Consider the following 95,029-nt stretch of genomic DNA (forward strand, 5'->3'; position numbering starts at 1 on the left):
CTGTAGATGTCGGGAGCGGTCGGGGTGCCGCGCTCGTCACGGTGACACACCGTAGCCAAGGCAGCATCCCCGATGTCCACCCCGACCGGCGTCCGGTCTGTAGGGTCGGACGCCGACCGCTTCTCGAGATCGCGGGTCGCGGTGACGTGCAGATACCACTTGCCGTCGCGTTCCAGTAGCCGACACTCACCCATCTCGGCGTCACCCGCGTGCAACGCTTCCAGCCACGGGCGTTGCTCGGGGTTTGCGGCGGTGGGGATCCAGAGGTGGTAGTCGTCGTGGTGCGGGATTTTGACGTACCACTCGTAGTGGTTCTGCGGTTGGTGGTCGAGTTGGACGCCCTCGTTGGTGAACTTCACTGGGTGGTCGTCGTGGAGTTCGTCGGCGTTGTAGCTGCCGCCACAGAGCTGTGGAACATACTGCTTGAGGGCGTTTTTCGCGTACCCGGAGAGTTCGTACTCGACCACCACTTCGTTGGCGGCGGACTGCGTGGTGCAGTCCGCGTCGAAGGCGGCCTGAAGCGCCTGCTGGTAGGCGTCTCTCGTCTCGCGGAGCTTGCGCTCTTTGTGCGTATTGGGGTTGACGAGGTGCAGCTCCAGCGTTTTGGTGACTTCAAGCAGATTCCTCATGGTTCTGAATGTACTGTTCGACGGTTTCTTGCGAGACGTGTCCCGCCGTGCTCGCGTAGTAGCCGCGTGCCCACTGGATTTTCTCGCCGTCGTGGTCGGCGTGACGGTGGTTGTATTTCCGCGAACTGATGCCCTTGAACCAGTTGGCGAGCAGGGCAGGGCTGTGCTTTGGCGGGCTGCTCACGAACAGGTGAACGTGGTCCGGCTGGATGGCGAGGTCTTGGATGTCAAGTCCTTTGTCGTCGGCTATCTCGTGGATGATGGATTCCACACGGTCTGCGACCTCTCCCGTGAGTACCGATTGCCGGTACTTCGGTATCCACACTATGTGGTAATTGAGGTTGTAGGTCGCGTGCCGTGTGGTCTTCATCTGTATTGTACACTATGTATCTCGGTGGACAAATATCTTGGGTAGACGGTGGGAAATCCGGGGCTGAAACAGAACGGTGGATTGGCACACTATGGTGTCCGCTTAACCCCCGCCTGAAGGCAGGGGTATGCGCTCGCTGTCTTTATCACTTCGCTGCGCACAACCAGAGATGGCTGTAGATATACACTCTTAGGTACAGGATTGTTGGTGGAGAGCCATCTGGTGGTTTTGTAAGAACGTGACTACGTGATCACTCAATCCAGAACCGGGCGAGATCGGTTGAACGAGAGATCTCAGAGAACTCACCCAATCCACGAGATCGTCACCAACAATCTACGCCACAAGAGCGTATGAATTCCTGCACACTCTGCTGGCGACAGATCACAAACATCGATGTTAGCGCCGCAATTTTTTTATCGCTATCATCGGAGGGATAATCGTATGCAGCGACGTGCCCTCCTCGGAGCTCTCGGAGCTGCCCTCGGCTTGGCTGGCTGCTCGGGACGATCCACCGAAGGTCAACAAACTCGCCGCCAAACTGTACCGGAAGAGTCGAACTCAAGCCCTCATCAAACATCGAACACGGATACACCCAGCGAGTCACCAACGCAAATGCGCACCTCTAAGACACCAACAACGAACACTAGCACACCAACTGAGACCGTGACAAGGACACGGACGCCTCACTCAGACCTGGTCAATCTCAGAATCGGTTACGAGGCTCATTTTCGTGATCATTTCGGTGGTGAGGCAGCACCATCAGGAAAGCAATGGCTGATTATACGATACAAAGCGTATAATTTCGGCAGTAGTGGCGTTTCACTCGCACCAGCAGACTTTCACTGGGTAGGAGATAATGAAACCGTTGATACACCAACGGGACCGGTACCGTATACGTTTCTTGGTCGAAGATCGTATACTACCTCAGACGCGATATACCCAGATCAGTCGGTAATTCGTAGTATGACGTTTGCAGTTCCCCGATCAGCTACGAGTCAGCGACTTGACCTTGATTATGCACCACCAGCGACTATTGAGATGTATCCAACAAACTTACCAGACCAACGGAATTGTCAACTTGAGGGGTTTGACTGTAAGGGGCTTTGAGGAAAGCACAACACTCTCCTATCGAAGGAGTGTTCGATATCGCGGTTCAAGCTATTCAAAGGAGGACAATATTCAGTAGTAAAGGATTTGATCACGCATCAGTAAGTGTCTTCCAACGGATTAATTGGAACCTCACGGATTGTTCCCGTGTCCTGAAACATACATGATAAATAAACAATGAAGCGGCGCGAATATCTGCTCACCGCTAGTATAGCTATCGGTGCCGGTGGCTGTATGGAACACGATCCTGTTGCAACCCTTCATCCCCAGTCAAATACCGGTGCTGGGCCGACATATGCAAGCCTCGGAACTGAACGTCTGATTATTGCTGGATCACTCATTGGTGAAGTACCGTGGGCATACATAACAGTCTCAAATAATACCGATTTTGACCAAGGACAACTAGAACTTAGCATAAGCTTCTACGATAGCAACAACTCACTGCTTCAACAGCGCTCGCATTCGATCGCCATATTTCCAACAACAACAACTTGGACAATATACGACCCAGTTACAACCACCAATAGAGACACCGTAGCATCCGTTGAGGCTCGTATCAAACAAGCTGAAACCGATTTAAATGTCAATACTCCAGACGCTATCCAGGTTGAACAATCTGCGCTAACAGCCGATTCCGGAACAGGTGTTACCGTTACTGGCACAATATCAACAGGAGACTACAGTGGTCAGCTCCAACTGATCGGCTTGGTCTATGATGCAGAGGACCGATTTAGAGGAACAGTCACGACGACATCCAATCGGTTAGATGCCAACGAACAGTGGGACTTCAGCGCATCAAGCCCCTCAATACGGACACCGACGGACCAATCAGATCCGAAGAGAGTCGAACTACGGATAGATAGTATAAAAAATTAATCACTTTTTGCAGGTGCAATCGAGGAGCCAAACTCTTCTCCCATCAGTTGGCGAGCGTCCGCCGTGCAATAACATAGAGTACCACGGTGCAGAAGGCACTACCAAGAGTATACGGCAGGATAGATACGAAATACGAGATCAACGACTCAAAAATAGAGAGATTCTGTGTAGCTGTTGCTGTTCTAGTGGACACCTGTGTTGTCCTCTGCTGATGTGTGGTGGTTAACGTTGGTGTACTGCCTTTATTCTCAGTCGTCGTAGATCGCGACTGGGGCGGTGTCATCACTGTCTCTGTTGGGACATTTGGTGTCGGTTGTGAGGTCTGCTGTGGATCCGGACGGGTAATTTGGTATCTTTGAATATGTTCCGTACCAGCCACATCCTGAACTCGCACTTGGACAGTAACTGGATACGAATCAACGTCGAGAGATTCCTTAAATTCTAAACGACTAGTCGTTTCATCAGCCTGCAAAACAACGATATCCGAGAGCGTTCCATCATCCAATCGTGCTTCGATCTCGGCATTGGAAAACCGCCCCTGGTCAATCGTACCCACAACTCTTGCAGTCTGGTTCCCGAGTCGTTGGGTAGCCTGCGTGTCGATAACGATGTTAGGGGAGACAAAATCCGAATAGGAAAGGGAATAATTTAGCGTTACATTATTTCCAACAAGGTCGGTTGCCCACAATGAAATACCATCTCCGGCTAGTGAAGCAGGAATCTCAACGGTAGTGGTGTACTTTCTCTGTTGTTTATAGATATTGTTCTCAGAATAATATGAATGAAGGCCCGTGTTATTGCCGGACCCCAACTGCCGACCGAACGATGAAATCCCAACATTATCTGTCACCTGGATTTTGAGTGCAACCGCTGATTGTTTATGCAGTGGAGTTGTTTTCAGAATCTCTATATCCGGGGACTCTTGATCGGAAATATTCAGGACAAACGTATACTTGCGGTGGTTATCTTTTGCGTCAGTTGTTTCGACTGTGATATAATTCGTGCCATTCGTCTGGTTTTTTCGATTTGGACCAAGCGTTAGTTGCTGTGTGAATGAGTTGCCAGGATCGTCGATAACATATCGCGTTCGTTCTGTCTGTTCCCCGTTGAATGTGTACTCATAGCGGTGTTTAATTACAACTCGTTGAACAGAACTTCGGTCGGTCAATTCTCCACTGAGCGTAATATTTGAGGTATTGAGAGTGTAGTTTTGCTCCGGTGGTTTCAGGCCTGTTGTAACGAATGGTTCCTCAAAATTGATCCGAGGTGCAATCGCGTCTTCAACGATGGTTGTCGAGTGAACTGTAGTTGTATTTCCGATTGCAATCACGGACACACGATGGCCACCATCGCGAAGATCCAGTGTAGTTGTTGTCGAGAATTTTGTATCGTTTGGAGAGTACGTTTGTTGAGTCCGGCCATCGATACGGATAAGAACCGATTCGAGAGCAGTTGTTGATCGAATTGATATCCCAAGGCGGGGATCTTCACCAGTGGTGATTCGTGATCCATTTTGTAGCACTCGACCATTCACAGTCACAGTAATATCTGTGTTAGAAGGAATCGCCGATTGAGTGGTGTCATTCGATATCGTCGAGTTGTTTTCGACGAGCATTGGTGTGCCACCGGCACTTCCCATACAGCTTAGAACGAAACAGAGGAGAATAGTAGTCAGAGTTATACCGCTCAGAATACCCGTAATCTGTCTTCGACAGTTGTTTTCACCATTCAGTGACGAGTCAGCATCAGCCACATCTACCACCGATAGTCGACTTGGGAATATAAATCCATGTTTCAGTTCATCTGTGGACGAGATTCGTTGTGGCATCTCTCGGCTACGTGACTACAGAGCAAGTCACAACACTAATCCGGTACTTCGGTTATAGCGTAGTTATGGACAAACGTCTAGCCGCCCTCATTGGACTGTCCGTCCTTGTTGTTCTTGCTGGCTGTAATGGCGCAACGGGTCCACAGTCTCCATCGAGTACAACCACTGAGCCCGGACAAAACGAGACAGACCAACCGGAAGTAGTCTATAATGGCGTCCAGTTGCCGGATGGAACAACAGCCACCCACATTAACGAAACGCAGGTCCTCACCGCGCAGCAATCTCTGTTAGCGAGTCAGGACTACCGTGTTGGGATAAATCTGACACATGCTGCAGCTAGAGGGGTGGCTAATACGACTACCATCATCGCCAGTAACAGAAGTCATCAACAGTTATATCTCCAGAGTAATTTACCCGGTCGAACGCTGGAAGAGTACTATACAGCAAATCGATCACTTTCTCGGACTGAGATTGGAAACGAAACTTCTGTTCGCGAAAGTGAGGTCGATTCGTTTGAGGGGATTCATAAACGCAAAGCACGACCGGGTGATCTACTGACGACGCTTCTGACTACAGCGGAGTTTACTGCTGTTGATACGACAGCAATTGATGGCCACGATGCAATCGTGTATAATATAACAGATGTCTCTGGGTCTAACTCTAGTCGTTTTCCGCCGGTAATCGAACGGTTCAATGGATCAATGACCATTGACGATCGCGGCCTCATTCGAGATATCTCACTTACAACATTAGGCGTCCGGAATGGGACAGTAGAAGCAATGTTTCAGGAGTATCAGACACTCAAGTATGGAGATGTTCGGGTCCAACAGCCCGGCTGGGTCCAAAACCAGTCACAAGGAACCTAACAAAATTTGCGAAGAGGGAGAAAGTGCGTACACAAATTTTCTGTGGCTGTCGAATCTTCGGTGGTCGAATTAGTTGTTAAGTCGCGGTCCGCACAGCCAGTCTTGACCTCCTCCTCCGCGTGAACGCGGAGGAATCCCACCACGGGATTTCAGGCCGAGTGTAGCGGCCTGTTGGTTTCAAGACGCATACGTTCCACACGTCTCTTGCTGGGTTTCAGCATCGTCCCCAGAAATCCGGGATTTCTGGTGTGCGAACGAATCGCTGCGCGATTCGTTAACGGCGTGGCTGTCTTGTGGCCCGGTCAAAGAGGTCGTTCGGAAATCGAAGATTTCTGTGATCACGAGAATCTTCGATTCTCGGACGACCCCATCCGTAGCCGAGTCATCGTCACCGACCTTCTGCCGGAAAGCCCGGTCGCTTTGGCGGTGACTCTCTCCACTACGGTAGCGGTCTGCAATGTTTATCGCCCCGTTCACGTCGGCTTGGTACTCACTGACCCAACAGTCGTCGTTCGAGCATCTGAACGTCGCCTGTCGTGGCCGGGAGCCATGTTCACCGCAGGCGTAGCACGCCGTCGACGTGTTCCGGGAATTCACCGTTGCGACGGGAATCCCTTTCTCGGCGGCTTTGTAGCGAATCTGTGTGTGGGGCTTCGCAAAGCCCCACCCGTGCAACCGACGGTTCATGTACTCGCCGTAGTCCATGTTCTCGCGGATGTACGTCAGGTCTTCCAGCACCAGCACTAGGTTCTCGACGGATCGGCGTACTCAGCGACCTCGCGGGCCACACGGTGGAACACGTCGTCAATCTGGTCCCACAGTGCGTCACCGAATGAGTCTGCGATTCGCTCACTGCCGCGCTGCTGCAGGCGTCTCTTGGCGGTAAAGTGCGTTTTGCGGAGCCGACGAACGGCTTTGGCGTCGTCGGCCCACAGTCTGGGGCAAACAGGAGACCCGCTCTTGTCGCGGTGACACACCGTGACGAGACTCGCTTCTCCAATGTCTACACCGATGGGCGTTTGCTCGTCGGCGGACGCCTCAGATTTGTCCTCCACGTCGCGGGTAGCGGTGATGTGAAGATGCCACATTCCGTCCCGCTCGAACAACCGACTCTCACCCATCTCGGCATCCTCTGCGTACAACGCTTCAAGCCACTTCCGCTGGTCGGGATTGGCGCGTGCCGGAATCCAGAGGTGGGAATCCTCGTGGTGCGGGATTTTGGCGTACCACTCGATCGCGTTCTGTGGCTGATGGTCGAGTTGCAGGCCTTCGTTGGTGAACCGTACCGGGTGGTTGTCGTGAAGCTCGTCGGCGTCGTAGCTGTTGTGGAGTTGTGGGACGTACTGCTTGAGGGCGTTTTTCGCGTAGCCGCTCAGGTCGTACTTGACAACCACGTCGTTGGCCGCTGACTGTGTGTCACAGCCAGCGGCGAAGGCGGCCTGAAGCGCCTGCTGGTACGCGTCCCGTGTCTCGCGAAGCTTCTGTCGCTTGTGGACGGTCGGGTCCACAAGCTTCAGTTCGAGCGTTTTCGTGACCTCGCCCATCGTCGCCGTACTCCATCTGTGAGTTGTGAGAGACATATACCTGGGCCATCCAGGGTGAAAGTGAAACGGTGGGAAATCCGGCACTGCAATAGAACGGTGTATTGTCACCCCTGCTGTCCGCTCGACCCCGCCTGTTCGCTTCTCGGTTCCCACAGAGCGTCGGAACACCCGTCACTCACGGGAAGGCGGGGGTATGCGCTACTATCTCTATCAGCACACAAATCCCGAGCAGTACTGGTAGCCATCGCATGGCGGGCCCTGCCCCGAGGACGAGCATTAGGATACCGGCCACGTGGTTCTCAACGGAGACAGTACTGATTGCTCGGATCCCGTGTGGAACCTCTTTGATCCGCTCACCGAGAAAGTCCAGTTCGTCTATCATGGACAGTACCTCAATCAGAGGGTACATTCGGTGCGATTTGACCGTCGTAGCAGCGGGGTAGCAGAGCGATTTCCCACATCGTCTTTGGCACAGTTATTAGGATATCCGAAATGAACGAACGAGTAGATGTGGGGAGATCTAGTGTTAGGAAGCGGATTGGCAGTGATTGGGGTTGTCGTCGGACTCATCTATACCGGCCCCGGAGCATGGTTGGGTGCCATTATGGTGGTTGCTGGTATCATTGTCGTCCTGGGACCGATTTGGGCGGAGATTAGATGAGTCGTCGCCAAGGGAGGAGCAGGTTCACCGCGTAGCACCATCATGCTCGTTGATGATGACTCTGGTGTCGAGTCCGCCGTGGCATCCAATTCTCTTGATGTTCAGCAACCATACGTTACTGCCCTCAGACTCTCCATTGGTGATTGTGGACTAAGCGATCTCCCGAAGTTTCAAGCCAGGTATTTTGTGCGAGTATTACCGTGGGGAAAACAGTGTCGTACGCTCGGTCGATATCAGCCGAATGGGCTAGCCGATGAAAACGGGTGATCTGCCGGAATCCACAATCAGCCGCCGCTCTGGTTGAGAGTGCACTTGAGCAGCCAGCACGTAGCAGTGTTGCACCCACTGCAGGTCCATCACCCGAAGTCATAGTAACAGGCGTAATGCTTTTCAAGAATTTTGATATCAACCATAACCCCCTATTCAGTGTTCCGTCTTGGCCCGATTTCGCCGGTGGCTTCGACGTCAAACTATTCAATGACAAAAGAAATAAATTTAGTATGTTACCACAGAACCAATGGAAGTGCATCAAGATAACCAAAAGTATATGACTTCGAGATACAGAGAAGAAACTGAATAAATGGTTAGTCACAATCCTGTGAGAGCAAAATCAGTCTGCAAACAAAATGCCGCAGACAATGCATTCTATAACAGAGTGCGCCCATCTACAGTGTTTAACAGCCAATGAGAAAGATTATAATTTCACTTGTAACGTTTTCTGTACTCATATCGACCGTCGGAATTGCGCCCACAGCCAGTGCTGATACCAACCCGGGTCCACAAGGAGCCAGTGTAGCTCAGATTAGTCAATCTTCCGGACAAGTGATCGGTGAGCCCGATATTTCGATTAGTTCAACAGTCGAAGAATTTAGTCCAGGGACATCATCACAATTCCGACTATCGTTGACTAACCGGGGTAAAATCAAGCGTGCTGGCCCCTCACGATATCAAAGCCGCGTCACTACTGCTCGCGGTGTCACTATCGAAATTAAAGATGGTAACACACTGTTTGATGTTTCAACTGGAACAGTTACAGCAGGGAACGTTCCGACAGGAACGGTCCAGACAGATCCGATCTCGATAACTGTACCTGAAAAAGTAGATCCTGGAACGTATACAATTCCAGTCGAATACGAGTACGACTATACACGAATCGTCTCGTACGATAGCACCGGCGCGGAATACAATGACTTCACAGAGAGCGTCAGTGGTTCAATCACCATTCGTGTCCGCAACCAAGCACAGTTCGAGGTCGTAGAACAGGAGACGACAGCACAGATTGGCGACACGAGCGATATCAGTCTCACCTTAGAAAACACGGGAACCCGACCTGCCAGTGATGCGAGTGTGAGTGCCTCTTCTCGGAGCGATGAACTCACCTTTGGGACTGGTTCGGGAAGTTCAACTGCATACGCCGGCAGTACATGGGAACCGAACGAACGCAAAACCGTGAATTACAGTGTTGCGCTCGCTGATGACGCAACACAACGAGCCTATACACTCAATCTGAACGTCGATTACACTGATACGGATGGAATTGATCAGACCTCCCGCACATTGAAAGCGGGAGTGCCGACAGTCTCGGCACAGGAATTCGACGTCGAAAATGTCGAATCTACACTCCGTGTTGCCAGAGAAGGGGGGTTAGAAGCGACGATCGTAAACCAAGGACCCCAGACTATCAGTGCTCCTATTGCTACTCTTCGATCGAACAATCAGAACCTCAATATCAATAATCCAGAGTTTGCACTCCCCGATCTTGCGCCTGGGGAACAGGCACACGTGAATTATACGGTTGATGTGAGCAGTGCAGCAGATGCTGCTGTCCAGCAATTCAATTTCGAGATTGCATACGACAACCAAAACGGTGAGCGGCGGACGAGTGACCTAATCCCAGCAAACGCCCGTATCAAGCAACAGCAAGACCAATTCATTGTCGAACCCGTCAACCAGACAGCAATAGCTGGAGAAGAAACCACTCTGGAACTCAGGGTGACCAACAATGGCGAGAAGCCTCTGCGTAGTATCGAAGGGAAAGCGTTCCTTGATGATCCACTGAGCAGTAGTGATGATGAAGTGTTCATTGATCGATTAGGGCCTGGAGAAACCACGAATGTTTCAGTTGCGCTCAGTGTTGGTAGCGGAGCTCTCGAAAAAACCTATCCGTTCTCGATTGACTTCCAGTATGAAATGCCAGATGGCGATACCGAAGTCTCGAAAACGTACAACGTCCCGATCCAGGTTGAGCAAATCGAAGAGGACGGAGGGCTTCCACTCCCACTGATTGGCGGCGTTGCTGTTCTTGTCTTCGGTGCTGGTATTGTCTGGTATACGCGGCGGGAGTAGAATCAAATAAATTCCGCCACATAATACATGATTGATTATCAAAAATATATTGAAATAATCGACGACTGGATCGTCAATCGCGATACCACAGTCGTTGGTATCTTCCTAATTGTGACGCTGCTGCTCTCGGGAGGTCTCGGAATGACGGCTACTGATTCGGGAACGTCACAATTCACGGAGAATGTTCCAGCACAAGAAGCATTCGATGAGGTGAATGATAATTTCGAGCGACAACCTTTCGAACGTGGGACTGGGAGTACAACCCTCATACATAAGAGTAACAATGTCCTCTCGAAGTCCTCTATTCTCGAAATGCTACGGGCCCAGCACCGGCTCAAAGAAGATGACTCTCAGGACGTTGTCGGAACGAACAGTGTTGCACAGTCAGTTGCGCTAACCGTTGATCCAAACGCCACAACGTTATCTGCTCAAATCGACGCAGTTGAATCTGCTCCGGCATCAGTGGTGAAACAAGCAGCCCAGCAGACACTCGACGAACGGCCGAGTATCGCTGGATTGCTTAGTAAGGATCTCAATCGACGAGAACCCTCCGCATCAGCAACTATTGCGACCGTTACTCACCGTGTTGAAGGGACTTCTGATTCTGCAGGTACGCAGGGAACCTCACCACTAACACCGATTCAGCAAGAGGCTGTATTCATTGTTGGATCAACAGGCGCTGATATTACGGTCTTTGGCAGTGGGTTGATTTCTGCCGAACTACAGAGTGTCATCAGTGACTCACTGATTCTCGTAATTCCCGCCGCTGTAATTCTCATTCTGTTTTTCCTGATCGTCTCCTATCGCGACCCATTTGATCTGTTGATCGGATTGATCTGTCTTGGAATGGCGATACTGTGGACATTTGGGTTCATGGGCTGGGCAGGAATCCCATTTACTCAGATGTTGATCGCCGTTCCACCGCTTTTGCTTGCAGTAGGTATTGACTTTGGAATCCATGCCGTCAATCGCTACCGCGAAGAACGCGTTCAGGGAACAGAAGTCTCGACATCCATGCGCTTAACGACTGACCAGCTTCTCCCGGCTTTCTTCATCGTAACCGGGACGACAGTTCTCGGATTCGCTGCCAATGGTGCGAGCGATCTCGCCCCGATCCGTGATTTTGGACTGGTCGCTGCGGTTGGGATCGTCTTTACATTCTTGATCTTTGGTATTTTCCTCCCGTCGCTGAAACACTTTATCGACCGCAAACGCGAAAAATACAACCTACCGACATTCAGTATCGCACCGATCGGGTCTGAAGATTCGGCCGTCGGTCGTGTCTTGACTGTTGGTGTGGGTATTGCTCGGCGAACCCCACATACGTTCTTCGTCGTTGTGTTGCTCTCGACAGCTGTGATGGGTGCCTACGGAACAGGCGTCGATACCCGCTTCACCACGGAAGACTTCCTACCACCAGAAGAGAATCCCGAATACTTCGAGGAGTTACCAGCATCACTCGCACCCAGCGAGTACACTGTGACAGATACAATAAACTTCTTAGAAGAGAACTTCGAGAGCAGTGAATCTGATTCTGTCACAATATATATGGAAGGTCCGATGCAGCAAGACTACGCATTGGAATCCATCTATAAAGCAAATCAAAACCCACCGGATTCCTTCGTGAGTAATGGCCGACGTGCCAGTGCCACGAGTATTCTTGGTGTCATCAACCAGTACGAACGACAGTCACCGGAATTCCGACAGCTCATTCAGGCAAACGACATTGATAACAATGGAATCCCGGACAAGAATTTGCCAGCGATCTACGACGAACTCTATGCATCACCGTATGGAGACGAAGCTCGTTCGTATCTAACAGATGACTACTCGAAAGCCCGAATCGTGTATTCAGTCAAATCCGATGCGTCACAGGCAGAAGTCACTGCGGATACACGAGAGCTAGCAAACGATATGCGGTTTGAAGCAACAGCGACTGGCAGCGTGGTGGTTCTAAAGGCAGTCTCAGATGTCATTGCTGAATCTGCGTATATTAGCTTGGCGTTGGCGATACTCGCTTCGGCTGTCTTCCTCGTAATCGCCTATTGGATCATAGAGCAGCGGCCTAGCCTCGGGATTGCAAATCTAGTGCCGATTCTTGTCACTATTGCAGCACTGGCAGCTACAATGCGGTACCTCGATATTCCGTTCAACGTGCTAACTGGGACGACACTGTCAATCGGTATCGGACTGGGTATTGACTACTCAGCACACCTCGTCCATCGATTCTCTGAGGAGTTCCGAGATTCGACAACTCTCTTTGAGGCCCTCTCAATTGCAGTAAGCGGGACTGGGGGGGCGCTAGCTGGAAGTATGCTCACAACAACTACGGGTACTGGTGTACTCGTACTCGCAATTACACCAATTCTCGGGCAATTCGGCCTTCTCATTGCCTTGAGTGTCCTGTACTCGTTTGTCGCTTCAGTCGTCATTCTGCCCACAACATTAGTGGTGTGGGATGAGGCACGAGAGGTGAGTCCGATATGAATGACGACATCCCATTCGAGATCAAATCGACCGGGACAAAAGGACTCATTATAGAATCGGCCTATCGAGCATTGTTAGAGCATGGCTATGCTGATCTCACCATGCAACAAATTGGCGAAAAATTGCCGAGAAGCACATCCATTATATACACATATTATGACGGGAAAGAGGATCTTCTCTTCGATCTGCTCCGACATCTGCTGCAATGGCTTGAGCCAGAAGAACCTGTTACAGATGCAGACCCACATGAGCAATTACTCTCACAGATTGGTGTTTTGTTGAATCTTACAAATGAAAGAGTGGATAGAAATGGACTGGTTACCATTGCTGTACTCCGGGCGAATACACAGCAGAACGTTCGCTTTCAGGAGGAGTTTGAGCGGATAGATACGGTGTATAAAAACCACTTTTCGACACTCATTGAATTGGGAATCGAAAACGATCGATACCGTACGGTTGATCCAGAGACAGTCGCATCGTACCTCTATTCGACAATTCTTGGACAGATCGTGTTATCAGTCACAACTCACGAGAGTGGGGACGCTGCCAGTATTGAACACGAAATAAAGGAGTATATTCGATCACGGTTGCTTAGGAGTTGAAGAGAACTACCAGTGATACCGTATATCTGCAGACTCGAAGTCATTTTTTGAGATAGGGTAGGAACTGGGCTGTCACGATTTCTCGAATCTGGTCGGGGCTCATCTCTGAGTTTGTAGTGTGTCTATTCAGTATTCCACCAACAATTATCAACAGGAGGTGTTGTGCTGTCAGATGAGCATTTACGTCTCGGAATACATTCTCTGCTATCCCATTATTGATAATCTCGACAAACAGATTCCCCAACCAGTGATAGATTTGAGTGAACTGATCGCGGTATAATTGCTTGTGTGGAGATTGAGACTGAATCTCCAGCAGAGCGGTCTGCATCTGGAAAATCTCTTCGCTAGAAGAATTATCGGGCCCATATAATAGAACATCTACAAGATCCAACAATTGTTGCTCTGGAGATGAATCTTCGTCGATCTGAATCGTCTCTCTAAATTCAGAGAGAAGATAATTCAAAAATGCTGCGAGAATATCTTCCTTCGTGTCATAATGGTAATGCAATGCCGCCTTTGATTTACCAAAGTTATCAGCTATTGATTGTATCGTGAGTCCTGCATATCCATGCTGCTGGATTGCATCATACGTTGCCTGCATGATCTCCTGTTTAGTGTCGCTAAACCCACTATTATTATCAGTCATAAAACTCTATTTTACCAGTCATTTGTGGTCGCCCTGAGTGCATTCCATCTTAAAAATAGCCAGATAAGAATATTAGGAAATGTCCCCCCATTCGTTTTGGAAGAATTCTAGATCGTATTTTGCCCGATTAGCGCGCCCAACCCGTTCCCGGAATGTCTCAATGTCTTCCATCAAAGAGAGGAACGATTGTTTTTCACGATGATCCCCGTCGTTGAGACGGGGGATAATAGTTTCACAGAGGAGATCAACCGCATCATCCCGAACAACGAGATACGGAACGACAAGTTGAAGAAAGGTCTGGAGACTATCTCTGCGGCTAACAATAAGCTGATACGAATCATAGGTTGTCTCCCGATCAGAGTCAACACGATATGCGATTTCGTGAGCCTCACAAAAGCTAGTTAATAAATCGAGACTCTTTTTTGCAGAAAGCTTGATTCGACATTGTGTTTGGATCCCAAAGCCGATGCGACTGTCTGACCTCTTCGCTACCGTAATCACAATACCAGCGTGATTATCAACAAGCCCAGCAATATACGGTGTCCGCCAGTCCGAACATTCAACCATCAGTGCTGAATCATTGCTCCCTTCTGTTTAACTCTTACAGGAGATCGCCGTCACGAACAACGACCCGATAGCAGGAAGATTATTCAGCGTATCTGATCGCCGTTTGTGTCAATCAGAACCATGAATAGCCAGCACTGGGATATCAGTTGTTCGTAGTGTCCGTTCTGTGACGCTCCCAAGGAGGTGTCGCTGAAGACCAGTACGGCCGTGGGTCCCCATTACTATTAGATCGGCACCGGTTTCAGCTGCGTATGTGTCGATTTCCTCGTGGAGGCGACCGCCCACGATGACAGTCGTCGGCGGTTGGCCAGTAGCGTCACGGACCTGAACAGTGGCGTTGTTGACGATCGATTGGCCCTCGCTTTCGTCGCCGACGTACAAAAGATGAAGTTGTGAGTTACAGGCCTCTGCAAGTGCGGTCGCATGATTCACCGCTGCGTCAGCATAGTCGCTGCCATCAGTTGGTACGAGTATATTTTCGCACCCAACATTGTGTGATGCAGATGCGTGTGCCGTAAGGACCGGTACAGAGACAGTCCGGATTGTCCGTTCAGCGACGCTGCCTAGCAAGTGTCGCTGAAGACCAGTGCGGCCGTGGGTCCCCATTGCAACCAAATCTATTTCTTTCTCGGTAACTGCAGTTGCGATAACCTCATATGGAGTCCCCATCTGAACGTGCCGTTCGACAGTAATATCATACTCAGGATTGATTTGTTCTGTCGCGTCTTTTGCCTGCTCTTGTAGTACCGTCCGTTGATGATCAGCCAAATCGGAAATATCACCAACGGATGTGATTGGGGATTGCTGTGGATCGACGACCGACAGAACATGGACGGTCGCGTTGAACGCACTTGCGATGCGTCCCGCATGGGTGCCGGCAACCTGTGCGCTCTCACTACCGTCGGTTGGGACAAGGATTGTGTCATACATAGTTAATCACCTCTTGTGGCATCCGGCCTGTTGGCAGTAGCCTCAGTAGCTGAAATACCAAGCGATGGTCCGAGGCTGAGTACCGCCGGTAAGATGGTGAAAGCCGTTGCGAGCGACATACCAATAGCGAGAACAGTTGTCGTGCCGAAATTCGCGAGAACGGGGAATCGCGACAGTATTAGAACACCAAAGCCGAAGATAGTAGTGAAACTCGACCCGACAATCGGACGAGAGAGTTTCGAGACGGCTGTCGCGGCCGCACCAACCGCTGTTTGACCGTTTGTCTCAATCTCGTACTCATAGCGTTCGAACACATGGATACCGTAGTCGACACCGATACCGAGCGTGAGCGATGACATTGTGATGGTCAGTGGATTCCACGGGATACCGAGGAGATGCATCCATCCAGTCACCAACAGGGCAGCGCTCCCGGCCACGCTCGTAATAAGTGCAGCGGCGATACGCCAAGATAGAAACACCAGTGACAGCAATATAAGCCCCAGTGAAAACGATAGTAGCGTCATGGGTGTCAAGCCGGCAGTGACGTTTTCAATAACGTTCCGGTTGAGGACCGGTTTACCCGTTACACTCAATTCCTCGGCGGTAGTAAGCGTCGCGTCAGCGTTGGAATTAAACTCCGAGATGAGCGTCCGGACGGATTCTCCTTCGATGTCGTCAACGTAAAATGTCAAGAGCATCGTACTCGGATTCTCGGCAGGTGGTTGGATGCTCGTTACTCCAGCCTCGGTACTCTGTCTTGAGATGAGTCGGTCCAATTTTGCGTTGTCGTTCGGTATTCGCCCATCGTTTCGAACCCGTATTGCGGATACGGGACTTTGGACTGCGTTGACCTGGTCGTTCGCCAGCATCAGGCGCTGATAGGCCGCGATATCGCGGAACGTCTCGGAAGTGTACGGTTGGTCAGTCTTGACCATTACATACACGACCTTGGGACTGTCGACAGTGTCAGATAAGCGGTCCATATCGTTTTTCGCATCGAGATTCTGCGGCCAGAAGTCCATCATCTCCTGCCGTGGCTCAACCTGCGGGTAGGCATATGCACCGCCAGTGACGAGTAACAATGCGATCAGGAGTGTCAACAGGGGCTTGCCTCCGGTCACGACTTGCGTAAGGCGATAGACACCGGCTTCTAACCAATCATCGCTGCGGGCCGTTTCGCCGGTAGCTTCAAGCGACTCATGACTTCCCTGATCATAGCGGACGAGGAGAGCGGGCAGAAGAGTTACTGACAGCACCATCGCCGCGAAGACGGCAATAGCACTCGTAACACCAAACTGCCTGACCGGAGGTACCGCGGACACGAGCAGTGAACCGAGGCCGACGACGGTCGTTCCCATGGCGATGAGTAATGCACGCCCGGTAGTCTGTGCAGCCACGCCCGCCGCATCCAGAGGGGGAACACCAGCGCGGCGTTCCTCAACGTACCGCGAGTGGATCTGGAGACCGTAGTCGATGCCGAGGCCGAGCGCGATGGGCATGACACCGAGCATGATGGCGTTGAAATCGTACCCCAACAGCCCCATCGCGCCCATCATATAGACGAGGGCTGTCAGCGCGGTTCCAAGCGGTAACAGAACGTGCCAACCCTGCTCAACTTTGTCGCGCATGACGACGTAGATCACGCCGAAAATAAGCGCAAATGCGCCAGCGAACAGCGCGATCATCTCTGGGAGCATCAACCCGAACGCGGCATTCTCAAACACCGGTTGGCCAGTAATAGTCGTCGACATCCCTGGTGGAAGCGACGCCAGTGCCGTCTCGTCGCGCACTTCGCTATAGACAATATCAGAGCCGCGTTGTGGGAGAAAGTTTCCCCGCTCGAACCGATCGACGCTTCCGTACGTCGCAAGAACGATCGTCGTTCCGTGCTCGGGCACCATACGCGCAACCATCGCTGCACCTGCTTCGCTCTGCTCTCGCACTTGATCGATGGCTCGACGTACGCCGGCTTCAGTCTCCGGAATTTCGCCGTCGTTACCCGATCTGATAATATCAGCAATCGAGGTGACCTGCGTGATACCGTCGACGTTTGTGCGGTAGCGATAGTCGAGGCGGTCGATAGCTCGGATCGTTTCGGGATCGTAAAGCCGGTCCGACTTGACAACGACGAATACGTTGTTGCCGACGCCGAAGTCCTCTTTGACGGTTTCCCAGTTGTCGGCTGTTTGTGAGTCGTCGTCAATATACAGAGTCATTCCCATGCTCATCTGGACGCCGCTTAGGCCGACGCCCAGCGAAACAAGCGCCGTCACAAGTACGACAGCAAACACCTGTCGCTGGTGGACTGCAGCGTACCGGCCAGTTGCTTCGAGGCCGTCGCGGACGGCGCGTCCGAGCGTTGTTGTCATGGGTCAGGGCAGAATGCGGTCACCGAGGTCAGTTCTAAACACAATGCCGGTGAGTACCAACAGTGGGAGGAGTACGAGAGCTGCCAGCCCAGTCATACCGATACTCAGCGGCCCTCCAGTAGACTCAGTAACACGCACAGGCGCGGTCTCTACGTCGGCGACGGCATTCTCACCGAACGCGTTATCGTGCTTGATGGTCGTATCGAGTGTGTACGTTTTCGGCGTTGCAGCACTGTCGACACTAACAGTAAATGAGACAGTCGCCGTCTCACCTGGCGCGAGTGCCCCAACGTAGGCTGTGTCGTCGTCTGTCTCAAATGGCGAGTTCGTGTTGATGCGGACTTCGCTATCGTTCAGCGATGTCTCACCAGTATTTCGCACGGTAAGCTCAATAGTCTGAGTCGAGCCTGCTGGGAGCTGTGCCGTATTCACCACCTCGAATGATCGCTCAGGACCGACTGACACATCAGTCGACATCGTTTCGCTCTCAACAGTGTTACCGTACAGATCATCATGGGCAACGGTTACCGACAGCGGGTACGTTCCATCAAGGCCCCGATCAGGTACTTCGAGTTTGAATCGCGCCGTCGAAGACTCGCCCGGTTCAAGCGTTCCGAGGCTCGAACCACTCGAAAGTAACGCAAATGATTCCATTGAGTGTAAATGGGCCCGAGCATCTGTCGCTGGTTGACTGCCTGTGTTCGTTACTGACAGTTCAACGATGCCAGTCGAGTCGACATACAGCGCCGATGTCGATGTCGTAAGATCAAATTGGGGACCGGCAGTGACCGAAACGTTGGCCGTCCGAACTGCCGACTGCCGCGGATTGTCGTTCTCGTCTTCGTAGCGTAATCGGAAATCAACGCCGTACAACCCTGCTTCTTCGGCACCAGTCACCGTGGTCTGGAAGGTCGCCGTCGCCGTCTCGCCTGGAGCGAGACGACCCAGTGCGACCCCGTTGCTTAAGGGTCTAAAGTGGGGGGACTCAACCATACTGAGTTCGGTGTTCCGGGCGACTTCCGTCCCACCGTTTTTGACTGTTACCGCGATACGGCCATCGGCACTATCGTAAAGTTCCTCACCGGTCGCTTCGATGATGTCGAGACGAACCGACTCTTCGATCTGGACAGTCACATGGCCTGTAATCGTCTCCGTGTCACGGAGTACGTAGTACCCATCGTCATTAACAATAATCTGGTCGACGTACGTGTACGTCATCGTCACCGGCAGGTGATACGTTCCAGGCGCAGCATCTTCGGCAACTTCGACAGGAATCGCCGCCTGACTACTTCCGCCTGCGGGAATTGTCCCGAGACCTTGTTTGCCTGATTTTACGTCAAGTGGGGCGTTCCCAGTTTTGACCGTTGCCGCCGTTGTACCTGCTGAGCCAAGCTTAATTTGGTGTGTCCGGACCACTTGAGACAGCTCACCGATCGATCGGTCAAAATTTAGATTTCCCTCTTGTGGTTCTGAACTACCACAGTTAAAGTAGCTGTCTCGCCCGGTGACAGCGTGTTTCCTGACTGCACCGTTGGTTCCAATTCCGGTTCTGAGAAGTCGCTATATCTGGTTGCTGCCGCTGACGCTGGGCCCAGTGTCAAGGACGCCCCAACCAGAAGCAACACCAGTGCACCCGCTACGATTTGTCCACGGAAGCTATCTTGCATATAACCCACAATATTGTGCACAAGTGAATAAATGTGTCTGATCATAGTAGATGATGAATAATACAGTAATCAAAGACTATACATTACTTTTCGTAGGATGTATTATCAACCAATGGTCAAAAAATAGTTATGTATATACCCAACAGTACAGTAGTGTACTAATATACAATATCGGAATCAACGATACTGAACAGTTGAGAGAGAGAGAGGAAACGAGGAATTATAAATACTCTAACAATAGAACTTGCTGACGGGTACTTGGCTGCCCTCACTCGTCACGAATTGAGTGGTCAAGCTTAACGATACCGACCAGAACCACAGCAGAAAGTGATTCTAGACCGTCACCAAGGGGGTCGACCGCTTCCACTCGTTCTGACGTGGCATTGTGTCAAGTACAAAATATGGGCTAGAGGGTTCAAACACGACTACAACCGAAACCGACCGGATCAAGCGTTAGATGACCGCACTTCTCACGAAGAGGTTCAGAGATTGATACCCCCTGATAACCCCAATGGCCCACCAAATCAGGTATGCTATGGATTTTCACGAGAGAAGTCTGTAGGTAATCGACGTCTGGTGTATACACCCTGACCCAACCGGCTCCGGTTGTAATCAAGGACATTTATAAACAATACATCTGATTTCAGTAATTCATTTGGCAGCGTTATGTTGACTGATAGAGACTGTGATCCGTCCACAGTTACTGTTTTTTCTCGAAGCCTACCCATATCATATACCTGCACAGCGATTATGGAGCCAGGTGCAACATTTGTATACCCTTGTATACTAATTGTATCATTTTTTATTTTTGGGTTTGAGAATACATAAGCAAACCTTCCAAATACGGTATAGTTCGCCACAACAGCCTGGGAGTGGCTGAGGGTAGACACGTTAGATAGTTGTCCATCACCGACAGTTAGAGAATATGTATTCCTTCGGTCAATATTGGGTTGGGTGGGAAGGAAGAGATACACGGAGTCGTTAGTGATTGCAGTCTTAGAGGGGCGCAAAGTAACTAACCGAGAGGCATCTCTACTAATCGATAGTTCAGTACCATGGCCGAGTAGTCCAGTTAGATTTGTACTATATTTTATTTCCCCACGATCAGTTTCTGTTCGGTTCCCTACTATTGTCGTGTTTACCGTATGAGTATCAGTATATTCGGGATTAGATATACCCTCATACCGAACAACAAGATAGCTATCAGAGGGAATAGTTGCGTTTCCGTCTAGTGAGAATTGGATAGTGTTTGAATCAGGAGCAGATACATATTCAATAGAATTATTCAATGATTTCTCAATGAATCCATCCTGATTTTCATCAACACCGAACAGTGTTATGTTATTTTTATATAAATTGTTATTTAAATGAGGTCGAATTTCATATTCAATCGATATTTGTTCTAATTCACTAATAGGTTCATTCACCACAGGGACGACAGTGTGAGTCGTATTTGCGCTAGGGGTTGCTGGGGAGGCATATGCTATGTTACTACCAACAGATCTGTTATACGAGCAGCTTGTGTCATTTGATTTTGGAAATTGAATAGCCAACCAGTCTTCACTCGCGACGTGGTTGAAATCACTATATTGTGTTTTGTTTACCAGTTTTGCCGGATTTGAGAATTGTGCTGGTGCCCTTCCGAGCCTAATATTAGAATTATTATAATCACAGGCCTGAAGTTTATCACTTCTGCCATCGGAGTTAGTCTCGGCAACAGCTGTGCCGGTCCACACTAACGTAGTTAACAAAAGTATAGCAAGAGTGAACCAAAAAATTCGCTGAGCGTAGCGTTTCATGCACCGATTCGTTACTTGTTTACTGTAATAAGCCTTGTGTGGCGGGTTAAGAGAGTGCTCAAGTTTGCTATGTCATACCGCGGCTTATTACTACTCACAGATGCAGCAGTATGTGATCACAGCCGGCCACTCGGTGACCGACTTATGCATGGGGCCCATGTACCGACAAGTGGATGTCCAGGACAGCGGATATCTAATGTGTCCTGAATTTTAGGAGAAATCAGACTGTGTGGAAACGTCAGACGCTATTTCAACCGACACCATACAGAGCGCACGAAACACGTTTAATCAGAGGGTATGGCCACTACCCGTGATCCGCTCGGCTCGTCCCGCCTGTAGAGATGGTTGGAAGAAAGCTTGATACGGATCCAATATCGATGTTACAATATGACAAGGAGTGTCTTACTTGTTCTGGGAATGCTCATTTTAGTTTCAATGAGCGTTGGAATTCTAATTGGGATTCAGCTCAGTAGCGGAACTGATTCTCCAGTTTCCAATCAGACAACAGAAAGTCCACCAGACAATCCAACACCGACCCCCATTTCAGGTCCAAACCAGACACCATATGAAAATATGCGGACTACATCACCACAATCACCCAACCGTCAATTACAGGATGTCCTACTAAGTACGATTAACAGTTACCGGATTCAGCACGGTCGTAGCCCGTTAGATAATACAGGACCACCTACAGATCGGCTCAGACAAATAGCGACAAACCATAGCCAAGATATGGCTACAGTCGGTGTTGCTAGAATCTCTTTGCGCGGAAGTACCAGTTCTGATCGCTATAGTGAGGCTGGGCTAAATAAGAGGTGTTCATTTCCATCCAACAGTGGTTATTCGACTATTGATCCCTCTGTCGGGAAGTTGGAACTGGTGGCCAACCCAGTTAGAGCACCACCATATGAGAACGTTGAAGGAGGCTATAATGGAGATCCGTCTACAGTGGCAGAAAGTGCATTAAATACGTGGACTAGTTCAAACCAGGATCGTCGGAAGTTATTATACAAGAATGCAGAGCAAGCTGGAATTGGTGTTGTAATCACTGATCGTGGCAGCGTATATCTAACAATTTCTTTATGTGGTGCCTGACACGCCCATCTATACTATCGCACTGTGTTTACGAAGCCGTGTTTTTCGTCAAGCATACACCCCAGTAAAAAAGCCCGCCAACGACATGACCTTGATTTCAGATACGAACGCCACAGAAATCGGATCAGTGTCGAACGTGTCTTTCGTGAGGGAAACCACCGTGCTTTTTGATTCTCAAACTGTTTCAGCAAGCCAAGCGAGACACTGACGACTGGCCGCCATCGTTCGCCTTTGCTTGGAATCAGCTAATCTGAACACTACTCCTGCACTCCCCGAGGGCTATAGTAATTTCCAGAAGGATCTACTCACATCTCTCAGCAGATCTCGGAGAACCAACGAGACACGCTGTCTTCGGCAGATACCCCTGCAAAGACTTCCAGATTCTCCTATAGGCTGCTGACCACAGTCAGTGGATCACCTTACTTATACGCCCGGTTTTAGCCGGCAGATGTTTTAGATGGAAAGCAGAGAGACACAGTAGTAAGGTATGAAACGACGAACCATGTTATTAACTGCGGGCTCGATTTTTCTAGCAGGATGCTCGGGTAACCCAAGCCATGGCAATGGACAAGGCGTCTATCAGGGAGGAAGGGGCGTCGGGAGCCTAAATGAACCAGAGTTCAACTTTAGCAATATTGCCGACAGGCACGATTTTGATATTGGTCAAATTGAGCGAGACTTTGATTTTAATAGTAGCCAGCTTGGGTCAGATGTAACATTTGATTTTGGGGAAGATGGTAATCGAGATGATCGGGAACAACTACCCACACCAGCCAAAAGCAACAAACAGGCAGCAAAGCATCTGCAAAAAGCACGTCAGAATCTGGTTGAAGCAATCGATATCTATGCAAGCTTTGGTGGGGCAGAAGCCGACATAACTTCTGTTTCCCCGACTACCGAGTCCTTTTCGCTCAGTCAAATTCAGAATGAAATCCAACGGACACGGAAGCCTCTAGTTGAAGCCTCAAAGTCAGCAACAGAGGGACAAAAAGTCTGGATACTTGCCCTTGAGCAAGTCGGAATTTTCCTCAAGCACGCTGCACAAGCGGACGCTGCACTTCAAAACGCACTGTCTGAATATCACACTGCAATAGGATATCTCGAAGATGGAAATACAACAACTGTAGATTCACCGATAACACGGCAAGATAAAAAAGTTTCAGATGCGAATGAAGCAGTCGATATAATTCAGTCTGAAACTGATGGTACATCTATGCAGATTATTCATCCAAACGTACAAGATATGTACGAGGGTAAAATCACACAGCTAGAGACATTAATTGACTCATTCAGATCTCTATCGAATGCAGTCGAAGATATAAGCGATGGTCTTGCAGAGTTGGAAAGAGGTGTAAGTATGTATGCAGATAGAGAATATGATGGTTCTGAATTTCGATTGGATTCAGCTGCATTTTCCTTACAAAAGGGACGAGATGATATCAAAAGTATCCGATCAGATGGAATCTTATACGATGCGACTGCCCCTGGTTTTGATCTTGCAAATACTTTATATAAAATTTCAAATAATTTACAACAAAGTGCGCAGGCGAAGCTGAATTACAACGATGATGCGTACACAAAATACCGTGAACAGGCGATTGAACATCTTGAGTCAGACAAACGAACAAGATATATGCAGGAAATTAACCAGATACAGTGGTAATTTGTCCAGAAGGCTCCAGAAGACACCTAACACAGATTCTACGCTGATTTTGTATCCAGGAGTACACAAGAGTATATGCGTTGGCGGTTGATTGAGTTTGGCCCTAAATATTGGGTAGTGTTCAGATTAGCTGATTCCATGCGAAGGCGAACGATTGGAGCCAGTTGTCAGCTGTGTCTCGCTGGGCGTTGCTGAAACAGTTTGAGAACGAAGAGGTACGGCGTTTTACCTCACGAAAGACACGTTCGACACTGTTCCGATTTCCGTGGCGTTTGTATCTGAAATCGAGGCCGTGTCGCTGGCAAGCGTCTTTCAGTGGTGCTGCACCATCGACGAGAAACACGGCGTTCACGAGAACGAAGTTCTCGTGCAGCCCATCAGAACGCTTTGCGTTCTGAGGACGTCGTCCACGTCGTGTTTCTCGCGGAGTTCAGCGAAGAACGCGTGAGCGAGAGCGTTCGTTCTCACGGGCTCAAGCTTTGTATGGAGTAATTCGTTCGTGTCGGGATCGACCGCAGCGTACAGCCAGTATTGCTCGTCGTTGAGTCGGATCACGGTCTCGTCAACCGCAACGTGATCCGGACTGCATCCAGTTTCGGGCTGTAGATCTGCCTTGTGAACCCAATTATGCACGGTGGATCGCGCTCGCTCGACACCGAATATATCAAGAACCGAAACGGTATTCGAAAGCGAGAGTCCGGCGAGATGCAACTGAATACCGAGCTTCATCAGCAGTCGCGGTGTCGCTTCTCGTTCAACAAACTCTAAGTCGATCTGGTCGGTACTCCCGCCGAGGCGTGTGTTTTCGGGCATGGACACTCAGAAAACACATCGCCTCACTTTTCATCCTTATCTGAACACCGTCCCGACAGACGAGACCACGACTGGCCCCACGTTGCCAAAGCAAGTAGAGCAGTCAGAGCACGACCGAATCCGAACCGTGGGGTGCCGATATATCGACAGCCATACCAGAGTCATAATCGGTCTAAACCACCATACGTGAGCCGATTATGAAAATCCAGCTTGTTAGTATACCTCAAAAACTCGTTATTAATATCTGTTGTCGGGGCAACATTCGGGTATACAGGGCCGCTACCGGCCGAATCGGCCCATTGATTCGACAGTCCGCCCAGTCCTAGTTCGTTTTCCAGTTCTCATTCTCTTATCTTGCGGGCTGTGGAGCCTGTTTATGAGTCTCAACGATTGTCCTAACTGCCCCGAAATCGCCTATACACGTCACTCAGTGGCTGGAACTGGTTATGAACCGGTGCCGGTAGCGGAGTTTTATCGCCAGCATAGGGGCGTACATCTGCAACGCCACCCTGCTGAATCACGTCTGATTAAGGAACGACGTGAGAGACACAAGCGTATGCCCCAGCCTTGGGACGAATTTCGCGACGACATCGCATCCGCTGATGCAGAGCGCGTCAACCCCGTCGTCGAAGAGGTCGGCGCGTGGGACATCGACGAGCGCGTTCGATCGTTCGAGGACTGCTTCGACGGTCTGACGACGCTGTACGGGGCGAGCGACGACGGCTACGTGCGACAGTCCTGTGTCCGCGTCACGGACGAACTCGCCCCCGGACTCGCGGCCGCGGTCAACCTGCAAGACGAGCAGGCATCGAGTCCGGACCGGGAGACCGTCGTCGACCAGACGGATGCGCTGTGTGGGTTCTTCCTCGAAGCGATGACCGACGAAGACGGCCGTGTCCGACAGTCAGCCAAGCAGGGACTGCAAGACGTCTTCCGGACCTACGACACGCTGGAGGAGCGCGACACGATCGAAGCGGTTCGGGCAGAGCTAGACGAGATGGCCTCGCGCTACGACGGCAAACGAGGGGAGCACCTCGAAGAAGCCAAGCGGACCGCAAACGCCAGCCTCGACTCGCCCCTCACGCAGATGGTTCAGGATGTCGCGGCGCGACTCGACGAGTAAAACGCCATCGTCACGGGATGGCCCTTTTGTGATCCGGGACCACACCGACAGAAAGTACTTACCACCGTGACAGAAACCGGGGAGTATGTCTCGGCCGCTGGTCGGACACCCACGCGTCCGGTGAGCGGTTCGCGCGACCGCCTCCCCAGGCCGTAGCGGGCTGCGTCCCCGGACGCGTGGATCACTATGAACGAGGAAGATCGCCTTCGACGGGAGCTTCGCGCAGCGCGCGAGGAACTGGTCCGCAAACAGTCCCAGGGTCCCGCCGATCCGGACGCCTCCGAGAGTCAGCTGCCGCTGATGCCCGACCGGGACGAGCAGTTCCTCCGGCTGGCGTTGATGTCCGTCGAGGAACTCGAAACGCACGTCGAGCGACTTGAACGAGACCTCGAAGACCTGCGAGACGGTTTCGACCACCCGGAGTAACATGAAACAGTTCCCGTCGATTCCACGAGCCGCGAACGCGCCGGACGGCCTCTTCGACAGCGGCCACCTCTGGCTGCTCGAAAAAGTCGACGGGGCGAATTTCCGGTTCCAGCTCCGCCAGTCCGGTCAGTTGCGGTTCGGCGATCGGAGTCGTATCTACGAGACGGCGGACGCCGTTCCCGACCCGTACCAGCACGCCGTCCGGCACGTCCGGGCGGAACTGGACCGACACGCGCTCCGGGAGGCAGTCGAGGACGTCGAAACTGTCGTGTTCTTCGGCGAAGCGATGCACCAGCACGCGATCGACTACGACTGGGAGCGGACGCCGTCCGTTCTCGGGTTCGACGTCTGGTCGGCGACCGAGGAGGGGTTTCTCCCACCGGACACCGTCGAGCAGATCTTCGAGCGGCTGGGCCTCCAGCCGGTGAACGCCGTCGAGCGCGAACGCAACGCGCGGGATTTCCACCCCGAATCGTACACTATCCCGCAATCGGCGTGGTACGACGGGCCGGCCGAAGGCGTCGTCGTCCGGAACAAGCAGGGCCAGCGCGCGAAGCTCCTGCACCCGAACTTCCGGGAGGTCGACGACACGGTCCCCGTCGACGGGTCGGCGTCGGAACTGGCCGAGCGATACGCGACCAGACGACGGGTCGAGAAGCTCGCGACCAAGTTCGAGGACAGCGAGCAGACAGTGACGTTTCAGACACTCTACGAGCAGGTCCTCGAAGACATTGTTCGGGAAGAGCACAAACAGCTCTACCACGGCGAGCAGTCGGTCGATATGAGCGAGTTCCGATCCGAGGTGGCCGCGCGGACGCGAGCGTTCCTCGACGAGTTCGAGCGCGATCAGGGAGGCACCGACGCATGAAGGTATATCCGAAGATTCCGCGCTACGATCACCCGGTCGTCCCAGCGAATTTCTTCGACCAGCAGGATCTGACGCTACTGGAGAAGTTCGACGGGAGTTCGTTCCGGTTCACGCTATACGACGACCGCTACGCGGCCCAGTATCCGGATCCAGTCGTCAAGGCTGCCGACGGTGACGGAAGTCTCGTGTTTGGAACGCGCAAAACGATCCGGGGGAGCCACCGGGATTCGCTCGACGATATCGACGGCGGATTGCACCGGGCCGTCCGCTGTCTCCGGGAGGGAATCGACACCGCAGCACTCCAGGAGCTCCACACGGAATACGACGAGCCAGTGATCGTCTACGCTGAGAACTTCGTTTACTCGACGCTCGACTACGGATACACGGACCGGTCCCTCCCCGCCCTAGTCGGGTTCGACGTCCTGCCGTACTCGGCCATCGAGACCATGACGGCCCCGGGCAATCCCTACGAGGAGACGTTCGATGGATTTCTCGATCTGGTGACAGCCCGGGCTGTATTCGATCGGATTCGCGTCCCTGACGTACCAACGAACCGATCATTCACTCCGGCGACGGTTCTGGGCAGTCCCGATGAAGGATTCGATCTCGAGTCGCACACCTTCCCACAGTCGTCGCTGGCTGACGATGTTCGCGTCGAGGGTGTCGTGGTGCGGAGTGACGAGTCCGGTCGACGGGTGAAACTCGTCCGGGACGAGTTCGAGGAACTGAACCGGAACAGTTCGGGCGACAACCGGACGAGGCCGAATCCGGCGCGGAATATGTCGTCGCGACGTACTGTACTCCCGCCCGCATCCGGAAACAGGTGCGAAAGATGGTCGTCGAAGAGGGCCGGGAGTTCGGTCCCCACCTGAACGACGACCTCTACCCGCGCGTCGTCGAGGACATCTGGGCTGAACACTGGCACGATCTGATGGATATGGACGTGGCGTTCACGCCGGTCGACGTCTATCCGCTGGTCGCTAAGCGCTGCATCACCGAACTCCGGAAGATGGAGACCAACGCCGAACTGAACGATGCCGACCCGACGGAGATCTGGAAACACCTCTCCTGAAGCCGATCTATTTCGACACCTCAGATCTGATCACAGGCAATGGTGCCCAGCACGTCATAAAATTATTCAGAGTATTGTACTTGAGAGTATCATACTCCAGAGTATGATTATGGAAAGTAGTATACTCCCGGGCCCCGAAGCATCCCTATGGTCGAGTTCGTGAACCGGACGGCGGAACTCGAACGACTCCGTTCGCTCTACGAGTCGGACGACGCCGAACTCGCAGTGGTATTCGGGCGGCGGCGACTCGGCAAGACGGAACTCCTGAAACAGTCGCTCGACGGGTACGACGATGCCGTGATATACCAGGCGAGACAGAAAACGAGTACGTTACAGCTGCAACAGTTCGTCGAGACTGCAGCGGAATCCTACCCGGATCTCGAACGGATCCGGGAGGAGTGGGAGGAGGTACTTCGATATCTCGCCGAGCGGGACGCGATCGTCGTCCTCGACGAGTTCCCGTATCTCGTCGAACAGGATGACAGCCTGCCGTCCGTACTACAGGCGCTGTTCGACCACGAACTCGACGATTCGGCTGCGACGATCGTGCTGGTCGGATCGTCGATCAGCATGATGGAGGAGGCGGCGCTACTGGGTAACAGCCCGCTGTACGGCCGGTCGTCGCTGAAGCTCGATATCAGACAGCTCCCCTTCGACGCCGCGATGGCGTTTTTCGACGAGTCGTATACCGCCGCCGAGCAGGTGAGTACGTGGGGAGTGTTCGGTGGCGTCCCGTACTATCTCGAGGAGGTGTCGCCGGACGCGACGCTCGCCGAGAACGTGCAGCGAACGATCCTCTCGCGACACGGGACGCTCCACGACGAACCGGACTACGTCCTCCGGATGGAACTCACGGAACCGACACGGTACTTCTCGATTCTCGAAGCGATCGCGGGTGGCAGTACGAGCCGAAACGAAATCGCGGGGACGACGGGGATCGACTACAACCAGCTCTCGAAGTATCTCGATCGACTGTCCCGGTTACGGCTCGTCGATCGACACGTTCCGATCACCGAGCAGAAAGAGCGGAGCAAACGAAGCCACTACCGGATCCGTGATCCCTTCTTTCGCTTCTGGTTTCGCTTCGTCTACGGATCGAGCGACCGGTACGACGAACTCGGGACCGACGCCTACGAGATCCTCGTCGAACCCGAACTGGCGGATTTCGTGAGCCACTCGTTCGAGGCGTTGTGTTGTTCGGCACTCCGGACGCTCTACCCCGAACACACGATCACGGAGACCGGCCAGTGGTGGTACGAGGACCACGAGGTGGACGCCGTCGGACTGACTCAGGGTGAAACACTGATCGCCGGCGAGTGTAAATTCCAGCAGTCGCCACTCGGCTACGACGCGTTCTCGAAACTACAGACACACGTCGACGAACTCAGGTGGACGCCCGAGACGGGTAGCGAACGACGAGAAGAGTACGCGCTCTTCTCACGCAGCGGATTCAAGCCCTCGGTCGAAGAAGCCGCGACCGAACGGGACGACCTGCGACTGTTCACGGTCGAAGATGTCGTCGAAGCGCTGAAGAGTTAGTCTGATTCGGCGAGCAACCCACGAATCGAGTCCTCGACGCTCTCGGCCGGTTCCCAGCCCAGCCGATCCTGCGCCGCAGCCGTATCCACCCCGAACTCGTCGACCAGCGTCTCCCCGCTCCGGGGGTTCTCGACCAGTTCCACGTCGGCCTCGATGCCGCGTTCCTCCCGAGCGATCGACTGCACGAGTTCGGCCACTTCCATCACGCCCGGATCTTCGTCGCTGGCGATCTCGTACTTCTCGACCCCGGTCTCATCAGTACTGGACTGCTCGACCAGTCGCTCGGCGCTCTTGACGAACGCGTCGGCCACGTCCTTGACGTGAATGAAGTTCCGGGACTGGCTGCCGGGCTCGTAGACAGTCAGCGTCTCGCCGGCCAGCGCCCGGTTGACGAAGAAGTTGATCACGGTCCCCTTCGAGACTTCCCGGCCGCCGACCTCGTGACGACCGTACAGGTTCGAGATCATGAACTGGTGGGCTGGGAAGGCCCCGTCGGCCAGCGTGTCGATGGCCCGCTCGCCCAGCACCTTCGTCCGACCGTACCAGTTCAGCGGGTCCCGCGGGAGGTCGACGGTGATGGGAAAGGTTTCGGGGTCGCCGATGACGGCCATCGAGAAGGGGAAACACAGGGCAGTTCCGGTCTTCTTGCAGAACCACGCGACGTTGTTGGTCCCGGTGACGTTGACCTCGTAGGCCAGGTCGGGCTTGTCGTCGCAGTCGTCGACGCCGGAGATGGCGGCGAGATGGAGGACCACGTCCGCGCCGTCGAGGGCGGCCTCCAGTCGGTCGCGGTTGCGGATGTCGACGTGCTCGACGGGCACGTCGCCGACTTCGCGGAGATCGCCCAGATAGAAGTTGTCCAGCGCGGTGACGGTCCAGTCGGGATGGTCCCGCTGGAGCTGTGCGACGACGCGGCTGCCGATGTAGCCCGCCGCGCCGGTGACGGCGACGTGGACGGACTCGGCGGAATCGCTCATGGACCCGTTGTCCACGCGAGGGGTTACAAACCTTCGTGATCCGACCGGACTGACAGGTCCGCCGGGACCGGCGGATTTATCCGGCCGAAGCTACTGTTTCGGTGCGGTATGGACGAACTGCGGACGGGACTGAGCTACGGGGACGTGTTGTTGCTGCCACAGCGCTCGCCGGTCGACAGCCGGAGCGACGTGGACCTCACGACCAACCTGACGCCGGGCATCGAACTGGAGACGCCGCTGGTCTCGGCGGCGATGGACACGGTGACGGAGGCCGAGCTGGCAATCACACTCGGCGAGGCCGGCGGGATCGGGACGATCCATCGCTTCCTGACCGTCGACGAGCAGGCCAGCGAGGTCGCGACGGTCGCCGACGCCGGCCAGCCGGTCGCGGCCGCCGTGGGCATCGACGAGGACCACGTCGCCCGGGCCGAAGCCCTCGTCACCGCCGGCGTCGACGCCGTCGTCGTCGACGTGGCCCACGGCCACATGGAACGCACCCTCGACGCCGTCGCCGACATCCGAGACGCGTTCCCCGACCTCGAACTCGTCGCGGGCAACGTCGCCACGCCCGCAGGTGTCGAGGACCTCTACGCCGCCGGCGCGGACTGCGTGAAAGTCGGCATCGGCCCGGGCTCGCACTGCACGACCCGGAAAGTCGCGGGCGCGGGCGTGCCCCAGCTGACGGCGGTCGACGACTGCGCCGAGGCCGCCGCAGACCTGGACGTGACCATCTGTGCCGACGGCGGCATCCGGACCTCAGGGGACGCCGTGAAGGCGCTGATGGCTGGCGCGGACACGGTCATGCTGGGCAGTCTCTTCGCCGGGACGGCCGAGGCACCGGGCGATACCGTCGAGGTCGACGGCGTCCGGTACAAGCGCTCCCGGGGGATGGCGACGACCGCTGCCGCCGAGGACCGCTCTGACAAGGACGAGAACGTAACTCAAGACGAGGGCGTCGAGGGGCTGACTCCCTACAAGGGACCGGTCGCCGACGTGGCCGAGGAGTTCTGCGCCGGTATCAAGTCCGGACTCTCCTACTGCGGCGGGCACACCGTCCCCGACGCCCGCGAGAAAGCCGAGTTCATCCGGGTCGCGGCCAGTGCCCGCGAGCGCGAGGGTGCCCACACCGACCAGGAGTGGGAGACTGTCAGCGTCGACAGCACGAAACACGCGCAGGTCGAGGGCGACGACTGAGTCGGCGGAACAGTTTTGCGTACAAACACCCATACGCAAACCATGAGCAAGAACATCTCCATCTCCGACGACGTGTACCGGAAACTGAAGCGGGAGAAAGGGGATCGGAGTTTCAGCGAGGTCATCGAAGATCGACTCGAGGCCGGCGGAAAGCTCGCGGACGTGACTGGCCAGGGGATCTTCGAGGAAGGCACACACGAGGATGTCAAAGACGATATCGGTCGGCTGAGCGGAGGGACGCTGGAGCGCCTGGACGATGAAACTCGTTGATACGTCCACAGTCGTCGACATCGACCGCGGGAGCGTCGACCGGAAGGTCGAGAAACTCGACGACGAAGGCCGTCACGCGATCAGCGCTGTCACACTGACCGAACTCCGGTTGGGCGTGAACAAGCAGTACGAAACGGGCACAGAGACACACCGAGAGGCCATCGAGGACCTCGAGCGACTGTGTTCCCGGTTCGAGGTACTCCCGGCGAACAGACCCGTAGCTGTCGCGGCGGCCGACATAATCGCGGACCTGCAAACGCGTGGTGAGCCGTTAAACGACCTCCACGACGTCTACATCGCCGCGACTGGACGGACGGAACAACTCCCGGTTTTGACTGCGAACGTCGATCACTTCGAGCGCATCGACGACGTGCAGGTCGTCGACTGGACGGAATACTGAGAGAAGCAGATCGAAGATTACTCCGCGCCCGTGAACCGGTCGGCCAGGTCCCGCACGCCCTCCCGCAGGGACCACTCGGGCTCGAACCCGGTCTCGCCCAGGCGATCGAAGTTGACGTGATACGACGGCCCGGGATGTTCGTCTTCGAGGTAGGTCACGTCGACGGGGCCGACCTCGTCCCGGACCAGATCGGCGATCTCGCTGATCCGGAAGTTCCCGTCGTTGGTGCCGACGTTGTACACGTCGTGGCCCCACTCGTCGGGATTGCAGGCAGCGTGTTTGTACGCCGCGGCGGCGTCCTCGACGTGGATGAACGGTCGCCAGTTCGACCCGTCGCCGTAGACCGTCAGGGAGCGACCGGTCAGCGCGCGGAAGACGAAGTGGTTGACGACGAGGTTGAAGCGCACGCCGGGCGAGTAGCCGAAGTTCGTACTCATCCGCAGGGCGGTGCCGTCCATGTCGTGGTCCTCGCAGTAGTCCGCGAGGAGGGACTCGGCCTCGTACTTGGCCTCGGCGTAGGGGTTGATCGGGTCGGGGTCGACCGACTCGTCGATGTCCCGGCTCATCGCCCGGCCGTAGATGTTACACGAGGACGCCGAGACGACGTTCTCGACGCCGAGTTTCCCCGCCGCCTTCAGGACGTTCTCGGTGCCGTCGTAGTTGACCGCCATCGTCTCGTCGCGGCGGTCGTGGGTGCTGGCCGCGCCGGTGATCGCCGCGAGGTGGATCACGGTGTCCACCTCCCGCATGGCGTTCTCCACGTCGCCGTACTCGCGCACGTCGCCCCGGCGGAAGTCGACGCCGTCGTCGGGGTCGGTCGCGAGCGTCCCCAGGAGCGCGCGGGGCGAGCCGCTGGAGAGCGAATCGAGGACGACCACGCGATCGACGGCGTCGTCGGCCCGGAGCATCGGAATCAGCGCGCTGCCGATATAGCCACAGCCGCCGGTGACCAGCACGTCCACGGCTCAGTCCTCCGACTCTTCCAGCACGCCGGGGAGGAACCGGTCCTCGTGGGCCTCGATGGTCTCGGTGTAGCGGGTCAGCGTCTCGAAGATGTCCCGGACGCCGCCCTCGAAGTCCTGGGCCTGCTCGCCGATGACCTCCATGTATCGGTCGTTCTCGATCTCCATCTTGTGGGTCTCGTCCTCGTCGCGCGGGTTCTCGAAGTGCTCGACGGCCACGTCGAGGTCGAACTCGTCGCCCACGTCGGCGATGGTCTCGGCGATCTCGACGATGCTGATGGCCCGCGTGACCTGGTTGTACACGGTCAGGTCGTCGGGACGCTCGTCGGGATCCACGAGCGCGATGCGGGCGAGTCCCTCGACGGCGTCTTCGAGGCTGATGAACGGTTTGCGCTGTTCGCCCTTCCCGTAGACCGTCACGGGGTAGCCGGCCACGGCCTGCGCGGCGAAGCGGTGCCCGACGGTCCCGAAGTAGTAGTCGAAGTCGAAGCGCGTTTTGAGGGCATCGTCGGCGCGGGTCTCGTCGGTCTCGGTGCCGTAGACGATGGCCGTCCGCACGTCCGAGATCGGAATCGAGAACTGGCTCTGGGCCAGCCGGAGGTTGGCGGCGTCGTGGCTCTTGGTGAGGTGATACCAGCTCCCCGCCTCCGCCGGGAAGGGGACCTCGTCGCGCTCGCCCTGGTTCTCCATGACCGCGCCACCCTCCGGGATGGGGAACTCCGGCGCGCCGTAGACGCCCGTCGTCGTGGTCTCGATGAAGTGGGTGTCCGTGAGGTCGTGTTCCTCCAGCCCCCAGACGAGGTTCCGGGTGGCCTGCATATTGTTGTGCTGGGTGTAGTTGGCCCGCTCGCCGTTGATCTGTGAATAGGGAGCGGAGGGCTGGGCCGCGGTGTGGACGATCACGTCAGGTTCGTGGACGGTGAGTAGCTCGTCGACGAAGTCCTTCTCGACCAGATCGCCCTGGACGAACGAGAGGTTGTGCACGTCGTGGGCCTCGCGGGCCGCGGCGAGGCGCTCGTCCATCCAGCCGATGGGGACGGCGCTTGTCGAGCCGACCTCTTCGACCCACTCTCGCCGCTCGAAACTGTCCACGGCCAGCACTCGATCGTCGGTTCTGGTCGCGATCCGGAGCGCGGTGGGCCACCCGAGGTAGCCGTCACCGCCTGTAACGAGTATCGTCATTAGTTACTCAGTTCGTGAGTAACCATGTGCGGCTAAATAGTTTGTGATCTGTCACGGCTGGAGAGGGTCGGGACGGCCGACACAGGGGCGTCGGTCCGCGAACCTGTCGAAACCACTATACCGCCGGCTTGCGACGCGAGTGACAACTGATGGAGTTGATCGACGAGAAAGGACGGTTGTTCGGTCGCGTCAACGTGGTCGACGCGCTCGTCGTACTGGTCGTGCTGGCGGTGGTCGCCGCAGGTGTCGCGCTGGTGACCGGCGGTGGCAGCGGTCCCGCAGGGCCGAGCGGCGACGGTGACGGTCCCGATTCGGAGATCCGGTACGCAACGGTCGCGTTCGGCGCGCAGCCGTCCTGGTTCGCGTCGGCGATACAGGCCGGTGACAACGTGACACTCGCCGGGTCGACGGCGTCGGTGAACGTCACCGACGTGTACCTGACGAGTGCGGACGATGGACAGGTGGGCGTCTTCGCCCGGATCTCATATCCGGCAGGGACGGCCGTCGGTGATAGCCCGATCCGAGCCGGGCGAGCCGTCACCGTCGTCGGCGACGGATACCAGCGGAAATCGACGGTCCGCTCGGTCGGAGATACCAGCCCGATGCTTCGAACCGCAACGACGCCGGCCGTCGTCACGACGACCGTCGAATCGTCGACTGCCGCGGCGATCCAGACAGGGGATCAATTCGCCGTCGGGAACCACACGCTCGCGACGGTCGAGTCCCTCGCGTCGGTGCCGACGAACCGGAGCGACGAACGGCGACTCCGGATCGGGCTCGACCTCGAAACGCTGTCCGTCGGTGGCGAACCGCAGTTCGCCGACCGGACGCTCCGGGTCGGAACCGCCGTCCCACTCCGGACCAGTGGCGTCGACGGCTTCTCTGGGACCGTCACCGGTGTCGGCTCGCTCGACCCGGCTGGCGACGCCACGAACGTCACGATGACCGTCGCGTGGGAGAACGTCCGGCCCGACGTGGCCGACGCCATCGCGACGGAGATGGCCGAGAGCCACCGCGGCGCGACTGCACGCGTCACCGCCCTCGCCTCGAACCCGGCGACGGTCGTCCGGGCCAACGAGGCCGGCGAACTGCTCGTCCGGGAACACCCCCGCAACCGCGACGTGACACTGACCGTCGACGCGACCGCCAGACAGCGCGGCTCGGAACTCCAGTTCCACGGCCGGTCGCTCTCGGAAGGCCGGACGGTCACACTCGAATTCGAGAGCGTCACGCTCCGTGGAACCGTCCTCGACTTCGAGACGAATGGGTGACCAGTCGATCCGTGATGGGTCCGTCGTCGCGCACCTCTACAGCACCGTCAGCGACTGGGCCAGAGACTCCCGGATCGCCCAGTCCCTCGATGCGCTCTCGGGCCGACTGTCGGTCGCGGCTACCGAGTCCAGAATCACCAGCACCGCAGCCACCGTCGGCGACTGGATCCGCGCCTCGTGGTGTTACCGCTGGCTGACCGCCGAACCCGACCCCGACGTGATCGTCATCGACCTCCGGGAGACCTACACAGTGGCCCCGATCATCCGCGTGCTGGACCGTGTCGTCGACCCGCTTGCCGATGCGTGGGACGGGTCGGCGGTCGAAGCGACGCTGTCGGGGATCGCGGACGCACCGGTCCGTGCCCTGGGGATCGTCGCGGTCGTCGCGGTGCTGATCGAGACGGCGCTCTCGCTGGCGCTCGGTGATCTCACGCAGTCCGGGCTCCTCGTTCGGGCGGTCGTGTTCGGGTTCGCCGCACTGGCGATTCAGGTCCCGCTGTCGGCCTCGGAACTCACCGAGACCCGCACCGGCCGACACCTCCGGGCGGTTCTGGAACCACCGGAGCCACGCGACGACGACGGCGACCACAGAAACAGCGACGACGGCGACCGCGACTGATTACTCGACGGTGACGCTTTTCGCCAGGTTCCGCGGCTTGTCGATGGACCGGCCGAGCATATCGGCGGTGTGGTAGGCCACCAGTTGCAACTGGACGTTCGCGACCACAGCGGCCACGCGGCGGTGCGTGTCGGGCACTTCCAGGACGTGGTCGGCGTATCGCTCCACGTCGCTCGCGCCGTCGGTGACCGCCACGACCGGCGCGTCGCGGGCCTCGACTTCCTTGACGTTGCCCACGGTCTTGGTGGCCTGCTCGTCGTCGCCGGTGACGATCGCGAACACGGGCGTGTCCTGGGTCACCAGCGCCAGCGGTCCGTGTTTGAGCTCGCCGGCGGCGAAGCCCTCCGCGTGTTTGTAGGTGATCTCCTTCATCTTCAGCGCGCCCTCCAGCGCGACGGGGTAGTGCAGGCCACGGCCGATGAAGAAGTACGACTCGGCGTCGCGGTAGGCCTCGGCGATCTTCCGTGCTGTGGAGGTGTCGAGGATCTCCTGAACCGCGCCGGGTAGGTCGCGCAGGCCACTGATGACCTCGCGGGCGTCGCCGACGCTCGTGATCGCCAGCGCCAGCAGGTTCAGCGCCGCGATCTGGCTGGAGAAGGTCTTGGTCGCGGCGACGCCGATCTCCGGTCCGGCCCGGATGTACATCGCGTGATCGCACTCCCGGGCGGCCGTCGACCCGACCGTGTTGGTCACCGCGAGCGTCCGCGCGCCGCGCTTGCGGGCCTCCCGAAGCGCACTCAAGGTATCGGCGGTCTCCCCGCTCTGGGTGACGCCGATTACCAGCGCATCACCGATGGGCGGCGGGCTGGTGGCGTACTCGCTGGCGAGGAAGGCCTGGGCTGGGATGCCGGCCTGCTGGAACAGCTGGGCGGCGTAGACGGCCGCGTGGTAGCTCGTCCCACAGGCGACGAGGTGGATCCCACGTGGGGAGAGGTCGCCGAGATCGGCCAGGTCGACCTGTCCGGCGAGTTCGTCCACCCGACCCCGCAGGCACTGCCGGAGCGCGCGGGGCTGTTCGTGGATCTCCTTGAGCATGAAGTGGTCGTAGCCGCTCTTGCCGGTCTCCTCGGGGTCCCAGTCGACCGTGTCGACGGTCTTCTCGACTGGCTCGCCGTCCAGCGTGGTCACCCGGTAGCCGTCGGCGTCGACGACTGCGAACTCGCCGTCGGCCAGGTAGATCACCCGGTCGGTGTGGTCACGGAAGGCGGGCACGTCGCTGGCGAGGTAATATGCTTCGTCATCAATGCCCAACACCAGCGGCGAGTCGTTGCGCGCCGCGAAGATGCGGTCGACGCCCGACATGACGACCGAGACGGCGTAACTCCCCTCCAGTCGCGCGATGGCCTCACGGACCGCCTCCTCGGGGTCAGCGCCGTCGGCGAGGGCGTCCTCGATCAGGTGCGGGACGACTTCGGTGTCGGTGTCGCTGCGGAACTCGTGGCCGGCCGTCGAGAGTTCGTCCCGGAGTGCCTGGTAGTTCTCGATGATCCCGTTGTGGACGACCGCGACCTCGCGGTTGCAGTCCAGATGCGGGTGGGCGTTCTCGTCGGTCGGCGGTCCGTGGGTGCTCCAGCGGGTGTGGCCGATCCCGACCGAGCCCGAGGGACTGCGCTCTTCCAGCGCTGCCCGGAGGTCGTCGATCTCGCCCGCGGTCTTGCACACGTCGAGGTCAGAACCGGCGAGCGCGACGCCCGCAGAGTCGTAGCCCCGATATTCGAGTTTCGAGAGCCCGTGGACGAGCACGTCGAGGGTCTCGCCGTCGCGGCCGGCACAGCCGATGATCCCGCACATCAGCGCATCACCTCCGCGCCGTCGGGGATCTGCCCGCGGACGTGGGCTCCGGTGTGGAGGTGTGCCGACGGGCCCACGAGCGTCCCGGGGTCGACGCTCACGTCGCCCTCGGCGGTGACCCGATCCGCCAGTACCGCACCGAGTCGCTGGTCCTCGAAGACCTCGTTGCCGACGCGCACGTCCGCCTGCCCGCCGGGGACGACCGAGCCGGCCCCAACGTCCACGTCCTGGCCGGTCACGGTATCGATCAGAACGCTCCCAGCATCGACACGCGCGTCGGCGTCTAATACTGTGCGCTCGACGGTCACGTTCGCGCCGACGGTGACGTTGTACCCCAGCGCGGCGTCGGGGCCCACGACCGCGCCGGGTCCGATTTCGGAGTCCGGGCCGACGACCACGGGCGACCGCAGCGTCGCGTCGTCGTGGACGCGAGCGTCGTCGTGGACCCAGACGCCCTCCTCGCGCTGGGACACGTCGACTTTGCCCCGCGCCAGCACCGTCCGGGCGACGGTCAACAGGTCCCAGGGGTAGGTCGCGTCGACCCACATCCCCTCACAGCGAATCCCGCGGACCTGCTCGCGGTCGGCGAGGCGCGCGATGGTGTCGGTCAGGGCGAGTTCGCCCGCGGATCGGGGCGTGTCGGCGATCTCGTCGAAAATCCCCGCGTCGAAGGCGTAGATGCCGGCGTTGATCAGCCGGTACTCCCCGGTCGTGGGTTTCTCGATTATCTCGGTGAGGGCGTCGTTTTCGAGGACGACCGCACCGTACTGGCCGGCGTCGGGATGTTCCATCACTGCGAGGGCGGCCCTGGGACCGTGGCGCTCGAACCCCTCGGCGACGGCCTCGACCATCGAGGACTCGATGAGTCGGTCGCCGTTGACGACCAGCGGCGGGCCGTCGACGGCCGCGCGGGCCTGCAGGAGGGCGTGGCCGCTCCCCAGCTGTTTGTGCTGGCGGACGTACTGGACGGGCACGTCCCGGTAGCTCGGGCCGAAGTGGTCCTGCACCCGGTCGTGTTTGTAGCCGACGACACAGACGAGTTCGTCCATACCGGCGTCGACCAGGGCGTCGAACACGTGTTCGAGGATCGGGCGGTTGGCGGCGGGCAACATCGGTTTCGGGCGGTTGCGCGTCAGCGGACGCAACCGAGTCCCTTCACCGGCAGCGAGGACGACCGCCGTGCTGACGCTCATACCAAATGGTTGCCGGCGGCCCGTTTCAACCTTCCGGCTGGCGACCCCAATTTTCCCGATTTTCGGGCCGTTAGTCGCCGTATTACGGTAATATCACCGAGAGTAGCGATCGACTACTCGTCACTCATGGCATCGCTGGCCAGATTTCTCCCACGTGCGTTCAGTGCGACTTCCGTCCGAACGCGGACCTCGTCGACCGCGCCCATCTCCAGCAAGCGCTGGTAGATCTCTTCGACCTCGTCGGGCGGAATGCCGACGAAGTCCGACATTTCGAACGGCGAGACGCCCGAATACAACGCCATCAGAACCTGACTCTCCATGTCGTCGAGTTCGCCGACGTCGCCCTCGTTGCGCTCGACGGCGCTCGTAAACAGCGAGGACAGCGCCCGCGTGTGGCGTTCGGTCCCCGTCAGATGGGTCTCGACGCTGATGTCGTTCTCGGTGTGTTCGACGGAGATCACGGTGCGGTCGGCCCCCCGAACCGTCGACTGGCTCGTGTCGATCGTCCCGACGTTGTCCATGTCGATGGCGACCCGGCCGTCCGAGAGGGCCATCTTGATCCGCTCGTCGACGTAGCGGAACTTCGCTTTCTCCCACTCGGTGTCCTGGACGACGCCACCTTCGACGGCCGGGTGTTTGACCAGGAGGATCTCGTCGTGCAGCAGTGCCCGACAGATCGTCTCCTCTAACTGGGCGTCGGGTAGCGTCAGGAAGATGACCGCGCTCCCAACCCGGACGGCGGTGAAACTGGAGACGTGTTCGGTCGCCTCGATCTCGGGTGGATCGTCGACCAGCGAGAGCTTCGCCAGCGGCACCGTCTGTTTGTTCCCGCTGGTCGCCAGCACCAGCCGCTTGTTCGTCACGATCAGCCGGCAGGACTGCCAGTCGGCACCCTCGTCGACCTCGCCGCCCCGGACGGCATACAGGAAATCCCCTTGCGCGTCCAGCAGCTTCTGCTCGGCGTCGCTCATGGACGACCACCGTGCCGACGCGTGTCCTGTTTCCGGTCCATGCGTGCCTGACGTGACCACCGGCCGGGAGCGGCCGTCGAGTGACTCGACCACCGACCCCGCCGAACTGGTCGAACTCGTCGGTACCTACCCCGCTCTGAAAGATAAACGTTGTCGGGTCGTTCTCAGAAGTTGTACGGACTGGCGAGTGCACGAGCGATTACGACTGGAAACGGTGGTCGATCAAAGCAACAGGAGGCCACCGCCGACCAGGGCCAGCGTCCCGAAACCGACACAGACGCCCCAGAAGGCGACCCGGCGGACCAGCGCCACCAGCGCGCCCACGGTGAGGTAGCCGACGACGGCGCTCACCGCGAGCGCCGTCACCGCCGCGGTCGGTGCCATCCCGAGCCCCTCGAAAGAGAGGAGTCCCGCACCGAGCGACGCGGGGATGGCGAGCAGGAAGGAGAGCCGGAGGGACTCGACGCCCTCGTGACCCCGCAGGAGGAGCGCGCTGACGGTCGTTCCCGACCGAGAGACGCCGGGGAGGATCGCCAGTCCCTGCAGGACGCCGACCGCCAGCGCGTCGACGAGGTCCGGTTCGGTCCGGCGGTCGATGCCACCCCGGGACTCGGCGACCTTCTGGACGATGCCCGTCACGACCAGCAGGCCGCCGATCAGCGCCACGAACGCGCCGCCGGCCAGCTCCGACACCAGCGCTTCGAGCGCGGTGTAGGCGGCCAGCCCGACGACCATCGAGGACAGCGTGGCCACGATCAGGAAGGACACGTCGGCGGTTCCCTCGCCGAACGGATCGTCCGCCGAGAGGTCGGGCAGTGTCCACAGCACGTCCCCGATCTCGTCGCGGTAGTAGACCGTCGCCGCCAGCGCCGTCCCGGCGTGGAGAAAGAGCGCGAATTGGACCGCCGCCCCCGGATCGGCGTTCCCGAGCAGGTTCAACACCAGCGCGACCGTCCCCTCGCTGGAGACCGGTAACCACTCCAGCACGCCCTGGACGACCCCGACGATCACGGCGAGCAACTGCTCGTCCATACACCGGGGCCGGCGTCACGCGGCAAATATGGTTCGATACTGTGGCGGCGACCGCGACCTGGCCGATCGTCGCGTCGCCGGAAAAGAGTGGACCCGCGAGGGGGCGCGGGCCCGAACGAGAGTGAGTGGGTCCCGAAATGTGGGGAACGGGTCCCGGAGTGTGGGGAACGAGTCCCGAAATGTGGGGAGCGGGACTCGGGTCGCGCGCAGTTGGGGGAGTCGCGCTGTGGTGTTGGGAGCGTGCAGTCGGGATTCGCAATCGGGGTGTCGGGAACGGGGTGAATCAGTCTGCCGCCGCGGCGCTCTCGTCCATGTCGACGAGTTCGTGAACGTCGGGGACCTCGGCGTCGGCGTCGGTGATGATCTCGATCCTGCGGGTGAGTTTGTCCCGGGAGTAAGCCACCAGCGGCGCGGGGTTCAGGCTCTCGGTCAGGTCGCTGAAGGTGCCCGCGACGTGGGGCATCAGGCTCTGGAGCGTCTCCTGCACCACGTCCTCGCTGACTTCGCCGGACTGGACGTAGCCACGGACCTTGTTCATCCCGAAGCCGACGTGACGGCCCTCGTCCGAGCGGACCTTGGCGATGCCCTCGACCAGCCCCTCCGAGTTGGGGAAGTCCTCCTCGGTGACCTCGTCGGAACCCTGGTCGGAGAAGGCCGACTGGAAGCCGTAGTAGCCGGTCTGAGCGAGGACGGATTCGACCACGAGGTGGTAGTGACAGTACGCCCGGACGCGGTTCTCGGGGGTGTCGTCGGTCAGCAGGCGCTCCATCGCTTCTTCGGTCTTGTCGAACAGCGCGATGTAGTCGTCGTTGAAATAGCGCTGGTCGGTCGGGTTGGTGACCTCGTAGCCCAGCTCCTCGGCGACGGGGTTGATGACCTCACGCCAGTAGCGGTCGAAAAACTGCGTGTGCTTGGCCTCCTCGTAGATCTGGCTGGAGAGGAACATCTGGTCGTTGATGTCCTCCAGGACCATCGCCAGCGGCATCAGGTCCTCCGTGACGGCCTCCTCGCCCGCGCCGAAGCGAGCGATGGCGGTCCGGAGTTCGTCGAATTCGGCTTTTTCCGGGCCGTACTCGATCATCTTCTGTTTGTCCTCTTCGAGCCCCTCGATCTCGTAGGGGTCCCAGTGCCGGTAGACGGCGTTTTTGAAGTACCCCTGGGCGAACGAGTCCGGATCGAGCCGCATCTCGCGGCTGTCGTCCTCTACCTGTGTCATCGTACACCCAACTGTTCGGGACGAGTCCCCTATCCGTGGTGCAAATCATCAGTGGGTCATTTATACCACCCCAATAGCACGGGCCCCGATCGGGGGTCAGGTGGGCCGGGACTCGCCAGCCGAGAGAACCGTCGCACCCATATGGGATCGGCCGTTATCGGAGGTCATGCGTTACGTGGAGATGGTGTTGCGGCCGGACCGGGAGGGCTTCCACCAGGCCGAGCAGGCGATCGTCGACGATCCGGACCTCCAGCGGGTCGCGATCCACCACCTCAACCAGCTCGACGACGGCACCATCGTCTTCCTCTACGAGGCCCGGGGCCCCCTCGACCGCGCGCGGGACCTGATGGACGGGCACGAGGACGTGCTGGAGTACAGCGTCTCCCGCGAGGGGTCGAAGCTCCACGCCTACATCCACTTCGAGCCCAACGAACTCGTCGACGCGCTGTTCCGTGCGATGCAGGAGTACAGCATCGTCGTCGACACGCCCGTGGAGTGTCTGCCCGACGGCGGCCTCCGGATCACCGGCATGGGCGATCAGGAGACGATCACCGAAGCGCTCGCGGTCGTCCCCGACAGCGTCGACGTGGAACTGGAGGCGATGCGCGAGTACCACCCCGACGACCGCCAGCTGTTTTCGATGCTCACCGACCGCCAGCAGGAGATCCTGCTCACGGCGGCCGAGTTGGGCTATTACGACGTCCCCCGCGATGCCACCTACGAGGACATCGCCGCCGAACTGGATCTGGCCCCCGTGACCGTCGGCGAACACCTCCGGAAGATCGAATCGCGGGTGCTCACCGAGATTCTGCCGGGATGAGGATCGTTTCGCCACGAGGAGGCCTCCGAAGGCAAATCTGCGGGGTAGTGTGCGTCCACACTACCATTTATGTCGGACGCCGTCGTACTCCCTGCTATGAGTAGTGAGAGCCCCGATTCCGAGAGCAAAGTCTCGGGGAACCAGGCGAACATCCCGGCTCGCATCCGGCGGGAGCTCGATATCGACGACGGCGACAAGCTCCGCTGGTACATCGAGGACGACGGGACACTTCGCGTTCAGGTCGTCCAACAACGGGGTGGCACGTTCAGCGACTTCGACGGCTACGACGGTGACCGGGAGACCACAGTCACGACCGACCACGACGCGTGGGGCGTCGACGGCGAGTAGATGCCCCGCACACTCGTCGATACGACTGTCCTCTTCGCGGCGGCGTACCGGCGCGACGGTGCACACGACGATGCCGTTCCGATTCTGCAGGGGATCGACGCCGCCGACCTGCCGGAAGCTGTGGTTCTCGATTATGTACTCGCGGAGACACTGAACGGGTTGACGACGCGGGCTGGCCACGACGCCGCGGTCGACTTCCTCGATAGAATCGAGGAGAACGCGCGGTTCCACGTCGACTCCCTGACCGCGGACGCGTTCGCCACGGCGAAAGCACTCTTCCGGCAGTACGAGCAGTTCTCGTTGGTCGATGCCTGCATCGTCGCGTACATGCAGGCCGAGGGACTCGGCTATCTCTACGCGTTCGACGACGACTTCGACGCCGCCGCGGACGTGTATCGGCTCGACACGCCGACCGATCCTTATTCGCCTGGGTGAGTCAGCGCTCCGACGGCGCTTACATATCCGGCAGGCCGCCGAAGTTCATCGTCACCGACTTCTGCTGGGTGTAGTCCTCGAGCGTCGACTCGTCGAGTTCGCGGCCGATGCCGGACTGCTTGTACCCGCCGTAGGGACTGGGCTCGAACATATCGTTGTAGGTGTTGACCCAGACCGTTCCGGCTTCCAGGTCGTCGGCGGCCTGTTTCGCGTTCTCCAGATCGGTCGTCCAGACGCCCGACGCCAGCCCGTAGATGGTGTCGTTGGCCTCGGCCATCATCTGGTCGTAGTCCGACCACTCCAGGACCGAGAGGACGGGACCGAACACTTCCTCGCAGGCGATGGTGTCTCCGTTGTCGATGTCCGTGAGGATGGTCGGCTTGTAGAAGGGTGCGCCGTCGAGGTCGGCGTCGGCGGGCTGTTCGCCGCCGTATGCCAGCGTCGCGCCTTCTTCCAGCGCGGTGTCGACGTACGAGCGCACGTCGTCGAGGTGGTCGTGGTCGATGAGCGGGCCCACGTCGGTCCGGGGATCGAGCGGGTCGCCGATCTGGAGGTCGTCGGTGGCCTCGACGAAGGCCTCCAGGAACTCGTCGTAGATGTCCTCGTGGAGGAACATACGCGAGCCCATGGTACACTGCTGGCCGACGTTGAACCAGGAGGCGATGATGCTCCCCTGGACGGCCTTCTCGATGTCGGCGTCGGGGAAGACGATGTTCGGGCTCTTCCCACCGAGTTCCAGCGACACCGGGGTAATGTTCTCGGCGGCGTTCTGCATCGTGTACTGGCCCGCCGCGGTCGACCCCGTCAGGGCGACCTTGCCGACGCCGGCGTGGCCGGTCAGTGCGTTCCCGACCTCGCTGCCAGCGCCGGTGACGACGTTGACGGCACCGTCGGGGAGGACCTCCTGGATCGTGCGGGCCATCTCCAGCGTGGAGAGGGAGGCCCGCGAGGAGGGCTTGAACACCACGGCGTTGCCCGCGGCCAGCGCGGGGGCCATCTTCCAGGCGACGAACATCGCCGGGAAGTTCCAGGCGCTGATGAGCCCGACGACGCCGTAGGGCTCGTTCTGCGTGTAGGTCAGCCGGTCGGGGCTAGCCGGCGGCCGGCGACCCTCGTCGGCGGTGCGGGCGAGGCTGGCGAAGTACCGGAACTGCTCGATGGCGACCTCGAGATCGACGAACATCGAGTGCTGGTTGGCCTTCCCCACCTCCAGCGAGTCGAGCCGGGCGATCTCCGACCGGCGGTCCTCCAGCCGGTCGGCGACTTCCAGCAGTTTGTTCGAGCGCTGCTGTGGCGACATGACCGACCACTTCTCGAAGCCCGCCTGGGCGGCCTCGACGGCACGGTCCACGTCCGCGGGTGTCCCTTTCTGGAACCGCGCCAACTGCTGGCCTGTCGTGGCGTCGACCGACTCGACCGTCTCGCCGCTGTCGGACTCGACCCACTCGCCGCCGATGAGCATCCCGTACTCCTCGTCACCCACCGCCTCACTGGCGACCTGCTCGTGTTTCTCGGCGACCGAATCCCCCACGTCCACCTGATCGGAATCGAAGTACTCGCGCTGCATTCCTTGCGTCGTTCACCGGACCGGTAAAAACGAGTACTGCCTCAGTTGTTCGTCCGTTTAAGTCAGGAGTGGATACGAACGGGCTCCGTCCGGTCCGTCACCAGAGCAGGCTGGGCCAGACGAACTGGAAGAGCAACCAGATCAGGCCCGTGAGCACGAGCGTCATCAGGACGTTCAGGACCATGCCGGCCCGCATCATGTGGCGCTGTTTGAGGTGGCCGCTCCCGAAGACGATGGCGTTGGGCGGGGTGGCGACCGGCAGGGCGAAGGCGAAGCTGGCCGCGATCGCGCCGCTGACCGCCAGAAAGACCGCGGCCGCGACCTCGGTGAGTCCCAGCGTCGTAGCGAAGACGCCGCCGATCCCGATGAGGATGGGGATGATGATGGTCGAGGTGGCCGTGTTCGAGGTCATCTCGGTGAGCAAGACGACCACGAGGACGACCGCCCCGACCACGAGGACGATGGGCGCGCCGGTCAGCGACCCGAAGATGGTCTGGGCGAGCCACTCGGTCGCGCCAGTCGTCGCCAGGGCGTCGGCCAGTGCGATCCCGCCGCCAAAGAGCAGGATGGTGCCCCAGTCGATGTCGACGATGTCCTCCCACTCGACGGTGTCGGCCAGCACCAGCGCGGGGATGGCGTACATCCCGACCATGACGTAGTAGAGCAGCCCCTGGTGGCCGGCGACGCCGAGCACCGTCGCACCCTCGTCGGTGCCAAAGAGAGTGTTGAACCACGGCGTCGGCAGGACGCCCAGTCGCTGGACGAACACGTCGAGGCCGCCGACGATCCACAGGATCGCCGTCGCGGCGAAGATGTACGCGACCCGACGGCCCCGCGGCGACAGCGGCCCCTCCTCTCGCAGGTACTCCCGGGCCTGCTGGCGCGCGTCGCTCACGTCCTCGATCTCGGGCGGATACAGCCGGAAGGTGAGCAGATACCAGATCAGCGGGAGCGTGACGACGACGATGGGAAGGCCGATGAGCAGCCAGTCGACGAAGCCGATCTCGTAGCCCAGGATGGCGTTGAGCTGGGTCGCCAGCACCGCGTTGGGCGGCGTCCCGATCAGCGTGCCGACGCCGCCGACGCTGGCGGCGTAGGCCGTCCCCAGCAGGGTCGCGATCTGCATATTCGAGAAGGTCTCGCTGTCGGCCGTCTCCTCTTTGAGCTGATCCCGACCGATGACCTGCGCGAGCACGCCCAGCGCGATGGGCGTCATCATCGCCGTCGTCGCGGTGTTAGACACCCACATCGAGAGGAACGCGGTCGCGAGCATGATCGCGAGGATGAGTCGCCGCGGCGAGGACCCCATCCGGCTCATGATCCACAGCGCGATCCGCCGGTCGATGTTGTACTTCTGGAGCGCGTTCGCGATCATGAAGCCCGCGATAAAGAGGAAGATCAGGTGGTCGGCGAAGCCCGACAGCGCCGGGTCCATGTCGTTGTACACGCCGAGCGCCGTCAACAGGACCGGAATCGACAGCGCCGTCACCGCCAGCGGCACCACGCCGGTCACCCACAGCACGGCGGCGAAAAACATCGTCGCGATGGCGTACTGTCCCTTCGTCGAGAGCCCCGACGGGTCGAGCCCGAACGCGATAATCGTCGTCCCCACCAGCGCCACGACGAAGACGGCCAGTTTGCGCCCGTTCGTCCCGTTACCGAGCTGTATCATTGATACACGGTTCTCGATAGTGGCGACATTTACCAGTTTCCTTCTGTAATAGAGACGATACCACACCGCACGGAGCGGGTGGATCGCGACGCCGGTCGGGCGTCAGAAGTGGTCGACGAGCGCCCGAATCTGTTCGTCGGTGAGTTCCGCGGCGTAGAGGTCGAGCAGAGCGCGCCGGCGTGACGGGGAGAGGCCGCGACTGCCGCTCTCGAGCATCGAGACGTGGGCCTGCATGAGGTCGTCGACCTCGCGTTCGACGCCCCGTTGTTCGTAGCCGGCGGCCGTCCGGAGCAACCGCCACGCGTCGGGGGAGATCTCGTCCACGTCGACCGACCGGTCCTCGACCGGTGCCATCACGTCCAACTAACCGGAATCGCCGTTAAAAGCGTTGGCACCCGCGACGACGACCCGTCCGTGCGGCCACACGGCCGAGCGCGTGTCGCCCCGGGAGAATTTTCGACTGGTAATCGAAACAGGAGCTTCTTCGACACGTGGTAACCAGACCGGCGACCCAGCTACCAGTCAGACGTTTGTTTCGCCGTTCGAAAAGCGTTGTAAGGAGACAGATATATATGCCACACGTTCACACTACGCAGGTATGTCCGTCGACAGGGGGTCGGGTCGGTCGCGACCCGTCTTCCAGCAGTTGACCTCGAACCTCGCCGGACTGCGACGCTGTCGTCGCAATGGGGGATGCCGAGTCGACTGCCGACACGAACGCACCGCATCGCACCGATTACCGTGGTCGACCAGCGAGTACGGCGGCTGGGGTGGCCACGAGTATCACGAAACGGCGGCCGGCTCGTCGGAGACGCCGGTCGTGTTCGTCCACGGGAACCAGCGCGACGCCTGCGACTGGGACGCCCACGCCGAGTTCTGCCTGAACCGCGCGTTCTCCGGGGACGACCTCTGGGCGATCACCTTCGGATCCGGCAGCCCGAGTCACGCACGCATGGCCGACCAACTCGACGACTTCGTGGCCGAGGTCCGGGCCTACACCGGCAGTGAGCAGGTCTCGGTCGTCGCCCACAGCCTCGGCGTGACCGGTGCCCGGTACTGGCTCCTTCGCGAGGATCGCTACGACTGGGTCGACACCTGCGTGTTCATGGCCGGTGCGAACCACGGGTCGGTCCTGAACTCCTACGCTGCCTCCGCCGGCCTCACCGGCGGCACCTACAAGATGAGCGACTTTCTGCGCCGTGACTACGACGCCGTCGACGACCACCCGCTCGCGGCGCTCAACGAGAACGAGACGCCCGGAGACGTGGACTACTACACCATCCGCGGGACCGACGACCCGCTGTTCTGGAACTGCGAGGACAGCCCCGCTCTGGAGGGGGCAGCGAACGTCCTCCTGCGGACCGACCACGACGGCGTCCGGGCGAGTCTGACCAGCATGGAGCGCACCTACGAGTGGCTCACCGGCGAGAAACCGTACAACCTGAAGACCACGTTACGGTCCTGATCGGCGGTCGCTCCCGAGAAAGGAAAGGGAATTAGGCGCGCCCCACCTCCGGTCGACAATGACAGTCCTTTCGACCGCCCGCCGGGCGCTGGATTCCGGCCCGCTCTGTGACGCCTGTCTCGGGCGGCTGGTGGCCGACCGGAGCTTCGGACTGACCAACCGCGAGCGCGGCCGGTCGCTACGCGTCGCCGTCGCCCTGGAAGACGACGAGCCGGTCGGCGACCTCGAACCCGACGACCCCTGCTGGGTCTGTGAAGGCGAGAGCGACCGCTACGAAGAGTGGGCCGACCGCGCCGTCCACGCCGTTGGCCCCTACGACTTCGCCACCTACCAGACGGGGACGAAAGTCCCACCCCTGCTGGAGGAGAACGACCGCCTCCTCCGCGAGGAAGTCGGGCTCGACCCCGACGCAGGCGAACAGCTCAAAAGCGAGATCAACCGCGAAGTGGGCAAGCGACTGGGTGCCGAGACCGACACCGAGGTCGACTTCCAGCGGCCGGACGTGCTGGTCCTGCTGGACCTGGCGACCGACGAACTGGAGGTGCAGGTCAACTCCGCGTTCGTCTACGGCCGCTACCGGAAACTGAAGCGTGACATCCCCCAGACCAAGTGGCCCTGCAACGACTGCGGCGGGACGGGACTGAAACGCGGCGACACCTGCGAGGGGTGTGGCGGCTCGGGCTACCGCTACGACGAGAGCGTCGAACAACTCACCGCACCTGTCGTGCTGGACGCGATGGACGGCGAGGAGGCCGTCTTCCACGGCGCGGGCCGCGAAGACGTGGACGCGCTGATGCTCGAATCGGGCCGCCCGTTCGTCATCGAGATCAAGGAACCACGGTCGCGCGACGTGGACCCCGCCGAACTGGAAGCCGAGGTCAACGAGTTCGCCGACGGCAAGGTCGAGGTCGAGGGACTCAGGCTCGCGACCCACGACATGGTCGAGCGCGTCAAGGAACTCGACGCGAACAAGACCTACCGGATGGACGTGGCCTTCGACGACCCCGTGAGCGAGGACGAGCTCGCGGACGCGCTGGCGGAACTCGACGGCGCGACCATCTACCAGGACACGCCCCAGCGCGTCACCCACCGGCGCGCGGACGTGACCCGGACCCGGGAGGTGTACGACATCGACGGTGAACTGACCGGCGAGACCGAGGCCGAACTGGAGATCAACGGCGAAGGCGGCCTCTACGTCAAGGAACTCGTCAGCGGCGACGAGGGCCGCACCGAGCCCAGCCTCGCCGGCCTGCTGGATACCGGCGCGGTCGTCACCGCTCTCGACGTGATCGACGTGGAAGGCGAGGACGAACCGTTCGCCCGCGACGAGTTCTTCCGGCACGGCGAGACCGACGACGTGGAGTAAGTGCTGGCCGTCGGTTGTTGACCTGCTACCGTATCGTCACAACGATTTTCCGTCCACAGCCCCTCGTTTTTCGTGAGGTGAGATACCATGTGCCACGGCATCGATAATCACGTCGACTGGCGGAAGGAACTCCGCACGGCCGAGACCGACGACGGGGAGCCCCCGGAAGTCGACATCGCCGAGCCCGAGATCGACGAACACGAGATCTCGGAGCCGGAACTGGACGAACCCGAGTTGGGGCAGGCCGAACTGGACGACTAGGCACGACGAGCGTAGTGTGTCGCGCCGAACTCGCGAGCGGTGACGGTGGAGCCGGGAGCCGTGCGACACACCCACGGGATGCGTCGCCGACCCCACCCTTTTTATCCGCGTCATCCGACGCCGTAGCCATGCAGTTCGGCGTCGACGAGGCCGGCAAGGGCCCGGTCCTGGGGTCGATGTTCGCCGCGGCCGTGCGGGCCGAGCCGGCCGCGCTCCCCGAAGGGATCGACGACTCGAAGAACCTCGCGCCGGCCCGCCGCGAGGAACTGGCCGAGCGGTTGCGCGGCGACGACCGGATCGGCGTGGCCGTCGCGGAGCTTCCGCCCGACCGCATCGACGACCCGGAGACCGACATGAACACGCTGACGGTCGCCGCACAGGCCGCGGCGCTCGACGGCGTGGCCGACGACGGCGACGACGGGGTCGTCGACGCGGGGGACACGGACGCCGGACGCTTCGGTCGTCGCGTCGCCGACCGGGTCGCAGCCGACGTGTCGATCACCGCCGAACACGGGGCCGACGAGACGTACGCGCTGGTCGGGGCCGCGAGCGTCGTCGCGAAAGTCGCCCGGGACGCACACGTCGCCGACCTGGGGGCCGAGTACCCCGACACCGACGTGGGGAGTGGCTACCCGAGCGACCCGGCGACGAGAGCCTTTCTCAGAGAGTACGTGGCCGAGCACGGCGATCTCCCGGCGTGTGCGCGGCGCTCGTGGTCGACGAGCCAGGACGTGCTGGCGGCCGCTGAACAGTCGGCGCTCTCGGAGTTTTGAGCAGCGGCCGCCGACAGCTCAGTGGGCCGCCAGGCGCAAAGAGAGGGGACAGGGATTGTGGGTGGGGTGGGGGTGTTGGGGGAGTCGCAAGCGCATCGCAGTGTGGGGTGACTGCGCCCGAGTCTACGGACTACATGACTACAAAAGTACAGGAGCGTTTTCAACGCGTGAAAATACCGTCGACGTGAGCGGACGCCGAGACCGCTACTGTTCGGTGTAGCGGTCCCGCTCTTCCTCGGAGAGCATCAGGTTCCGGAGGATGTCACCGTAGGCCGGACGCGTGACGAGCACACCCAGGAGGACGCCGACGATCGTGACGATCGCGAACCCGGTGAGGTCACCGAGCGACAGGACCGTCAGCGGACTCATCGCGATGATGGTGGTGGCCGCCGCGGCACCGATGACCCAGAACGCCTTCTTGAAGCGGCTCTGGAACACCTTGCCGGTAGCGACTTTCCCCTCCTGTAAGATCTCGTCGGCGATGATGATCAGGTCGTCCACCCCCGTTCCGATCACGGCGATGAACCCGGCGATGTGCGAGAGGTCCAGCGCCAACCCGATCGCGGAGGCAAAGCCGAGCAACAGGAACACCTCTGCGGCGGCCGTCGCCAGCATCGGCACGGCGACCCGCGGACTCCCGTACCGGATGAACACGACCACGCTGACCGCGAGATACGCGACGAGTCCCGCAAGCAGCGAGAACAGCTTGAATCGCTCGGCGACCGAAGGCAAGAGCGTGTAGGTGGTGCCCGCGGTGAAGTTCATCTCCGTCGGGATCGAGCCCGCACGGAGGTTGACCGCCAGCTGCTGGGCCTCGCTGATGTTCGTCGTCGTCATCACGAACGAGGGGCTCTGGGCGAAGTCGCCGTTGTTCATCGTGTTGGCGAGGTCCCGGCTCATCGAGGCCGCGTAGACGACCTGTCCGTTCTGGACCGTGTACAGACAGTACCCGCTCGCGTTGTCCGGGTTCCGGTCCGCGTTGGGCGGACAGCTCCCGATCCCTTCGGCGGTGAAGCCGAACTCCTGAAGCCGCTGTGAGTATCGCTCGGCCGCTCCGTCTTGTCGGACCGACACCGGGACGTGGGGCTGGTTGATCCCGCTCTGGGGATCGGCCTGCTGAGCCGCCCCGATGTCCGTGAAGTCGCTGTTGTTCAGCAGCGGCGTCTCGCGGTAGACCGTCGTCCCGTTCTCCGAGACGGGGTAGCGAGCGACGATCTGGACGCGACCGGTCCCGGAGATCAGGTCCCTGACCTCCTGTTCGCCGGCGTTGGGAACCTCGACGACGATGAAATACTCGTCACCCGCCGCGGCGGTCTTGACGTTCCCGCCGGAGATACCGCCCTCGTTGATCTTATCGGTGAGGACGTTGACGACCGTGTCTCTGGTCTGGGCCGTGACGCCGTTCCTGATCTGGTCCTGAGATACGTCGAACCCGTTGTTCCCGAGCGCCGTGGCGAACTCCGCCCGCGTGACGTTCTTCGAGAATACCTCGATGGTCCCGCCACGCTGGCCCTGGGTCTGTGCCTGGCCCTGGGCCTGCCGTCCGCCGGCACTCAACCGTACCTGGCTCGGTTCGAGATCGAGCTCTTCGGCGATCGCCTGGCGTTTCTCCGGGAAGCTCGTGTTCTGCGTGAACTGGACGTCCTCGGCAGTCATCCCGATCAGCGGCGCGCGAATCTGCGTGCCACCGGACAGTTGTAGCCCGTAGTCCAGACTAACCGGTTTGGCGTCGCCACCGCCGGTCGCCTGTGCGGCCACGTAGGGACCGAACAGGAGGGCGGCGCTCGCGAGCGTGAACAGGACGAGCAGGACGATCCGCCAGTTCTCTCGAAGGTTCATTGGTCCACCTCCGTCATCGTGTGACCCCCTCGTACTTGTACCAGCGAAGCAGGCTAAGGTTCAACATGTAGGTGTTCATCAGGTCCGCGGACAGCCCCATCACGAGGACGAGTCCGATCTGGGGCAAGAGCGGGATCGCGAGCAGGAACGCCGCGATAGACATCACGCTCATCGCGGCGATCGAGGTGAGCGTCATCGTCACCCCGGTCCGCATCGCCCGGTAGGCCGACTCGTAGAAGTCCCCGCGACGCCGCAGGATGTGGTTGTTCAACAGTACGTCGGAGTCGACGCTGTAACCGATCAGCATGAGCAGTGCCGCGACCGTCCCCAGCGAGAGCTTGATGCCGAAGACGTTCATCAGCGCTAGCGGGATCACGAGGTCGGAAAACGCCGAGATGACGATCGCGATCGACGGGACGAACGACCGGAACAGCAGGAAGATCAGGATGCTCATCCCTACGAAGGCCACGGCGAGGCCGATCAGTGTGAGTCGCACCGAGTCGGACCCGAAGCTGGCCGACGTCTCGCTGAACGAGGAGATCTCGTACCCCTGGCTCTCTATCGCTCCCCGCACGCCGTCGGTCTGCTGGGTCGTGACGATGTACTCCTGGGTGCCCCCGCTGACCTGCACCGGCTGGATCGTCGGATCGAGCCCGCTGAGGCTCTGTTCGATCTCGCTCTGGGAGGCGCTGGTCTGAATCTGTGCTTCGGTCCCGCCGGTGAACTCGATCCCGAGTGCCACCGGTGTGCCGGTCATGACGTACCAGGCGGCCAGGATCGCCAGCGCGACCGCGAGGACGGCGAGCGGCACCGCCGCGAGTTGTCTGTTCGTGTACCGCGTGTAGTCGACGTCGGGGAACCGGTCCGGGAGGTCGGTCATCGCACTCATCCGGACCATCCCCCGTTTCCGACTCCCGGTACCTCGAACTCCACCATACGCCACCGTGTGCAACAACATTGAATAAGCCTTCTTATCTCGGCTGTCGTTCCCACCCAGTCAGGCAGACAGCGATGGCTATCGGCTCGGGCTCGACTGGTGAGCGAAGCGAGACAGGGCTCGACTGACGCCGAAGTGCGTCAGTCGGCGTCCGCGCGAGTGAAGCGAGCGCGGGTTCGATTGGCGAACGGAGTGAGTCAATCGGCATCGACGGGTGGGCGACCCGAGGTGGTGTGGACGGTCGGCCCCTGGCGCGGGATCGAGATGGTGACGACGCTCCCGCTCACGTCTTCGTCCCGGCCGAAGGCCACCCGGTCGCGGAACTCGATCTCGCCGCCGAGCATCGTCACACCCCAGTTGACCAGCCAGAGCCCGAGCCCGCTCCCGTGTTCCAGGGGTGTCTCGGTGCCCTTGACCAGCACCTCCCGTTCCTGTCGCGGGATGCCGGGGCCGTCGTCGGCCACCGAAATTTCGACCTGGCCGTCGTCGGCCTCGATACGGACCCAGACGTGGGGCTGTTGACTGTCGTTGTGGACGACGGCGTTCTCGAGGACGTTCTGCAGGACCGATTCGAGGATGCCGGTCGAGCGAATCTCCAGTTCCTCGGGTAGGTCGGCCTCGATCTCGGCCGCGGGGTACTCGTGGCGGAGCGTGTCGAGTTGCCGGGTCACCAGCGACGGGAGATCGATCGGCTGGGGATCGTTGTGCCGGCGGGACATGATCCGCTCGATCTCGCGGGCCTTGGTACCGGTCTCGCTCAGGTCGCGGGCGACCGACCGGACGCGGTCGGCCAGTTCCGCGTCCTCCCCGTCGAGGCGGTCGACGAGTTGGGTCGCACACACGTCGATGACGTTCATGTCGTTGCGGAAGTTGTGCCGGAGGACCCGGTTGAGGACCTGCAACTGCTGGCGGCGGTTGGTCCGGTCGGTGATGTCCCGCAAGACCAGAATCCGACCGAGCTGTCGGCCGTGCTGGTCGGTCAGTGTCGAGACCTTCACCTCGTACTCGAAGGGACCGTCCGACGACCAGACGACGGTCCCTTCCCCGACCGGCAACTCGAACTCCGGATCGTCGAAGACGGCCCGGACCGAGCGGCCGACGACCTCGTCTTTCGAGAGGTCGAACTGCTGTTGGGCGAGCGGGTTCACGTCGACGACCACGTCGTCCTCGTCGACGACGATCACGCCGTCACGCATATTCCGGACGACGGCGGTGCGGCCGATCTGGCGGGTCGCCGGGACGCGATCCAGCAGGTCGGACCGGTAGAACGCGTAGCCGTAGGTGATACCGCTGATCGTGAACATATACGGCGTCATGTCCAGCCCGGGGATCGGGACGGCCCCGGTAACGGAGGCGACGTTGGCGAAAAGCGGGGCGGAGACGCCGAGCAGGAGCGCGACCCCCTGGTCGACGAACAGGTGATCGACGGTGAACACCAGGCGCATGACGAGGACGATTCCGGCCAGCACGAGTGTGTACGCGTACGCGAGGAATCCCCAGAACACCGGGCCATGCGCCTGGACGCCGACAGTGACACCCTGGGTGTACACCATCCGGACCTCCGACCAGACCAGTTCGTGGAGCGGGTTCGTCCAGACCAGCACGAGCATGACCGCCGCCGGCAGGGCCAGAAGTGCGACCGACCGGCGCGTGACCCGGTCGCCGTACCCCGTGTACTGCAGCGCGAACAGGGCCCAGGCCACCGGGACGCCGATCCGTCCGATCCAGGCGAACTGTTCGATCGTGATCCAGGTCGCCCTATTCGGTGCCATGAGCGCGAACGCGCTCCCGCCGGCCCACAGCGCGATGGACCACAGCAGGAGCCGCAGGGCTCTGACCCCAGGTCCGCTACAGCGACGCCACGTCTCGACGAGAAACGCCGCTACGAGCACCATGGGCACGCCGAGCGCTAGCGCGTACGGTGATACAGACACGTTCTCGACTACCCCCTACGCCCCCTTCTCGGGCTCAGTTACCACTGTTAGATCCACCTGCATAAGAGTAGAGCCGTCAGAATCCGGCAATATTTAAGTACAGGTGAGAGGGCCGGCGAACGGACGCGGCTGTCGGGCCTGCCCTGGCCGGCAGCGGCCCCCAGTCAGGGGAGATACCGAACGCTGAGGGCCTGTCCGTCGGCACGGATCTCGACGCGGTCGACGTCGAGGCGCGCCGCGCGTGCCAGGGTCTCCTCGTCGTCGTGAACATCCGCGGCCGCGTCGGCGGCCTCGCCCTCGGGGACGGTGATGACGTGGAGTTCGCCCTCGCCGGCGCGCTCCTGGCGGGTGACCTCCCCGACGGGCTGATCGGCGGCGATCTCTCTGGCCTGCTTCGTCGGTGGTTCCGGACTTCGCTCGACCGGGATCGTCCGCTGGTCGGTGATCTCGACGACCTGCCAGGCGACCTCCATCGGCGGTTCGGGCTCGATGCTTGCAGTCAGGATCTCCCCGACCTCGACGCCGGGGTTGGTGGTCAGGGTGTGGACCTGGCTGTCGGTCACGTCCTGCAGGACCGCCGAGTCGCCGTCGGCAGCGGTGACGAGAAACGTGGCGTCTTTCATGGGCGTCGCTTGTGGCTCGCGGGCTTTCCGCGTTTCGAGTCGATCAGCGGAGCACTCGATCGACGACGGCGATGGCCAGGCCCGCCAGCGTCGGTGGCACCAGTCCCGCGATCGGGGGCAGTGCGTAGAGGACCCGAATGACGGGAGCCAGCAGGCCACTGGGTGGGTCGCGGCAGGTCACCTGATCACCGAAGTTGTAGCACTCCGGGATGGAGATGACGAGTCCGACGTACAGCGCGAAGATGAAGGCGTAGCCCGCGACGCCCATCGCCAGGTCGTACCGGCCGTCGAGGTCGCCACCCTGGATCCGGCGACGACGGGCGAAGTACAGGACCGGGGCAACCAGCGGGGCGAACACCAGTGCGCCCACGAAGATGATGAACGCCCTGGAAAAGGTGAACACACCGCCGGGCGTCCCGGCGGAGTTGCCCAGTTGTACCATCACCGACACCGCGAACGCCAGCGCGGTCAGCAGTGCCAACAGCCCGCCGATCACGACGTACGAGCGGTACAGCCGTGAGTCGCTGGATCGGAGCGCGTAGGGAAACGCACCGAGGAGTCCGCGGTACGTCGCCTCGTCGTCACCGGTCCCGGCGTCGGTCATTGCCGGCGAGTAGGCGGCGGTCGCCGAAAAGCCACGCGGTTCCCATCCGACCGGAACAGTAGCGTTTTGCGCGCCCGGTGTGGACGGACGACCATGCAAGTCGACATCGGCAACGCGCTCGCGGCCGTGGCTGATCCGGGGGTCAGCCGCGACGCGCTGGAGCGACTCGACGAAGACGTGGCACGGGCACACGATGGCATCGCGGCGGGCCGGGCGGACGACGAGTTCGGCTACGCCGCGCTGAACCTGCCCGAGCGGACCGACGCCGCCGCGATCGAGGCCGCCGTCGAACCCGTCGCCGACGCCGAGGCCATCCTGACTGTCGGGATCGGCGGGAGCGCCCTCGGCGCGGCCACGATCTCGGAGGCACTGGGCGGACTGGACGATGAGGGTGCGTCGGCCGACGCCGCGCCGCTGTACGTGCTGGACAACGTCGATCCCGCCCACGTCCGGGAGATTCTGGCCGAGGTTCCGCTCGACCGCACCGCGGTCAACGTCGTCTCGCGGTCGGGCACCACCGCAGAAACCCTCTCGAACTTCCTCGTCGTCCGCGAAGCGATGGAGGAAGCCGGCGTCGACTGGACCGAGCGGACCGTCGTCACCACGGGCGAGGCGGGGCCGCTCCGCGAACTGGCCGACCGGCACGATATGCCTGCGCTGGACGTGCCGACGGGCGTGCCGGGTCGCTTCTCGGCGCTGTCGGCGGTCGGGTTGGTGCCCGCGGCGATCCAGGGCCACGACATCGAAGGCCTGCTGGCCGGGGGCCAACGGGCCGCCGACTCGCTGTCGTCCTCGCTGTTCGACTGCCCCGGCTACGCCTACGGCGCGGTGAGTTACGCGCTGGCCCAGCGCGGGGCCGGCATCAACGCCTTCGTCCCCTACGCCGAGCGACTGGAGTTTTTCGCCGAGTGGTTCGCGCAACTGTGGGCCGAGAGCCTCGGAAAGGACGGACTGGGCCAGACGCCCGCGCGGGCGCTCGGCGCGACCGATCAGCACTCCCAGCTCCAGCTCTACCGCGCTGGCCCACGGGACAAGGTGGTGACCATGCTCCGCCCGCAGGAACGGGCCGACCACGAGATTCCAGAGACCGACATCGAGGGGCTGTCCTACCTCGGCGGGTCGACGCTCGGCGACCTGCTGGACGCGGAGTTCGAGGCGACCGAGGCCAGCCTCGCGGCCGCGGATCGGCCCTCGGTCCGGGTCGAGATCGAGCGGCTGGACGCCGAAGCCCTCGGCGAGTTGCTGTACGCGATGGAGGCGGCCTGCGTGCTGTACGGCGAGTTGGCGAACGTCTCGACGTTCGACCAGCCAGCCGTCGAGTGGGGCAAGCGGGCAGCCCGTGGCCTGCTGGGCGGCGGCGAGTTCGAGGAGGCCGAGGCGGTCGCGGACAAGACCGAACTGATCGTCGAGTGAGCGGGAACCCGAAGCACAGTCCATAAATCGCCCGCCGCCGTGGTGAGAGCCAATGGCAGCAGTAGATGGAGTCGACGGTCGCGGATCCCGGACGACCGCAGCCCCGACGACGGGGCTGGTGCTGGCCGGGGTCGCGCTGGCGGCGAGCGGTCTCCCCTGGACCGGCGGGACGCCGATCGTCGCGGTGCCGGGCATCGACGGGAGCGTCGTCGGCGTCGTCCTCGCGGCCGGTGCGGCCCTGACCTTCGGTCTGCGCCGACACGGGATCGCCGACCGTCGACTGGGCGCGCCGGTCGCTGGCCTGTTCTCGCTCGCGCTGTTTGGCTTCGCGCTCTACCAGCTGATGCGGCCGGCCATCGGGACCGACGCCGTCCCCGAAGTGGGGCTCGGGCTCCCCATCGCGGCGCTCGCGGGACTCGGCGCGGCCGCCGTCGCCGTCGCCGACTACGACGCCATCGCCGACGACGCCTTCTGGGGGAGGGTCAAGGGGGTCGCGGTCGCGATCGCGCTCGCCGGCGGGGCGTTCGTGAGTCTGTTCGTCGCACAGCTTCTCGCCGTCGTTCCGTTGTCGATCGTGGGGCTCGTCGGACTGGAGCCGGACCTGCAGTCGCCGCCGGTCCTGACCGTCGTGACTACGTTCAGCTACCTCGGAACCGTCGGGTTCGTCGTCCTGTATCTCAAGGGCCGTGACCTCCCGTGGTCGTACGTCGACGTGTCGACGCCATCGGCGCGTGACCTGCTGGCCACCGTGGGCGGCCTGTTCGTCCTCTTGCTCCTGCTCGGGGGGGTCACGACGCTCGTCCAGCAACTCGGGCTTCCCTCCTCGGACTCCCAGATCCAGCAGCAGGCCATGGAGAACCCGCCGCTGGCGCTGTACTTCGTCGTCCTCTCCTTTCTCGTCATCGCGCCCGTCGAGGAACTGGCCTACCGCAACGTCGTCCAGAAGTACCTCTACGAGCACTTCAGCGGCCGGTCGGCCGTGATACTGGCCGCGGCGGTGTTCGGGGCCGTCCACTTCAGCCAGTACCAGTCGGCCAACCCGCTTGCGACCCTGACCACCCTCGTCACGATCTCCGTGCTCTCCCTGCTCCTTGGCTACGTCTACTACCGTACCGAGAACCTCGTCGTCCCGATCCTCGTCCACGGCGCGTTCAACGCCCTCCAGTTCCTCGCGGTCTACCTCCAGGCGACCGGGCAGCTCCCCGCGGCCTGAACCCTTGCCGTCCCCTAGTTTCCGCGACAGATATCGAGAAACGGACCGAACGGGCGTGAGACGGTTGTCTGACGGGATTTTATACAGACCCGTGACAAATACGCGAGGTATGCCAACCCGTTTCACCGTGGTCTGTGACGACGACCTCGCGAGCGAGGTCGAGTCGCTGGCCCACGAGTACGACCTCACCGAGGAGGAAGTACTCACGCAGTTGATCGACCTGGGGTTGGACGAGGCCCACCGGACGCGAAACCGGCACTAGGCCGGGTTCTTCCGGGTGAGATCGCTCCCGCAGACGGGACAGCGGTCGTGGTCGTCGTCGAATTCGCGGCCACAGCCGCTACACTGGAACCGCCAGTCCCGTTGCTCGGAGATTCCGTCCCGAGCGATGACCTCGACGGCCACGTCGAGTTTCTCCGCGACGTTTTGCATCGCGTAGTCGTCGGTGACGAGGGTCCCGTCGAGTTCGAAGGCGGCGGCGACCAGCCGAACGTCCGTCCGGGAGAGTTCGTCGAAGTCGCCGGTCTCGCGGGCGGCCCGCTCGATCCGCTCGACGGTCTCTTCCTCGGGGATGTGGATGTGCATTCCGGAGCCCTCCAGCGCGTCGAACCGATAGGCACTCTCGCCTTCGAGTTCCTCCTGGACCATCGGGATCGACGCCTTGCGCTCCTGGGTGTGGTACTCGTTGATGAACGCCGACGAGTCGAGAATATACATCGAAAAAGAGTCCGGATTATCGGTCGACGATCATGTGGTCCTTGACGGCCTGGACGCGGGGGACCGGAACCAGCAGGCGGCCGCGTTCGTCGGTGGGGAACTCCGATTCCCGGAGCATCTCGTCGGGTTCGACGACGAGGTTCTCCAGGCGGCCCGATTTGGCGTCCATCGTGATGTTGTACAGCATTCCCAGTTCTTTGCCGTCCGAACCCATGACGGCCTTCCCCGAGAGATTCTCCGCGAGTATCTCTGCCATACACGGCGTACTGTATTCCACTTACATAAACGCCACGGGGACGTGTGACGCGGGTCTGACGCCGACGAACCGGCCAGTTCCGTAACTGCGGCGAGGACCGAAAAGGAGAAACTTAAATGGGCTGGCCGGTTGGTATCGCGTACGGATTCTCGAGGGTGATGTGCCAATGTCTGACTCTACAGAAGCCGACGCCGACGCCGATGAGGCGGCCACGCTCCGGACCCCCATCGTCGCGGTCCTCGGCCACGTCGACCACGGAAAGACCACGCTACTTGACAAGATTCGCGGTTCCGCGGTGAGCGAGGGTGAGGCGGGTGCGATCACCCAGCACATCGGCGCGACGGCCGTGCCGCTCTCGACCATCTCGGAGATGGCCGGCGAACTCGTCGACCCCACGGACTTCGACCTGCCCGGCCTGCTGTACATCGACACGCCCGGCCACCACTCGTTCTCGACGCTGCGCTCCCGGGGCGGCGCACTCGCCGACATCGCCGTCCTCGTCGTCGACGTGAACGACGGCTTCCAGCCCCAGACCGAGGAGGCCGTCGACATCCTCAAGCGGACCCAGACCCCCTTCATCGTCGCCGCCAACAAGGTCGACACCGTCCCGGGCTGGAACCCCAACGAGGGCGTCCCGATCCAGGAGAGCATGGAACAGCAGTCCGAACGTGTCCAGGGCGACCTGAACGAACGCCTCTACGGCATCATCGGCGAACTCTCCGATCACGACTTCGCCGCCGACATGTACTGGCGGGTCCAGAACTTCCAGAACAACGTCGGCGTCGTCCCCGTCTCCGCGATGACCGGCGAGGGCGTCCCCGACCTGCTGACCGTGTTGATGGGCCTGTCCCAGCGGTACATGAAAGACGAGATGCAGATCGACGTGGAAGGCCCTGGGGCCGGCACCGTGCTGGAGGTCAAGGAGGCACAGGGCTTCGGGACGACCGTCGACGCGGTGCTGTACGACGGCACCATCCGCGAGGACGACGAGATCGTCGTCGGCGGCCTCGAAGCGCCCATCACCACCGACGTGCGCGCACTGCTCCAGCCCAAACCGCTGGAGGAGATCCGGACCGATCAGGCCTTCGAGAAGGTGCCCGAGGTCTCGGCCGCGGCCGGGGTGAAGATCGCCGCGCCCGACCTCGACGACGCGATGGCCGGCGCACCCATCCGGGTCGTCCGGAATCGGGACCGCGGACGCGTCATCGCCGACGTGGAGGAAGAACTGGCCGAGATCGAGGTCACCACCGAAGAGCAGGGTGTCGTCGTCAAGGCCGACACGCTGGGGAGTCTGGAGGCCATCGCCTCCACCCTCGACGAGGTCGACATCCCCATCGTCCGCGCGGAGGTCGGCGACGTGGCACCCCGGGACGTGCGGGTCGCCGAGACCGCCGAGGAAGAGAAACACGAGGTCCTGCTCGCGTTCTCCGTCGACGTGCTGGACGACGCCAAGCGCCTGGCCGAACAGGAGGGCGTCCGCATCTTCGAACACGACGTGATCTACCGGCTCGTCGAGGAGTACGAGGAGTACGTCGAGGAGATGGAACGCGCCCAGCAGACCCAGGTGCTGGAGAACATCACCCGTCCCGCACGCTTCCAGATCCTGCAGGACCACACCTTCCGGCAGAACGACCCCGCCGTCGTCGGCGTGGAGGTGCTGACCGGCACGGTCAAGCGCAACTCCAACGTCGCGAAGTTCGAGGACGGCGAGTTCAAGCGCGTCGGCCAGCTCAAGTCCATCCAGGACGCCGGCGAGGACATCGACGAGGCCCGGATGGGCGATCAGGTCGCCGTCTCCATCGACGGCCCGACCGTCGGCCGCGGCATCAAGGAAGGCGACGAACTCTGGGTCTACCTCCCCGAAAAACACGCCAAGATCCTCGAACAGGAACTGACCGACGAGATCCCCGGCGACGAACGCGAAGCGCTCAACCAGTACCTCGAAAAGCAGCGCAACCGGGACCCCTTCTGGGGCAAGTAGTCAGTCGCGGTCGTCGGTCTCACCCTCGTCGCGTGCGGTTCCCAGTCTCGCCGTCACCAGCGCGTCGACGTTATAGAAGAGGATACCCACCGAGACCAGCGTCGTCAGCAGGTAGACGATGAAGCCGGGCGGCCCGCCGAGCGTCGTCCCGACGGCGGCCCCGGCGGTTCCCGCAAGCGTCAGTTCGAGCCAGGTGACAAGCACCCGGGACCCGAGTTTGGCGTCTGTCATCAGTAGGACTCCTCCGGTTCGATCTCGCCGCTGAACGTCGAGTACAGCACCGCGAAGTAGACGAAGATCAGCGGGAGCAGGACGGCCGCGCCGACGGACATGAGGTTCAGCGGGAGCGTCGAGACGATCGCCTCCGAGACCGTGGTCCCGGCCGCCCGGTCGACGTATGGATAGGTCAGCCGTGCGACGACCGCGACCAGCGCGAACACCATGCCCGCGGCCGCGGCGAACGCCACGTAGTAGCGGTCCCGGACGGTCGCGAGCGCGTACACGGCCGCGAGGACGAGCGTCAGCCCGACGAGCGCGAGCGCGACCGGCGAGAGCAGGGCGGTCCGGACCGCGGGGACGGTCGCGTAGATCGTCCCCAGCGCGGCCACGACCAGCAGGAGGTACCCGGCCAGCGCGTAGAGGCTGTCCCGGCGCAGGTCGGCCCGCAGGTCGCCACGGGTCTTGAGCCGGAGGAACGCCGCCCCGTCGACGACCGTGAGCGCGACGACCGCGAGGCCGACGACGATTCCCGGGATCGTCAGCGTCCCGCTCGCGCCCAGCACCCAGTTGGCCACGAACACCCCCAGCAGGAACGGCGCGGCGAGGCTCCCGGCGACGAACGACCGACCCCACCACCGCTGCCAGGTCTCGTCGTGGCGTTGCTCGTACATCTCCGGGGCCAGCCCGCGGAGGATCAGGGCCCCCAGAATGGCGAACATCAGGAGGTAATGGCGGCTGAACAGGGCGGCGTAGACGGAGGGGAAGGCGGCGAACAGCGCCCCGCCGAAGACGACCAGCCACACCTCGTTGCCGTCCCAGAACGGGCCGATAGCCGCGATCAGTTGCTCGCGCTCCGCGTCGTCCTCGCGGGTGGCAAAGAGTGCGCCGACGCCGAAGTCGAACCCGTCGAGAAAGAGGAAGGTCCCGAGGATGAAAAACAGGAGACCGAACCACAGCTCCGCGAGCGGCAGGCCGAAGACGGGATCGGCAGCCAGCGACAGCGGCTCAATCATCGCCGGCCACCCCCTCGGCCGACGGGCCCTCGCGCTCGACGACGCGCAACTCCTCGCCGGTCGGCGGGCCGCCACGAATGATCCGGACGACGACGTAGGTGTACAGGGCCAGCAACCCGAGATAGACCAGCGCGAACCCGAGGAGGGTCGTGGTCGCCTCCGCCCCGGTGAGTCCGGGAGAGACGCCGTCGGTGGTCTTCAGGACGCCCTGGATCACCCACGGCTGACGGCCGACCTCGGTGACGATCCACCCGAGTTCGACGGCGACGATGCCCAGAAGCGTCGAGAGCATCAGCGACTTGTGGAGCAGGTCGTCTTCGAGCAGTTCGCCGCGCCACCAGCGGTAGACGCCCCAGAAGCCCAGCAGGATGAACCAGAAGCCAAGCGCCACCATCAGTCGGAACGACCAGAACACGATGGCGACAGGTGGAGCCTCCCCGTACTCGTTCAAGCCGACGATGGTGGCCTGTGGATCACCCCCACTGGCCAGCCACGACGCGCCGCCAGGGATGCCGATGCCGAATATCTCTTTGGCCTTCGGATCGGCCAGATCGGCCAGACTCGTCGGGAACGCCACGATGTACTCGGGAACGTAGGAGTCGGTCTCCCAGACGGCCTCCATCGCGGCGAACTTCTGGGGCTGGGTCTCGTAGACGTGGCGGGCGTAGAGGTCACCGTGGATCGCCTGCAGGGGCGCGGTGATCACGAGCGCGATCAGCGCGATCTTCAGCGTCGTCTCCCAGAAGTCGACGTTCTCGATCGGGTACTCCCAGACGTGGTGCCGGAAGACGAAGTACGCACCCAGTCCGGCCATGAACAGCGCGACCGACAGTACGGCCGCGTTCTGCATATGGACGAACATATACGGGAACCGCGGGTTGAGGTAGGCCGCCATCGGATCTGTCAGCGTCACGATCTCGCGGCCACCCTTCTCGACCAGTTCGAAGCCCTGCGGAGTCTGCATCCAGGAGTTGGCGATCAGGATCCACACGGCCGACAGCCAGGTCCCGAGCCCGACTGCGACCGCCGAGACGAAGTAGAGTTTGTCCCCGACGCGGTCGCGACCGAACACGAACACACCGAGGAACGTCGCCTCCAGCATGAACGCCATCATCCCCTCCAGGGCGAGGGGCCCGCCGAACAGTTCGCCGGCCACCGTCGAGAACGCCGCGAAGTTCGTCCCGAACTCGAACTCCAGTACGATCCCCGTCACGGTCCCGACGACGAAGCTAATGGCGAAGATCTTCGTCCAGAACCGACGGAGTTGCTCGTAGATGGGCTCCCCGCTGCGGATCTCTTTCCAGGTGAAATAGACGAGGAAGGGCGCGAGCCCCATGCTCATCACCGGGAAGATGATGTGGACGATGGTCGTGAGGGCGAACTGGAGTCGACTGGCGATGACTGGGTCGAACATAGTTGGGGGTGTCGAAGCCAGAGGCGGCAGTAGTGTATTTTAAGTACACGTCTGACCCTCCTAATACACTCCAGTTTTCTTGTACCCGTAGAACGCCCGATTGATTTTTATTCACCCACACACAATTGCCCACTTTCGAACACAGCGGTCGTCGTTGCGCGAGTAATAATATTTAATTAGCGCGAGACAGACAGTGTCGGGTGGAGGCAATCATCTCGGAGGACCCGCTGGGATCGGTGTCACGGCCCGATCTCGTGTTGTCCGCGATTCCCGGGCCAGTGGCGCTGGCGGCGGTGCTGGGTGTGTTACTCGGTATCCCGCTGTCGCTGGCGCTGGCCGTCGGGAGTCTGCCCAGCAGTGCCGTCGTCGGGTACGCGCTGTTCTATCGCCCGCCGGTCGACAGCGAGGACGTAACGAGCGAAACACACAGTACCGCAGAACGAAGCCGGTAGTTACTGCGCCGTCGGGGAGTGGTCGGTTCCCATCGCCTGTTTCATCTGGAGGGCGGCGCTGGCCGCGAGTCCCTGGGCCAGATCCGTCTGTTCGTCCTCGCCGATGCGGAGGTCGGCGTCGTCTTCGGGCGTGTAGCCCGCGCTGACGGCAGAGCCGACGGGCGGTTGGACGGCGACAGTCGCGCGCGGCCCGTTGGCTCCCTGGGCGAGTTCGAGACCGACGGCGAACTCGTCGGGGAGGAGGTCGCGGGTCTGGGCGGCGACGTTGGCGAGATCGCGGCGCAGATGGCGACGCTGCTCGGCGGTGAGCCGTGGCGCGGCACCGTCGTCGTCTGCACCCGCGAACGGAGTGTTCCCGTACATTGATCCCCTGATAGGTGCGACCCACGTAAAAATCCGCCGGCTACCGCAGGAGTGACCGGCTCTCCCCGTAGGCCGCGATCACCAGCGCCGTCGTGTACGCGTCGGGATCGGGCTCGGCGTCGACGACGAGCGAATCTTCCTCGACGAACGCCCAGTCCCGGAGGTCCTTGCCTGCCGCCAGGCCGTCCTCGATCCGCTCGCGGACGACCGCCCCGCTCTCGCCGTCGGCCTCGTAGAAGATGCCCCGCCCGGACTCGCTTCGCGCCCAGCCGATGCCGGCCGCGCCCGCCTCGCCCGGCGGCGCGGTGTGGCATCCCTGGACGACCGTCAGCCCGTCGCCGACCGCACCCAGGTCCGGGGCTTCGCCGACCGCTTCGAGTTGGGCCTCCGCCGGAATCACGGAGGATACCTGGATCAGGTTGAAGTTGTGGACGTTGGCCTCGGCCAGGGCCGCGTCGTAGGCGGCCGTGGGCGTCGGGCCCGTCGCAGTGGCCCACACGAGCCGAATCACGCTCATATCAGATCAAGACGGATGGGACGGGTGAGTGTTTCGAACCCACCTTTTTCCCGCTCGGGTGCGCTTCGCGCACCACTCGCGGCAAAAACGTGGGCGAAAAAGGCCGCGCCCTCACTGTATTCGGGCGCGGTGAACCGCTCGCTTCGCTCGCGGATGCTTGTGTATAGAGTAGTTAATGAACACGTTGTATGATCTTGATCGAATCAGCCGACACAATGTGAATGTCCAGTCCATGGACACCCTGTCTGAATTTGTCGGTCTGTCGCTCTGAGGTGCCCGATTCAAGCGAAACTATCGTCTCTAATTCCAGTGCATCACTATCTGTATCGCTCGGGCGAGGAAGGGCGTTAGAATAGTCCACTGATTCATTCGGCTGGAGGGTGAAATCTTTCTCAAATACCGTTTCCGCGTTCAATCGTTGGACCGTGACAGAGACGGTGTGTTGCGCTGAGTCTTCGTTCCAGATATTAACATTTGGACGGTGATGTTGGAGCAACGAACAACCCGTTAACAGGAGAGTCGTACCACAGCACACAGCACCAACCCCGGAACGGAGGAATGTACGCCGAGAAGTCTCCTTCATATAACCGCCTCATATTATGATAGGAATTCAATAAATGTCTTCTGTAGATCAAAAAGTATGCGGGCACTGTGTGTCGGCTATTGCACACAATTCTCGCCGTAACTAGCATCCGCCGAGCGCCGAAGGCGCGAGGCGGTTCACTCCGAGCGAGCGCGTGCGCTCGCTCGGAGCGGTTTTTCGCGCACGTTTTTGCAAGGGGGGTGCGCCGGTGGCGCACCCCCTGCAGTAAAAAGGTGCTAGGCCAGGAAAACGTGCCGCGGCCGGTCGGCCAGCACGTCCTGCCCCCACGAGACGGTCTCGGAGAACTCTTCGGAGCGGAAGAATGCCATGGCGTCGTCCTGAGAGTCCCACTGGCTGGCGATGAACATGTCGTTCTCGTCCTCGCGGTTGACCAGCAGGGCCGTCTCGCGGTGGCCGTCCATGTCGGCGAGCAGTTCACCCACGTCGTCGAACCGCTCGGTGAACTCCTCGCGGTAGTCGGGCTTGACGGTGTAGAACATGCCCATCGTTCCGAAGCCCTCGCCCTCGCCGGCGCGGCCGACGACCTCGGGCAGGTCCGAGAGGAAGCCGGCGGCCTTCTCGGCGGCCTTCTCGGTCTCCCAGAGGGAGACGACGGCCGAGCGGTCGCTGTCCTCGGCCCGGGTGTCGTACACGGCGGTCTTCACGTGGCTGTCGTAGTGATCGAAGCTCTCCCGGAGGTCGTCGACCTCCTCGAAGAGGGTGTCGGCGTCGGCCTCGGAGTACAGCACCAGCGCGAACACGTCCTCGCCGCGGGGCTGGCCCGCGTAGATGTCTTCCTCGGCCAGCTGGCCGCGAATCTCGTCGTCGGTGCCGGCCGCCTCGGGTTCGCCGTCGTCCTGTTCGCCGAGCGGGCCACGATACCCCTCGACGATGCCGTCGAGGTCGTTCAGGAACCCAGCGGCGGTGTCGGCGGCGCTTTCGGTCTCCCAGACGCTGGCGATGGCCGCCCGGCCCTCGTTGGCGCGGACGGTCGTCAGGACGTGGGTATCGTAGTGGTCGAAGTTGCTCCGGAGGCCGTCGACCTCGTCGGCCAGGTCGCTCGCGTCGGCCTCGGAGTAGAAGACCAGCCCGTAGGTGCCCTCGTCGTAGTCCTGCCCGGGGAACAGGCCGAGGTTGGCGAGTTTGCCTTCGAGTTCGTCGTCTGCATCGAGGTCGGCGTCACCCGGGTCGGGGCGGCCACCCGAGGAACTGCTGGGGTGCTCACTGCTGTCGTCGTCCGAGGCCGGCGGGTGGTCGTCGGCGTCGGTCTGCCCGTGTGCGTTGCCGTGGTCGTCCCCGCCGTGGCCGTCCGTGTCGCCGTGGGGGTGGCCCTCGCCGTGCGGTGACGCGCTCGCGTCGGCGGCCTCGCCGTCGGTCGGGACGGGCTCGCCGGCGAGCAGGGCCTCGAGGTCTTCGGGCGGGAAGCGCTTGCCGAAGTAGAAGGGGCCGAAGTCGGCGAACTTCGAGCTGGAGGGGTCGAAGCGCATCTCGTTGAGCAGGTCCTTGATGTCGGTCGGGTCGTCGGCCCACAGCGTGATCCCCCACTCGTAGTCGTCGAGGCCGACGCTGGAGGCGATCATCTGGTTGACCTTGCCGCCGTAACTGCGACCGATGTCGCCGTGGCGGTCCATGTGTTCGGCCCGCTCGTCGAAGGGCAGGTCGTACCAGTTCTGCTCGGGCTGGCGGCGCTTGCTCATCGGGTAGAAACAGACGTGGCCGTCGTCGGGGATCTCGGGGTGGAGTCGCTGCTGGATGTACTGGGCCAGCCCGGAGTCGTCGTCGACCTCGCCCTCGAAGTAGTCGCGGGCGCGTTCGGTGTACCCCGAGGCTTCGGTCACCGAGAGGTACGAGGTGGGCTGTTCGGTGAACTCCGCGAGGGCGGTCTGCTCGAACCGACGCTCGGCGGCTTCGAGGTGGCCCACCGTCTGGCGCAAGTGGACGATCATGAGGTCGGCCTTGTGGCCGACGACGGTGAACACGGCCGTCTGGCCGCCACCGAACTCCCCGGGATCGGACACGTCCGCCAGTGCGGCGTGGGACTGGAGGTACTCGACGCCCTCCGCGATAGCCCGCTGGCGACGGCGGTCGGGGGCTTCGCGCCAGGCGTCCCAGTCGATGGTTCGGAAGTCGTGCAGTGCGTACCATCCCTCTTCCGTCGGCGGCGGGTCGCGCTGTTCCATACGCGCCCGTTAGGACGGCTCCGTAAGGAGGTTTCCGTTCTCCGGTCAGCCGGCGAACAGTCGCGGCCCGAAGATCATCAGGAACAGGCCCGCGATCATCAGGAGGCTGATCGAGACGGTGACCGTCGTCGTCAGCCGGCGACCGCCCTCCACGGGGAGCCGGGAGATGACCGCCTCCGAACCGGTCCGGAGGATGTGCCCGCCGTCGAGCGGGAAGGTCGGGACGAGGTTGAACATCCCGAGCTGGAGGTTGACCCAGGCGGTCCAGAACATCAGATTGGCCAGGATCAACACGCCGCTACCCAGTCCGCCGAGCAATCCAGTCGCCGTGTAGAAGTTGGCTACCTCGGGGACGAACCCGGCGAAGTTGTAGCCGATCTGTGGCTGGAGGACGCCGATGAAGGGCAGAATCAACACCATGAACACGCGGCCGAGCACGGATCCGTCGGTCAGGCCGCCGAACGCGTCCGAGTCACCCTGTAGCAGGCCGAGGAAGTCCTCGGCGGGGTAGGTCTTGATCCCGAAGTCGTTGACGACCAGGCCGCTCACGCCGCGTGCGGGCGCGACGCCGACGAATCCACCCTGGCCGTTCGGGTGGGGATCGAGGGTGACGTTGTAGACGTTCCGCTCGAAGTCGCCGTTCTGGAGGACATATGCCTCGACGGGGACCGTCGTCCCGGGTTGTTCGTCGCGGAGTGCGTCGCTCAGCGTCCCGGGGTCGATCACCCGTTCGCCGGCGATTGCGGTGACGATCATGTACCGGTCGGTCGGTGCCGTCGTGTTCCCGAGCGGCCCGTCCTCGAAGACGCGAAGCACGAACGCGCCGGTCGGGAACGTCGCCGTGCCGTTCTCGGTCTCGACCTCGGCGACGGTGTGGTTCGTGACCGCTCGCTCGAACCCGCGTTCGGTGCTAACCGCCGTCCCGTTGACCGCGACGACGTCGGTCGGATTGGTCGCACTCCAGTTGATCCCGCTCTCCGTTCCCCGTCCGTCGATCACTTGCGGGATCGACGCCGTGATCGTCGGCTCTCGGGTCACCTGGATCGTCCGATCGCCGCCGTTGAGTTCGACCGCCACTTGCTGACCCGAGGTGTTTCGGAGGACGGTTTCGAGTTGCCCGGGTTCGGTGACCGTGGTCCCGTTGACGGCCGTGATGAGGTCGCCGCGATCGATGCCCGCCTCCTCGGCTGTCGAACCGGGCAGAGACTGCCCGACCGGCGTGCCGTCGGCGACTGCGATCGAGCCGACGATGGGGCCGAACAGCAAGGCGAAGGCGAGCACGGTGATCGCGAAGTTGTTCATCACGCCGGCCGAGAACATCCGAGTCTGGGAGCCGCGGTCGGCCTCGTTCCGGCTCTCCTCGTCGGGTTCGACGAACGCCCCGACGGGGATGAAGGCGAAGAAGGCGAGTCCCATCGAGTCGATGTCGATATTCTCGACCCGGCAGAGCAGGCCGTGGCCGCCCTCGTGAACGACGAGTCCGACCAATAGGCCGAAGACGATGCCGGGGGCCGCCGACAGCGGGAGGAACTCGTTGACACCGGGAATCACGAGGACGTTCTGGGGGTTGCGGACTTCGGAGGGCGTCGCTTCGGGCGAGAGGATGCTCCCGGCGGCGGCCGTCAACACGACGACCAGCATCGCGCCCATCGTCACCAGGGCGATCCCGACACCGAAGTTGCCGTACGCGCGCCAGAACCGCTTCGGGCCGGCGAGCCAGTTCAGGAAGGCTCGCCCGCGCTTGGTGTGGACGGTCGTGATCGGCCCCGACACGCGGATGTAACTCGGGAGCCACCCCTGGGTCCGCAACGCCATCATCGCCAGGGTGTAGAGGAGGATCCCGGCGAGTACCCACAACAACAGGTCTGCCATCGCTCCGACTGAGGGGCCTGTCGGTCAAGAGGGTTTGGTTCGGCACACGGCACGCGAGACTGCGGGACGGGCGCTCAGGCCTCTCGGCGCAACCGATCGAGGACGAACGCCTCGTCCAGCGCCGCGAGGAACGGGCCGAGGCGGGGCCCCTGATCCGTGTCGAGGAACAGCCGATAGCCCGCACTGAAGAAGTCGCTCACCTCGATCTCGTGGCGCTTGGCCGCCTCGTAGATCTCGCCCTGGATCTCCTCGCCGTCGTCGGTGGTCTCGACGAAGTCCGCCAGGTCGTCCAGCGCGGCGGCGGTGGCCTCGTCGAAGTCCACGTCGGGCAGGTCCTCGGCCAGACGATAGTTGTACTCGTTGTCGGTCCGCTCGGCCCAGGCGCGGGCCTGTTCGACGCGAGCGAGCGCGCCGTGGACCTGCTCGGGCGTCGCGTCCTCGGGAAGGTGCCCTTCCCGGCGGGCCATCGTCTCCCGCAGTTCCAGGTCGTCGGTCATCCCCAGCACCGCGGCGAACGTGTAGGGAATCCGGACGGGCTGTTGCTGGGACACCGAGTCCACGATCTTCGGATAGGCCCGCTCGACGAGTTCCGCCTCGGTCTCGTCCCGTGGCTCGGCGTCGCCGAAGTAGACCCGCTCGAACCGGTCGAACTCGTCGACCAGCTGGTCGAGCGTCTCGACGCTGAAATCCCGTTGCTTGCGAGGGTTCTTCACGAAGAAGTAGCGGAACACTTCGGGTTCGAGCAGTTCCAGCACCTCCGCGACGGTGACGACGTTGCCCGACGAGGAAGAGAGCGCCTCGCCGTTCAGCGTGAACCACTCGTAGACCATCGGCACCGGCGGGGCAACGTCGAGCAGGTTCCGGGCGATGTCCTCGCCGCTGGGCCAGGAGCCCTCGGCGTGGTCCTTCCCGAACGGCTCGAAATCGACCCCGAGGATGTCCCACTGTGCGGGCCACTCGAACCGCCACGGGAGCTTGCCCTCCCGAAGCGTGGCGGTTCCCTCGTGCCCACACCCCTGGATGGTGCGGTCGCCGGCCTCCAGATCCGTACAGGTGTACTCGACTTCGCCAGCGTCGAGGTCGACGCTCGTGACCTCGCCCGTCAGCTTCCCACACTCGGTACACTGGGGCGTGAAGGGAGTGTACTCGTCGTCGACGCTGTCCTGATACTCGCTCAGGAGGTCGCGGGCCTCGTCGGCCCGGGAGAGGAGATCGCGGGTCACGGGTTCGAATTCGCCCGCCTCGTAGAGCTCCGTGTTCGAGACGAACTCGATGGGCACGTCCACGAGGTCGGCCGCGTCGAGGAGGAGATTCGTGAAGTGTGCGCCGTACGAATCACAGCAGCCGAACGGATCGGGAATGTCGGTGTAGGGCTTGCCGAGGTTCTGGCCGACCGCGGCGGAGTCGACGGCGTCGTCGCCGAAGTCCACGATAGTCCACTCCAGATCGGCGAGCGTCCGGGGAATCTTCCGGAGCGGATCCTTATCGTCGGTGGTGAACACCTGCCGGACCTCCCGGCCCCGATCCCGGAGAGCCTCGGCCACGAAGTAGCTCCGCAGGATCTCGTTGAAGTGGCCGATGTGGGGCACCCCGGAGGGGGAGACGCCGCCCTTGATGACGATGGGATCGTCGGGTTCGGTTTCGAGGATTGCGTCCGCGACGGCGTCGGCCCAGAAGGCCCGCTGGTCGCTCGTCCCGACGGCGTAGGGATCGTAAATCGCGTCCTCGTCCAGGTCCACGTCGATCTCCGGAACCTCGCCGGTCACGCCCCATCACCCGGGACGATCTCGGTCCCGTCGTGGTCGTCGTCGATGATCGCGCGCTCGACGGCCGCCGGTTCGGTGCCGTCAAGCACGACGGCCCGGAGGTTCGCCCGCTGGATGACCTTCGCGGCCAGCAGGTCGACTGGGGCGTTGCTCCCGGCGGCCATCTCGATGTCGGCGATCACGTCCACGAGGTCGGTGGGCGACAGTTCCGTGTACTTCGTCGCGTCGTCGTGTTCGTTCGGATCGGCGCTGAACACGCCCGGGACGCTCGTGGCGTACACCAGCAGGTCGGCGTTGACGTACTCCGCGAGGGCGGCGCTGACGGCGTCGGTGGTCTGAGCGGCTGCGACCCCGCCCATCACGGGTACGTCGCCGCGGTGGAAGGCCGCGCCGGCGTCCTCGTAGGTTTCGGGGGGTGTCGGGGCGGCCGCCTCACCGAGAGCGGCAATGAGCAGGCGGGCGTTCAGGCGCGTGACGCCGATCCCCAGCTGGTCGAGTTGCATCTCGTTGGCCCCGAGTTCACGGGCCGAGGCGATGTAGTCACGGGCGACCGTGCCACCGCCGACGACGACGCCGACGCGGTGGCCCGCCGCGAGCAGCGACTCGACGACGTTCGCGTAGGCGCGTACCCGCTCGGGATCGAGATCCGGTGCGAGAACACTCCCGCCGATGGAGACGACGACTTTCATTACAACCGCGTTGCCCTGTTGCCGGCTTAAGGGTTGTCAAGCGGGGAGGCGGAGGCAGAGTCTGTGTCCGCCGCCGGCGACGGGTCGTCGGTCCGAGCGGACCGGAGCCACAGTCTGACGACGGTCAGCCCGTCGTGTCTGTCGTATTCGAGGCGACCGCCGCAGATCTCGGTCACCCAGCGGACGAGCCACAGCCCGATGCCGCGACCGTGCTGGAGTTTGGTGATGTCACTGTCCTCGAACACCGGGGCCCGCACGTTCTCCGGGATGCCCGCGCCGTCGTCGATCACTTCGACGGCGACCCGATCACCCCGGGGGCGGACGGACAGGTCCACCGAGTCGCCGCCGTGGGTGGCGGCGTTGTCGAGCAGGGCCCCGAGAGCGGCCCGGAGTTGCGGGACGGCGACGACGGATTGTGTGTCGGGAGTCGACACCTGCACCGTCGTGTCCGGATAGCTGTGCGCCAGCGTGGCGGCGACCCTGCGGCAGAGTTCCGCCACGTCCATCGGTTCGGGGTCGTGTTCGTCGAGCAGAATTCGTTCGACGGTCCGGGCCTCCTCGCCGACGCTGGCGAGGCGCTCGGCCCGATCGACGATCGTCTCTGCGAGTGCGACGGTTTCCTCGTCCGTCGCCCGGTCTGCCACCTGGGTCGCCGTCCCCATAATGACCTGTAGATCGGTTCGGAGGTCGTGTCTGAGCAACCGGTGGACGACCTGGATATGGCGTTCGTACCGGCGCTGATCGCTCAGGTCGGTGTAGATGGCGAAGGCGTACTGTCCACCGTCCCGGTCGTACGGGATACCACGGTAGAGGAACTCGCGGGGCCCCTGGGCCGTCATCCTGGTTACCAGTTCGGTGTTTGGCTTGTTCGCTGCGGTCCGTCGGTCGAACCGCGTCGCCTCTTCGACGCGGTCCTCGGGAACGATGAAGTCGTTGAGCGACTCGCCGCGGATCCGGTCGCGGTCGTACCCGAACACGGTCTCGAACGCGGGGTTGACTGTTCGTACGATGGGGGCGTCGTCGCGGAGCTCGATCTCGACGACGGGGTCGCCGATGAGCGTGAACAGGTGTCCGAATCGATCTTCCGGAGTCGTCACGGTCATGATGGGACGGTGTCGAGACCAGGGAGTGACACGTCGGCGCCGTCCCCGCCGGTCGGCGAGGTACGGACCTGGAGGCGACGCTCGCCGGCCGAACGGGACAACTCGAACACCTGATCGGCCGCACCGGCGTAGAACGCGCCGAACGTGTCGTCGACGGTCCCGTCGTCGACCACGTTCAGGACCGTATCGCGGGCATCGAAGACGCCGGCATCGTTCTCGTAGCGAGCCTCACGGGCCCGCTGTTCACCCAGCGTCCGGATCTCCGCCGCGACGTTGCCCACGACGAGGAGCGGTGCGTCGCGGCGCTGGACCGTCGTCTCGTTGACCGACGACAGCGACGACGCGGAGAGATCGAACACGTTGCGTCGCGAGCGCCAGTCGTCGAACGCGTCGAGGACGAACAGCCGGTCGGTTTCGAGTGCGGTTCGAGGCCGACGTTCGAGCGACTCGGCCAGCGTCGCCTCGTCGAGGCCGGGCGGCGGCGTGAGCGAGACGGCGAGCCCGGCGTCGAGTGCCGCCGAACACAGCCGCGCGACCAGATCGGCGACCGCACCCTCGTCGTACCGGAGGACGATGCGGCCGCCACGGACGAGCCCGTCGACGCGCTCGTCGAGTTCGGGGATGCCGGTCGGTACCGTCTCGACGGTGTCAGGAGCGAGCGGCGGGACGGCGTCGCCGATGGCCTCGGAGATTTCACCGAGCATCGCGGTCTGTTCGGTGCGAGCCTCGCGGATGCTGGCGAGTTCGTCTTCGATCACGTCGGTTCGCTCGGCGGCTCGCTCACATCGGTCGGCGACGCTCTCGCTGACTCGTGCCTGTTCGTCGGTCGTCGCCGACATGGCGGCCACGTCGTCCGACGTCGTCTCGATAGTCTCGGCCACGTCGGCCAGACTGTGGGTCGCCCGTTCGATTTCGCGTGCGCTCGCGGCGATCTCGTCGATGGCCTCGTCGAGGCGGGAGACGGTCGCGTCGGTCGCCTCGCGGACTTCGGTCAACGTCGTGGCGATGTCGTCGGAGAGTTGCTGGGACTCGGCGGCCAGTCCCTTGATCTCGTCGGCGACGACGGCGAACCCGTCGCTGTCGCCGTCGGTCCGTGCCGCCTCGATGGAGGCGTTCAGCGCCAGAATGTTCGTCTGGTCCGCGACGTCGTCGATGTTTCCCAGCGCACTCTCGATACTGTCGATGTGTTGTTGGAGCCGCTCCATCTCCTCGGAGACGGCGGCACTCGTCTCCCGGACCGACTCCATCCGTTCCATCGCACCGGTAGCGGCGGCACGCCCCTCGCTCACCGCTTCGGCCGCGTGCGTGGTCCGCTCGTCGATCTCCTGGGAGCTCGCGGCCATCTCCTCGATCGTCGCACTCAGATCCGAGACGTCCGCGAGAACCGACCGCATCTCCTCGGACTGGGTGACCATCCTGTCGTCGATATCGCTCAAGCCGTCGTCGACGGAGACTGACGCCGTCCGAACCACTTTCAGCGCCCCTCGCGCATTCACGAGCGCGCGACGCTCCGGGTCGGCGATGTCAGTCGCCCGTTCGGTCACGCCGAACCAGCCCCCGGTAGAGAGATATTTAGAATATCAACTAATACTTCGCTAGCCAACGTACTTCGGTTCCAATTCTCGATATTCATAATACGAATGTAGTGGGAGAGTGACGTGGATTAAGTATTGGGTATATTTTCATTTAACGGCCTTAATGATCGCAGACCGGGCGGGCGAGCCGCGGCGTCTCACTCGGTCCCGAAGGCCTATGCGCCGTGCGGCCCGATCAGGCAGTATGCAAGTACTCGGGGTCGTCGGGCCCTCGGACTCGGGGAAGACGACGCTGGTCGAACGGCTCGCCGACCGACTGGCCGAGCGCGGCCGCGTGGCGACCGTCAAACATCTCACGCACGCGCCCGACATCGACACCGACGGGAAAGACACCGCCCGCCACCGCGCGGCCGGCGCGACGACGACCTACGGCCTCACCGACGACGAGGGGTGGTTCGCCACGGGCGAGGACCGCACGCTCGACGACGCGCTGGACGCCCTCGCCACCGATTACGACTACGCCATCGTCGAGGGGTTCAGCGACGCCACGATCCCGCAGGTCGTTCTTGGCGATCGTGAACACGCCGGACCGGAACTGGCCGCCGCGCCGAGCGCCGACGACGTGGACGTCGACGCCGTGCTCGATGCGCTGGCCGGGATCGAACCACGTGAGACGCTCGAATCGCTGGTCGCGCGGGTCAAAGCCTCCCCGCGAGCCGAACGCGCGGGAGCCATCGCTACCTTCACCGGGCGCGTCCGCGCGAAGGACGCCCCCGACGACGACCCGACGGAGTACCTGGCCTTCGAGAAGTACGAGGACGTTGCCGACGACCGGATGGAGGCCATCGAGTCGGAACTGGCGGACCGCGAAGGCGTCCTCGACGTGCTCCTCCACCACCGCACCGGCGTCATCGAGTACGGCGAAGACATCGTGTTCGTCGTCGTGCTGGCGGGCCACCGCCGTGAGGCCTTCCGGACCGTCGAGGACGGCATCGACCGCCTCAAAGACGAGGTGCCACTGTTCAAGAAAGAGGTCACCGTCGACGACGAATTCTGGGTCCACGAGCGGGAGTGACCACCGGCCACGGCTCGCGCGTGCGCTGCCCCTCCCCAGCCCGAGTCACGACGGTAGCGGCAACATCAGCCGCCAGCACGGTGCTGTGAGACGTCCGTCAGACAGGCATCGAAGCGGGCGTCGGTGAGCGCTCAGACGTATTCTAAAGCAGTTATAAAATATTTCGACCTCTCTCGAAACGTCCTGAAAGGCGCGTTTCACACCGGTTTACGAGCGAACAAACGCAAAGCGTCGCTAAAACCGCCGAAGTGATGCGAAGGTTCCTCCCTTTATATGGGGTCGTGGTCGGAAGGAGGAAATGAGGTGTCAAAGATGAGCGCAACCACACAGCCCTCCACGACGAACGACGACGAGACCGCGAGCAAGGAAGAGCGGCTCAAGGCCTTCCTCGCACAGAAGGCCGAAGACGGCGAGCTGTACTTCAAGAGCAAGTTCATCGCGGACGAAGTCGGACTGTCGCCCAAGGAAATCGGTGCGCTGATGGTGAAGCTGAAAGACTCCGCCAGCGACCTGAAGATCGAGAAGTGGTCGTACACGAGCGCGACGACCTGGCGCATCGAATCCGCCTGATCGGACACCACGCCCGCCCGACGCCCCGCCACAGAACCGCCTGCCGGTCGTTCGACGCCCTGCGAACGCCTGGCAGGACGCCGGCACGAGGTTTTTACAGTACCGACCCGTAACCAGTGATCGATGGCGGCTGCCCGGACGCCGGGGGACGGCCCGCCCATAGAGGAGTTCGCGTCGGTCTTTCGCGTCCACGAGGTCCGAACCGACGGCGACAGGCTCCTCTACGTCGGCCGTCCGACCGTCTCCGCCGACGCCCTGGAACGCGAGGTCCACCCCCTGTTTCGCGAGTACGGGTACGAGATCTCCCTGCGACGACACCAGCCAGCCGGCCCGACGGGGCCGGGTACGTACGCGCTGGTCGCCGAACCCCAGACGGTCGGCGTCGACGGGATTCCCTGGACGAACGTCGCGCTCGCGCTGGCCACAGTGGCGACCACGCTGTTCGTCGGGTCGCTGTGGTACCAGGGCAACGTCTTCGCCGACCCCGCCTCCGCGCTCCGTGCCTGGCCCTTCACCGCCGCCGTTCTGGGCGTGATCGGAACACACGAACTCGGCCACTACGTCATGAGCCGTTACCACCGCGTGGATGCGAGCCTGCCTTACTTCATCCCCGTCCCCATCCCACCGTTCGGCACGATGGGCGCGGTCATCCGCATGAAAGGCCGGATTCCGGACCGGGAAGCACTGTTCGACATCGGGATCGCCGGCCCGCTGGCGGGACTGGCCGCCACCGTCGCTGTCACCGTAATCGGGCTCCACCTCCCACCGGTCACCAACCCCTTCGGCGTCCAGTTCAACCACCCGCTCCTGCTAGAGGCCGTCGCGGCCGTGACCGGCCAGCAACTCGTCTACGAGGACCCTCGGTTGATCTTCAACCCCGTCGTCTTCGGCGGCTGGCTCGGGGCCTTCCTGACGTTCCTGAATCTGCTTCCGGTTGGGCAACTCGACGGCGGCCACGTCGTCCGCGCGATGTTCGGCGAGCGTACCGAGACCATCGGTGCCGCGGTGCCGGCGGCACTGTTCGGGCTCGGCGCGTTCCAGTTGCTCGCCCGGAGCGGCGAGGTGACGCTGGTCTGGTTCCTCTGGGGGACGCTCGCACTGGGGCTTGCTTACGCCGGGCCGACGACCCCGATCAGCGACGAGGGGCTCGATGGCAGGCGGTTCGCGCTTGGAGCCATCACGTTCCTGATCGGGCTAGCCTGTTTTACCCCAGTCCCCGTCACGACCTGACCCCTACTCCTCGCCGTGCGTGTAGCCGCGATCGGGGAGATCCACACCGTCGAGCGTGACCGCGGACCCATCGGTGACGGTCCCGATCCGGGTGATCGGTACGCCACACACGTCCCGGAGCCCCGGCAGACTGTCGGCTGGCGTGGTGAACACGAGCTCGAAGTCCTCCCCGAAGAACAGGCCGAGTTCGCGGCGGTCGGCGGGGTCGTCGGTCACGTCGTCGACGGCGTCGTCGATGGGCAGGGGTGTCTCGACGGCGAACCCACAGTCGCTGGCCTCGCTGAGCTGGTGGAGCGACCGGGCCAGCCCGTCGCTGGAATCGATCATCGCGGTCGCCGACGAGGAGATCGCCAGTCCGGGGACGACCCGCGGCGTGAACCGGAAGAGGTCGTTGGCCCACTCGTGGTCGCCCCGCTCGAACAGGCGGACAGCGGCCCCGCTCCGGCCGAGCGTGCCCGTCACACAGAGGGCGTCACCAGGTTCGGCACCGGACCGCCGAACGGGGTCGGTCGTCGCCCCGAGTGCAGTGGTGGCGACGGTGAACTCCTCGTGGTCGTCGAGGTCACCGCCGACGTACTCGGCCTCGACGTAGGCGCACACGTCCTGTGCGCCGCGTACGAAGGTGCGCAACTCGTCGGAATCGAAGGCGGGGGCGGCGTAGACGGCGACGGCGGCGGTGGCTTCGGCACCCATCGCGGCCACGTCTGACAGCGACGCGCCGACGGCCCGCCAGCCGGCGGTGTACCTGGTCGTACCGGCGGGGAAGTCCGTGGTTTCGTGGAGCATATCCGTCGTGAGGACCTGCTCGCCGACGACGGCCGCGTCGTCGCCCGCGGCGGGGAGACCGTCGGCCAGCAGGGCCAGCGCCGCCCGCTCGTCCATAGGTGGTCATCACACCCGCTCGTTAAGAAAACCACCCTCTCGGTCCCGGAGCGATGGATCGGGAGCGCGGCGTGACGGGACGCTAACGATGCGCTTTTATGACGCCACGCGGAACGGAGATGCAATGACGACGCTCTACGACGTGCCCGCCGAGGATCTCATCGAGGCGGTCGCCGAGAAGCTCGCCGAGGAAGAGGCAGTCACAGAACCCGACTGGGCCCGCTACACCAAGACCGGTACCGGACGCGAACTCCCGCCCGAGCAGGAGGACTTCTGGCAGCGCCGCGCCGCCAGCCTGCTCCGGAAGGTCGCCGTCGACGGCCCCGTCGGCGTCGAGCGCCTCAGCACCGAGTACGGCAGTTCCAAGCAGGGCTCGACCCGCTACCGGGTCCGGCCGCCGAACAGCACGGACGGCTCCGGGAAGGTCATCCGGACCGCGCTCCAGCAGCTCGAAGACGCCGGCTACATCGAGATCGCACAGGGCGAAGGCCGCAAGGTCGCCCCCGACGGCAAGAGCCTGCTCGACGACACTGCGGGCGAGGTCCTGCAGGATCTGGACCGCCCGGAACTCGAACGCTACGCGTAACCCGATCTTCTCAGTTTTCTCTCGGCGGGTAGCGGTTGCTGTGGCGGTCGCGGGGCAGTAGCGGGTGACGGTCGCGGGGCAGTAGCGGGTGGCGGTCGCGGGGCAACTAGCATCCGGCGGCCTCTGGCCGCCGGTTCCTCGCGAGCGCGACCGGCGGTCGCGCTCGCGCCCTTTTTTGGTCCAGCTTTTTTCAAGAAGTGGTGGCGCGCGGAGCGCGCCACCCGCCGCAGAAAAAAGGTGGTCCGTTAGGGTTTTGCGGCTGACCGAGCAAGTGTCGGGTAGTCATGAGTGGCGAGCCCGACGACGAGGAACTCGAACGGTTGCGACAGGAGAAAATGGAGAAGCTGCGCGAGCAGCAACAGGGACAGGGCGGCGGTGAGGCCCAGGAGGCCCAGCGCCAGCAGGCCGAAGCCCAGAAGAAGGCCCTGCTGCGCCAGCACCTGACCGACGGGGCACGCAAGCGGTTGAACACGGTGAAGATGTCGAAGCCACAGTTCGGCGAGCAGGTCGAGAAACAGGTCATCGCGCTGGCCCGGAGCGGGCGCATCCAGGGCAAGATCGACGAGGAGAAGATGAAAGATCTCCTCAGCGAGCTGAAACCCGACTCGAAGAGTTTCGACATCGAACGCCGGTAGATGGACGTCGGTGTCCTCTACAGCGGCGGCAAAGACTCGACGCTGGCCGCCCTCGTGCTGGACCCGTTCTACGAGGTGACCCTCGTCGCGGCGACGTTCGGGATCACCGACGCCGCCGACCACGCCCGTGTGGCAGCCGAGGCGGTGGGATTTCCACTGGAAACGGTCGAGCTAGACGAGTCGGTGGCTCGCGATGCCGCCGCACAGATGGTCGAGGACGGCTTTCCGCGCAACGGGATCCAGCAGGTCCACGATCACGTCCTCGAGGTCGTGGCGGCGGAGTCTTTCTCGGCGGTCGCGGACGGGACGCGCCGTGACGACCGGGTACCGACGGTCTCGCGGGCGCAGGCGCAGAGCCTCGAAGATCGTCACGGCGTCGACTACGTCGCGCCGCTGTCGGGCTTTGGCCGCGGCGCGGTCGACGACCTCGTGGACGCGCAACTGGTCGTCGAGGAAGGGCCGAGCGAACAGATCCAGAAGGGTGACTACGAGGCGGAGTTGCGGGCGCTGATCCGCGAAGAATTCGAGGACGGGGCCGTCGAGGACGTGTTTCCCGCGCACGACCAGACGCGGGTGGTTGGACTTCGAGACAGCGACTGAGCGGACGAATTCTCAGGATTCGACTAGATCACCGGTGTCAGCCGGTACGAGCGCGAATCCGAGCGTTCTGAAATCGCTGTCGAATCCGAAAATGCGTTCGACGCTACGGTTTTCGGCGAGCACGCCGGTCAAGTGATCGACCAGTGTGATTTCCTGATCGGCGTAACGATCAGTTGCCTTTCGTGCAGCTTCAAGCGTGGATTCGTCCGGGTGAACGACAGTAAAAAGCGAAGAATCGTACACACTGTTCAGGACGGCTGGGACCTGTTCAGGACCGCTGTTGTGGAGGACCAACGTCGCGAGTTCCGATAGCACAAACGTACTGACGTAGAGCGGTCGATAGACGAGATCTCCAGCCACGATGTTCTCGAACACGTAGACTGCGTCGTCGTGGTGTTGGTCGTCAGTATCAAACCTGGCGTACAGTGCGCCAGTGTCGACGAACAAGGGTGTCGCTCCCGGACCGCTCATTCGTCGGGATCAGTTTCGGCCTCGTCTGCAATCGTCGCGTCGATGGATTCAGAACCGTCCCCTCGCCCGCTCGCGAACGTTGGAGCTTGCAGGAACGGGTCTTCTGCACCGGTCGCCAATTCTTGATTATCGGCGATGGCCCGGTCCAGTGCCGCCAGTGCCTTCCGGCGTGTTTCGGCCCGTCGAGAGACACCGCGGTCTTCGTCAGTCGCGACCCACGACCCGTCCTCGTAGGTCAGCGAGATGTCCGTACTCGCTGGGTCGTTCGTTCCGGTACTCATCAGGCGACAGTCGTCGCTCCAGCGAAATAGGTCTTGCTTCGCTGAACGCGGGTGGTGGGACTTCGAGAGACAGGTTGACCAGAAGACATATTCCAGCCCGTCGGGCAGGGGTCCTATGGTCAATCGCCGGACTGTACTGGGGGGCATCGCCGGGGCCGCGTCGCTGGCCGGGTGTATTCTGCCGACGCCCGAAGACGAGGACCTAGTGCTCCGAAACGAGGACGAATCCAACCATCGGGTCGCTGTCGAGTGTACGAAATCCGAGGAGACGGGTGAGTGTTACAAATTCGAGGGTCCAGTCACCGAGTCCCTCGGCCCCGGCGAATCCAGCCAGGCGGAAGAGGTGTTCTCGGTCACTGACTACAACTACTACCTGTTGCTGTCGGTCGCAGTCGACGGGACGGTCGTGACCGAGACGAGGACTGACCCGACCTCGGGGGGAGTCCGGGTCGTCGTCGACGGCCCGCAGGAGGTCCACGTTTCTCCGAGTCATCCGGTCACGATATCGAGAACCCCGAACGGGACTGTCATGAACGGGACCGACGAGGCCAATACGACGGACGTGAGTCTCGAAACGTCCGACCGCCGGTAACGGACAGATTCAAGCGCGCGGTGGGCAAAGCGGAGCATATGTACGACGGCCTGAAGGGCTTTCGCGATTTCTACCCCGCGGAGATGGGGCCCCGGCGAGAGGTCATCGACACGCTGGAGGCCACGGCCAAGCGGTACGGCTTCCGCGAGATCGGGACCCCGGCAATGGAACGCACCGAGATGTACGTGGACAAGAGCGGCGAGGAGATCGTCGAGGAACTGTACGCCTTCGAGGACAAGGGCGACCGGGAGGTGTCGCTCACCCCCGAGTTGACGCCGACGGTCGCGCGGATGGTCGTCGCCAAACAACAGGAACTCTCCAAGCCCATCAAGTGGGTCTCGACGCGGCCGTTCTGGCGGTACGAACAGGTCCAGCAGGGTCGGTTCCGCGAGTTCTACCAGACCAACGTCGACATCTTCGGCTCGGCCGAGCCGGAAGCGGACGCCGAAGTGCTGGCCTTCGCGGCCGACGCGATGACGAACCTCGGGCTCACGACGGAGGAGTTCGAGTTCCGCGTCTCCCATCGGGACATCCTCGGGGGCCTGCTGGAGGCGTTCGACGCCGACGTGGACACCCGCGAGGCGATCCGCGCGGTCGACAAATCCGAAAAGATCGACGACGACGAATACCACGACCTGCTCTACGAGGCCGGCCTCTCCTACGATCAGGCCGCCGAGTTCGACGCCCTGCTCGACACCGACGAGGAGAGCTTGGACGAACTGATCGAGTTCGCCGGGACCGACCGGGTCGAGGCGGCGGTCACCAACCTCCAGAACGTGCTGGACGTGGCCGAGGACTTCGGCGCGCGGGAGTACTGCACGCTCTCGCTGGAGACCGCTCGCGGACTGGACTACTACACCGGCGTCGTCTTCGAGTGTTTCGACGCCACCGGAGAGGTCTCCAGGTCGGTGTTCGGCGGCGGGCGTTACGACGACCTCATCGAGAGCTTCGGCGGCCAGCCGACACCCGCCGTGGGGGTCGCGCCCGGTCTCGCGCCGCTCTCACTCCTCCTCCAGCGGGCGGGCGTCTGGCCCGACGAAGGGTTCACGACCGACTACTACGTGCTGCAGGTCGGTGACACCCGCGAGGTGGCGGCCGAGATCACCCGCGAGTTGCGCGAGCGCGGCCACGTCGTCGAGACCGACCTCTCGGACCGGAGTTTCGGCGGCCAGCTCGACTACGCCGACTCGGTGGACGCCGAGACGGTCGTCATCGTCGGCGAACAGGACCTCGAAGACGACGCCGTGACGGTCAAGGACATGAGATCGGGCGACCAGCAACAGGTTCCCCTCGCCGAGTTCCCGGGCGACCACGACCGACCGACCTTCGACGACTTCTAGCCGTCGAACAGCCCGCCGTCGTCCGTCGTCTCGCCTGCCGTCTCTTTCTCGGCCGGCGTCGTATCGTCGCCGAAGAGTCCGTCGTCGCCGGTCGGTTCGTCGGTCGGTGTCTCGGTACCGTCGTCGAGTAGCCCGTCGTCCGTCCCATCGTCCGTCCCGTCGATCAGGCCGTCCGCGTCGGAGACGTTCCCGTCGAGGGTGCCGTCGTCGAGTAGCCCGTCGTCGGCGTCACTCCCGTCGGTATCGTTCTCGCCGGAATCACGCCCGTCGGTGGGGTTCTCCTCGAGTGGGCCGTCGGCGTCGTTCGAGTCGTCGGCGATCACGTCGCCGAATCCCAGTGATTCGTTGTCCGCACCCAGTTCGTCGAGCGCGTCGCCCAGCGTCGAGTCGTTCTCGTCGAACGGCCAGTCGGTCCGGTTGGTCGGACCGACGGTCTCGTTGAGGCCCTGGAGGATGTCCTCGGCGTCGAGGTCGTCGTCGGCGTCGATCTCGTCGGCGACCGCGGACCGACCGAGCGCCCGGAGGTCACTGTGGAGGTCGGCCGTCACCGAGTCCGAGCGGTTGGCCAGCGCTCGGAACCGCTCGGTCGAGAGTCCGTACTCGGCCGTGACGGCCGCCGAAAGGTCCGCTGTGGCGCGTTCGCCGCGGTCGGCCAGCCGCCGGTTCACGGCCGCCTCGACGGAGACGGTGGCCGCGAGGTAAGCGTACGCGCCGGCCGAGACGGAGCGGTTGTCGGCCGCTGCCCGGAGGCGTTCGCGGCGCTCACGGAGCGAGTCGAGGCGGGCGTCGGCGCGTGCTTCCAGCATCGCCAGCACTGCGGCCCGCTCCTCGGGGGAGTCGGCGCGGCCGAGCCTGACGACCAGCGTTCGGGTTTCGAGTTCTCCCGCCACCGCCGACTGCTGGGTGCCGATGGCACCCGCGAGCCGGGCTCCCGCCGAGGCCGTCGCGTTCGCGCTACTCGCGTTGCCGCCGGTCTGGGTCGCATCGGCACTGGCCGCGTTCTCTGCGGTCGCGGTGCTGGCCGCGCCGTCGGTGGCCGCCGTGTCTGCAGTCGGGGAATCGGCCAGCAGGCCGGCCGCGGGGACGGCGGCCCCGACGACGAGACAGACGACCAGTACCGCGGCGGCGAGCGGGCGCAGGCGGTTCGGGAGTCGTGGGTGCGTGTCAGTCATGGGTTTCCTCCGGGAGTGTGACGACGTTCTCGCGGCCGAGGCGGAACACTTCGATCTCGTCGTCGTCCCGGAGCCGGGAGACGACGCGGCTGGTCTTCGAGTCGCCCCAGTCGCAGGCGTCGGCCAGTTCCTGCTGTTTGATCCGACCGCCGTGGTCGCGAATGGCCGACAGCGCGCGCTCGTCGTCGCTGAGCAGATCCGCCGACGGTCCGTCTCCGGCCCCGTCGTCGCCGTCGGATGCGGCCGCCGTCCCGGCCGTCGATCCGCCCGTCGACTCGGCCACGGTCGCACCGTCGCCGGGTCCGTCGGGCCCGTCGTCCGGTCGACGCCGGACGTACAGCGCGCCGGCGGCTCCGAGTGCGGCGAGGACCAGAACGGCGACGCCGGCCGTCAGGAACGGGAAGCCGCTGGCAGTCTCGGGGCCGGAGTCGGGGCTCTCGCTCGCGACGATTCGGGGAGCCGTCGAACCGAAGCCGAGTTCGCCCGCCCAGGCGACGCGGTTGCTCCTGGTCTCGGTCGGCTCGGGCGTCACCCGGTCGAGGCGGTAGCCGTCGGGCCAGGCGACGGTGAGTCGCGTGTCCGGGCCCAGATAGAAGCCGCTGATGGCGTCGCCGATCCGGAGTGTCGAGGCGTTGCCGCCGACGAACCCGGACCAGGCGAACCGGTAGGTGACGATGCCGGTCGACTGGGCGAGGCGCTGGCGGCGAACCGTCACCGTGACGTTCGAGAGTGCCATCTCGCGCCCGGTCTCGTTCTCGGCCTGCCGGACCGACGGGCGGATGTCGGCGGCGAACGCCTCGACGTAGGTCGAGCGGTTCGCCTCGATGTCCTGGCGGTAGGAGGTGAACGCCTCCGGCTCGCCGGGTTCGGTCAGGTAGAACTGGTACTGGATCTCCCAGGCGGCGGTCCCGTCGGCACCGGCGTCGATCCGGATGAGCGTGCTGTCGGGCGACAGCGACTCGTTGTCCGCACCGGCGGACTGGGCCGCCACCGGGCCGGCACAGAGCCAGCAGGCGGCGACGAGGGCCACGCCGACCAGCAGCAACCGGGACACTCGTTGCATTCCGTCTGTTGGGGGATAGGTCGAGTGATCGTAATCTATCTTCGGGTGCGAGCCGCGGACGGGACCCCGGGGCAGGAAAAGCGACAGCGGGCGTGTCAGGGCGGAACATATGAGTGGGGTTCGGGTGGGTCCCGTGTGGGGTGGAGTGGGGTTGGGTTCGGGTGCTCGCGTGGGGGGAGCGCCGTTAGTTCTCGAGTTCGTCCTGGAGATCGTCGACCTCCTCGCTCAGTTCGTCATTGGCGTCGGCCATCTCGTCACTGGATTCCTCGTCAAGTTCCTCGAGCGCCTCGGAGGAGTCCTCGTTGGCGTCGGCGATCTCCTGGCTGGTCTCGTTGTCGAACTCCTCGAGTTCCTCGCTCACGTCGTCGCGTGCGTCCTCGCGGGCGTCGTCGATGGCGGCGCTCGCGTTCGCGTCCGCCTCGACGTCGGCGCTCACGTCGGCGTTAGCTTCCAGATCGGCCTGGGCGTTGCCCGCCGCGTTGGCGTTCTCGTCGCCCTGGGCGTTGGCCTCGGCGTTCTCGCTGGCGAACAGGCTCAGGACGGTCGCGACGAAGCCCTCGTCGCTGTCGGCATCGGCGTCCGCGCTCGCATTCGCATCCGTGTCTGCCTCGGCCTCACCGTCGAACGGCAGGTCGATCACGATCCCGAAGGGCAACTCGACCTGGCCCTCGGTGCTCACGTCGGCAGCGCCCTCGGCGGCGGCCTCGCCGCGGTCCGCGCGGGCATCACCGTTGCCCGACGCGCTGGCCGAAGCGTCGACGGCCACGGCCGCCGAGCCGTTGGCCCCGCCGTCCGCGTCGGCGCTACCGGACGCCGTCACCGCGATCTCGGCACCGGCTCCGGCCTCGGCCTCGCCGTCCGTCTCGTTCTCGACACTGTTCGCGTCCGTGCTCACGGCCGCCGCTGCCGGCAGCGTCGCGGTGAGGACCACCGCGAGCGCCAGCAGCAGCGAACCAGTTCGGGTGTTCAGGCGCATTGCATCCCCAGCTTGTGGCGGGAGGGTCGTATAAAGGGGTGGCCCTGGTGGTGTATCCCGGCGGATTGTCGTCACTTGCACCGAGTTTCATACCGTTGCAGTCGCGCGGTTAGAGTTCGATCTCTCAAACGTCGGTGTTGAACGGTCGAAGGTTTAAAATAGAGGTTTCGAGAGTCAATCGTCAGCATCGGTCGCGACGAAGACCGGTTGCTCGGCGTCGAGGAGGACAGCCTGCGTGACGCTGCCGAACAGGGCTTTGCCGATGGGGGACCGTTTCCGGCCGTGGACAGCGATGGCGTCCACGCCGAGTTCGGCAGCGGTCTCGAGGATGACTGTCGCGGGATCGCCGTGCTCGTGACGGACCCGCGCAGTCACACCGGCTGCTTCGAGCGCCTCGACGGCCGCCGTGACGCTCTCGGGTACGTCGTCTTCGTCGTAGATGGCCTCGGAGGAGACAGCTTCGGCCTCGTCGCGAACCTCGAACTGTTCGAAGACGTTGAGGACGGTGACCTCGATTTCCTCGGGATCGGCGGGGAGGTCGGTGACGGTCTCGACGAGCGGCGCGGGTTCGTCCTCCGTCGCGAGTAACACGTGATACATATCTCCAGTTACCAGCGCCCACTACTTAGTTCGCGGGACCGGTTGGGTCGGGCGGCCGTCGGTCACCGTCGAAACGCTCATCGCGCTCGCCGAACAGCTACGATCCATGCGCGCGTACCGGGTCGCGTACGACGGGCGGCGGTTCCACGGGTTCCAGCGCCAGCCCGACGTGCCGACCGTCTCGGACACGCTACTGGCGGCGCTCAGCGATCTGGACGTACTGGACGGCGGGACCGACCCACCGCCCGGCTACGCGGCCGCGGGCCGGACCGACGCCGGCGTGTCGGCCATCGCACAAACCGTGGCCTTCGACGCGCCCGACTGGCTGACGCCACGGGCGTTCGACAGCGAACTCCCGCCGGACGTGCGGGTGTGGGCCGCCGCCGACGCACCGCCCGCGTTCCACGCCACCCACGACGCGACGAGTCGCGAATACGACTACCACCTCCACGCTCCCACCGGGTCCGTCGACGGCGAGCGCGCGACGGCCGCGCTCGACGCGCTCCGTGGCGAACACGACTTCCACAACCTGACGCCCGACGCCGACGGTACGGTGCGAGACCTGGATGGGGCGATCCGTCGGGACGGTGACTATCTCGTGGTACGGGTCCGGGCCAGCGGGTTCGCCCGCCAGCTCGTCCGCCGACTGGTCGCCCTGGTTGACGAGATCGCCCGCGGCGAGCGCGACCTCGGGGCCGTCGACCGCGTTCTGGCCCCGGAGCCGTTGCCCGGACCGGCGGGCGTCCCAGCCGCACCCGCCGAGCCGCTGGTGCTGACCGACGTGACCTACCCCGACCTGGCGTTCGAGCGCGACCCCGAGGCCGCGGCGAGCGCTCGCGAGATTTTCCGGGAGCGCCGCGTCAGGCACGCGACGAGAGCGCGCGTGGCCGAGGATCTGATCGCCGGCGTCGACGGGGACGCGAACTGAACGGCCGCCGTATAAAGGCTTACTTCGCACCCACCCGTACCAGTGGCAATGAGTTCGGTTCCCGAACGAAGCGACATCGACGAGGAACACAAGTGGGATCTGGCGGCGCTCTACGCCGACGACGAGGCGTGGGAAAGCGCCTTCGAGGACGTACAGGAGCGGCTCACGGATCTGGAGGCCTACGAGGGGCGGGTGACCGAGGACGCCGAAACGTTGCTCGACGTACTCGAACTCCGCGAGGAGATCATGCGGACCGTCTCGAACGTCACGTCGTACGCGCGGATGCGCCGCGACGAGGACACGACCGACAGCCACTATCAGGCCCTGCTCGCACGGGCCCAGTCGCTGTCCTCGGAGGCACAGAGCGCCGCCTCGTTCATCGAACCCGAACTGCAGGACCTCGACCGCGAGGACATCGAGGCGATGATCGAGGACCAATCGGATCTCGAGGAGTACGGCCACTACTTCGACGACGTGTTGCGGATGAAAGACCATACCCGGTCGGCCGAGATCGAGAACCTGCTGGCCGAACTCGGCGAGGTCACGGGCGCACCCGGCGAGGTGTACAACACGCTCGCCAACGCGGACATGACGTTTCCCGCAGTAGAGACACCCGAGGGCGAAACGGAACGGATCACGCTCAACAACTTCACGACGCTCCAGAAAAATCCCGACCGCGAATTTCGACAAGAGGTGTACGAGCAGTTCTACGACGAGTGGGAGACGGTGCGAAACGCGGTCGGAACCGCCTACAAGAACAGCGTCAAGACCGACAGCAAACTGGCGAACGCGCGCAACTACGATACCGCCCGCGAGGCCGCCCTCGACGGCCCCAACATCCCCGTCGACGTGTACGACAACCTCGTCGACACCGTCCGGGCCAATCTCGACAAGCTCCACCGCCACGCCGAGCTGAAGCGCGACGCGATCGGGGCCGAGGAGTTGCGGATGTGGGACCTCTACGTCCCGATGGTCGAGGGCGAGAGCCCGGATGTGACCTACGAGGAGGCCCGTGAGTACGTCACCGAGGCCGTCGCGCCGCTGGGTGATGAGTACCAGTCCCGGCTGGCCGAAGGTCTCGACTCCCGGTGGGTCGACGTGTACGAGACCGACGGCAAGCAATCGGGGGCCTACAGCGGCGGCACCTACGACTCCCAGCCGTACATCCTGCTGAACTACCAGGACGACGTGTCCTCGATGTACACGCTGGCCCACGAACTGGGCCACTCCCTCCATACCCAGCTCACCAGCGAGGAACAGCCATACGTCTACTCGGGCTACGAGATCTTCGTGGCCGAGGTCGCCTCGACGGTCAACGAGACGCTGCTGACCCACCACCTGCTCGACACCGTCGAGGACGAACGGCTCCGCCGGCACGTCCTCAACGAGTACCTCGAACGGTTCCGCTCGACGCTCTACCGCCAGACCATGTTCGCCGAGTTCGAACACCGCGCGCACGAGCTCTCGGAGGCGGGCGAGGCGCTCACTCCTGATCGGCTGGACGAACTCTACCGCGACCTGAAAGGCGACTACTACGAGCCGGCCGCACTCGACGACCGGATCGCCCGCGAGTGGATGCGTATCCCCCACTTCTACCGGGCCTTCTACGTCTACCAGTACGCGACCGGCATCTCCGCGGCGGTCGCGCTGGTCGACCGGATCCTCGATGAAGGGGAACCGGCGGCCGAGCAGTACGTCGACTTCCTCCGGAAGGGCTCCCGGGAGTACCCGCTGGAACTGCTCCGGGGCGCGGGCGTCGACATGGCCTCGCCCGAACCGGTCGAGTCAGCCCTGTCGGTCTACGACGACTACCTCGACGAGTTCGCCGAGCTGACCTGACCGACCGATAGCGGAGTCGATCCGGCCGGTCCGGTCCCAGCGGAGTAGGATGGCCGCGACCCAAAGGCCCTTTTACGAGCACCCATTAGGAACGACAGTCAGATGTCCCGGAGTCCGTCGCTCCCGGACCGGCCGCGCCTTGATCTCGATCCGGAGATGTCTCCGGAAGAGCGGCTGGATGCGTTGCGGGAGCACTTTATCAAGCTGGAACAGGTCAACGACGAGCTTTCGTCGCAACTCGATTCGGCCCAGGAACGGCGCGACAACCTCAGCGGCGAGGTCGACCGCCTGGAACGGGAAAACGAGACGCTGAAAACGTCGTCGCTGTACATCGCCACGGCCGAGGAAGTCACCGACGAGGGTGTCATCGTCAAACAGCACGGCAACAACCAGGAAGTCCTCACGGAGGTGTCGCCGAACCTCAAGGAGGAACTGGAGGCGGGCGACCGGGTCGCCATCAACGATTCGTTCTCCGTGCAGACACTGCTTGACGCCGAGACCGACGCCCGCGCCCAGGCGATGCAGGTCGATCACAGCCCCGACGTGGTGTACGAGGACATCGGCGGCCTCGACGAGCAGATCCGCGAAGTCCGGGAGGCCGTCGAGCAACCGCTGGTCGACGCCGAGCAGTTCCGCGAGGTCGGCATCGAACCGCCGAGCGGCGTCCTCCTGCACGGCCCGCCGGGCACCGGGAAGACGATGCTGGCGAAAGCGGTCGCCAACGAGACCGACGCGACCTTCATCAAGATGGCCGGCTCCGAACTCGTCCGGAAGTTCATCGGCGAGGGCGCGCGGCTGGTCCGGGATCTGTTCGAGCTCGCCTCCGAACGCGAACCGGCCATCATCTTCATCGACGAGATCGACGCCATCGCGGCCAAGCGGACCGAATCGAAGACCTCCGGCGACGCCGAGGTCCAGCGGACGATGATGCAACTCCTCTCGGAGATGGACGGCTTCGAGGACCGTGGTGAGATCCGCATCATCGCCGCCACCAACCGCTTCGATATGCTCGATCGCGCCATCCTTCGCCCCGGTCGCTTCGATCGGCTCATCGAAGTGCCCGAACCCGACACCGAGGGTCGCGAGCGCATCCTGGAGATCCACACGAAGGACCTCAACCTCGCCGAGGAACTCGACCTGGCGGCCATCGCCGCAGAGACCGAGGGCTTCAGCGGTGCCGAACTCGCCAGCCTCACCACCGAGGCCGGGATGTTCGCCATCCGCGACGGCCGCACCGAGGTCCGCATGGAGGACTTCGAGGACGCCCGGGAGAAGGTCACCGACGAGGAGAGTACCGAGACGGGGCCCATCGCATTCTACTGAACGCCGGTATTTTTTCACGTGAGATCGGTGTGAGATCGGCCATCACCCTTTTTATCGTCGGCGACCTGATTTAAGTGATGGAGTGGCCCGGCCGGGCCGAGGCGTTGCTCGAACACGCCCGGGACAAGATCGTCGTCCTCGACGAAGAGGGGACCTTCCGCTATCTGAACCAGGCGACAGCGGATATTCTGGGGTTCGACCCCGAGGAATTGCTGGGGGAGAACGCCTTCGAGTACATCCACCCCGACGACCGCGAGCGGGTCCGCTCGCGGTTCGAACGGGTCGTCGCGGGACGGGAGGACCGCGGGACGATCGAGTACCGCCACCGGAGCAGCGACGGATCGTATCTGTGGATCGAGAGTCGGATCGCCGAACTCACCGACCCGGAAACTGGGTACATCGTCAGCTCCCGGGACATCACCGAGCGCGTCCGGGCCGAGCGCGAGCGCGACGAGACAGCCGACCGGCTCGAAGAACTCGCCGCCAAAGCCGACGACGTGCTGTGGATGTTCTCGGCCGACTGGTCGGACGTTCTCTTTCTCAACGCCGCCTACGAACGGGTCTACGGCCAGCCGGCCGAGGGCGTCCGGGCGGACCCCCAACGCTTCCTCGACGCGATTCACCCCGAGGACCGCCCGACGGTCCGCGACGCGATGGCCCGTCTCTCGGCCGGTGAGTCGGTCGACATGGAGTACCGCGTCAACCCCCGGCAGGACTACAGCCGCTGGGTCTGGGTCCAGGCCGAACCGATCTTCGAGGCGGGCGAGGTCGTCCGGATCGTCGGCTTCACGCGCGACGTGACCGACCGCCAACGCCGCGAGCGACAGTTACGCGTGATCGACACGATCCTCCGACACAACCTTCGGAACGACCTCAACACCGTCATCGGCCACGCCGAGTACGTGTCCGAACACCCCGAGGACGACCCGCCGGCCCACGCCGAGGTGATCCACCGAACCGCCCAGGAACTGCTACACAAAGCCGAGAAACAGCGCCGGACCATCGAGTTGCTCACCGAACCCGTCACACCGTGTCGAATCGACGTGACGACCGCCATCGAAGACGCCGTGGCGGCGGTCGAGAACCACTACCCCGACGCCGAAATCGAGACCGACCTCCCACAGTCGCTGGCGGTCTGTGCGATCGGCGAGATCGGCACCGCGATCCGGGAACTGCTCGGCAACGCCGCGAAACACGCCGACGAAGCGCCGGCCTGGATACGGGTCACCGCGGTGCAGGTCGACGGCCGCGCCGTCGTCGAGATCGAAGACACCTGTCCCCAGATCCCCGACTACGAGTACCGTGTCCTGACCGGCGAACAGGCGATAGACGGCGTCACCCACACCAGCGGCCTCGGACTCTGGCTCGTCTACTGGGTCATCGACCTCTCGAACGGCACCATCAGCTTCGAGACCGACGACGACGGCAACACCGTCACCGTCTCGCTCCCGCTGGCCACGTCGGAACAGTAGAACAGCCGGACTGCAACGCGCTACCGCTCCGCGCAGATCTCCACGACCACCTTTTTCCCGCTCGGGTGCGCTTCACGCACCACTCGCGGCAAAAACGTGGGCGAAAAAGCCGGGTGCTCACTTCGTTCGCACCCGGTACAACGAACTACCTGTCCGCACAGATATCGACAACGCTCTTGTGAAGCACGTTGTTGATTTTTAGAGGACGGCGTCGAGAGCATATTTGAGTGCTTCGTCACCTGGTTTTCTGTAGAGTTCGCGGCGGAGCTGAAAGGCTTTGAGATACGGCGTTAGCTTGTCTTTTGACACTCCTCGGTGGGGCGAGAGCCACCGTCGCGTCAGCGACGCGTGGCTCTCGCAGGTGTTGACGTGGATGTCGCCGTCAGCGTATTCTCCGTCACTGTGGACGACGTATTTGCGGGTGAAAGCGTCGTCTTCTTCGAGCGGATCGTAGGCCCGAAATCCGTCCGTATAGACGGTCAGCGACTCCTTG

Annotated in this window: 86 protein-coding genes and 5 pseudogenes; 42 read left to right on the top strand and 49 right to left on the bottom strand. The window is 62.1% G+C overall.

Annotated elements, in window-relative coordinates; translation table 11 throughout:
- Together BMX17_RS14805 and tnpA are read right to left on the bottom strand one after the other, a co-directional pair.
- Positions 1–620 (bottom strand): annotated as a pseudogene (locus tag BMX17_RS14805) (RNA-guided endonuclease TnpB family protein); the annotation flags it as partial.
- Entirely contained in the window at positions 613–999 is a 387-nt protein-coding gene (gene tnpA, locus BMX17_RS14810) for an IS200/IS605 family transposase (RefSeq protein WP_092661438.1), read from the bottom strand. The pseudogene BMX17_RS14805 and the gene tnpA, both read right to left, overlap by 8 nt.
- 1,341 nt (positions 1,000–2,340) lie before the next feature.
- Here tnpA and BMX17_RS25215 point away from each other — a divergent pair.
- Positions 2,341–2,982, top strand: a complete 642-nt coding sequence (locus BMX17_RS25215; RefSeq protein WP_139203534.1) for an FxLYD domain-containing protein — start codon at positions 2,341–2,343, stop codon at positions 2,980–2,982.
- 43 nt (positions 2,983–3,025) lie between these two features.
- Here the strand turns inward: BMX17_RS25215 and BMX17_RS25220 are convergent, their stop codons facing one another.
- Positions 3,026–4,621, bottom strand: a complete 1,596-nt coding sequence (locus BMX17_RS25220) for a hypothetical protein (protein ID WP_139203535.1) — start codon at positions 4,619–4,621, stop codon at positions 3,026–3,028.
- A 254-nt stretch (positions 4,622–4,875) separates the two neighbouring features.
- Here BMX17_RS25220 and BMX17_RS25225 point away from each other — a divergent pair, with 254 nt between their 5' ends.
- Positions 4,876–5,676, top strand: a complete 801-nt coding sequence (locus BMX17_RS25225) for a DUF7537 family lipoprotein (protein ID WP_139203536.1) — start codon at positions 4,876–4,878, stop codon at positions 5,674–5,676.
- 177 nt (positions 5,677–5,853) lie between these two features.
- Here BMX17_RS25225 and BMX17_RS14815 read toward each other — a convergent pair.
- Together BMX17_RS14815 and BMX17_RS14820 are read right to left on the bottom strand one after the other, a co-directional pair.
- Positions 5,854–7,220 (bottom strand): annotated as a pseudogene (locus tag BMX17_RS14815) (RNA-guided endonuclease TnpB family protein).
- 175 nt (positions 7,221–7,395) lie between these two features.
- Complete coding sequence (locus BMX17_RS14820; protein WP_139203537.1) at positions 7,396–7,602, bottom strand: hypothetical protein; 207 nt, start codon at positions 7,600–7,602, stop codon at positions 7,396–7,398.
- Between the two features lie 1,101 nt (positions 7,603–8,703).
- On the opposite strand from BMX17_RS14820, the gene BMX17_RS14825 reads away from it, so the two are divergent.
- The 3 genes from BMX17_RS14825 to BMX17_RS14835 are packed head-to-tail and all read left to right on the top strand — an operon-like array spanning position 8,704 to position 13,316.
- On the top strand, positions 8,704–10,227 hold the full coding sequence (locus BMX17_RS14825; protein ID WP_092661442.1) for a COG1361 S-layer family protein: 1,524 nt from the start codon (positions 8,704–8,706) through the stop codon (positions 10,225–10,227).
- Positions 10,228–10,254: 27 nt separating this feature from the next.
- Positions 10,255–12,714, top strand: coding sequence for an efflux RND transporter permease subunit (locus BMX17_RS14830; RefSeq protein ID WP_092661444.1), 2,460 nt, complete (start codon positions 10,255–10,257; stop codon positions 12,712–12,714).
- Positions 12,711–13,316: a TetR/AcrR family transcriptional regulator gene (locus tag BMX17_RS14835; protein WP_092661446.1), complete on the top strand. Its 606-nt coding sequence runs from the start codon at positions 12,711–12,713 to the stop codon at positions 13,314–13,316. The genes BMX17_RS14830 and BMX17_RS14835 overlap by 4 nt, the downstream gene beginning before the upstream one ends.
- A 40-nt stretch (positions 13,317–13,356) precedes the next feature.
- On the opposite strand, the gene BMX17_RS14840 is transcribed toward BMX17_RS14835, so the two are convergent.
- The 6 genes from BMX17_RS14840 to BMX17_RS25235 all read right to left on the bottom strand — a co-directional run bounded on the left by BMX17_RS14840 (position 13,357) and on the right by BMX17_RS25235 (position 21,294).
- Positions 13,357–13,962 carry a TetR/AcrR family transcriptional regulator gene (locus BMX17_RS14840; RefSeq protein WP_092661448.1) on the bottom strand — a complete coding sequence of 202 codons (606 nt, stop codon included), beginning with the start codon at positions 13,960–13,962 and terminating at the stop codon, positions 13,357–13,359.
- Between the two features lie 72 nt (positions 13,963–14,034).
- Positions 14,035–14,529, bottom strand: coding sequence for a hypothetical protein (locus tag BMX17_RS25230; RefSeq protein ID WP_139203538.1), 495 nt, complete (start codon positions 14,527–14,529; stop codon positions 14,035–14,037).
- A gap of 108 nt (positions 14,530–14,637) precedes the next feature.
- Positions 14,638–15,459, bottom strand: coding sequence for a universal stress protein (locus BMX17_RS14850; RefSeq protein ID WP_092661453.1), 822 nt, complete (start codon positions 15,457–15,459; stop codon positions 14,638–14,640).
- 2 nt (positions 15,460–15,461) lie between these two features.
- The gene (locus BMX17_RS14855; RefSeq protein WP_092661455.1) at positions 15,462–17,828 is read right to left on the bottom strand and encodes an efflux RND transporter permease subunit; all 2,367 of its coding nucleotides are present in this window, start codon (positions 17,826–17,828) and stop codon (positions 15,462–15,464) included.
- A 3-nt stretch (positions 17,829–17,831) separates the two neighbouring features.
- Complete coding sequence (locus BMX17_RS14860) at positions 17,832–19,244, bottom strand: COG1361 S-layer family protein (RefSeq protein WP_139203539.1); 1,413 nt, start codon at positions 19,242–19,244, stop codon at positions 17,832–17,834.
- A 784-nt stretch (positions 19,245–20,028) separates the two neighbouring features.
- The gene (locus BMX17_RS25235; RefSeq protein ID WP_139203540.1) at positions 20,029–21,294 is read right to left on the bottom strand and encodes a hypothetical protein; all 1,266 of its coding nucleotides are present in this window, start codon (positions 21,292–21,294) and stop codon (positions 20,029–20,031) included.
- A 573-nt stretch (positions 21,295–21,867) separates the two neighbouring features.
- Between BMX17_RS25235 and BMX17_RS27525 the strand changes: the two genes are divergently transcribed.
- From BMX17_RS27525 to BMX17_RS25240, 3 genes and pseudogenes are all read left to right on the top strand, one after another.
- Positions 21,868–22,389 (top strand): CAP domain-containing protein, encoded by a 522-nt coding sequence (locus BMX17_RS27525; protein WP_394327911.1) that lies wholly within the window; start codon positions 21,868–21,870, stop codon positions 22,387–22,389.
- A gap of 57 nt (positions 22,390–22,446) precedes the next feature.
- Positions 22,447–22,643 (top strand): annotated as a pseudogene (locus BMX17_RS14870) (IS6 family transposase); the annotation flags it as partial.
- A 233-nt stretch (positions 22,644–22,876) separates the two neighbouring features.
- The gene (locus BMX17_RS25240; RefSeq protein ID WP_139203541.1) at positions 22,877–24,052 is read left to right on the top strand and encodes a hypothetical protein; all 1,176 of its coding nucleotides are present in this window, start codon (positions 22,877–22,879) and stop codon (positions 24,050–24,052) included.
- Positions 24,053–24,173: 121 nt separating this feature from the next.
- Here BMX17_RS25240 and BMX17_RS14880 read toward each other — a convergent pair.
- Positions 24,174–24,865, bottom strand: a pseudogene (locus tag BMX17_RS14880) (IS6 family transposase).
- 556 nt (positions 24,866–25,421) lie between these two features.
- Between BMX17_RS14880 and BMX17_RS14885 the strand changes: the two are divergent.
- The 5 genes and pseudogenes from BMX17_RS14885 to BMX17_RS14905 all read left to right on the top strand — a co-directional run bounded on the left by BMX17_RS14885 (position 25,422) and on the right by BMX17_RS14905 (position 29,893).
- Complete coding sequence (locus BMX17_RS14885; RefSeq protein ID WP_092661464.1) at positions 25,422–25,988, top strand: hypothetical protein; 567 nt, start codon at positions 25,422–25,424, stop codon at positions 25,986–25,988.
- Between the two features lie 186 nt (positions 25,989–26,174).
- The gene (locus BMX17_RS14890) at positions 26,175–26,414 is read left to right on the top strand and encodes a hypothetical protein (RefSeq protein WP_092661466.1); all 240 of its coding nucleotides are present in this window, start codon (positions 26,175–26,177) and stop codon (positions 26,412–26,414) included.
- A gap of 1 nt (position 26,415) precedes the next feature.
- Positions 26,416–27,282, top strand: coding sequence for an RNA ligase family protein (locus tag BMX17_RS14895; protein WP_092661468.1), 867 nt, complete (start codon positions 26,416–26,418; stop codon positions 27,280–27,282).
- Positions 27,279–28,354: pseudogene (locus BMX17_RS14900) on the top strand (hypothetical protein). Before BMX17_RS14895 ends, BMX17_RS14900 begins: the two are co-directional and overlap by 4 nt.
- A gap of 147 nt (positions 28,355–28,501) precedes the next feature.
- Positions 28,502–29,893 (top strand): ATP-binding protein, encoded by a 1,392-nt coding sequence (locus BMX17_RS14905; protein ID WP_092661470.1) that lies wholly within the window; start codon positions 28,502–28,504, stop codon positions 29,891–29,893.
- Here BMX17_RS14905 and BMX17_RS14910 read toward each other — a convergent pair.
- A complete protein-coding gene (locus tag BMX17_RS14910; protein ID WP_092661472.1) occupies positions 29,890–30,870 on the bottom strand; it encodes an NAD-dependent epimerase/dehydratase family protein in 981 nt (326 codons plus the stop codon). The genes BMX17_RS14905 and BMX17_RS14910 overlap by 4 nt on opposite strands.
- A gap of 108 nt (positions 30,871–30,978) precedes the next feature.
- Between BMX17_RS14910 and BMX17_RS14915 the strand changes: the two genes are divergently transcribed.
- From BMX17_RS14915 to BMX17_RS14925, 3 genes are read left to right on the top strand one after another with little or no spacing between them, the layout of a single operon-like run.
- Positions 30,979–32,064, top strand: coding sequence for a guanosine monophosphate reductase (locus BMX17_RS14915; protein WP_092661474.1), 1,086 nt, complete (start codon positions 30,979–30,981; stop codon positions 32,062–32,064).
- Positions 32,065–32,106: 42 nt separating this feature from the next.
- A complete protein-coding gene (locus BMX17_RS14920) occupies positions 32,107–32,334 on the top strand; it encodes an antitoxin VapB family protein (protein WP_092661476.1) in 228 nt (75 codons plus the stop codon).
- Complete coding sequence (locus BMX17_RS14925; RefSeq protein WP_092661478.1) at positions 32,321–32,734, top strand: type II toxin-antitoxin system VapC family toxin; 414 nt, start codon at positions 32,321–32,323, stop codon at positions 32,732–32,734. The genes BMX17_RS14920 and BMX17_RS14925 overlap by 14 nt, the downstream gene beginning before the upstream one ends.
- Positions 32,735–32,751: 17 nt before the next feature.
- Here BMX17_RS14925 and BMX17_RS14930 read toward each other — a convergent pair whose 3' ends face one another.
- Complete coding sequence (locus BMX17_RS14930) at positions 32,752–33,696, bottom strand: NAD-dependent epimerase/dehydratase family protein (protein ID WP_092661480.1); 945 nt, start codon at positions 33,694–33,696, stop codon at positions 32,752–32,754.
- 3 nt (positions 33,697–33,699) lie between these two features.
- Positions 33,700–34,878, bottom strand: coding sequence for an NAD-dependent epimerase/dehydratase family protein (locus BMX17_RS14935; RefSeq protein ID WP_092661482.1), 1,179 nt, complete (start codon positions 34,876–34,878; stop codon positions 33,700–33,702).
- Between the two features lie 149 nt (positions 34,879–35,027).
- Between BMX17_RS14935 and BMX17_RS14940 the strand changes: the two genes are divergently transcribed.
- Together BMX17_RS14940 and BMX17_RS14945 are read left to right on the top strand one after the other, a co-directional pair.
- On the top strand, positions 35,028–36,149 hold the full coding sequence (locus BMX17_RS14940) for a DUF4330 family protein (RefSeq protein ID WP_092661485.1): 1,122 nt from the start codon (positions 35,028–35,030) through the stop codon (positions 36,147–36,149).
- Positions 36,142–36,768, top strand: a complete 627-nt coding sequence (locus BMX17_RS14945) for a hypothetical protein (RefSeq protein ID WP_092661487.1) — start codon at positions 36,142–36,144, stop codon at positions 36,766–36,768. Before BMX17_RS14940 ends, BMX17_RS14945 begins: the two co-directional genes overlap by 8 nt.
- Here the strand turns inward: BMX17_RS14945 and glmS are convergent, their stop codons facing one another.
- From glmS to BMX17_RS14970, 5 genes are all read right to left on the bottom strand, one after another.
- Entirely contained in the window at positions 36,769–38,559 is a 1,791-nt protein-coding gene (glmS, locus tag BMX17_RS14950) for a glutamine--fructose-6-phosphate transaminase (isomerizing) (protein WP_092661489.1), read from the bottom strand.
- Positions 38,559–39,752: a bifunctional sugar-1-phosphate nucleotidylyltransferase/acetyltransferase gene (gene glmU / locus BMX17_RS14955; protein WP_092661491.1), complete on the bottom strand. Its 1,194-nt coding sequence runs from the start codon at positions 39,750–39,752 to the stop codon at positions 38,559–38,561. Before glmU ends, glmS begins: the two co-directional genes overlap by 1 nt.
- 113 nt (positions 39,753–39,865) lie before the next feature.
- Positions 39,866–40,723, bottom strand: coding sequence for a CheF family chemotaxis protein (locus tag BMX17_RS14960; RefSeq protein ID WP_092661493.1), 858 nt, complete (start codon positions 40,721–40,723; stop codon positions 39,866–39,868).
- Between the two features lie 222 nt (positions 40,724–40,945).
- Positions 40,946–41,755, bottom strand: coding sequence for an undecaprenyl-diphosphate phosphatase (locus BMX17_RS14965; RefSeq protein WP_092661495.1), 810 nt, complete (start codon positions 41,753–41,755; stop codon positions 40,946–40,948).
- 283 nt (positions 41,756–42,038) lie between these two features.
- Positions 42,039–42,971 carry a ferritin family protein gene (locus tag BMX17_RS14970; RefSeq protein WP_211611353.1) on the bottom strand — a complete coding sequence of 311 codons (933 nt, stop codon included), beginning with the start codon at positions 42,969–42,971 and terminating at the stop codon, positions 42,039–42,041.
- Between the two features lie 166 nt (positions 42,972–43,137).
- Between BMX17_RS14970 and BMX17_RS14975 the strand changes: the two genes are divergently transcribed.
- The 3 genes from BMX17_RS14975 (at position 43,138) to BMX17_RS14985 (ending at position 44,574) form a co-directional block, all read left to right on the top strand.
- Complete coding sequence (locus BMX17_RS14975; RefSeq protein ID WP_092661497.1) at positions 43,138–43,791, top strand: helix-turn-helix domain-containing protein; 654 nt, start codon at positions 43,138–43,140, stop codon at positions 43,789–43,791.
- Positions 43,792–43,887: 96 nt separating this feature from the next.
- A complete protein-coding gene (locus BMX17_RS14980; protein ID WP_092661499.1) occupies positions 43,888–44,139 on the top strand; it encodes an AbrB/MazE/SpoVT family DNA-binding domain-containing protein in 252 nt (83 codons plus the stop codon).
- Positions 44,140–44,574, top strand: a complete 435-nt coding sequence (locus BMX17_RS14985) for a type II toxin-antitoxin system VapC family toxin (protein ID WP_092661501.1) — start codon at positions 44,140–44,142, stop codon at positions 44,572–44,574. It begins immediately after the preceding gene.
- A gap of 19 nt (positions 44,575–44,593) precedes the next feature.
- On the opposite strand, the gene BMX17_RS14990 is transcribed toward BMX17_RS14985, so the two are convergent.
- From BMX17_RS14990 to BMX17_RS15000, 3 genes are all read right to left on the bottom strand, one after another.
- A complete protein-coding gene (locus BMX17_RS14990) occupies positions 44,594–46,141 on the bottom strand; it encodes an aldehyde dehydrogenase family protein (protein ID WP_092661503.1) in 1,548 nt (515 codons plus the stop codon).
- 97 nt (positions 46,142–46,238) lie between these two features.
- Positions 46,239–47,813 (bottom strand): SLC13 family permease, encoded by a 1,575-nt coding sequence (locus BMX17_RS14995; RefSeq protein ID WP_092661505.1) that lies wholly within the window; start codon positions 47,811–47,813, stop codon positions 46,239–46,241.
- A 102-nt stretch (positions 47,814–47,915) separates the two neighbouring features.
- On the bottom strand, positions 47,916–48,167 hold the full coding sequence (locus BMX17_RS15000) for a hypothetical protein (protein WP_092661507.1): 252 nt from the start codon (positions 48,165–48,167) through the stop codon (positions 47,916–47,918).
- 244 nt (positions 48,168–48,411) lie between these two features.
- On the opposite strand from BMX17_RS15000, the gene BMX17_RS15005 reads away from it, so the two are divergent.
- The 4 genes from BMX17_RS15005 to rnhB all read left to right on the top strand — a co-directional run bounded on the left by BMX17_RS15005 (position 48,412) and on the right by rnhB (position 51,678).
- Entirely contained in the window at positions 48,412–49,278 is an 867-nt protein-coding gene (locus tag BMX17_RS15005) for an esterase/lipase family protein (RefSeq protein ID WP_092661509.1), read from the top strand.
- 58 nt (positions 49,279–49,336) lie between these two features.
- Complete coding sequence (locus BMX17_RS15010; protein ID WP_092661511.1) at positions 49,337–50,644, top strand: tRNA pseudouridine(54/55) synthase Pus10; 1,308 nt, start codon at positions 49,337–49,339, stop codon at positions 50,642–50,644.
- Positions 50,645–50,731: 87 nt separating this feature from the next.
- The gene (locus tag BMX17_RS26185) at positions 50,732–50,905 is read left to right on the top strand and encodes a hypothetical protein (RefSeq protein ID WP_170845427.1); all 174 of its coding nucleotides are present in this window, start codon (positions 50,732–50,734) and stop codon (positions 50,903–50,905) included.
- A 128-nt stretch (positions 50,906–51,033) separates the two neighbouring features.
- The gene (gene rnhB / locus BMX17_RS15015; RefSeq protein ID WP_092661513.1) at positions 51,034–51,678 is read left to right on the top strand and encodes a ribonuclease HII; all 645 of its coding nucleotides are present in this window, start codon (positions 51,034–51,036) and stop codon (positions 51,676–51,678) included.
- Positions 51,679–51,882: 204 nt separating this feature from the next.
- Here the strand turns inward: rnhB and BMX17_RS15020 are convergent, their stop codons facing one another.
- The 5 genes from BMX17_RS15020 to BMX17_RS15040 form a co-directional block, all read right to left on the bottom strand.
- Positions 51,883–53,517, bottom strand: a complete 1,635-nt coding sequence (locus BMX17_RS15020; protein WP_092661515.1) for a preprotein translocase subunit SecD — start codon at positions 53,515–53,517, stop codon at positions 51,883–51,885.
- Between the two features lie 13 nt (positions 53,518–53,530).
- A complete protein-coding gene (secF, locus tag BMX17_RS15025; RefSeq protein ID WP_280141399.1) occupies positions 53,531–54,406 on the bottom strand; it encodes a protein translocase subunit SecF in 876 nt (291 codons plus the stop codon).
- 245 nt (positions 54,407–54,651) lie between these two features.
- The gene (locus BMX17_RS15030; RefSeq protein ID WP_139203542.1) at positions 54,652–56,388 is read right to left on the bottom strand and encodes a histidine kinase N-terminal 7TM domain-containing protein; all 1,737 of its coding nucleotides are present in this window, start codon (positions 56,386–56,388) and stop codon (positions 54,652–54,654) included.
- Positions 56,389–56,552: 164 nt separating this feature from the next.
- Entirely contained in the window at positions 56,553–57,011 is a 459-nt protein-coding gene (locus tag BMX17_RS15035) for a DUF5812 family protein (protein WP_092661519.1), read from the bottom strand.
- A gap of 43 nt (positions 57,012–57,054) precedes the next feature.
- Positions 57,055–57,615, bottom strand: a complete 561-nt coding sequence (locus tag BMX17_RS15040) for a DUF8056 family protein (protein ID WP_092661521.1) — start codon at positions 57,613–57,615, stop codon at positions 57,055–57,057.
- A 93-nt stretch (positions 57,616–57,708) separates the two neighbouring features.
- Between BMX17_RS15040 and BMX17_RS15045 the strand changes: the two genes are divergently transcribed.
- The 3 genes from BMX17_RS15045 (at position 57,709) to BMX17_RS15055 (ending at position 60,503) form a co-directional block, all read left to right on the top strand.
- Positions 57,709–59,028 (top strand): glucose-6-phosphate isomerase, encoded by a 1,320-nt coding sequence (locus tag BMX17_RS15045; RefSeq protein WP_092661523.1) that lies wholly within the window; start codon positions 57,709–57,711, stop codon positions 59,026–59,028.
- A gap of 52 nt (positions 59,029–59,080) precedes the next feature.
- Positions 59,081–60,241 carry a CPBP family intramembrane glutamic endopeptidase gene (locus tag BMX17_RS15050; protein ID WP_092661525.1) on the top strand — a complete coding sequence of 387 codons (1,161 nt, stop codon included), beginning with the start codon at positions 59,081–59,083 and terminating at the stop codon, positions 60,239–60,241.
- Positions 60,242–60,350: 109 nt separating this feature from the next.
- Positions 60,351–60,503, top strand: a complete 153-nt coding sequence (locus tag BMX17_RS15055) for a CopG family transcriptional regulator (RefSeq protein WP_092661527.1) — start codon at positions 60,351–60,353, stop codon at positions 60,501–60,503.
- On the opposite strand, the gene BMX17_RS15060 is transcribed toward BMX17_RS15055, so the two are convergent.
- Together BMX17_RS15060 and BMX17_RS15065 are read right to left on the bottom strand one after the other, a co-directional pair.
- On the bottom strand, positions 60,500–60,958 hold the full coding sequence (locus BMX17_RS15060; protein WP_092661529.1) for an NOB1 family endonuclease: 459 nt from the start codon (positions 60,956–60,958) through the stop codon (positions 60,500–60,502). The genes BMX17_RS15055 and BMX17_RS15060 overlap by 4 nt on opposite strands.
- Before the next feature lie 16 nt (positions 60,959–60,974).
- The gene (locus BMX17_RS15065; protein WP_092661531.1) at positions 60,975–61,214 is read right to left on the bottom strand and encodes a PRC-barrel domain-containing protein; all 240 of its coding nucleotides are present in this window, start codon (positions 61,212–61,214) and stop codon (positions 60,975–60,977) included.
- A 166-nt stretch (positions 61,215–61,380) separates the two neighbouring features.
- Between BMX17_RS15065 and infB the strand changes: the two genes are divergently transcribed.
- The gene (gene infB, locus BMX17_RS15070) at positions 61,381–63,195 is read left to right on the top strand and encodes a translation initiation factor IF-2 (protein ID WP_092661533.1); all 1,815 of its coding nucleotides are present in this window, start codon (positions 61,381–61,383) and stop codon (positions 63,193–63,195) included.
- Here the strand turns inward: infB and BMX17_RS15075 are convergent, their stop codons facing one another.
- The 3 genes from BMX17_RS15075 to BMX17_RS15085 are packed head-to-tail and all read right to left on the bottom strand — an operon-like array spanning position 63,196 to position 65,841.
- Positions 63,196–63,426: a hypothetical protein gene (locus tag BMX17_RS15075; protein ID WP_092661535.1), complete on the bottom strand. Its 231-nt coding sequence runs from the start codon at positions 63,424–63,426 to the stop codon at positions 63,196–63,198. It abuts the gene before it with no gap.
- Entirely contained in the window at positions 63,426–64,427 is a 1,002-nt protein-coding gene (cydB, locus tag BMX17_RS15080) for a cytochrome d ubiquinol oxidase subunit II (protein WP_092661537.1), read from the bottom strand. Before cydB ends, BMX17_RS15075 begins: the two co-directional genes overlap by 1 nt.
- Positions 64,420–65,841, bottom strand: a complete 1,422-nt coding sequence (locus tag BMX17_RS15085) for a cytochrome ubiquinol oxidase subunit I (RefSeq protein WP_092661539.1) — start codon at positions 65,839–65,841, stop codon at positions 64,420–64,422. Before BMX17_RS15085 ends, cydB begins: the two co-directional genes overlap by 8 nt.
- A gap of 200 nt (positions 65,842–66,041) precedes the next feature.
- Here BMX17_RS15085 and BMX17_RS15090 point away from each other — a divergent pair, with 200 nt between their 5' ends.
- Entirely contained in the window at positions 66,042–66,293 is a 252-nt protein-coding gene (locus BMX17_RS15090; protein WP_244515020.1) for a DUF8015 family protein, read from the top strand.
- Here the strand turns inward: BMX17_RS15090 and BMX17_RS15095 are convergent, their stop codons facing one another.
- From BMX17_RS15095 to BMX17_RS15130, 8 genes are all read right to left on the bottom strand, one after another.
- On the bottom strand, positions 66,294–66,656 hold the full coding sequence (locus BMX17_RS15095; protein WP_092661541.1) for a DUF5811 family protein: 363 nt from the start codon (positions 66,654–66,656) through the stop codon (positions 66,294–66,296).
- Between the two features lie 40 nt (positions 66,657–66,696).
- Positions 66,697–67,173 carry a pyruvoyl-dependent arginine decarboxylase gene (locus BMX17_RS15100; protein WP_092661543.1) on the bottom strand — a complete coding sequence of 159 codons (477 nt, stop codon included), beginning with the start codon at positions 67,171–67,173 and terminating at the stop codon, positions 66,697–66,699.
- Positions 67,174–67,992: 819 nt separating this feature from the next.
- Positions 67,993–69,936: a heme-binding protein gene (locus BMX17_RS15105; RefSeq protein WP_092661545.1), complete on the bottom strand. Its 1,944-nt coding sequence runs from the start codon at positions 69,934–69,936 to the stop codon at positions 67,993–67,995.
- A gap of 45 nt (positions 69,937–69,981) precedes the next feature.
- Positions 69,982–71,808 carry a site-2 protease family protein gene (locus BMX17_RS15110; protein ID WP_092661547.1) on the bottom strand — a complete coding sequence of 609 codons (1,827 nt, stop codon included), beginning with the start codon at positions 71,806–71,808 and terminating at the stop codon, positions 69,982–69,984.
- Positions 71,809–71,882: 74 nt separating this feature from the next.
- Positions 71,883–73,526, bottom strand: coding sequence for a lysine--tRNA ligase (gene lysS / locus BMX17_RS15115; protein ID WP_092661603.1), 1,644 nt, complete (start codon positions 73,524–73,526; stop codon positions 71,883–71,885).
- A gap of 44 nt (positions 73,527–73,570) precedes the next feature.
- Positions 73,571–74,263, bottom strand: a complete 693-nt coding sequence (gene pyrH, locus BMX17_RS15120; protein WP_092661549.1) for a UMP kinase — start codon at positions 74,261–74,263, stop codon at positions 73,571–73,573.
- A gap of 26 nt (positions 74,264–74,289) precedes the next feature.
- Complete coding sequence (locus BMX17_RS15125; RefSeq protein WP_092661551.1) at positions 74,290–75,366, bottom strand: ATP-binding protein; 1,077 nt, start codon at positions 75,364–75,366, stop codon at positions 74,290–74,292.
- The gene (locus BMX17_RS15130) at positions 75,363–76,910 is read right to left on the bottom strand and encodes a methyl-accepting chemotaxis protein (RefSeq protein ID WP_092661553.1); all 1,548 of its coding nucleotides are present in this window, start codon (positions 76,908–76,910) and stop codon (positions 75,363–75,365) included. Before BMX17_RS15130 ends, BMX17_RS15125 begins: the two co-directional genes overlap by 4 nt.
- 235 nt (positions 76,911–77,145) lie before the next feature.
- Between BMX17_RS15130 and BMX17_RS15135 the strand changes: the two genes are divergently transcribed.
- From BMX17_RS15135 to BMX17_RS15145, 3 genes are all read left to right on the top strand, one after another.
- The gene (locus BMX17_RS15135) at positions 77,146–77,976 is read left to right on the top strand and encodes a molybdopterin synthase (protein WP_092661555.1); all 831 of its coding nucleotides are present in this window, start codon (positions 77,146–77,148) and stop codon (positions 77,974–77,976) included.
- A gap of 312 nt (positions 77,977–78,288) precedes the next feature.
- Complete coding sequence (locus tag BMX17_RS15140; RefSeq protein ID WP_092661557.1) at positions 78,289–78,546, top strand: DUF7123 family protein; 258 nt, start codon at positions 78,289–78,291, stop codon at positions 78,544–78,546.
- Between the two features lie 123 nt (positions 78,547–78,669).
- Positions 78,670–79,776 (top strand): site-2 protease family protein, encoded by a 1,107-nt coding sequence (locus BMX17_RS15145; protein WP_092661559.1) that lies wholly within the window; start codon positions 78,670–78,672, stop codon positions 79,774–79,776.
- A gap of 3 nt (positions 79,777–79,779) precedes the next feature.
- On the opposite strand, the gene thiL is transcribed toward BMX17_RS15145, so the two are convergent.
- Complete coding sequence (gene thiL, locus BMX17_RS15150) at positions 79,780–80,658, bottom strand: thiamine-phosphate kinase (RefSeq protein WP_092661561.1); 879 nt, start codon at positions 80,656–80,658, stop codon at positions 79,780–79,782.
- A gap of 124 nt (positions 80,659–80,782) precedes the next feature.
- Between thiL and BMX17_RS15155 the strand changes: the two genes are divergently transcribed.
- The 3 genes from BMX17_RS15155 to BMX17_RS15165 all read left to right on the top strand — a co-directional run bounded on the left by BMX17_RS15155 (position 80,783) and on the right by BMX17_RS15165 (position 82,479).
- Positions 80,783–81,244 carry a 30S ribosomal protein S19e gene (locus tag BMX17_RS15155; RefSeq protein WP_092661563.1) on the top strand — a complete coding sequence of 154 codons (462 nt, stop codon included), beginning with the start codon at positions 80,783–80,785 and terminating at the stop codon, positions 81,242–81,244.
- Between the two features lie 284 nt (positions 81,245–81,528).
- Positions 81,529–81,879, top strand: a complete 351-nt coding sequence (locus BMX17_RS15160) for a DNA-binding protein (RefSeq protein WP_092661566.1) — start codon at positions 81,529–81,531, stop codon at positions 81,877–81,879.
- Positions 81,880–82,479 carry a DUF7411 family protein gene (locus tag BMX17_RS15165; RefSeq protein ID WP_092661568.1) on the top strand — a complete coding sequence of 200 codons (600 nt, stop codon included), beginning with the start codon at positions 81,880–81,882 and terminating at the stop codon, positions 82,477–82,479.
- A gap of 12 nt (positions 82,480–82,491) precedes the next feature.
- Here the strand turns inward: BMX17_RS15165 and BMX17_RS15170 are convergent, their stop codons facing one another.
- Together BMX17_RS15170 and BMX17_RS15175 are read right to left on the bottom strand one after the other, a co-directional pair.
- Positions 82,492–82,950 (bottom strand): type II toxin-antitoxin system VapC family toxin, encoded by a 459-nt coding sequence (locus BMX17_RS15170; RefSeq protein WP_092661570.1) that lies wholly within the window; start codon positions 82,948–82,950, stop codon positions 82,492–82,494.
- Positions 82,947–83,231, bottom strand: a complete 285-nt coding sequence (locus tag BMX17_RS15175; protein ID WP_092661572.1) for a type II toxin-antitoxin system HicB family antitoxin — start codon at positions 83,229–83,231, stop codon at positions 82,947–82,949. The genes BMX17_RS15170 and BMX17_RS15175 overlap by 4 nt, the downstream gene beginning before the upstream one ends.
- Before the next feature lie 115 nt (positions 83,232–83,346).
- Here BMX17_RS15175 and BMX17_RS15180 point away from each other — a divergent pair, with 115 nt between their 5' ends.
- Both BMX17_RS15180 and hisS read left to right on the top strand, forming a co-directional pair.
- Positions 83,347–83,823 carry a hypothetical protein gene (locus tag BMX17_RS15180; RefSeq protein WP_092661574.1) on the top strand — a complete coding sequence of 159 codons (477 nt, stop codon included), beginning with the start codon at positions 83,347–83,349 and terminating at the stop codon, positions 83,821–83,823.
- Positions 83,824–83,861: 38 nt separating this feature from the next.
- Positions 83,862–85,163, top strand: a complete 1,302-nt coding sequence (gene hisS, locus BMX17_RS15185) for a histidine--tRNA ligase (RefSeq protein WP_092661576.1) — start codon at positions 83,862–83,864, stop codon at positions 85,161–85,163.
- Here the strand turns inward: hisS and BMX17_RS15190 are convergent.
- The 4 genes from BMX17_RS15190 to BMX17_RS15205 form a co-directional block, all read right to left on the bottom strand.
- Positions 85,160–86,335 (bottom strand): hypothetical protein, encoded by a 1,176-nt coding sequence (locus BMX17_RS15190; protein ID WP_092661578.1) that lies wholly within the window; start codon positions 86,333–86,335, stop codon positions 85,160–85,162. The two genes, hisS and BMX17_RS15190, sit on opposite strands and share 4 nt — an antisense overlap.
- Complete coding sequence (locus BMX17_RS15195) at positions 86,328–87,398, bottom strand: helix-turn-helix transcriptional regulator (protein WP_139203543.1); 1,071 nt, start codon at positions 87,396–87,398, stop codon at positions 86,328–86,330. Before BMX17_RS15195 ends, BMX17_RS15190 begins: the two co-directional genes overlap by 8 nt.
- A 184-nt stretch (positions 87,399–87,582) precedes the next feature.
- Positions 87,583–88,374 carry a hypothetical protein gene (locus tag BMX17_RS15200; protein WP_092661582.1) on the bottom strand — a complete coding sequence of 264 codons (792 nt, stop codon included), beginning with the start codon at positions 88,372–88,374 and terminating at the stop codon, positions 87,583–87,585.
- Between the two features lie 174 nt (positions 88,375–88,548).
- Positions 88,549–88,974, bottom strand: coding sequence for a universal stress protein (locus tag BMX17_RS15205; RefSeq protein ID WP_092661584.1), 426 nt, complete (start codon positions 88,972–88,974; stop codon positions 88,549–88,551).
- 106 nt (positions 88,975–89,080) lie between these two features.
- Here BMX17_RS15205 and truA point away from each other — a divergent pair, with 106 nt between their 5' ends.
- The 4 genes from truA (at position 89,081) to BMX17_RS15225 (ending at position 94,536) form a co-directional block, all read left to right on the top strand.
- Positions 89,081–89,902, top strand: coding sequence for a tRNA pseudouridine(38-40) synthase TruA (gene truA, locus BMX17_RS15210; RefSeq protein ID WP_092661586.1), 822 nt, complete (start codon positions 89,081–89,083; stop codon positions 89,900–89,902).
- A 48-nt stretch (positions 89,903–89,950) separates the two neighbouring features.
- Positions 89,951–91,741 carry an oligoendopeptidase F gene (gene pepF / locus BMX17_RS15215; RefSeq protein ID WP_092661588.1) on the top strand — a complete coding sequence of 597 codons (1,791 nt, stop codon included), beginning with the start codon at positions 89,951–89,953 and terminating at the stop codon, positions 91,739–91,741.
- A gap of 102 nt (positions 91,742–91,843) precedes the next feature.
- Positions 91,844–93,064, top strand: a complete 1,221-nt coding sequence (gene pan2 / locus BMX17_RS15220) for a proteasome-activating nucleotidase Pan2 (RefSeq protein ID WP_092661590.1) — start codon at positions 91,844–91,846, stop codon at positions 93,062–93,064.
- Between the two features lie 77 nt (positions 93,065–93,141).
- Positions 93,142–94,536: a sensor histidine kinase gene (locus BMX17_RS15225; RefSeq protein ID WP_092661592.1), complete on the top strand. Its 1,395-nt coding sequence runs from the start codon at positions 93,142–93,144 to the stop codon at positions 94,534–94,536.
- Positions 94,537–94,734: 198 nt separating this feature from the next.
- Here BMX17_RS15225 and BMX17_RS15230 read toward each other — a convergent pair.
- Positions 94,735–95,029 (bottom strand): transposase (locus BMX17_RS15230; protein ID WP_139203544.1); only part of this gene is annotated, 295 nt, incomplete at its 5' end.

It is taken from the genome of Halorientalis persicus (genome assembly GCF_900110215.1).
GTDB lineage: Archaea > Halobacteriota > Halobacteria > Halobacteriales > Haloarculaceae > Halorientalis > Halorientalis persica.

Excerpts from the sequence above, each read along its gene's own strand:
- BMX17_RS15040 (WP_092661521.1), bottom strand. The coding sequence starts at position 57,615 with ATGACCGACGCCGGGACCGGTGACGACGAGGCGACGTACCGCGGACTC.
- secF (WP_280141399.1), bottom strand. The coding sequence starts at position 54,406 with ATGAGTGCGATGACCGACCTCCCGGACCGGTTCCCCGACGTCGACTAC.
- BMX17_RS14885 (WP_092661464.1), top strand. The coding sequence starts at position 25,422 with ATGCCCCAGCCTTGGGACGAATTTCGCGACGACATCGCATCCGCTGAT.
- BMX17_RS14940 (WP_092661485.1), top strand. The coding sequence starts at position 35,028 with ATGGAGTTGATCGACGAGAAAGGACGGTTGTTCGGTCGCGTCAACGTG.
- BMX17_RS14920 (WP_092661476.1), top strand. The coding sequence starts at position 32,107 with ATGAGCAAGAACATCTCCATCTCCGACGACGTGTACCGGAAACTGAAG.
- BMX17_RS15165 (WP_092661568.1), top strand. The coding sequence starts at position 81,880 with ATGGACGTCGGTGTCCTCTACAGCGGCGGCAAAGACTCGACGCTGGCC.
- BMX17_RS15145 (WP_092661559.1), top strand. The coding sequence starts at position 78,670 with ATGGCGGCTGCCCGGACGCCGGGGGACGGCCCGCCCATAGAGGAGTTC.
- BMX17_RS15085 (WP_092661539.1), bottom strand. The coding sequence starts at position 65,841 with ATGTTCGACCCAGTCATCGCCAGTCGACTCCAGTTCGCCCTCACGACC.
- BMX17_RS14995 (WP_092661505.1), bottom strand. The coding sequence starts at position 47,813 with ATGATACAGCTCGGTAACGGGACGAACGGGCGCAAACTGGCCGTCTTC.
- BMX17_RS15075 (WP_092661535.1), bottom strand. The coding sequence starts at position 63,426 with ATGACAGACGCCAAACTCGGGTCCCGGGTGCTTGTCACCTGGCTCGAA.
- BMX17_RS15000 (WP_092661507.1), bottom strand. The coding sequence starts at position 48,167 with ATGGCACCGGTCGAGGACCGGTCGGTCGACGTGGACGAGATCTCCCCC.
- BMX17_RS25240 (WP_139203541.1), top strand. The coding sequence starts at position 22,877 with ATGAAACGACGAACCATGTTATTAACTGCGGGCTCGATTTTTCTAGCA.
- BMX17_RS15010 (WP_092661511.1), top strand. The coding sequence starts at position 49,337 with ATGACAGTCCTTTCGACCGCCCGCCGGGCGCTGGATTCCGGCCCGCTC.
- tnpA (WP_092661438.1), bottom strand. The coding sequence starts at position 999 with ATGAAGACCACACGGCACGCGACCTACAACCTCAATTACCACATAGTG.
- glmS (WP_092661489.1), bottom strand. The coding sequence starts at position 38,559 with ATGTGCGGGATCATCGGCTGTGCCGGCCGCGACGGCGAGACCCTCGAC.
- hisS (WP_092661576.1), top strand. The coding sequence starts at position 83,862 with ATGTACGACGGCCTGAAGGGCTTTCGCGATTTCTACCCCGCGGAGATG.
- BMX17_RS14905 (WP_092661470.1), top strand. The coding sequence starts at position 28,502 with ATGGTCGAGTTCGTGAACCGGACGGCGGAACTCGAACGACTCCGTTCG.
- BMX17_RS15055 (WP_092661527.1), top strand. The coding sequence starts at position 60,351 with ATGCCAACCCGTTTCACCGTGGTCTGTGACGACGACCTCGCGAGCGAG.
- BMX17_RS15035 (WP_092661519.1), bottom strand. The coding sequence starts at position 57,011 with ATGAAAGACGCCACGTTTCTCGTCACCGCTGCCGACGGCGACTCGGCG.
- BMX17_RS14975 (WP_092661497.1), top strand. The coding sequence starts at position 43,138 with ATGCGTTACGTGGAGATGGTGTTGCGGCCGGACCGGGAGGGCTTCCAC.
- BMX17_RS15155 (WP_092661563.1), top strand. The coding sequence starts at position 80,783 with ATGACGACGCTCTACGACGTGCCCGCCGAGGATCTCATCGAGGCGGTC.
- BMX17_RS15100 (WP_092661543.1), bottom strand. The coding sequence starts at position 67,173 with ATGAGCGTGATTCGGCTCGTGTGGGCCACTGCGACGGGCCCGACGCCC.
- BMX17_RS15195 (WP_139203543.1), bottom strand. The coding sequence starts at position 87,398 with ATGCAACGAGTGTCCCGGTTGCTGCTGGTCGGCGTGGCCCTCGTCGCC.
- BMX17_RS15135 (WP_092661555.1), top strand. The coding sequence starts at position 77,146 with ATGCAAGTACTCGGGGTCGTCGGGCCCTCGGACTCGGGGAAGACGACG.
- BMX17_RS15095 (WP_092661541.1), bottom strand. The coding sequence starts at position 66,656 with ATGTACGGGAACACTCCGTTCGCGGGTGCAGACGACGACGGTGCCGCG.
- BMX17_RS15020 (WP_092661515.1), bottom strand. The coding sequence starts at position 53,517 with ATGAACCTTCGAGAGAACTGGCGGATCGTCCTGCTCGTCCTGTTCACG.
- BMX17_RS15160 (WP_092661566.1), top strand. The coding sequence starts at position 81,529 with ATGAGTGGCGAGCCCGACGACGAGGAACTCGAACGGTTGCGACAGGAG.
- BMX17_RS15175 (WP_092661572.1), bottom strand. The coding sequence starts at position 83,231 with ATGAGTACCGGAACGAACGACCCAGCGAGTACGGACATCTCGCTGACC.
- BMX17_RS15180 (WP_092661574.1), top strand. The coding sequence starts at position 83,347 with ATGGTCAATCGCCGGACTGTACTGGGGGGCATCGCCGGGGCCGCGTCG.
- pepF (WP_092661588.1), top strand. The coding sequence starts at position 89,951 with ATGAGTTCGGTTCCCGAACGAAGCGACATCGACGAGGAACACAAGTGG.
- BMX17_RS15060 (WP_092661529.1), bottom strand. The coding sequence starts at position 60,958 with ATGTATATTCTCGACTCGTCGGCGTTCATCAACGAGTACCACACCCAG.
- BMX17_RS14925 (WP_092661478.1), top strand. The coding sequence starts at position 32,321 with ATGAAACTCGTTGATACGTCCACAGTCGTCGACATCGACCGCGGGAGC.
- BMX17_RS15050 (WP_092661525.1), top strand. The coding sequence starts at position 59,081 with ATGGCAGCAGTAGATGGAGTCGACGGTCGCGGATCCCGGACGACCGCA.
- BMX17_RS27525 (WP_394327911.1), top strand. The coding sequence starts at position 21,868 with ATGCGGACTACATCACCACAATCACCCAACCGTCAATTACAGGATGTC.
- rnhB (WP_092661513.1), top strand. The coding sequence starts at position 51,034 with ATGCAGTTCGGCGTCGACGAGGCCGGCAAGGGCCCGGTCCTGGGGTCG.
- BMX17_RS25235 (WP_139203540.1), bottom strand. The coding sequence starts at position 21,294 with ATGAAACGCTACGCTCAGCGAATTTTTTGGTTCACTCTTGCTATACTT.
- glmU (WP_092661491.1), bottom strand. The coding sequence starts at position 39,752 with ATGAGCGTCAGCACGGCGGTCGTCCTCGCTGCCGGTGAAGGGACTCGG.
- BMX17_RS25230 (WP_139203538.1), bottom strand. The coding sequence starts at position 14,529 with ATGGTTGAATGTTCGGACTGGCGGACACCGTATATTGCTGGGCTTGTT.
- BMX17_RS14970 (WP_211611353.1), bottom strand. The coding sequence starts at position 42,971 with ATGACACAGGTAGAGGACGACAGCCGCGAGATGCGGCTCGATCCGGAC.
- BMX17_RS14820 (WP_139203537.1), bottom strand. The coding sequence starts at position 7,602 with ATGATAGACGAACTGGACTTTCTCGGTGAGCGGATCAAAGAGGTTCCA.
- BMX17_RS25220 (WP_139203535.1), bottom strand. The coding sequence starts at position 4,621 with ATGGGAAGTGCCGGTGGCACACCAATGCTCGTCGAAAACAACTCGACG.
- pyrH (WP_092661549.1), bottom strand. The coding sequence starts at position 74,263 with ATGAAAGTCGTCGTCTCCATCGGCGGGAGTGTTCTCGCACCGGATCTC.
- BMX17_RS14850 (WP_092661453.1), bottom strand. The coding sequence starts at position 15,459 with ATGTATGACACAATCCTTGTCCCAACCGACGGTAGTGAGAGCGCACAG.
- BMX17_RS15065 (WP_092661531.1), bottom strand. The coding sequence starts at position 61,214 with ATGGCAGAGATACTCGCGGAGAATCTCTCGGGGAAGGCCGTCATGGGT.
- truA (WP_092661586.1), top strand. The coding sequence starts at position 89,081 with ATGCGCGCGTACCGGGTCGCGTACGACGGGCGGCGGTTCCACGGGTTC.
- BMX17_RS15190 (WP_092661578.1), bottom strand. The coding sequence starts at position 86,335 with ATGACTGACACGCACCCACGACTCCCGAACCGCCTGCGCCCGCTCGCC.
- BMX17_RS14985 (WP_092661501.1), top strand. The coding sequence starts at position 44,140 with ATGCCCCGCACACTCGTCGATACGACTGTCCTCTTCGCGGCGGCGTAC.
- BMX17_RS14935 (WP_092661482.1), bottom strand. The coding sequence starts at position 34,878 with ATGACGATACTCGTTACAGGCGGTGACGGCTACCTCGGGTGGCCCACC.
- BMX17_RS15045 (WP_092661523.1), top strand. The coding sequence starts at position 57,709 with ATGCAAGTCGACATCGGCAACGCGCTCGCGGCCGTGGCTGATCCGGGG.
- BMX17_RS25215 (WP_139203534.1), top strand. The coding sequence starts at position 2,341 with ATGGAACACGATCCTGTTGCAACCCTTCATCCCCAGTCAAATACCGGT.
- BMX17_RS15105 (WP_092661545.1), bottom strand. The coding sequence starts at position 69,936 with ATGGAACAGCGCGACCCGCCGCCGACGGAAGAGGGATGGTACGCACTG.
- BMX17_RS15205 (WP_092661584.1), bottom strand. The coding sequence starts at position 88,974 with ATGTATCACGTGTTACTCGCGACGGAGGACGAACCCGCGCCGCTCGTC.
- BMX17_RS15125 (WP_092661551.1), bottom strand. The coding sequence starts at position 75,366 with ATGACCGTGACGACTCCGGAAGATCGATTCGGACACCTGTTCACGCTC.
- BMX17_RS14915 (WP_092661474.1), top strand. The coding sequence starts at position 30,979 with ATGGACGAACTGCGGACGGGACTGAGCTACGGGGACGTGTTGTTGCTG.
- BMX17_RS14965 (WP_092661495.1), bottom strand. The coding sequence starts at position 41,755 with ATGGACGAGCAGTTGCTCGCCGTGATCGTCGGGGTCGTCCAGGGCGTG.
- BMX17_RS15200 (WP_092661582.1), bottom strand. The coding sequence starts at position 88,374 with ATGCGCCTGAACACCCGAACTGGTTCGCTGCTGCTGGCGCTCGCGGTG.
- thiL (WP_092661561.1), bottom strand. The coding sequence starts at position 80,658 with ATGGACGAGCGGGCGGCGCTGGCCCTGCTGGCCGACGGTCTCCCCGCC.
- BMX17_RS15140 (WP_092661557.1), top strand. The coding sequence starts at position 78,289 with ATGAGCGCAACCACACAGCCCTCCACGACGAACGACGACGAGACCGCG.
- BMX17_RS14830 (WP_092661444.1), top strand. The coding sequence starts at position 10,255 with ATGATTGATTATCAAAAATATATTGAAATAATCGACGACTGGATCGTC.
- BMX17_RS14890 (WP_092661466.1), top strand. The coding sequence starts at position 26,175 with ATGAACGAGGAAGATCGCCTTCGACGGGAGCTTCGCGCAGCGCGCGAG.
- BMX17_RS25225 (WP_139203536.1), top strand. The coding sequence starts at position 4,876 with ATGGACAAACGTCTAGCCGCCCTCATTGGACTGTCCGTCCTTGTTGTT.
- BMX17_RS15005 (WP_092661509.1), top strand. The coding sequence starts at position 48,412 with ATGTCCGTCGACAGGGGGTCGGGTCGGTCGCGACCCGTCTTCCAGCAG.
- BMX17_RS26185 (WP_170845427.1), top strand. The coding sequence starts at position 50,732 with ATGTGCCACGGCATCGATAATCACGTCGACTGGCGGAAGGAACTCCGC.
- BMX17_RS14855 (WP_092661455.1), bottom strand. The coding sequence starts at position 17,828 with ATGACAACAACGCTCGGACGCGCCGTCCGCGACGGCCTCGAAGCAACT.
- pan2 (WP_092661590.1), top strand. The coding sequence starts at position 91,844 with ATGTCCCGGAGTCCGTCGCTCCCGGACCGGCCGCGCCTTGATCTCGAT.
- BMX17_RS15225 (WP_092661592.1), top strand. The coding sequence starts at position 93,142 with ATGGAGTGGCCCGGCCGGGCCGAGGCGTTGCTCGAACACGCCCGGGAC.
- BMX17_RS14910 (WP_092661472.1), bottom strand. The coding sequence starts at position 30,870 with ATGAGCGATTCCGCCGAGTCCGTCCACGTCGCCGTCACCGGCGCGGCG.
- BMX17_RS15110 (WP_092661547.1), bottom strand. The coding sequence starts at position 71,808 with ATGGCAGACCTGTTGTTGTGGGTACTCGCCGGGATCCTCCTCTACACC.
- BMX17_RS14960 (WP_092661493.1), bottom strand. The coding sequence starts at position 40,723 with ATGAGCGACGCCGAGCAGAAGCTGCTGGACGCGCAAGGGGATTTCCTG.
- cydB (WP_092661537.1), bottom strand. The coding sequence starts at position 64,427 with ATGATTGAGCCGCTGTCGCTGGCTGCCGATCCCGTCTTCGGCCTGCCG.
- BMX17_RS14945 (WP_092661487.1), top strand. The coding sequence starts at position 36,142 with ATGGGTGACCAGTCGATCCGTGATGGGTCCGTCGTCGCGCACCTCTAC.
- BMX17_RS15170 (WP_092661570.1), bottom strand. The coding sequence starts at position 82,950 with ATGAGCGGTCCGGGAGCGACACCCTTGTTCGTCGACACTGGCGCACTG.
- BMX17_RS14895 (WP_092661468.1), top strand. The coding sequence starts at position 26,416 with ATGAAACAGTTCCCGTCGATTCCACGAGCCGCGAACGCGCCGGACGGC.
- BMX17_RS14840 (WP_092661448.1), bottom strand. The coding sequence starts at position 13,962 with ATGACTGATAATAATAGTGGGTTTAGCGACACTAAACAGGAGATCATG.
- BMX17_RS14990 (WP_092661503.1), bottom strand. The coding sequence starts at position 46,141 with ATGCAGCGCGAGTACTTCGATTCCGATCAGGTGGACGTGGGGGATTCG.
- infB (WP_092661533.1), top strand. The coding sequence starts at position 61,381 with ATGTCTGACTCTACAGAAGCCGACGCCGACGCCGATGAGGCGGCCACG.
- BMX17_RS14835 (WP_092661446.1), top strand. The coding sequence starts at position 12,711 with ATGAATGACGACATCCCATTCGAGATCAAATCGACCGGGACAAAAGGA.
- BMX17_RS14980 (WP_092661499.1), top strand. The coding sequence starts at position 43,888 with ATGAGTAGTGAGAGCCCCGATTCCGAGAGCAAAGTCTCGGGGAACCAG.